Raw genomic sequence first — 115,343 nt, forward strand, 5'->3', positions numbered from 1 at the left:
AGGTAATAAAGCCCACCAATATCAGGGTGATTACTACCGCAAATATCATAGAGAACTGGATGCGGGTTTTATACAAGATCCTGTCCCAGGTGAATTTAAAGCTCCAGTTAATGCGGTTGTTACTGATGCTGAAGATCTTTAAACGGATCCACACCATACGGATAACCAGTATTATGGCGCTAAACGCCAGGAATACCACAAAGAAAAACGTAAGCGCCGTAATGCTGGATAGCAGGACGTTGTTTTCCTGGCTTACCACGATCAGGTTACGCTTGCTGGGTTTATAAAGTAAATGGCTAAAGGTTGTAAATTTTTCTGTAAATCCCTGTTTAGAGCTTCTGGTGGTTTGCACCGTGTACTGTTTTAAATCGCCTTTTAAATCGCGGTTTTTAATGCTGTAAACGTAAGTTCCGCTTTGGCCTATCAGGGTGTCATCCGTGTAAAATGCAAAAGAGTAATCTTTAAATTCATCATTGTTGCCTTTTACGTCCTTATCTATCAGCAGATCCGGAAACTTGCCGGGCGCAACAAGCGGTTTAGATTTAAGCTCGATAACGATGGTGCCCAGTTTTTTACCCTGATCAAATACCGGTAATATGGCAAAGTAACTCTGAAACCCGAAAGATTCGTTTTGGCGGTAAAAGTAATCAGATACCTTATAGGAGCTATATACCACCATGTCTTTAAACACATCTATCGCGTAGTTCTTGTCTACCGATATGGGCTGGTCTGCCGTATCGTACTCATGCACCTGGAAATCATATTTGGATAAGTACCGGTCAAAATAAAGTTTTTGCAAGCGGGTTTCCAGGTAATCGGCAGCATGGTCGGGGTTTTTATAATAGGCAACCAGCATTGGGTCAACAATGATCTGTTTTTCTATCTTTTTAAAAATAACATCAGCCACCGCGTCATCAGGCACTTCAAGGCGCTGTATTAAAACCTTACGCAGTTCCTGCTCTTTAATAGATTCGAAATGGTTTAACTTGATGGATGCTATAATAGCACAGATCAGTACGATACCGATGAATGAAGTTGCCGTGAATTTTTTATCGATATAAAGGTGCGCATAACCCCTGATGCACAGCATCAGCATCCAAAGCAGGTAAAAGAAACTAAACCCCTGGTAATAAGTTATCACCGCGGTACTGATAATGATGCTTATCAACAGGATCAATGCTTGCCGGATAGCCGGGATATCCAGTTTTAAACAAATGGTAAGTATTACTTCGTTCAATAAAAAAAACATCAGGAAACTGAAGCAGAGCATCAGCACCCCCAACAGGCTAAAACCCGACAGGTTGAGCACATTGTTTACATCAAAACTGATGCGGGAATTGATGACCAGGCCATAAAATACCTGCAATAAATTGGTTGATGTAACGATAAGGATGGCAATGCAGCAAATGAGCACCACGTAACCTGTTACCTTACCGGGTACGTTTTTGATGAACCTGTTGCGGTAAACAAAGGCAAATGCCACAAGCCAGCACATGGCCAGGATATTGATGCAAAGGTCGCCAAGCGAACGGTAGACAGGCGATGAGGCATACAGCTTGGGGCTAAACAATTCCATTTCCTGTGTAAAGCCGGGCCAGCCATAATGCAGGTTTATAAACCTGAATAGTACAATAAACCCGGCAAGCAACAGCAGCGCGCCATAGATATATCCTTTGCCTGCCAGGTAACGGGCAATGTTATTAACGAGTAAAAACAAGGTGAAAATAGCCAGCAGCCAAAAGCCCACCACAAAATAAAAAAAGCGGTGGTTAACGCCTTTTACCAGTTTTAAAGAGAAAAGGTATTTGTTATTAACATCATGTACGGTGTAAATATTTTTATCGGTAAAATCGGCAATGGTAACGTTGTGGTCTGCAGTAAGGTCTTTAGAAAAGGTGTTTACCAGATATTCGTTAGTGAACGGATAATTTGTTTTTACCGGGATGAAGAAAATAACGGAGGTAGCCCCATCGTTTTTACGGATGGCTTCGTAATAGCCGTTGGGTTGTTTAATAAACGATGTGCCTTGCTTTATTTTAGCTATGTTTTGCGGTATTATTTTGGCCCCGGTCCAAAAATCAAGCGCACCATTTTTATAAACAAGCAGCCAGATAGCGTTTTTAATGGTAAAGTTTTGAATATAAGTTAAACCTTTGGCCGGGTTGTTCCGCAGGTTTTTTATCTCCTCAAAAGTTTGTTTTTTATTTAGGGCATCATAAACAATGTTTTCTTTATTGTGCAGATTGCTTTCTAACAGCCGTGCCGTTTGTACCAGGTTATTTTCGGGCGTGTAAGTTCGCTCAACAACAATTGCTGTAAACAACAAACTGGCAAACAAAAGGCCCAGTAATAAACGTATTTTTCCGGCTGTGGTCAATTGATAAATCTGCTCTAAAAACGGTTATAAAAGTAAAGCCATCTGTTAGCTAACGGATGGCTTTGTGATTACTGTATAATGGCGCTTGCCGTTTCAACCTCGCGGCTTACCTTTTTTACAAGGCCCTGTAACACCTTGCCGGGCCCTACCTCGGTAAAGGATGTTGCGCCGTCCTGCAGCATATGTTCCACCGTTTGTGTCCATCTTACGGGGCCTGTTAGCTGCGCTATCAGGTTGTGCTTAATGTGTTCCACATCGGTATATGGCTTGGCATCAATATTTTGATAAACGGGGCAAACGGGTTGGTTAAATTCCGTATTTACAATAGCGGCTTCCAGTTCTACGCGGGCAGCCTCCATTAAAGGTGAATGGAATGCGCCGCCAACATTTAGTTTTAAAGCGCGTTTTGCACCGGCCTCGGTCATTTTTATACAGGCGGCATCAATACCTGCTACCGTGCCGGATATAACCAGCTGGCCCGGGCAGTTATAATTTGCAGGCACAACAACATCGGTTAATCGCTGGCAAATATCTTCAACTGTAAAATCATCCAGTGCTAAAATAGCAGCCATGGTGCCAGGCTGTATCTCGCAGGCCTTTTGCATGGCATTAGCACGTGCAGCCACCAGGCGCAGGCCGTCTTCAAAAGATAAGGCGCCACTTGCCACCAGGGCAGAAAATTCGCCCAGCGAGTGGCCGGCAACCATTTCGGGTTTAAAATCATCACCCAAAACCTTAGCTAATATTACCGAGTGTAAAAAAATAGCCGGTTGGGTTACATTGGTTTGTTTCAGGTCCTCTTCGGTACCATCAAACATTACATCTGTAATGCGAAAGCCCAAGATACCGTTAGCCTGCTCAAATAACTCACGGGCCTGCTCGCTTTGCTCGTAAAGGTCTTTACCCATACCCGAGAACTGGGCGCCCTGCCCAGGGAAAATGTATGCTTTCATTATTTATGGTTTATAGGTTCATTTGTTCAATGGTTCATTTGTAACAGTTTAATTGATATTTAATTTTTATGCCAATAAACTAATGAACCAGTGAGCCAATGAACTAACTCAATTTAGAACTAATTAAATTTAAAAATTCTGTTCTGGTCTTCTCCTTTAAAAACTCGCCGGTAAATGCCGATGTGGTAGTTGCCGAATTTTGTTTTTGTACACCGCGCATGCTCATGCATAAGTGCCTGCACTCAATTACTACGCCCACGCCAATGGGGTTAAGCGTATCCTGAATGCAATCGCGTATCTCGTTGGTCAGGCGTTCCTGCACCTGCAGGCGGCGGGCAAATACATCAACTATGCGTGGTATTTTGCTTAAGCCTACTACATATCCGTTGGGGATGTAGGCAATATGCGCCTTGCCAAAAAACGGCAGCATGTGGTGCTCGCACATCGAGTACACTTCAATATCCTTTACAATCACCATCTGGCTGTACTCTTCCTTAAACATGGCCGAATTCAGGATCTCTTTGGCATCCAGGTCATACCCGTGGGTAAGGTAAAGCATGGCTTTGGCAATGCGCTCGGGAGTTTTTAACAGGCCCTCGCGCCCGGGGTCTTCACCAATCTGTTTTAAAACATCCAGGTAACTGGCAGATAGGTTTTGGATCAGCTGGGGGTTATAACGGTCTATCTTCTGGTATCCGTTAATGCCCGCGTCCCTGTCAGGAATGTTATCGTCGTTGATCATGGGGTGGGGTTATCCGCCAAAATACTCGGCAGAGTTGTTTTCTGTTTCGTACAATTTTACCGAGTGTAAAAACACGCCGGGGTAAGCTTCTATCGGTGCTTTAAGCTGATTGAATATGCCAATGCACAGCAATTCGGTTGATGCCATAATGCCTTTCATAAATTCCACATCCATATTGATGTTTTTATGATCCAGCTTTTCTATCACATATTCATTGATGATCTGCTTCAGCTCTTTCAAATCCATCAGGTAACCGGTAGCATGCGTTATCTCGCCCTTAACGGTTACAAATAAATTGTAGTTGTGCCCATGCCAGTTTGGGTTGGCGCATTTGCCAAAAACCTCGTTGTTTTTCTCTGCGCTCCATTCCTCGCGGTACATGCGGTGTGCTGCGTTAAAATGTTCTTTGCGCGTAATATGTATCATCATAGCAATTAATGGTGCAAATATACAAAACAAAAACAGGCCAGTTGTTTTATCTTAGCTGCCAAAAATCAGCATTTATGCGAATATTGTTTGTAGCGGCAACGGAGTTTGAAGTTGAAAGTTTAAAGTTTAAAGTCGAAAATCAAATTAAAGCCCCCGACTTTAAACCTTCAACTTTAAACTCTAAACTCCTGATCACCGGCGTTGGTATGGTTGCTACGGCTTTTTCGCTGGGCCGCGAACTGGCAAACAATCAATATGACCTGGCCATAAACCTGGGAATAGCCGGCAGTTTTGACCGCAGTTTTGCCTTGGGCGGTTTAGTGGAAATTACCGAAGATACCCTGGCCGAACTCGGCGCCGAAGATGATGAAACCTTTTTACCCATAACGCAAATGGGCTTTGGCGAAAGTGTTTTTAAGGCGACTAAGCCATTAGCCGATATTTATAAAACCGCCAATTTAAAGCAAGCCACAGCTATTACGGTGAATACCGTGCATGGTAACTCGGCATCTATTAAAAAAGTACAGGCACGTTTAGGCGCGCAGATAGAAAGCATGGAAGGTGCTGCCTTTTTTTATGCCTGCCGCGAGGCCGGGGTGCCGTGCATGCAGATCAGGGCAGTGTCAAATTATGTAGAAAAACGTAACCGGGATGCCTGGCAGATAGGTTTAGCCGTTAAAAATCTGAATACATTTGCAGGGGAGTTGGTGGAACGTTTAAAAGTTGGAATGCTGTAACGTTTTCCTCATCCTGCCAACATTACAACACTAAAAAATGAAATTAACTATCGGTTTTTCGCCCTGCCCTAACGATACTTTTATTTTCGATGCGCTTATCCACCATAAAATTGATACCGGAGGCCTGGACTTTGAGGTGTTTTATGATGATGTGGAAACGCTTAACCAAAAGGCTTTTCGCGGTGAACTGGATATTACTAAACTAAGCTACCATGCCTTTGCCTATGCGGCAGATAAATATGTTTTGCTGGACGCCGGGAGCGCTTTGGGCTTTGGCGTTGGCCCGATGCTGATAACCAAACAGGGAGATGTCTCCAATCTCCAGTCTAATATCTCCAATCTTAAAATAGGCATCCCCGGAAAATACACTACGGCTAATTTTTTGTTGAGCCTGGCCTACCCCGATGCAACAAATAAGCAGGAACTGGTTTTCTCGGATATTGAGCATGCTGTTTTAGATGGCCGTGTGGATATTGGCCTCATCATTCATGAGAACCGCTTTACTTACCAGGACAAAGGCCTGCATAAAGTTATGGACCTGGGCGATTATTGGGAAAAACGTACCGGCTGCGCCATCCCTTTAGGTGGCATAGTAGCTAACCGTAATTTACCCTTAGATGTTCAGCATAAAATAAACAGGGTTATCAGGCGCTCGGTAGAGTTTGCCTTTGCCAACCCCAAATCAGGATTGGAATACATCCGCAGCCACGCACAGGAGATGAGCGAAGAAGTGATGTATAAACACATCGCCCTTTATGTAAATGAATTTTCGGTTGATCTGGGTGTTGAAGGCAAAAAAGCAGTTAAGCTCTTATTTGATACCGCTTTGGAGAAAGGCATCATCCCCCAGATAAGCGAAAGCTTGTTTTTGAATGCGTAAACAGGGAGGCCCGTGCGATTCCTTCCCCTGGGAAGGTGTAGGAAGGGGTTTAACAAAGCGGCGAACCCCTCCCTGCCACTACACATACCACCGCGTCCCTTCACAGGGAGAGAATTTAACCTAAATAGAATATTTATTACGCCCTCTCCTTCGGAGAGGGCCGGGGAGAGGCCTTTTACCTCTCCGCTAACAGATCATCCGTCAGCTTCTCAAACTCGCTGATAAATTCGGTATAATGCTCGCCGGTGCCCGGGCCGTTAAAGCCGGTGTGGATCTTGCGCACATCGCCTTTTTTATCAATGATAATGGTAGTAGGGAAGCCAACTACTCTGGTAAGGGCGGGCAGGCTTTTGGCTGTCTCGGCTTTATTGCTGGTGTAGCCGGTTATCAGTACAGGATATTTTACATCAAACCTTTTTTGTACTTGGGCCAATGCTTTTTGCGATTTGGCAAAATCGGTAGTGCGCTCGTAAGCCAGGCCGATCACTTCTACCCCTCTGGGCTGATATTTTTTATAATAATTAACCATGTAGGCGGTTTCGTCCATGCAATTAGGGCACCACGATCCCATGATCTGCACGATCACTACCTTGTTTTTAAACCTGGCATCGTCCAGCGATACCTCTTTGCCGCTAAGATCCTTAAATGCGAAAGCCAGCTTTTTGTAGCCCGGCTTTAAGGCACTTAAAGAATAAGCATCCGGTAGTTTGGCATTTTCGTCGCGCACGGCTGCCCATACATCCCTACCGGTCAAACCCGAAAAGAATTTGCCATCTGTCAGGGTGTTATTATCCGCAACCTTTGCCTTAAACAAAAAGGCGTGCCCGCCATCAAAGCAGGACAGGTACAGGCTGTCGCCGTTTAAGGTGCCTTCTAAAAAGCGGTAATCACCGGTGGTGGTTAAGAAGGTGCCGGTCACTTTCTGGCCGGTTTGTTTAAACTCGCCCACGGTGGTATCGCGGCCATCGCCCTCACCCATAATGGCCGACCATCGCCCGCTTACATTATAAGTGCTTTTTGTGGGTGATGGAAAGAAGCGGTATGGCGTTGCAGCGGTAGCCGAAAAAGGCATGGGCACGTCGCGGTCACCCAGGTGCCGTATGTAGTTCCCTTTTAGCGTATTCCCTGCAAGCGCGAGTCTGAATTCAGAATCAAACAAGGGCATTTTTATAAATACCGAATCGCCTTTGGTGGTAACATTGGTTACTTTAAAACGCTCGGTACTGTTAATAATATCCAATTCCTGCGCGGCGCCTTTGTTGTTTACATCAAAGTTAAAGGGAATTTGGTTGGCAGATGCGGTTGTTAAAACGCCACGCCAGATACCTGTTTTCAGTTTGGTTTGTGCGATGCTTATTTGAGATAGCGCAGCAACAAGTACTGCGCTTAGAAATGCCTTTTTTATCATATCCAAAAATAGTCTACTAATTTTATATACTTTATCAAAAGTAATAAAACCTGCTAAACTATTTCAATACTTCGCGCGATATTACAATGCGCTGAATTTCTGATGTGCCTTCGTAGATCTGGGTGATCTTGGCATCGCGCATCAGGCGCTCTACATGGTATTCTTTTACAAATCCATACCCCCCGTGTATCTGCACCGCCTCTATAGTGGTGCGCATGGCCGTTTCTGATGCAAACAATTTAGCCATTGATGCCGCCTGCGCATAAGGCCGGCCATTATCTTTTAACCAGGCTGCGCGGTGGCAAAGCAAACGGGCTGCTTCAATTTCGGTAGCCATATCGGCCAGTTTAAATTGGATGGCTTGTAAATCGGCCAGGGTTTTGCCGAATGCCTTGCGTTCTTTGGCGTATTGTACAGAAAGTTCATAAGCGCCGGCTGCTATACCCAATGCTTGTGATGCAATGCCTATGCGGCCGCCCTCCAGCGTTGCCATAGCAAACTTAAACCCAAAGCCATCCTCGCCAATGCGGTTTTCTTTGGGCACCTTAACATCGCTAAACATCAGCGAATGCGTATCACTGCCGCGGATGCCCATTTTGTTTTCTTTTGGCCCAATGGTAAAACCTTCCATGCCTTTTTCCATAATAAGCGCATTAATGCCGCGGTGTTTTTTGCTGGCATCGGTTTGCGCCATTACAATATAGGTGCTTGCGCTATTGCCGCTGGTGATCCAGTTTTTGGTGCCGTTAACCAGGTAATGGTCGCCCATGTCAATAGCGGTAGTATGCTGTGATGTGGCATCAGAGCCGGCTTCCGGTTCGCTCAGGCAAAAAGCGCCGATAACTTCGCCGGTTGCCAAAGGTACCAGGTACTTTTGTTTTTGCGCTTCGCTGCCATACTTTTCCAGCCCCGAGCAAACCAGCGAGTTGTTCACCGATACTACTACCGATGCCGATGCATCAACCTTTGAAAGCTCTTCCATCACCAGCGAGTAGGATATGGCATCCATGCCGCTGCCGCCATATTGCGGCGACACCATCATGCCCATAAAGCCCAGTTCGCCCAGTTTTTTGATCTGTTCTGCCGGGAATTTCTGATGCTCATCGCGTGCTATCACGCCGGGTTTAAGCTCGGTTTGTGCAAAATCACGGGCTGCCTGGCGTATCATTAGGTGTTCTTCGGTAAGTTCAAATTGCATGTGTAAATGTAAAATAATTTTAAAGGAATTGCTGATGATAAACGCAGCTTATTAATTCCTTAATCTTTAATTAAACAAATCACTACATAACATTAATCTTTAGCAAATAACCCCTTAATGTACCTGGTACACTTTTGCGCTTAACTAAAAACAATAAAATGTTAAGCACACAAAAGAATTTCCTGAAAAAAGTATGGCTCGCATGCTTGTTTAATTTAATGTTTGTAGGGGCCGGCTGGGCGCAAACCAACTTAGCCGGTATCTCTGGTAAAGTGTTGGATACTAACGGCGCGCTTTTACCAAACGCAACCATTACCGTTAGAAATGAATCTACAGGCTTTATAATTAAAGCTTCTTCTAACTCAAAAGGCACCTTTTTGCTAAAAGAATTACCGCTGGGTTCGCCTTACAGCATTACGGTTGAGGCAATGGGCCTGGCAACGCAAAAGCAAACAGGCTTTGCCTTAAACCAGGGCGACCTGCTGCAGGTATCGTTTGTAATGGAGCAGCGGGTTCAGGAATTGAATGCGGTGGAGATTAAAGCGCCTACCACCCGCAATAAAATAGAGAACATTGGTTCTGCCACAGCCGTTACCGCCAGGGATATTGCAAAATTACCCGTAAACGGCCGTAACTTTACCTCACTGGCAGATCTGTCTCCACTAAGCTCGGGCAGCAGTTTAAGCGGCCAGCTGGCATCGGCAACTAATTATACTATTGACGGTATGGCCGCCAGGGGCACCATTTCGGGCGGTTTGCCTACCGGCGCTTACTCTATTTCGCTGGAGGCTGTGCGGGAGTTTCAGGTGGTTACCAACCAGTACGATGTAACTTACGGTAATGCCGGCGGCGGTACCATCAGCACGGTAACAAAATCGGGCACCAACGTACTTTCGGGCAGCGCCTTTACCTATGCCCGCGCCAACTGGTTATCCAGCCCATACGGCTTAAACGGTATAAAACGTAACCAGGCGTTCTCTACCTATCAGTATGGTTTCTCGTTGGGCGGGCCTATTGTTAAGGATAAGGCACAGTTTTTTATCGCGTGGGATCATCAGGCCGATTCAAGGCCGCTTTACATCGCCAACATCCAATCTGCCGATGATGAAAAACGCTATAACGTAACACAGGCTACCTTAGATAATTTTTTAACCATTGCCAGGAATAAATATGGCGTGGCTAATTCGCCGCAGGTAGGCCAGTTTGATAAATTTAAAAATACACATGCCGGCTTTGCCCGTATCGACTGGCAGATAAACCCCAAAAACCTTTTCACCATTCGGGATAACTTTATTTACGATCTGGATAATCAATCAGACGGGGATAACACGGCCATCAATATCTACGAAGTATATAGTACCCGCAAAAGCATAAATAACAGTGTAATGGCATCGTTACGCAGTATTTTAAGCCCTAATTTAACCAACGAGTTAAAAATTCAGCACTATTGGGAATATAATAAGCTGTTTGCCAACAGCCAGTTACCTGCAGATAATATCCCGCGTGCTATTATCCAGAATATTCCTTCGGTGGCTGCCGATGGTACTACTTACAACACATCAATACAACTGGGCGGGCAGCGTTATGGCGGCGATTATTTTAACAATAACGTGGTGCAGCTTACCGATAACCTATACTGGACCAAAGGCAAGTATAACTTTACATTTGGTGGCGGTTTAACCTTTACCAACCAAAATTCTATTTACGGCAGTGAAATAAACGGTCGGTTTTTCTTTACCGGATTAACAAATTTCGACAATCTTACCCCATATCGTTATGCAAGGGACATCTACACTTCATCAGACAGGAATATAAAATTTAACATCCTTGCGCCAAACCTGTATGCGCAGGTACAAACTACGGTATTCCCGGGGTTTGACCTTACCGCGGGGATCCGTGCCGATTACACTAATTACCTGGACAGGGCAAATTATAACGAAGTTGTTTTCCGCACGCTTGGTTTAAATACATCCAACAAGCTGGCAACCTTCCAGGTGCAGCCAAGGGTACAGGCCACCTGGGATGTTAACCAGAACGGTAAAGATATCATCAGATTGGGCGGCGGGATCTTAGGCTCTGCGCTTAACCCTTATTCTATGATCAATAACATGCTGTTTGATGGTTCGCACATCGTAGGCGTTGACCTTACCGGCAGCCTGGTGCCAAAACCCAACTTCCCGGGGTACAGGGCAGATCCGTCTACCGCACCGGGGTTAGATCTGTTAAACAACCCGGCAGTACCTAAGCTGGCAACCATCAACATGAATGGTAAAGATGCGAAGGTGCCGGTTGTATATAAAGCCAATTTTTCTTATTCGCACTTTTTTGCGCAAAACTTTAGGGTTACGGCAAGCGCTTATTTAAGCCTGGGCCGCAACAATTACACTTACCTGGATAAAAACATGGCAGATCAGCCCTACTTCCGCATAGCTGCTGAGGATAACCGGGGCGTATATGTACCGGCAAATACCATTAATGCCACAAATGGTACCGTAGATTGGACAAAAGGCAGAAAAACCACAGAAGTTGGCCGCGTGTTAGAATTGCAAAGCATAGGTAAGAATAACCAGATGGCTTTTGTGTTTGATGCGGATTACAGGTATTACAAACAGGGCGAGATCTCGGTATCTTACACCTGGAACCAAAGTAAGGATAATACATCTTACAATGGTAACGTTGCCAATACGGCCACCCTGGTGCAATATATCAAAGATGACCCGCGTAACCTGAGCGCTGTTACTTACTCAGATAACCAGTTCAGGCATAAGGTAGTGGCTTACGGCAGCTCGCCAACCTTCCATGGTTTTAGCGCAGGTGTAAGGTTCTCGGGCTTAAGCGGCACCCGCTATTCGTTATTTGTGAACGGAAACGTAAACGGCGATTTTGTAGCCAGTAATGACCTGGCTTATGTGTATGACCCTAATGCGGCTTCAACCCCGCAATACCTTAAGGATGGTATCAACGCCATTTTAAACAACCCTAAGGTTGAACAGGGCATGAAAAACTACATCAGAAAAAGCTTTGGTAAAATTGCAGAACGCAATGGCGGCGAAAACCCGTTTTATGGCGTGGTTGACCTGCGTTTGATCAAAAAGCTGGCGATAGCCAAAAAACAGTACTTAGAGCTATCTGTAGATTTGTTTAACGTAAGCAACTTATTAAATAAAAACTGGGGCGTTAACCACAACCTGGGCGCAACATCCATCTACAACATCAAAAGCTTTGATGCCACCAACCAGCAATATGTTTACACGGTTAACACTAATGCAGGTGTATCAAACTTAAGCGGTAACCCATACCAGTTTCAGTTGGGTTTACGCTACGGATTTTAATTAAAAAAATGATGAGAACAAATAGTTACAGCATTATGATAGCCCTGTGTTTGGTTTTGGGCTTTAAGCCGGCCACACAGGCGCAAACAGCACCGGCAAAATATGTACTATTGGTAACAGTAGATGGTTTCAGGCCCGAATTTTACCTGGATAGTACCTATGCAATGCCTACCGTAAGGCAACTGATGAAGAACGGTGTTGCGGCACAGGGGCTAAACCCGGTGTTCCCCTCGGTTACCTACCCGGATCATACCACCATGATCACCGGCGTTACCCCGGCAAAACACGGTATTTATTACAATACCCCCTTTGAGGCCGAAGGCGCAACCGGTAAATGGTATTGGGATTACAGCCTGATAAAAGCGCCTACCCTGTGGGATGCCATGCATAAAGCGGGTAAAACCACTGCCTGCGTGCGCTGGCCGGTAACCGTTAACGCACCGATAGATTACCGGATACCCGAGTACTGGAATTATAAGAACATGGCCGACGCCCGGGAATATACGGCCGCCGCTACCCAGCCGGCATCGTTATGGAAAGAGGTACAGGAGAATGCAACAGGCATGCTGGAGGCCAATGATCTGAACGCAACCAATGACGAATTGGTGCAGGATGAGAATGTAGCGCGGATGGCCGGTTATATCATTAAAAAGTATAAGCCCAACTTTTTGGCGCTTCACCTGGCCTGTACAGATCATTACGAACACGAGAACGGGCGCGAACACTACATGGTGAAGGCATCTGTAGCCGGTGCCGACAGGGCAATTAAAACACTGGTAGAAAGCCTTAACCGCGCCAAAATAGCCGATAGCACCGTTGTTATTGTAATGGGCGACCACGGGTTTGAGAATATCTACCAAAGCTTTAACCCCAATTACCTGTTAAAGCAGGCCGGTATAATTACCGATATTAAAACAGGCAACTGGAAGGCACAGTTTCATTCATCAGGCGGTTCATCATTTCTGCAGTTAAAAAACAGCAATGATAAAGCAACCCTAAGCAAGGTACAGGCTATACTGGCACAACAGCCTGATAGCATAAAGCGCTATTACCAGGTAATAAACAAAGCACAGCTAACCCAAATTGGCGCCGACCCTAACGTGCCACTTGCGTTAAGCGGCATTAACGGCACTACGTTTGGCAATAAAAGCGATGTTGAAACCGAAAAATTTGCACACGTAAAAGGCACCCATGGCTTTTTCCCGGATCATAAGCAGATCCAAACGGGTTTTGTAGCCTTTGGCCCCGGCCTTAAAAAGGGTGTGGTTGTACCGGTGATGAACATGGTGGATGTGGCGCCTTTGATAGCCAGGCTAACCGGTGTGGATATGCCTGCCATGGATGGAAAGCTATATACCGAAATGTTTAAATAATTAATTTTATAAGGGTGGCAAAATGCCCTTTAGCCAAGCCCCGGATTATAATTCCGGGGCTTTTTTGTGGGGCTGGCCCTGCCGGATGCCCGTAGGCCGGTAAGCGGGGTTGATCTAATATGCCGAGGTGAAATCTAAACCTTTGTAGTTGAGGTTTTTTATGATACCTTGCCTGCTAAAATCACCCTTTATCACATGAAGAAACGCTTGATCTTTGGCATGCTATTTTCCCTGGTTTTAAGTATAACAGGTTATGCCCAAACAAAAAAAGTAGCTGTAGTTACCTTTTACGCTGTAAAAAAAATTGGCGTTGCCGACTTTGGCGCTACAGCCAATGCTGCCGTTACGCAACTGGTAGACGACCCTGATTTTAATATGTCGCCTTTGTTACAAAACTTTCACGACCAGTTTTTTAACACCTATGCTAAAGATTTCACCTTCCAGCTGTTGCCCGAAGCAGAAGTTACCGGTAATACAGATTACAAAGCATACGCCCCTGCGGGCGAGGCAACCAGCGGCGTTTTTAAAGACAACTACAACTTACCGTACGATGGGTATAAAATAATTTTACCCTTAGCCGGTAAACAGAATGAAAAGGCTTTGCTTAAAATATTTAACCAGGCCGATGGCATTATGAAGGTTTATATCGATTTTGACCTTGTAAAGATAGGCTTTGGCGGTATGGGGGTAGTAAAAGTTAAAGCAAACTGTAATATTGCCATGTATAATAAAGCGGGCGATAAAGTTTTTTCTGTTAGTACCGATGCCAGATCTAAAGGCAGCAGCCCCCTTATTGCCGGGGTGCCCGTTTTAAAAACAGATAAAATTTTGCCCATGTGCGAAAGCGCATTGGCCGAACTAATGACCAACCTGCAAAAAGATATGCCTAAAATGATAAAAAAGGCAGAAGCCAAACTATAATATAAAATGGCCCCTGATTTAAAATTTACGGCCTTGCCTTACTAACATGTTTAATTTTAAACTGCCAAATTAAGCCTATGCTACGTAATTTATTGTTGGTCACCTATCGTAATCTGGTAAAAAACAAATCGTACACACTGCTCAATGTAATTGGTTTAAGCCTGGGTATAGCCGCGTTTATAGTAATAAGCGCCTATGTGCATTTCGAAAAAAGCTACGATAGTATGTACCCGGATGGTAACCGCATTTACAGGGTAGAAAGCCGGTTTTATCGCTCGGGCGAACTTACAGATAGCTGGGCATCGGCCAGTAACGGTTATGGCAAGGCGATGTATGATAATTTGCCCGGTATAGCCAGCTATGCCCGCATTAGTTGGGCAGATAATGAAAGGGATGTTAGATACGGGGATATAAAATACCGCGAGCAGCGCGTGTGTTTTGCCGATAGTAATTTTTTATCATTTTTTGCATTGCCGCTGCTTAAGGGAAACGCCGCAACTGCTTTAAGAGATATCAATAGCGTAATTATTTCAGCCGCATCGGCAAAAAAATATTTCGGCAGTTCAGCGGCAGCAATAGGTAAAACCATGCAAATAGCCACCCAGTTTAATACCAACAGCTGTATGGTAACCGGCGTTTTTAAAGATCTGCCGGTAAATTCAACCCTTCAGTTTAATATGCTGGTATCTTTTGCCACAGCGCCCGCTTGGGTTAAAGAGTTTTGGTATCAGCACAATAATTACACCTTTTTAAAGCTCAAGCCAAAAGCTTCGCCCGGGGCCATCGAACAGCAATTCCCGGCTATGGCCGAGCGTTTTAAAACAGAGAAGCCTTTAAAAGAGCTAAAGTGGGCCGTGCAGCTAACCCCATTGCCAAGCATCCACCTAAACCCCATAAAGCCCTATGAAATGGAAGTTAAGGGTAACCGAAGCGCCGTGAACTTTTTGCAGATAATGGCTTATGTCATACTGCTGATCGCCTGTATCAATTATATTAACCTGGCCACCACAAAATCTGTAGACCGGGCACGTGAAGTAGGTATCAGAAAAGTTAGCGGTGCGCACACTTCGCAGCTGGTGCTTCAGTTTTTTATAGAGTCTTTTATTATCAACCTCTTGTCGTTGGGCTTTGCCACCTTATTGGTGATATTGATGAAGCAGCTGTTGCAGCAAATATCCGGAGATGGAAAATCCTATCAGTTATTAATAGATAGCGGCCTGCTTATTAAAATAGGCCTTGTTTTTATATGCAGCGTATTATTATCGGGCATATACCCGGCAACGGTGCTATCGGGGCTTAAGCCTATTAAGGTACTTAAGGGGCGCTTTGCTTTTTCAAAAAGCGGGGTATGGCTGCGCAAAGGAATGGTTTCTTTTCAGTTTGCGGCGTCGTTTTTATTGCTGGCGGGTACCCTGGCGGTTTACAGGCAGCTTAATTTTATGAACAGCCAGCAAACCGGGGTTAACCTTAAGCAAACTATTGTGCTTAAAGCGCCCTCGGTCACCGGCAATTATCTGGAAAAGGTGAATGGCTTTAAAAGCAGCGCGGCAAGCCTTGCAGGCGTACAGGAAGTGAGCATATCTGGTGCGGTGCCGGGCAAACAAGTAGCTATGGCGGCCGCCTGCCGCCGTTATGGTACATCAAAGGCCGACGAACGTACCTATGATATGCTGCGGGTTGATTTTGATTTTATAAAAATGTATCAGCTGCAGCTTGTGGCCGGCCGTAACTATAACCCAACAAACCCCGGCGATACCACCAAACTTATCCTGAACGAAACAGCAGTAAAGCAGTTTGGGTTTGCATCGGCGCAGGATGCCGTTGGCAAAAAAATCTGGGTAGAATCTTTAGATCAGGAGCCAAACGAGATCATCGGTGTAATTAAAGATTATCATCAGCAATCATTAAAAGACGCCTACTTTGCAACTGTGCTTTTTATGGATCCGAAGCTTACCTGGGTACCATTAAAATACATTTCTGTTAAAGCAGACCAGGCGCAGTTAACGCAGATCAATCAAAAGCTTAAACAAACCTGGGAAGACTTTTTCCCCGGCTCATCTTTTGATTATTTTTTTCTGGATGATTTTTATGCCCGGCAATATGAGCAGGATATTCATTTCGGGCAGGTATTTATGCTTTTTTCATCTATGGCTATAGTGATTGCCTGTTTGGGGCTGTTTGGGCTAACATCCTATTCAACCGCAAGGCGCCGTAAAGAAATAGGGGTGCGTAAGGTACTGGGTGCATCTGCCCAAAGTATCGTGCAAATGCTTGCCGGCGATATGTTTAAGCTGATTGTTACAAGCAGTGTAATAGCTATACCATTAGCTGTAATACTTATTTACCAATGGCTGCAGGGCTATGCTTTTAAAGTGCAGATAACGTGGTGGCAATTTGTTGTGCCTGTAATTGTACTGATGCTGATATCCTTTTCGGCAACTATTGTACTTACTTACAGGGCCGCACAAACAAACCCCGTAAAAACGCTGCGCGATGAGTAACTAATGCTGTAAATTAATTGAATGGTTCTGGAAACAGATTGACAGATGTTATAATTAGCTGCCGGTTACGAAAGTAGCCGGCAGCTAACATTTGTATTAGTTTGTTATGCCAGGCTGGCTTTGAAAAAATCAAGAGTACGCTTCCAGGCCAGTTCTGCAGCCGCCTTATCATAACGGGGCGTAGTATCGTTATGGAACCCATGATTTACGCCTTCGTAAATAAAGGCCTCATATTTTTTATGGTTCTGCTTTAAGGCGGTTTCGTAAGCAGGCCAGCCGGCGGTTATCCTGGTATCTAATGATGCGTAATGCAGCATTAGCGGGGCGGTTATCTTTGGCACATCTTCAGCTGCCGGCTGGCTGCCATAAAAGGGTACGGATGCTGCCAAACCGGGTACACGCACGGCCATCATATTAGCAATGCCGCCGCCAAAGCAAAAACCAACAACACCTACCTTGCCGTTGCAATCCGGGTGCGTTTTAAGGTAATCGAAGGCCGAAATAAAGTCTTCCTGCATCTCTTTAGGGTCGCGTTTACTTTGAAGCGTACGGCCATCATCGTCATTACCGGGGTAGCCGCCAAGTGGCGTAAGCGCATCCGGCGCCAGGGATACAAAACCGGCTAAAGCAGCCCGCCTGGCAACATCTTCAATATAGGGGTTTAGTCCGCGGTTTTCGTGCACCACAATAATGCCGCCCAGTTTCTTTTTAGCATCAACAGGTTTTGAGAGCAGGCCTTTTATTGTGCCACCACCTTTAGGCGATGGGTAATTGATATAGCCCGATTGTAAGCGGGGGTCATCGGCTTTTACCTGTACATTACCGCTATAATCGGGCATTAAAAAGCTCATTAATGCGGGTACGGTTAAACCGCCGACAGCGTACAGCGATAGCTTTTCTAAGAAGCCCCGCCTGTCTACCCGGTTGTGTGCATAATCGTCATACAGGTCAAATACTTCCTGTTTAACGTCTTCCTTTTTTATCTGGCTCATGGTTAAAGGGATTTATTCAAATGTAAACAATTAAGCCTAAATGCTTGTGAATCAAATTGTAACAGTATGGATACTCAATTCTAATCATAACAAAACTTTAGTAACAGATCTTAAGATCCTGTTAAATAAGCGTTTGTATTTTAGTAACCAGCTGATCCATATCAAATGGTTTAGAAATGTAATCGTTAGCGCCTGATGCTTTAGCTATCAGGCTGCCTTCGGTACTGGCCGATATTACAATAACCGGTAATGTTGCCGTATCCGGGTTTTTACGCAGGGTTTTAAGTACCTGGTCGCCAGATAGTACGGGCATCCAAAGGTCAAGCAGTAAAAGATCCGGGTGTTGTTCTCTTATCACGTTGTAAATATTAAGGCTGTTTTTTTCGGGGATAATATCAAAGCCTTCTTCTTCTAAAACAAATTCCAACATATCTAATATGCCTTCATCATCATCGCAGATCAATATCTTTTTGCTCATATGCCGGTTAATTTAACGGAAGGGTAAAACTAAAATTCGAACCCTGGCCTTTTTCACTTTCTACCCAAATTGTACCGCCATGATTTTTAATGATCTCTGAACAGATGTAAAGCCCTATGCCCATACCCGGGAAACGCTGTTGTATCTCGCCTACCCTAAAAAACCTGTCGAATATTTTATTCTGGTCTTCGTGGCTGATACCCATCCCGGTATCGGTAACAGATACTTTTACAAAATCGCTTACGCGCGATAAATAAACATTGATCTGATGCTCCTCGGGAGAGTATTTAATAGCGTTAGACAGCAGGTTGTTTATTACCTGCACAATGTGCGATTCATCGCCAACGTAAGTAATACCGGTGCTGCCTTTAAGGATAATCGTATGCGTTTTAGTTACAGATTGTATGTTCTCTACCGCTTCTGCCACCATTTTATCAAAATCGAAGGGCTCTTTATGCAGTTCGATATTGCCGGTTTGTATGCGCGATACATCCAGCAGTTCAGATATCAGGTTGTTTAAGCGGGTAATGTAGATGCCTGTTTTTTGCAGTACAGTTTTAAACTTTTCGCTGGCGTTTTCTGGCAGCAGGCGGTTCATTACCTGTACATAGCCCTTAATGGTAGTAAGCGGCGTTTTTAACTCATGGCTGGCAATAGATAAGAAATCATCTTTCCGGCGCTCTATTTCCCGTCTGTCGGTAATGTCTTCAATCGCTATCAGTATCCTGTCTTTAAACTGTCCTTCCAGTTCAATCCGGTGGGCGTTTAACAGCATTAATTTTTTACCGATGTGCGGAAAATCATGCTCTACCTCAAATTCTTCTACGGGGTTATTGGTAGGCAATATATTTTCCAGCAATTCCTTTAACGCCGGTATATCCCATTGGCCGTTACCCAGCTCATACAGTAGTTTATTTTCGGTTTCTTCGCGGCTTACCTTAAAGGTTTTTATAAAGTGGTCGTTAACGCTTAAAACATTAAAACCGGGGTTAAGCACAACCAGGCTTTCGCGAACGGTTGCAACAATACTGGCCAGGTAATCTTCGCTTTCCCTTAAACTTTTGGTACGCTCTTCTATCTTGCGTTCCATTTGGTCCTGATGCTGTTTAAGCTCCTGCTCTATATTTTTGCGGCGGGTAACATCATTTTGTACGCCTATAAAATAGCACACATTTCCCTCCGCGTCTTTTATTGGCGACATGTACAGTTCGTTCCAAAACAATGTACCGTTTTTTTGATAGTTGCGCATTTCCACAACGCAGCTTTTGCCGTCAGCAACAGCGTTTCTCAATATTTCACGCTCTTTTTGGCTCCGGTCTTCTTTTTGCAGAAAGCGGCAGTTATGGCCAATTATTTCTTTGCGTTTATAGCCTGTTATACGCTCAAATGCGGCATTACAATAAATGATAGGGTTATCGGGCTGCTGGTTATCGGTAATGATAACTCCGGATATCGAGGCATCTAAAGCCCGGGTCATCAGCTCAAAATCCTGCTCAGATGTTTGATTGGAGAATATAAAACTCCCTTTGTTTAAACTGTCCAATTTAATGTGATATAGTTAAATGCAACTTAAATTCTCCACTTATAACAAAATACCTGCCATATATGTGTAATTATTGCTATAAGTTTTAAGTAAATGTTTTAGGATGGCAAAAATAATATTTTCGGTAAAATACCCATAGCCCGGCAGGATATAAGTAATTAAACGGGCGATTTAACGTCTACCAGTTTTTGCTTATCGGCAACCTTTTTCCAGATGGTGAATGCGCCGTAGATAAATATCAGGCCGATGAGGATATACACCCAAAAAGGGATGTTGCGGCCAACTATCATTACATAAACATAAGGCAGGGTAAAACAAACCCCTGCAAATAAAATAAGCATAAGGAATGGTTTTTTTGCCCGGATATTTTTAAGCACAAAGCCAAGTAAGGTAAAACAAGAGATCTTACTGATGAAGTAAAGGCTGCCCAATATCAGCGGATCAACATCGTGCTTTTCGCCGAGGCTGATCACCCAGTCTTTAAATTGCGTAAGATAATCCATCATTATCTGCAATATAGCAATTACAAGCATAACCTGCGCTAATTAGTTTAACCGGGTGGTTAAACTAAAAAAGCGGTAAGCCCTTTACAGGTTACCGCTTTTACAGTGTTTATTTTGCAGGATTATATTTTAACATTCTCCATACCGTATTGCTTTAATACGTCGGCAGGTACCCCCATCCACTTATTGGGCGAATTGCCGGCATAGCCAATATCCTTAGTGCCCATTTCGCTGCTCCAGAAACCGGATGCTGTAAGATCGCGCATGCGGTTAAAAAAGGCCACACCTTGTGCCATTTCTGCTTTGGCTTTATTGGGGTAAGCTATCTGGTCCAGCATCTCGGTTTTTTGGCTGCTGCTGCACTTGATAAAAGTGTTGCCGTAGCGGTTAAGGCATTGCATATCCAGCCATTTTAAACCACCGCGCATGGGCAGCTTGTGGCTGGGGATATCTTTCACAATAAATTCTATAAACTCGGGCACCTTGGCATCAGATGCGCTGCCCGAGTGGGCGTCTTTAGGGATAATGATGTCGGCAAGTACAGTAATGGTAGCCATCTCATGGTCATCAAAAAACTTTTCGGCCTTTAATTTATCTTCACGTTCTACTTCATAGGCCTCGCGGCCCGGTACTGCTCCCGTTTTGCCATCGGCAGTTTCGGGGGCTTTTTTATCGCTTGGTTTGCAACCGAAGATCAGCCCGGTTGATAATGTTCCTAAACCTATTGCTTTGAGGGATTCGCGTCTGTTCATGATGATACCTTATACATTAAGTTTTTTACGTTCCTGAAGAATATATTCTGCTGTGCGCATGCTCAGGGCCAGAATGGTCCAGGTAGCATTCTTATCGCCCTGCTGCACAAACGGCGCGGCATCAACCACAAAAAGGTTTTTACAATCATGCGCCTGGCACCATTTGTTTAGTGCCGATTTTTTAGGATCATCGCCCATACGCACGGTACCCACCTCGTGGATGATCTTACCGGGGGCCTCTAAACCATAATTGGTATCCTTGCCCTGCATGGTGCCGTAAATAGCGCCCATGTTGTGCAGTATCTCCTCAAAGGTTTCCTGCATGTGTTTGGCCTGGTTAATCTCGTCGTTGGTCCACTTGTAATTAAAGCGCAGTACCGGGATACCATATTTATCAACTACGCCGTTGGGGTCTATTTCGCAATAGTTATCGGCACGGGCAATGGCAGTACCACGGCCGGCCATGCCAACCTGTGTGCCATAAAAACGGCGGTAGTCATCTTTTAAGCCGGCACCGTAACCGCCGCCGTCTTTCTTTTTACCATCGCGGCCCGGTACAGCGCCGTTCATATCCTGTATGCCACCGCCAAAACCGTAAGATGGCATGTGCATACCACCGCCATATTCGATATGATAACCACGCGGAAAGTTGAGCTTTTTGTTATCCAGCCACCAGGGCGAGTAAATGTGCACACTGCCCACCCCATCCTCGTTATAACGTTTGCGGTCCATCAGCTGCGGAAGGAAACCGCCCGCGCCGGAGCCTGTACTGTCATGCAGGTATTTACCTACCACTCCGCTGCTGTTGGCCAGGCCGCCGGGGTGCGCTGCAGATTTTGAGTTAAGCAGGATCCTGGCAGATTCGCCGGCACTGGCGCCCAGTATTACTGTTTTAGCGTTAACCTGGTACTCCTGCAGATCAAGTTTATTTACATAAGATACGCCTGTTGCCACGCCATCTTTATTAGTGATCACCTCGCGCACCATGGCGTTGGTTATCACTTTTAAATTGCCGGTTTTAACAGCCGGGATAACCAGGCACGATGATGCCGAAAAGTCGCCGTAAACTTTACATGACCGGCCGCATTGGCCGCAGTAAAAACAGGCGCCACGGTCTTTGTTGTTCGGCAGCGCCTCGGTTAATACCGATCCGCGGCCGGTAATTACCTTTACACCGGCTTTTGTTGCGCCTTGTTTAATAAAAAGTTCGTTCAACCGCGGTTTGGGCGGCGGCAGGAAAATGCCGTCAGGCTCGCTTTCTATATTCTCTACGGTGCCGTAAATGCCTATCATGCGGTCAACCTTATCATAGTAAGGTTTCAGTTCGTCATAAGTTATAGGCCAGGGGTCGGTAAGGCCATCTTTTGGTTTAAAATCCTCGGGGCCCATACGTAAAGAGATGCGGCCCCAGTGATTGGTGCGGCCGCCCAGCATCCTTGCACGGAACCAGGCAAACTCAGTCCCGTCCTTTTGGGTATAAGGTTCGCCCTCCAGCTCCCAGCCGCCATAAGCAGCATCAAAATCGCCGAACGGGCGTGTAGTGCCTGCGCCGCGGCGGGCAGATTCCCACGCCCATTTTAACTGGTGCGAATCTGTTTTAGGATCAAAGTAAGCGCCGGCTTCCAGCATTAAAACCTTAACACCCGCATTAGCCAGTACATAACCGGCCATACCGCCGCCCGCGCCCGACCCTACAACCACTACATCGTAAGTTTCGGTTGATTTTTTTATTTGTAATTCTTCCATTAATATAATAAGTATCTAAAATATAAATATTGCAATCGCATTGAATTACAGTTGTTTGATGCTGATGTTTTTAAATGCTACCACAGCACCGTGTGATTGCAGCGCGATATGCCCTTTTGGATAAGCGGCAAAATCTTTCCAGGTTTTAAATTTGCTGTTGTTTAATAATTCAGTCCACTCAGGGCTGCCCATTTGCACATTAATAACTTCTTTACCATTCAGCCAAAAGGTAAGGTGGCCTTTATCCTTACGGATCTTTGCCTTATTCCACTGGCCTGCAGGTTTTGCAGCATCGGCAGGGGCGGCTTTCATATCATATAAAGAGCCCGCTAAATGATTGGCTTTTTTATTGTCTTCGGCTTTTTGGTTATCCAAAACCTGCATTTCTACACCCGATAAATAGGTTGCACCCAGTGCCGGGTCTTCGTGTACCCCGAAGATGATGCCGCTGTTACCGCCTTCGGCAATTTTCCAGTCGATAGTAAGTTCATAATTTTCATATTCGCCGTCGGTTATCAGGTCTGCCTGGCCGGGTGCTTTAGGGTCAAGCTGTAAAGCGCCTTCAACAACATTCCACGGGCCTGCCGTTTTACCTAAATAAGTGTGCCAGCCGGTGGTGGTTTTACCATCAAATAAAACCTTGGTTTGTGCCATAGTGGTATATTGTAACGCAGCCACAGCAAGTGCACTCAGAAAAAGTTTTTTCATTTTTTTAGCGTTTAAGTTGCGCAGGGGCGCATGCCTGTTTATTTTTTAGAATGCTAAATGTATGATTTATTTTAATTGATGCTATGAAAATGCGGGCTTCAATCGAAATTTTTACAGATGAGAAAGGAGTAAAGCCGGCCTAATTCTTATGGAACAAAAAATTTAAACCCGATGCTATCCCAAACTGCATGTAAGCGTAGCTATCCTGAAAGTAGATGTTATAATCGTCCTGCCCGCGGTAACCGCCGCCAACCACAAAAGATACATTCTGCATAAAAGGGAACTGGTAATAATACTTTAAGCTGGCATTAAAGCGCTTTTTTAGATTTAAAGCGTTGTAGCCATTATACCTGTCAGCAATGTAGGTAAAATCAAACTGTATGCGTTGCCAGTTTTTAAAAGCAGATTTATCCGGGTTGATGTCATCCCGGTAGCGTTTGGCAATGTTGAGCATGTAGCCGCCATTTACACGTACAAAACCATAGTGCCCGGGCAGGCCCACGGCTGCGCCTGCACCATTAAAAATGCCTTTATGTACCTCTATACCTAATGTGCCATATTGGTTATCAATCGTGTTCGGCTTATCGGTGCGTTTGCCAATAGTGTAGTTAAGCGAGTAAAAATCGGTGCTGAATTTCCCGCTGTCGCGGTTAAAGCTGCCATCGGGCCGCAGCGTTGGCCCGCGGATGCCGTTAGAATGGTGGGTGTAAGACAACTGCAAAAATTGCGGATGATAGGCATCGCGGTTAAGGCGGTAGTATAAATTACCGCTGGGCATATAGCTTGGCGATTTTACAGGTTCGCCATAGGCTTTAAGCAATCGCAGTTTTACCCTGGCCGATACATCAAAAAAGAAACGGGATTTAGATGTATTTAACAATACAAAATGTGCATTAACATCGCCCACCAACAGGGTTTTTAACGGCTGAAAAAGCTCCTGGCCAAAAAAAGCCGGTTTTAAATTCTGTACATAAATATCGTTAAAATCGCGGTTAATGATACGGGTTGCAATTTTGCCGGTATCTGCTACCGGTTTTACAATACCGGTATCAATAGCTACGGCGTTGCCGTAACTTAATACCGGGATAAGCAGCGCCATCAGCAACAAAAAAAAATTAAAACGGCAGGTAACGGTTTTATACATAGCAATTATTAGCAACCTTATTAATAGCCAATACCCCAAATAGTTTGGTTACGGGGCTATTTAAGCACAATTATTCTGCTTTCAAAAGTACAAGATAGTTCATCATAATAAAGTAAACATCAATTACCCGTAAAAATGCCTAACTTGCAAACTAATATTTTATAAGATACGTGACTTTTCAGGATTTTAATTTTAACGAACAGCTTTTAGAAGGCGTTTTGAGCATGGGGTACACCACCCCCACCCCCATACAGGCAATGGCCATACCGGCCATATTGAATGGTGACGACCTTATAGCCTGCGCACAAACAGGCACAGGCAAAACAGCATCATACCTGCTGCCGGTTTTAAACTATATATGCAATACGCATAAACACCATACTACTGCCCTGATACTTGCCCCCACGCGCGAACTTGCCCAGCAGATAGACCAGCAGGTTGAAGGCCTGGCCTATTTTACGGGCGTAAGCTCGCAGGCGGTTTTTGGCGGCGGTGATGGCATGGCCTATGAGCAGCAGCGCCGCGGCATTCAAAATAATGTAAATATTATTATAGCTACCCCCGGCAGGCTGATAGCGCACCTTACATCGGGTGTATTAAAATTTAATGATATTACGCATCTGGTATTAGACGAGGCCGACCGGATGCTGGATATGGGTTTCTCTGACGATATTATGCGTATTATTGGTTATTTGCCCAAAAAGCGCCAAACGCTGCTGTTTTCTGCCACTATGCCGGGGCGTATCCGTACGCTGGCTAATGCCATACTGACAGACCCGCAGCAAATAAATATTGCCATATCGCAACCCGCCGCCGGTATAGATCAACAGATATACCGCCTGCACGACGGGCAAAAAACACCGTTATTAAAAAAGCTTTTAAAAGATGGCGGCTACCTAAGCTCCATCATCTTTGCATCCCGTAAAGAAATTGTAAAATCGCTTTATAAGGAGTTAAAGTCGGCACATATCAGTGTGGCTGCCTTTCACTCAGATCTGCAGCAGGGCGAGCGTGAAGAGATCTTGTTAAAATTTAAGAACAAGCAATTGCCGGTAATTATTGGTACTGATGCCTTATCGCGCGGTATTGATGTGGAAGGGATTGACCTGGTAGTGAATTATGACGTACCCGGAGACCCGGAGGATTATGTACACCGTATTGGCCGCACCGCACGTGCTGCCACAACAGGTACTGCTATAACCTTTGTTAATGATCGTGACCTGAAAAGGCTGAAAAGCATTGAACAGCTTATAGAAAAACCCATTACCGAAAAGGAACTGCCCGAAGACCTTAAAAGCATTGAGCATGTAAAGGAAGAACGGCCTGCTGGCAGCGGCCAAAGGCGCGATGGCAAACGTAACCCCAAAAGGTTTGGCAAGAAAAAACCGCCACGCCCGGCAGCAGGTTAAACCTTGTAATATTTATGTGGTCTATTTGTTTTGTATAGTCAATGTGTTACATTTACACACAAACCAATTAAACTAACCAGATAATGACATCAAGACGTTCGTTTCTGAAAAGCACCGCGGTGCTTTCAGCCGGCCTGCTAATGGCACCAGAATTATTTGCAGCCCATAAAAAAAGATACATAGGCGTACAGCTTTATACCGTGCGCGATGCTATGGCCAAAGACCCGGTTGCCACATTGGCTAAAGTAGCCAAGGTTGGGTTTAACTCTGTAGAAGGCGCTACTTACACCGGCACCCAAAAATTCTACGGAATGGAGCCTGCCGAATTTAAAAAGGTTTTGGGCGATAACGGTTTAATTATGCCAAGCGGCCACTTTATGTTGGGCGAAGGGATGCCAACTACCAAAGGTACCATTACCAACGAGTGGCAAAAAGCGGTTGATGATGCCGCAGCCGTGGGCCTTAAATATATGGTGTGTGCTTACCTGCTTGACAGCGAACGCGGCACGCTTGACCACTATAAAGAAACTGCCGACAAACTGAATAAAGCAGGCGAAATAGCCAAAAAAGCAGGCATACAGCTTTGTTACCACAATCACGATTTTGAATTTGCATCCCAGGATGGTAAATACCCTTACGATGTATTGCTGGACAGCACCGACGCCGGGCTGGTAAAAATGGAAATGGATATTTACTGGATGTACAGGGCCAAGCAAGACCCAATTGCCATGTTTAAAAAACACCCGGGCCGTTTCCCGCTGTGGCATGTAAAGGATATGGATAATACCCCAAAACAAATGTTTACCGAAGTTGGTAACGGCGTTATCCCGTTCAAAAAAATATTTGCGCATGCTAAAACAGCAGGCCTCAAATATTTCTTCAATGAGCAGGATATTTGCCCCGGCGACCCATTTGTAAGCATTACCAAAAGCTACAACTATATTAAAGCAAATAACTTACACGTGTAGTTATAAAGAGAAGCAGAACAATAAGAATGAAGATACAAGAAAGCCTGGTTGCGTTAGTAGCCGGGCTTTGAATTTTATGGCAACTTCTTCTACAAGTGTTCATTGCGAACGAGCGATAGCGCGGAGAAATCTTTGCACCAAATGCCGCTTTACATTCAAACTATAATGTAATTTTAAGTATGTGGAATTATAATTACTACATATATATTGTTATTACTTAATTTATTACGAGCATTTTACACATATTGAACACGCAATTGAACGTGAGAAAGAAATAAAGAAGTGGCGTAGGGAAAAGAAAGACGCTTTGATTGCAACTATAAATCCTGATCTGAGATTGTTAAATGATGACGTAAATCAGGATTGATTGAATGCCGGAGGAATTATTTCCGCCCTGTCATTTCGAACGAACTTGCGTGGGGCGGCGCAGGGTGTGAGGAGAAATCTTTTACACTTTGCATTCGGTCATGCACGTCGATTTCTGGTGTGAAAGATTTCTCCTCGTACCTCGTTCGAAATGACTTATTTGGTTTTGAGTATGTTACACCACCTTTATACCATATTTTGTTAAAAGCCCTTCCAGGCCGGCGGTAGCGAATATGGCTTTTTTAAGGATGTTCAATTCCGGGTCGAGGATGATGTTGTAAGACGTGCTGAAGTTTACCGATGTAAGATCCGTGCGGTTAAAAATGGCGTTCTCCAGGTTGCATCCATCAAAAACAGAGGCCGATAAATTGGTTTGTGTAAAACTGGTTTCTTTTAATGATGAATGCTTGAATTTAGTTTTTACCATCTTTTTGCCGGCGAAGGATGCATAGTCCAGAATGCAATTGTCAAACCCAACGCCAAATAAAAAATCATCGCATTTGCTAAAGTTTACGGCCAGGAGTTTGCAGCCTTTAAATAGGGCATCGTTTAGGGTTGTACCATCAAACATAGCCATAGACAGGTTGCACTCTTCAAAAATACAATCCAGGAATTTAGTGCGGTTAAAGTTGGTTTCGGTAAAGTTGCAATTTTTAAACGTGCAGCTTTGAAACTCTTTCTGCCTGATCACCTCATTGGTGAGCGTTAATTTATCGAAGATTTGGTCGTCGTAAGTCGGCTGGTCGAACATAGCGTAAAGTTAATATTTTAGCTAAAAACTGCGATTTTAAATTAGCCATTCCAGGTATTACCTATCTGCCAAAGCAGTTGTTACTTTCCCCACTACATCACTAATAAGCTCTGCAGATTTAATAATACGCTCGTGCCCTGCACCGCTGTAGTTTTTGGTTTTGATGGATGGGTGTTCCTTTAAAAAGCGCTGAAGATAGGCATCTGGCAGCATCATATCCTGGTCATCATAAGCCAGCCAATGATTTACGGTGTTATCGAAAGTGTACAGATCGGGCATATTGTAATAGGATGGGTAGATGCCATACTTCGCTTTAAAATCATCCAAAAAGTTTTGTTGTGCCTGTTGCGATACACCTGCCGCTGTCATATTTTTTATAAAATTTTCCTGAAGAAGAATAAATGGCGCTATGCTGATAAGCAGGGATGGTATGATCTTAAGATCAGATAACGCTGCCACATTAGTCATGGCCCCAAAGGAATGGCCAATGGCAACATCCGGTATGCCGCTTGCCTCAATCACAGCTTTTGCAGCAGCCACAAATAGTATCAGGTTAGACAGGTCGCCTCCCGAGCTACCACAGGCGGGGGCATCAAAGGCCACAATCTGTATATTTGGCAATTCTCTCAGCGCAGTTATCAGCGCGTCAAAATCTGCCGCTTTTGAACCCCAACCGTGCGTAAGCAAAATTTTATGTTTCCCTGTGCCCCATCGGCAGGCATTTATGGTAAGTTGCTGCTTGGTAAAATAGGGGTCGTTAATAACCACGCTAAATTTTTCGGCATCTGCTAATAACAGTTCCTGGTGCAGGCGCAGAGGCATTTTTGGCGGGTAGCAGATCAATTGCCAAAGCAGATCATTCATTTCGGCCGGGTTGCTTTCGGCTACTTTTGTTTTGATATCCAGTACTATTTGCTTCAGTTTTTTCATGCAGATATTCAAAGCTAAAATAAATAAACAGCGGGTAGCGGTTAAATTAATATGTTTACAAACAAATCGCAATATGGCCAATTCAACGTATATAAAACATGGATCTAAACAAGCCACATGGATGCTGATATTGCTTGCGCTATTATTCTTGGCATCGTTACTTACGGTTTTTAAGGCACCAACCTATCATTTGTGGCTGGTTGCTATAGCTGTTTCCGAGTATTCGCTGCTATGGGCCGCGGGTACAGCCGTGCTTTTAATAGCCGGTTTTTGGTTACAGAAATATCAGCTGGCATCAGTAATGATTGGCCTGCTGGCATTAGGGCTTTTTTTATCGCCCGTTGCAAGGGCATATATTGCAGCAGCAACCGTAAAAAAAGAATTTAATAAGGCCTTTGGTGCAGGCAGCACCATTATTAAAGGCGATAATACTCAACCGCCATTCAGCTTTTTAAAGTTATTTAAGTTTGCCGGCAAACAACCAGTTTATAACACCTTAACCTACAGCCCTGCGGATAAGCTTACACTTGATTATTATCCGGCGCAGTTTGGTGGTAAAAAACCATGTATTATAGTAATACACGGCGGATCCTGGAGCAGCGGCGACAGCAGGCAATTGCCCGAACTGAACAACTACCTGGCAGCGCAGGGCTACAATGTGGCAAGTATAAACTATCGCCTTGCCCCGCAGTATCAGGCGCCACTGACTGTTAACGATGTAAAGCAGGCCTTTGCCTATTTGCGTAAAAATGCAGATCAACTAAATATAGATACCGGTAATTTTGTACTGCTTGGCCGGTCGGCAGGGGCGCAGATTGCTTTATTGGCCGCTTACACCTTGCATGAGGCAGGTTTAAAAGGCATAATTGATTTTTATGGCCCGGCAGATATGGTTTGGGGCTACTCGGCCCCGGCAAGTAAACTGGTGATGGATTCCAGAGCGGTTATGGAACGTTATCTGGGCGGCACCTACAAGGCAGTGCCCGAAAAGTATTTTGACAGTTCGCCTATTGAATTTGTTAACCGGCAAACCGTACCAACGTTAATAATACATGGCAGTAATGATGTTTTGGTATCGCCTGTGCATAGCAGCAAGTTAAACGCAAAATTACAGCAATGTGGCGTAAGGCATTTTTATTTGAACCTGCCCTGGGCTACGCATGGGTTTGATTATCATTTGAACGGCCCCGGCGGCCAGCTGTCTACCTATGTTACCGAGCGTTTTATCAATGCGGTTTGTCGTTAAGTTTTGGGCCCTACAAAAGCTAAAGCCAACTCTTTTGATTTTATTGATAATTAATATTTAAATTAATACATCATTTTTGGCCATTATAGTAAGCGGATGAATGCAATAATTTTACATTTGTGTTGAGATAACCCCTGATGAACAATTTTGACATTCTTTTTTATTCATCGCCCAGCCCTATGTGGGTATTTGATGTAGCTACTTTACAGGTGCTGGAAGTGAATGATGTTGCGCTAACCGAGTATGGATACAGTAAAAAAGAATTTTTAAGCAAAACCATCATTGATCTTCGCCCGAAAGGAGATATAAAGCTTATAACTGATATTTTACCGCAAATACGATCACATCATACCAATTTCAGGGAGTTTAGGCACCAGCGTAGCAACGGAACGATCTTTTATGTAGAGATCATGTCGCATCCGATTGTTTTTAACGGCAAAGAGGCCCGGATTGTAGTTACCCAGAATATAGAAGATAAGAAAGCTATAGCAGGCCGGTTAAAACTTACGCAAAGAAAGCTTAACAGTATATTAGAAACCACCAGTATAGGTTATTTACAGGTAAACCGCAACCATGTGGTAACCTATTGGAACAAGGCTGCCGAAAACATGATCGGTTACAACCGGAAGTATATTTTAGGTAAAAACCTATGGGATGTATTCCCGGAAACGTTAGGGACTGATTTTGATGTACAATACAGGCTGGCTATAAAGAAAAAGCATAACAAAGAGTTTATATCCTACTTTTGGCCCCTTCAAAAATGGTTTGCTTTTATTATATATTTTGTTGAGGAAGACCTTTTTATACATTTTAAGGATATTACGGATAATAAGGTATATGAAGGCAAACTGCTCGAAAAGATTGAACAGCTAAAAGAGGTATCCTATGTTAATTCGCATTACATGCGTAAGCCTGTAGCCAGTTTACTGGGCTTAACCGGGCTGATCAATAATGGAATAATTAATAGCGATGAGTACAAGGCAGTAGCCCAAAATATACATGAATGCAGCTTAGAGCTCGATAGCATTATGCACATGGTAAACAACCGGGTTAATGATGAGTACAGGTATGCCGTAAGCCCTAAAATGACCTCCTTTTTGTTAAATGATCTTTTAGACGAAGTGATTACCGGGATAAAAGCACATCACACTACGCATGCCATTCTACTAAAGCATAAAGAAGAGGTAAGCTGTTATGGCGATGAGCAAAGTATAGCAGCGGCAATAAAATACCTGATAGAAAATGCGATCAGGGTTTCGCCGGAGGGAGATAAGGTAGAGGTATGCCTTGATGTAGTGGATGGTAATGCAATTTTTGCTGTAAAGGATTTTGGCGAAAGTGTGGATGAGAAAATTCTTAGCCGCATATTTATAAGTTTTGCAAAAAAAAGTATTTCTAAAAAGTTAGGGACAGGTTTAGCCAAAGTGTTAGATACCGCCTTTAGCCATAACGGCAGTATCTGGGTTGAAAGGAACAAGATAAAAGGTTCTGTTTTCATTATGCGCCTGCCTATTCCAGGTGCCGGGGTTTATAAAAGGGATGATGTATCTATTTTTTCGGAACACCGCGGGCCGGGGTTTGAGCTTAATTATGATGAGGCTTTACCCTGTGCTGTTTTGGAATGGTATGGCTTCCATACCTTACAGATTATAAGGGCCGGATGTTTAAAGTTGTTAAGTTTAATATCACACAGAAAAACAGGGTACGTTTTGATGGACAGCAGGGCGGTTGCCGGCACATGGAGCGATGCGACAGATTGGGTATCGGCAATGTTTTTCCCGATGCTGCAAAAAGCCGGTATAACCCATGTTGCCTGGGTTTATTCTACAGGTGCGTTCAATAGATCTTCTACTGATGCCATTATTGCCGGTTTAAACGGTACGGTTACGGTTAAAGCCTTTGAGGATGCTGCTGCAGCGATACAATGGTTAAAAGATCAGGCTGCTTATAAACCCGAATAATAATCGTAGCCCTGTTCGGCCCAGTAATCTGGCGGGCGCCGGTTACTAAAAACCATGCTGCCGATACATTTTAAATTTTTGATGCCATATTTTACCGGAATGATCAGCCGGAGCGGCTGGCCATGTTTAGGTATCAGCGGTTTACCGTTCATTTCATAAGCCAGTAAAGTTTGGGGGTGCATAGCGCTGGGCATATCAATACCTACATAATACTTTTTATCCGGCGTGGCCATACCTACGTAATCAAGTTTGGCCTGGTCGTCAAGCTTAAAATGGCTTATAAAATCGCTGAATTTTACACCACCCCAGTAAGATATTTGGTCCCAGCCTTCTACACATTTAAAATCAAATACCAACTCGGTTTTAGGCAGAGATCTTATTTCATCAAGCGTAATGCTCATTACCTCGCCCGATGGCTTATTTACCTGCAGGCGCCAGTTAGGTACATCTGGTTTGTCATGTAAGCCAATCCTGCTGTTATAGCGTACCACTTTTGCAGCGCGTTCTTTTGGGTAGGTTTTTACCAGGTTGTTATTGTTAAAAACCCTTCGAAACGCCAGTTCTGTTTTATTTAAGGCGCGGCGTAAGGGGGCTTTTGCGCCTGCGGTTACCGTAGGTGTTTCTTTAGGCGAATTTTTTAGCCAGCTCCAGCCGGCATAAGCCGCCCCCGAAAGTACTGTGAATGTACCGAACGAGATAAATGTACGCCGGTTTATCTTTTGCTCGATAGTAAGGGGCTTTTTAAGTTTTTTACTTTTCATCGCTCACAGCAGGTTTAATAATGCGTTTAGGGCTATTATCTACTACCTCAAACCCGGTTATCACCGACTGGAAGTTTTGCCACCCTGCAATTATCACTTGCACCACATGGATGATAAAGAAAAGCACGTAGCCAATGGTTAGCACAAAATGTTCTATCCGGGCGGCATGGTAGCCGCCGCAAAGCCAGGTAAGGTTGTTAAACTGTACGGGTTTATAAATAGCCAGCCCGGTTATTAACGATCCGAACCCCATGATAATAATAGCGGTGTAAGCGATACGCTGTGCGGCATTATATTTTTTTTGCGGCGGCGCTATTTTACGGATATGCAGATCGTGCAATAAAACCTGCCAGGCTTCTTTAAATGAATTTCGTTTAGGAGCCAGTTCGCGCCACTCGCCGGATACGAGGGTGTACAATACATATACCACACCATTTATAGCAAAAAACCACATAAACAAAAAGTGAAAGGCCATGCCTTCAGATAAGCGTTGCGGAATATTTAAAGCACTGTAGAACCAGTTAGGGAAAAATTTAAGATAGGTATGCCCAAATAAGGTTATGGAGTAAGTATCGCTGGCCCAGTAAATAAGCATACCGCTCCATATCATAATGGTTAATATGGGGAAATTTACCCAATGGCACCACCGCATGGCTAAAGAGTATTTTTCTTTTATGGCTTTCATTTTATCTATATAAAAATAGGATTAAATATTGGTGCCTGTTAATTACCTGCTATCACCACTTGCGGAAATGCCGAACGGGCAGCCGCCATAATTTGGCCGGTTTGTGTATTCTGTACAAAGCCTATCACCTCATAACCCTGGGCAAAAAAATTATCCGGTAGTACTATAGTTGCTGCGCCGGTTTTATTATTGCCTAATGGGATGGATTGCAATTTGTTTACGATTTGGATGTGTGATAGGGTACGGCCACCATTCTCGCCACTTTTTACTACCGAAGTAGCGTTTTTTTGTACCAGGGCCAATACCAAAGCGGTATTATCGCCGCTGCCTTCAGTGGTATATTTAAGGGTTGCTTTATAGTTATTAACGGCCAATCCCGTAAGGTTAACCTGTGCTTTTGGCGCTTTTTCCAGATTGGTGCGGATGGCGTTTCGTAAAGTACCCTGTGCCGAGCCAACAAATTCGGTTTGCCCGTTAATCACGGCCTGCGGGGTGTAAACTCCGCTTAAATGCAACCAGTGGGCATAGCTGCTTTGGCGTTTGCTAAAATCAGCTTGGCTAAAGCTATCCTTCCAGCCCAGGCGGTTCCAATAATCTACATGGTAGGCTAAGATATATACGGGTTTGCCTGCGTTTTCTTTTTGTACACGGGCAAGCAATTCATCGGCAGGCGGGCAACTGGAGCAGCCCTCTGATGTAAAAAGTTCCACCACCGCAAAGCCCTTCTCTGCGCCATGGTTTACCACCGGTTTGTTTGATCGGATAAAACCAGCCGAAACCAAACCTGCAATTGCCAGGCAACCTGTTGCTATCATTATTTTTATCTTTCTCATAACAGATGCGTTTTGTGGTTTAGTCGGTGTGCAAATTAAATCCTTACAAATAATATTATATTTATAAATATATTTTATTTACGAAGGGCACAATCAATAAGTTTTGTAAGGATTTTTATAAACCAACGACTAACGGAGAGATTTTATAAATGGACATGACAGAATCGGCGCCTGATACCCGGCAGCTCGACCCGCATAACTGGGTTAAGCATTATGCAGATTATCTATACCTATATACCATAACCCGGATCAAAGATGAAGAGCAGGCCCGTGACCTCGTGCAGGAAACCTTTTTATCTGCCCTGGAGGGGATGGAAAGATTTGCCGGCAAAAGCTCGGAGCGGACCTGGCTAACCGCCATTTTAAAAAATAAGATCATCGATACTTATCGAAAGAGATCGTCGGGATTAAAAATAGTTGATGTGAATGAACCCGAAAGCACAGCGCCGGATTTTTTTGAGGCCGATAATGGCCATTGGAAAAAAGAATACGCCCCTGTAAGTTTTAGTATGGGTAGTGAAGAAGGGTTATATAACAAAGAGTTTAACCAGATACTGCAAAAGTGCATGCAAAAACTCCCTGCCTTGTGGATGGCTGTTTTTACCATGAAGCATCTGGATGATGCCACTACCAATAATATTTGTGATGAGCTGAAAATAACAGCCTCCAACTTTTGGGTAATTATCCATAGGGCGAAATTAAACCTGAGGGCCTGCCTTCAAAAAAATTGGATATAGCTATGAGCAACTTAAAAAGTATGATATACAACTGCAGGCAAGCCACTTTTTTAATAGAAAAGCGCATGCTGGGCAGCTTAACATTTAGGGAACGGATAGAGTTAAGGATACACCTTACCGGTTGTGATGTATGCACCCTATATGTAAAACAAAGCCAAAAAATTAACGAAATGATAAAGCAGCTATTTAAAAAGCCTGAAAACAACAAAGTAACGCTGGAAGATGAATTTAAAGAAGCCATGCAGCAAAAAATACAGCGTGAGCTAAATAAAAACTAATTGTTTGTAAGGATACTTAAACCCAGGCGACCAATAATATGCTACGGCTTAAAGAGAATGAGCGGAGATTTTTTTATTTTGCCTTACAAATCATGAAAAAATTATTATTCATCCTGGTACTATATTCGGCTACGGCATTTGGCCAGGAAAAGAGCCGGAAAACCTTAAAATTTTCGATAATAGGCGAGGTTGAAAAGGAATCGGTGATCACGTTGGATTCGCTGAAACAATATACCATCAGGCCGATAGGCGATATTAAGGTAACAGACCACACCGGTGCGTTTAAGCACCAGGACGAGGAACTAAAAGGTATCCTGCTGAAAGATGTGCTATCGCATACCCGATTTAAAACCCCAAGCCCCAAACTACTTAGCCGCTTTTACTTTGCTTGCACAGGTACCGATGGCTATACAGTGGTTTATTCATGGAACGAATTATACAATACCACCGTTGGCAACCAGGTATGTATCATCATAGAAAAAAATGGCATCAAGGCAGATAAAATGCCCGAGAGTCTGCAAATGACATCAGCTGGCGATTTTAAAACCGGCCGCCGGTATCTGCACAATCTGGATAAGATAATAGTGTCGCAAGTGCAGTGATCAGCCTATCTCCAGTTCATCCGTAGTTATCCCGTCCAGTTCCTGCGGGTTGTGGCTAACGATGAGCACGGTTGCGCCGATTTGGGCAAACAATAGTTTAAGGGTTTTTATAAGGGCCGATTTCATTTTTACATCCAGCGAAGAAAAGGGCTCATCCATTAATAAAAGCTTTGGTTTGATGGCCAATGCGCGTAAAATAGCCAGTCGTTGCTGTTGCCCGCCCGATAGGTGATTGGGTTTATGATCCGCAAATGTATCCAGTCCGCCAATGCTTAATAAGCGGTTTATCCAGTCGGCATCGTTTGTTGCATATTCCAGGTGTTGTTTAACCGTCATGTTAGGGAACAGCGCATAATCCTGAAAAACGAAACCAATATGCCTTTGCTGCGGCGGCAGATTGATGTTTTGCGACGCATTGAACCAAATAGTGTTATTTGCATTGATGGAGCCGCTATCGGGCGTTATCAGCCCTGCAAGCATCTTAATAAAGGTGGTTTTACCCGTGCCGGAGGGGCCGGTGATGCGGGTAATACTACCTGTAATAAACTCCTTTTTTATCCGGAGTACCTGTTGGCCGTTATAAGCCTTCAGGCCTTTTTCAATATCAACTGCTATCATGCTAACGGGCTTTTTGCCGGGTACTTATTGTAAATAAAAACGCCTAATACCATAGCAAAAGTAATGGCGAACAGAATGAACGAGTAGTGATTGGCAGCAGCATAATCCCTTTGCTCTACCGAATCGTAAACGGCTATAGATGCTACCCGTGTAACGCCCGGTATATTGCCGCCTATCATCAGCACTACACCAAATTCGCCTAAAGTGTGGGCAAAGGTAAGTACTGCAGCCGTTAATAATGATGGTTTAATATTAGGGAGCAGTACATACCTTAGCGTTTGCCACTGCGTTTTACCCAAAGTGTAAGAGGCTTGCGCCAATGATGCCGGCAATTGCTCAAAAGCCGACTTAACCGGGCTGATCATGAATGGCATGCTGTAGATAACCGATGCCAGCACCAGTCCTTTAAAAGAAAATACAAACTGCACATCAAAATTTTGCTGCAGCCAATGCCCCAACCCCTGCTGCGGATTAAAAGCCAGCAACAAATAAAAGCCCAGCACAGATGGCGGCAAAACTAAAGGCATGGTTATCAAAGCCTCGATAATGATGCTGACTAATGACCGTTTTCTGGAGAGCCACCAGGCCAGGGGTAAGCCTATCAGTAGCAATACCAGGGTAGTGATAGCCGCTAATTTAAGGGTGAGCCAAATAGGTGAAAAATCCATGTTTTACAGGGTATGGTAGCCGTAGGCCTTAAATATTTTTTTAGCCGGTGCGCTTAACAGGTATTGATAGAATGCAATTGCAGCAGATTTATTTTTAGCGTTTTTAAGCACTACCATAGCCTGGGCTATGGGCTGGTAATGGTTTGCGCTAATGATTTGATAATACAATGGTGTTTTGTTGCTTACATCTTTTATCAGCGATAGCGTTGTAAAGCCTGCCTGCACTACACCGGTTGTGATGTAAGTGTTTACCTGTGCAATACTTTCACCAAAAACTATCTTGTTTTTTACTTTATTGTAGATACCGGCTTTGTTTAATGCCTGTTGCGCAGCTTTACCATAGGGGGCAATGGCCGGGTTGCCAATGGCTATTTTATTAATATTGTTAAGCGGTAAAAGCTGGTTCCAGTTTTTAAGATGGAGGTTTTGTGTACTGCAGATGATGAGTACCCCCTGTGCATAAACAGCAGCATTTTTTATGGTGAAACCATCCTTTTGTAAAGCTTCGGGAAACTCCGTGTCGGCAGATAGGAATACATCATAAGGCGCCCCATTACGGATCTGTGTGGCCAGGTTGCCGGATGAGCCGGATATGATATCAAGATCTATCTGACTACGTATTTTAAAATCCCGCTGCAGATCCTTCATAACCGGCTGCAGGTTGGCGGCTATGGCAACGGTTACATTTTGCGCATCGGCATTAAAAATAAATAAGGCGAAAAAAGTAAAAAGTGCTGTAAACGTTTTGATGAGTAATTTTATCATGCCCGGTAATATGTTCCACAAAATACGCAATATTGCTATACCGGTACAAATGTTAAATGCTAAGGGCAATTAACTACATTTGTTAAACGCGCTTTGCCAATTAGCGCATACTTCTATCGTAATTCAATTAAAAAATGAAAAAGCTGATCACAACAATGCTGCTTTCTACTGCCGTTATGCTCGGTGTAAGCGCACAAACATCCCAATTTATCACTGTAAAGGAAAAAGAGATCATTGGCGTTAATGGTAAGCCTTTTTTAATGCGCGGTACAAACCTGGGCAACTGGCTGGTGCCCGAAGGTTATATGTTTAAATTTAAAAATATTAGTTCGCAGCGCCTGATAAACCAAGCCTTAACAGAATTGATAGGCCCTGAAGATACCGGGCTTTTCTGGAAAAGATTTCAGGATACCTATATTACCGAGGCCGATATTAAATTCCTGAAGGCATCGGGCATGAACTCTATCCGGATACCTTTTAGTTACAAGCTTTTTACGTATGAAGATTACATGGGCCAAAATAATCCCAACCGTGGTTTCGAACTGTTGGACAGGGTGATCGGCTGGTGCAAAAAGGCAAACTTGTATGTAATATTGGATATGCACTGCGCCCCGGGCGGCCAAACCGGCGATAATATTGACGATGGCAGCGGTTATCCGTTTTTATTCACCAGCGCCGCCAGCCGTAAGCTAACTGCGGATATCTGGCGAAAAATTGCGGCGCATTATAAAAATGAAACGATCATCATGGGCTACGACTTGTTAAATGAACCCATTGCCCATTATTTTAAGGTTGATGAAATTAACCCGCATTTAGAGCCGACCTATAAACAAATAACAGCCGCTGTACGCTCAGTTGATAAAAATCATTTGGTATTTATAGGCGGGGCGCAATGGGATAGCAATTTTAAAGTATTCGGTAAGCCGTTTGATAGCAAAAGTGTGTACACTTTCCACAAATATTGGACTGACGTTAAGCAGGATGTGATACAGGAGTATTTAGATTACCGCGATAAATATAATGTGCCTATCTATGTGGGCGAAACGGGCGAGAACGAAGATGCCTGGGTGAAAGATTTCCGCATCCTGTGCGAAAAGAACCGGATTGGCTGGCACTACTGGCCATACAAAAAGCTGGATAATACTAAAGGTATTACCAGTTTTAACCAACCCGAAGGTTACGACGAGATAATTGCTTATACCGAAAAACCGCGCGGCAGTTTCGAAGAGATCCGCAAAGCAGCCCCGGCAGATAGGGAAAAGATCAGGAAAGCTTTGTGGGGTTTTTTGGAGAACAGCAAGTTTGTAAACTGCCTGCCTAACAAGGGATATATAGAGGCATTACGGCTGAATTTGCCGCCCAAGTAAGGCTAAAAAGCGGCGATAGTTCGCCAATTATCGCCGCTTTTTGCCCTTTTATTTCTGCATGCCTTTTATCTCTTTGATCAGGCGGATTTTTAGGGTGATGATGATACCGGCAATAAATGCACAGCCCAACACATACTCCCACCGGCCATGCTCAACTGCCGACCATATGATTATTACGCATAGAAAAATTACTATGTTGTAAAACACATTTAGCGCAACTTTTTTACCCATATTAGTAAACGTTAAGTTCCGGGTCTATCTCTGCTTTCCAGGCTAAAATGCCGCCTTGCAGGTTGCTCAGGTTGGTGTAGCCCTGTGCTTCTAACTGCATAATAGCTGCTGCGCTGCGTTTGCCGCTGCGGCACATCACTACAACCGGTTTGTCATGAGAGATCTTATCGGCCTCAATTAAAATGCCGCCCAGTGGAATGTGCTGCCCGCCAATATTAGAGGTTTCAAATTCAAAATCCTCACGAACATCTATCAGTTGCAGGTCTTCGCCTTTATCCAATTTTTCTTTAAGTTCCTGTACGCTTATTTCTTTCATTTCAATTGTAATTAATAGTCAAAGGTATGTTTTTCTGTATCAAATATTTGTAGTTAATCTGTAACAATCAGTACCTAAGTGCGTTTTATAGATAAGCTTAAAATATTTCGCTTTACGTTCATGAAAAAAATCACCAGATTTTTTTGGTTCTGTTCCGGCGCGCACGTAGACACACTGAAAAAATATCCTATAGAACATAACAAGTATGTGGGCATTGGTGCCACCATATTTTTCACGGCTTTGTTTGCCTCGCTTTCCGGAGGGTATGCTATGTATTTTGTTTTTAGCGGCAACGCTTTTGCCGTTGGTTTTGCCATACTGTTTGGGCTGATATGGGGTACCGCCATTTTTAATATGGATAGGTACATCGTATCCAGCATCAATAAAGAGGGCGGCATGAACCAGCAGATCCTGCAGGCTACACCGCGTATTTTATTGGCTATCATGATAGGGGTGGTCATTTCCCGCCCGCTGGAACTGAAGATTTTTGATAAAGAGATCCGCACTAAGCTAAAAACAGCCTATTTAAAAGGCCAGCACAGTAAAATAGATACCCTGCAAAAAACCTATCAGCAAAAATACGCGCAGGAACTGGTTAAAAACATCGACCTGAAAAAGGAAAAGGATTCGCTGGAGCGCGATATCAACCGCTCGCGTTACGAGTTGAACCAGGAAGTATTTGGCGATAAAACCAATCAAACATCGGGCATTACAGGCTACGGTACCTACGCCAAACAAAAAGCACAGATACTGCAGGAAAAGCAGGACAGGCTTAAAACCGTTACCGAAAACCTGGGGCAGATGGACCAGTATCTTGGCCAGCGTAAAGATTACGAAGGCTTAAATTCTACCCGTTTATTCAGCGAGAAGCAGCTGGATAGCCTGGCCAATGTTGCCGGCTTTGCAGACCGTAACTGGGCACTGGGCCAGTTATCTTACAATGTTGATGGCACGCGCGATCTGGATACGTACATGGCCATATCATTTATAGGCTACCTGTTCATCTTGTTTGAGTGTTTGCCCGTTTTTGTAAAGCTGATGTCGCCTAAAGGGCCGTATGATACCGCCCTTGCCAAAATTGCCGAGGCTAACATTTACTTTGCCAATAAAGATAAGGACAAGGAAATGGCCGTTACCGACCAAACGTATGATCATAACCTGGATGCAGATGTTGCCCGGCGAAAACAGATGATAACCGGGCAGTCGGAATTTGACCTGGGGCGGCATAGTTATGATTGATAAATTCCCTGCAAAGAGGTAGGTAGCCGGACGATTTTGATAGGAGTTTTTTGTAATAAAATTGATAGGCACGATATCTGGATTAAATAGTAATTTCATCGGCTGAACTCATATCATCTTACATGAAGAAAATAGTTTTATTTGCGGCCGTTGCATTTTGCACCTTTACGGCTCTTGCACAAAACCCCAACAAGTTTCGTAACTCGCTTTACTATGCGGTTTCATTCCCTAATGCGGCCCACCACGAGGCCGAAGTGATGCTGACCATTCCCGAGGCTCCAACAGGTGCATTTCGTATCCGGATGAGCCGTTCATCACCGGGCCGTTACGCTACGCATGAATTTGGTAAAAATGTCTATAACGTAAAAGCTACCGATGTTGACGGTAAACCCCTGCCTGTAAAACAGGTGGAAGGCGACGTTTATGAGGTGGGCGATCACCCGGATATTGTAAAAATAAGCTATACCCTGTTTGGTAACCATACCGATGGCACCTATGTAGGGATAGACCAAAGCCACGCGCATTTAAATATGCCTGCGAGCTTTATGTGGGTAGCTGATAAAAGCATAGCCAACCGCACCATAAAGTTTGAGTTTAACGATTTGGATAAATACGGTTGGAAAGTAGCTACCCAGCTAAAGCACGAAGGGGATAACGTTTACAGTGCCCCCAACATGCAATACATGATGGATAGCCCAACAGAGCTATCTAACGTAAAAACAAATACCTGGGAGGTAGTAAATACGAATGGCAAAAAGCAAAAGGTAGGTATTGCCGTTCACTCTGATGACGACCAGGCAACGGTAGACAATTTTGCCAAACTGGTGCAAAAAGTGGTGCTGGAAGAAAAAGCCGTATTTGGCGAACAGCCCGATTATGACTACGGGAGCTACACTTTTTTGGATGATGTGCATCCCAACAACTTTGGGGATGGTATGGAACACCGTAACTCAACCTGTATCGTAGACCGTTCTGAAAAGATCGCCGGGAACGAAAAAGATCTGTTAGGCACCTACTCGCACGAGTTTTTTCATAGCTGGAATGTAGAGCGTATCCGCCCAAAATCATTAGAGCCATTTAATTTTGAGCATGCTAACATGAGCAGCGAACTTTGGTTTGCCGAAGGCTTTACCCAGTATTACGGCGAACTTGTGCTTGCCCGGGCGGGCATAAACGCTGTGGATGATTATGCAGGCACTATCAGCGGCCTGGTTAATTCGGTATTGGTGCCGCCGGCACCCCAAAAATATTCGCAAACGCAAATGAGCCGTTATGCGGTGTTTACCGATGCCGGCGTAGCGGTTGATGCTACTAACTATACCAATATTATCACCAGTTATTATGTTTATGGTGGTGCAACAGCTTTAGCGCTGGATCTGCGCCTGCGCAGTGAGTTTAAAATAACCCTGGATGATTACATGCGCCAGGTTTGGCTGGCACACGGCAAGCCCGAAAAGCCGTACACCATTCCCGATCTGCAGGCGGTATTGGCCAGGGTTACCAACCCTAAGTTTGCAGCCTCGTTTTTTAATGATTACATCTATGGTGTAAAAAAGAATAATTACGAAGCCTTATTGGCCAACGCAGGTTTACTGATGCAAAAGGCAGCACCGGGTAAAGGCTGGATGGGGCGTGTACAAGGCAGGCCCGTTAACGGGGGATTGTTAATAACCGGCAGCACCGCATCAAATGCTCCGGTTTATAAGGCCGGTTTAGATGCCGATGACGTTATCCTGAAACTAAACGGCAACGATATTAAAGATGTGGCCGCATTAACAATTGCAATTAAAGATAAAAAGCCCGGCGATAAAGTAACCGTAAATTATAAGAACCGCACAGGCAGCCACGAAGCCATTATTATATTAGAAGAAAGCCCTGTGATAGAAGTAGTAATCTACGAAAAAGCCGGCAAAACGTTAACGCAGCAACAAAAAGATTTTCGCAGCAACTGGTTATCATCAAAAGTAAAATAATAATGAGATTTAAAAATTTAATAGCGGTTACCGCTTTAGCCCTAACACCAACCCTTGCCTTTTGCCAGGATGTAAATAAATTAATTAATCAGGCTGATGTAGAACGCATCATTAAAACCCTGAGTGCAGATGATATGGAAGGCCGTGGTACTTTCACAAAAGGGATTGACAAAGCCGCCACTTTTATAGAGGGCGAATTTAAGGCTGCCGGGCTAAAACCAATGGCCGGCGCTACCGGTTACCGGCAAACATTTGCACAAACACGTGTGGCACCGGTTAACCCAAAAGTTATTTTTGACGGTACGCCTGTAGCCGATGATAAGATAGCGATTACAACAGGGCTGCCCTTTAATTGGAAAAGCGATACTACGGTAAAGGTCATCAGCATTACAGAAGAAAAAAACTACCGTACGCAAATAGGAGCAGCGATGCGCAGCGGTAAAAAGTTGCTTGTGCTTTTAGACGCTTCTATGGGTGGCCTTTTTAAACGTATCCGCGATAGGGCTGTTAAAGGCAGTATTATTAGTGATGACAGGGGGCCTGCGCAGCCTGTAACTTATGTACTTGGCGCTGCCGAGCCAAAAAGTTTTGAGGTTAGCTGCGAGGTAAAAACAGAAAAATTGCCGCTTAGTAATATTGTGGGGATGCTTCCCGGCAAATCAAAACCGGATGAATATGTGGTTTTTGGCGGCCATTATGATCATTTGGGTATCATTAAACCAATGGAAGGCGATAGCATAGCCAATGGCGCCGATGATGATGCATCGGGTACAACGGCGGTAATTGCATTGGCTAAATATTATAAAAAGCTAAATAATAATGAACGCACACTGGTATTTGTAGCCTTCACGGCCGAAGAGATAGGTGGTTACGGTTCGCAGTATTTTTCTAAACAGTTAGATCCTGAAAAAGTGGTCACGCTTTTTAATATCGAGATGATCGGTAAGGCTGCAAAATTTGGTGAGAACTCCGCTTTTATAACCGGATTTGAACGGTCGGATTTTGGTACTATCCTGCAAAAGAACCTGGAAGGCACCGCCTTTAAGTTTTATCCGGACCCATACCCCGAACAAAACCTGTTTTACCGCAGCGATAACGCTACCTTGGCCGCTTTAGGTGTGCCCGCGCATACGATCTCTACCGACCAGATCCCTACAGATAAGCTTTATCACACGGTAAAGGATGAATACAGCAGCCTGGATGTAAATAACATTGTGGCTACTATCCGCGCTATTGCATTAAGTTCGCGTAGTATCGTATCTGGTAAGGATACCCCAACAAGGATCCCTAAACAATAAGATTTTAGGTGTCAGGTATTTTGCAAGGCCCAAACAATTGTTTGGGCCTTGCTGTTTATTGGCTAAACTAAACAGGAATATTATGCAATGGATGGGCAGACGCGAAAGCAGTAATACAGAAGATGGCAGTTCAAGTGGCGGCCGTGGTTTAGCACTTGGCGGCGGTGTTGTTGGCATTATTGCAGCGGCCATATACTTTTTTACCGGGATAGACCCATCGGCAGTACTTAACGGCGTACAGGGTGGTGGCTCCCAGCAAAATAATACAACTGCCGTAGCAGATACCAAAGAAAAAAAGTTTGCCAAAGTAGTACTGGCAGATACCGAAGACACATGGACCAAGCTTTTTAACGACATGGGCAAAACCTATGAAAAGCCCACTATGCACTTTTTTGAAGCCGCTGTAAATACCGCTTGCGGACAGGCCGGCGCTGAAACGGGGCCGTTTTATTGCCCTGGCGATCAAAAGGTTTATATCGATCTGTCTTTTTTTGATGAATTATCTAACAAGTTTGGGGCTGCGGGTGATTTTGCACAGGCCTACGTTATAGCGCATGAGGTTGGGCACCACGTACAGGATTTGCTTGGCGTAACAGCCAAAATGGATCAGGCGCGCCAGCAGATGAGCAAGGAGGAGTATAACAAGCTATCGGTTAAGCTGGAATTGCAGGCAGATTTTTATGCCGGGATCTGGGCCTATTACCAAAAAAATGATAAAAAGGTGTTAGACCCCGGTGATATTGAAGAGGCTTTGAACGCAGCCCACCAGATAGGCGACGACCGACTGCAGAAAGAATACCAGGGAGAAGTGCACCCGGATAGTTTTACCCATGGCACCAGTGCACAGCGCATGTATTGGTTCAAAAAAGGTTATGAAACAGGCGATGTAAGCCAGGGTAATACCTTTGCCGCTGCAGACCTGGAGTAAGTAGATTAGCGGGCATTACTTCCCCTTACCGCCGGGCAGGGTGTTCACGTTCACGGTTGGTGAACACCGTGAACGTTTTTAAAGTATCTCGTAGTCAGATGTTTAGTGTTTTTTAAATTCAATTGGGGGCAACAATTGCCCTGATGCGGTCTTCGGCAAGTTGTACCAGTTCTTCAATGGGGGCCGTGTGGGGTTCTATAGGTTCTAATACTTCCCACTTCATAGGTGTAAAAGTATTCATGGGGTACATGCCGTATTGGATCATCTTCCAGCTATCGGTAATGGCAACCGGCACCAGCAGCGCATTGGGGCATTTTTTTAACAAGGTAGCTATGCCTGCCGCACGGAATGGCTTTACCCTGCCGTCTTTCGATCGTGTCCCTTCAGGGAAGATCACGGCGCCCCAGTTATTAGCCTTCATCCGGCCGGCAAATTTGGCCAGTTCGGTGATGGATTGGCGCGAATCTTTACGGTCGATATTTGCACCGCCGCCATGCCTGAGGTTAAATGAGATAGAAGGGATGCCTTTAGCCAGCTCTACCTTTGATATAAACTTGGCGTGGTATTTACGCAGATAATAGATCATGGGCGGGATATCAAACAAGCTTTGATGGTTGGCCAGGAATATAATGGGCCTGCCCACAGGTAAACTTTGTTTGTTAATAAAGATGATGCGGTTGAACAGGATATAGGCAGTATGCAGCAAAAAAAAGTTCAGGATATCTACCGATCGCTTGTGCGCACTGTATCCGCCCAATTTTAAACACAGCCATTGTATGGGATGGAATATCACCAGTAGTAAAAAGAATGCTAATATGGCAAACGGAGAAAGAATGTAGCCTAAAAACTTTTTCATCAAGGCCGCAAATTTAATTTTTTTTGAGGAATTGATAATAAGGATTTTATAAAGTGTTCTCCAACTGCATCAGGCGCGCCTTCAGCACTGCGGCTACCGCCAGCGAATCGGTTATCTGACCACCGCAAACCATCCTGTAAACGTCCTCAAAAGGCACTTTTTTAACCATCAGCTGTTCGGTTTCTTCCGGTTCGGCTTCATGCTGTTCCAGGCCGCGGGCAATATACAGAATGCAAAGTTCATCACTTACCGAGTTGGATAGGTGCATCCGCTGGATCTCGTCCCATCTGGATGCCTTTAAGCCGGTTTCTTCCAGTAATTCGCGTTTGGCAGATTCCAGCGGGTCTACCCCGATGATGCCGCCGCCTTCCGGCAGTTCCCAGCTGTATTGGTTAAGGGTAAAGCGATATTGGCCAACCAGGTAGGTGTTCATTTCGTCATCCAGAGGCAAAATACCAATAGCCAGGTTTTTGTAATGCACCTGCCCATAAATACCCGGATTGCCGGATGGGTTGATCACCTGGTACTCGGTTACGTTTATCCAGGGGTTATCATAGATCTTTTTTTCCGAGGTGATCTTCCAGGGGTTGGCTTCGGGGTGTTGCATATTCAAAGATAAAATATTCCCGCATTAACGCGTGTTTTACACCCATGTCAATTATGTACAAAGATGCTTGTGTACTGGCTTTGCATGTTGGAGACGCGAAGTATCGCGTCTTTACAGTACCCGCCTCGTAATGTGTTGGAGACGCGAAGTATCGCGTCTCTACAGAACCTGTCTCGTAATATGTTGGATACGCGAAGTATCGCGTCTCTACAGAACCTGTCTCGTAATATGTTGGAGACGCGAAGTATCGCGCCTCTACAGTACCTGTCTCGTAATATGTTGGAGACGCGAAGTATCGCGTCTCTACAGTGCCTGGTTCGTAACATGTTGGAGACGCGAAGTATCGCGTCTCTACAGTACTTGGCTCGTACCATGTTGGAGGCGCGAAGTATCGCGCCTCTACGGTACCTGTCTCGTAAATATGTTGGAGGCGCGAAGTATCGCGTCTCTGCAGCGTCTTATGCAAGCGATATTTAGCCCAAGCAAAAAAGGCGCACCATTTGGCGCGCCTTTGTATAATATACCGGTTGATATTACAAACCGAAGGCGCTTTTAACCTGATCTACGTAGTCCAGCTTTTCCCAGGTAAATAATTCTACCTCGCGGGTTACAATGCTGCCATCGTGCGCGTGGAATGATTTGGTAACCGTTTCGTTTGGGCGGCCAAAGTGGCCATAAGCGGCGGTTTCGCTGTAAATAGGGTTACGCAGTTTAAAGCGGGTTTCGATAGCGTAAGGCGTCATGTTAAAGATCTCCTCTACTTTTTTAGCTATCTCGCCGTCGTTTAAGCTCACCTTGGCGGTACCGTAGGTATTTACATAAATACCCATAGGCTGTGCAACACCAATAGCGTATGATACCTGCACCAACACCTCGTTGCAAACGCCGGCAGCTACCAGGTTTTTAGCGATGTGGCGGGTTGCGTAAGCAGCAGAGCGGTCAACCTTTGATGGGTCTTTACCGCTGAATGCGCCACCACCGTGGGCGCCTTTGCCACCGTAAGTATCCACAATTATCTTGCGGCCGGTTAAACCGGTATCGCCATGCGGGCCGCCGATAACAAATTTACCGGTTGGGTTAATATGGTATTTAATATCGTTATTAAAAAAGTGGGCGTATTTTGGATATTTAGCCTTGATACGGGGGATAAGGATGCTGATGATATCGCTGCTGATCTTCTGTAGCATCGCCTGCTCTTCGTCAAAATCATCGTGCTGGGTAGATATCACGATGGCATCTATCCGGGTAGGCTGGTTATCATCGCTGTATTCTAAAGTAACCTGCGATTTTGCATCCGGGCGCAGGTACTTAATGTCGGTATTTTCGCGGCGGATGGCAGCAAGCTCGCGTAATAAGGCATGCGCAATATCTAAAGCCAAAGGCATATAGTTATCCGTTTCGATGGTGGCATAGCCAAACATCATACCCTGGTCGCCCGCGCCCTGTTCTTCTTTCGAGGTACGGTCAACACCCTGGTTAATATCCGGCGATTGCTCATGAATGGCCGATAGCACACCGCAGGAGTTACCGTCAAACATATATTCGCCCTTGGTATAACCAATGCGGTTAATTACATCGCGGGCAATTTTTTGTACGTCTAAATAAGTTTTTGATTTTACCTCTCCGGCTAAAATAACCTGCCCGGTTGTTACCAGGGTTTCGCAAGCCACTTTTGACTCGGGGTCGAATGCTAAAAAGTTATCAATTAACGCGTCCGATATCTGGTCGGCAACTTTATCCGGATGCCCTTCTGACACGGATTCCGATGTAAATAAGTATGGCATAGTATGTTATGTAATAAACGTTAAAACCGAAAGGTAAGGATTTATTTTTACGTAGTAAAAGGAGCAGGGTTAGCACTTTTTTACGTGGTTGCAATCCAGTCCCGCTGTTGTGGTTATCAACATTGGGGCATTAAATCAGTCCACTTTCGGGAGGCAAAAATAAAACAATTTTTCACAAAGCCGAAAATACATTTACTTTTGCCGCTTGTAAACTTATATAGTTGAAAAGGAAAGCGTTATTTATCATAAACCCGGTATCGGGCGGGAAAAAAAAGGATGGGGTGCCGGATCTTGTACAGAAATACGTTGACCCAACTATTTTTGATTACGATATAGAGTTTACCACGGGGATATTCCATGCCAATGGCCTGGCAAAGGCAGCTGTTGGCGAGTACGATATTGTTGTTGCCGTTGGCGGCGATGGCACGGTTAACGAGGTGGCATCGGGCATTGTAAATACAGATACTGTTTTGGGGGTTATCCCCTATGGGTCGGGCAATGGCTTATCCAGATTCCTGAATATCCCGATGAACGTAGAGGAAGCCTTTAAAACGCTTAACCAGGCAAGGGCAATAACCATTGATGCCGGGCAGATGAACGGGCAATGGTTTTTTAATATGGCCGGGATGGGGTTTGATGCCCACATTAGCCATGTATTTGCCCATGGCAGCGCAAAGCGTGGGTTTGTAAGTTATTTTAAATCATCTGTAAAAGAAATCTCTACCTATCAATCTAAAAACTATCATATTGAAATCGACGGGGTTGCTTATAACCGCGAAGCCTTTATGCTGAGTATGGCCAATTCATCACAGTATGGTAATAATGCGCACGTATCGCCAACGGCATCTGTACAGGATGGTTTGCTGGATGTTTGCATCATTAAACCGTTCCCGCTGTGGCGCTTTCCGGAAATGGGCCTGCGGATGTTTACCAAAACAGCCGATAGCTCCAGGTATGTAGAGATCATTAAAGGCAAGCACATCCAGATCACCCGGCAGCAGGAAGGCCCTATTCACCTGGATGGCGAGCCGCAGGTTGCAGGCACGGCTATTGATATACAGGTAGTGCCCGATGCCTTGAATGTAATAGTTGGCGCATCATATCATAAATAAAAAGGCTTCACCCAAACCCTTCTCCGGGAGGGAGGGCTTTAGAGAAGAACGGCTAAAAGGCCGCACCCCAAACCCTCGCCGAGAGGGAGGGCTTTAGAAATAAGGGTTAAAAAACAATATAAAATAAAAGTATCCCTACCGGGGAGATAATTTACAGGTGTAGTTTTTATGGTGTTCATGAGGGCTACGCCGTTTAAAGGGGGCTTATATGGCAAAGAAGAATTTTACAGGCATCATGTACTCTACCGACCCTGATTTTCAGTATCAGCAAGAAGGCGGCGGCGAGCAGCAAACTTTACCTGCACAGCAGCAAAATTTAAAAATATTTTTAGACAGGATAAAAGGTAATAAACTGGTAACCCGTGTAAGCGGTTTTATTGGCCTTGCCGGCGACCTGGAAACCATCGGCAAAAAACTAAAAACAAAATGTGGCGTGGGCGGCTCTGTTAAAGACGGCGAAATACTACTGCAGGGAGATTTTAGGGATAAGGTGCTTGCCATGCTGCAGGCGGATGGGTATAAGGCTAAAAAAGCCGGAGGATAGTGTATTCAGTTAAAAAATATTTTAACCGTTAAGTGTTGATTTTAAGTGATTTATGTGGTGTGTAAAATATACATTATGTAAATAAATACCTTAAAAAATTTGTTTCTTAGTGTATCAAAAGGGTAATTTTGGGCAACCAATTATAAATTATCTTCCTGATGAATACCACTACCAAGCAGTTGCCCGATTTAGGGTATCTAAACCTGGGTAAAAGCCTTACTGTTTTTTACCAGTTAACCCCCGCACAACTTGTTGAAGCTGCCATTAAACGGACCGAAGGTGTATTGAGCGATACCGGCGCCCTGGCTATTGATACGGGCAAGTTTACCGGCCGGTCTCCAAAGGACCGCTTTATTGTTGATGACCATGTTACGCATGATGCGGTATGGTGGGGCAGTGTTAATTTTAAGTTTGATGGTGCCAAATTTAATGCCCTATATAATAAGGTAACTAAATACCTGGCCGGCAAAGAGATTTTTGTGCGCGATGCCTGTGCCTGCGCTAACGAAAAATACCATATAGATATCCGTGTAGTTACCGAGACGGCCTATCAAAACCTGTTTGTGCATCACCTGTTCATCCGCCCCGAGATTGCCGACCCCGAAAGCCGGCCCGAATGGACCATTATTGCAGCGCCCGGCTTTACGGCCGACCCGGAAACCGATGGTACACGCCAACCCAATTTCTCGATCATCAGCTTTAGCAAAAAAATTATCCTGATAGGTGGCACGGGCTACACCGGCGAAATTAAAAAGGGTATTTTTTCGGTACTGAACTTTATTTTACCGCATGACAGGCAGGTGCTGTCTATGCATTGCGCGGCCAATACCGGCGTAAAAGGCGATACCGCTATCTTTTTCGGCTTATCGGGCACGGGCAAAACCACCCTCTCTGCCGACCCGGGGCGCAGCCTGATAGGGGATGACGAACACGGCTGGAGCGACCATACCATATTTAACTTTGAGGGCGGCTGCTATGCCAAATGCACCGGGCTTACTGCCGAAAGCGAGCCGGAGATATTCAACGCCGTTAAATATGGCGCCCTTTTAGAGAATATAAACTTTATACCCGGTACGCGCAGGGTTAACTATAATAATACGGATAAAACCGAAAATACCCGTGTTGCCTACCCTTTAACCAATGTAAGCAGCGCGGTTACACCGTCAATAGCGTCATCGCCCCAAAATATATTTTTTTTAACGGCGGATGCCTTTGGGGTGCTGCCACCCATATCAAAATTAACGCCCCAGCAGGCCATGTACCACTTTTTATCGGGCTACACGGCTAAAATAGCGGGTACCGAAACGGGCATTACCGAGCCGGTTGCCACTTTTTCGGCCTGCTTTGGCGAGGCCTTTTTACCATTGCACCCGGTAACCTATGCCAACCTGTTGGGTAAAAAAATTAAAGAGCACCAGGTAAATGTATGGCTGGTAAATACCGGCTGGGCGGGCGGGGGCTATGGCGTTGGCCGCCGTATAAAACTGGCTTACACCCGCGCCATGATCAATGCTGCCATCAGCGGTGCGCTAAACCATGCAGATTATCACCCGCACCCCGTATTTAATATGATGATGCCCCGCAGTTGCCCTAACGTGCCAGACGAGATCTTAAACCCCGTGAATACCTGGGCCAATGCAGAAAATTACGAAGAAAGCGCAAACAAGCTTGCGAATGCGTTTGTTAAAAACTTTGAAAAATATGCCAGTTATAATACAGCACACCTTATAAATGCCGGGCCAAACACCGTAATTACAGTGTAGTTAGACGCAAGTATATCACTACTGTTACATACATTTTACAAGTTTTTGCTTGCTATTATTAAAAAAAATGGGTTGTATTGTAAAAAATTGTCTGCCGTACAGACAATTTTTCTGTTTAAGAGCGTTATGTAATCACCAATTTGCAGAACCGCTTAAGCTGTATATTAAATAATTATAAAGAATAACATAAAAAGTTTTTTTATTTCATTTAAATTCTATTTTTGTTATTCGCTTAAAACGCACACATTTTTATTAACTTATATTACAAACAAAACGAAAACTAAAATTTAAAAAGTAATGGCAAACGCACCAACAAAACCAACTACTCCTGTAAAAAACGAAAGCTCAAGTGCATCGGGCGCATTTGCAACTTTGACCATTCCTATTTGCATAGTAGTGGCAATTTGTATCTTCGTATTCATCTTAGGCCACCCAAGCCATTTTAAAGGCGGTAACCCTGATAACGATCCTAATCCGGGCGATATCTTCGGTACTGTACACAAAGGTGGTGTTATTGTACCTATCATCCTTTCTTACCTTTTAATGGTGATCGTATTTTCAATCGAAAGGTTCATCGTAATCGGCAGAGCTTCTGGTACAGGTAACGTAGATGCTTTCGTTAGAAAAATTCAGGCTTTCTTAAACTCAGGTAACATCGAAGCAGCAAACGCTGAGTGCGACAAACAAAAAGGTTCGGTAGCAAACGTTATCAAATCTGGTTTGAAAAAATACCGCGAAATGGAAGTTGATCAAACAATGGATGTTGATCAGAAAGCCCTGGCTATCCAGAAAGACATTGAAGAAGCAACTGCTTTAGAGATGCCAATGTTAGAGCAAAACTTAACTATCATCGCTACCCTGGTATCAATCGGTACATTAACCGGTTTGTTAGGTACGGTAATCGGTATGATCGGTGCGTTCTCTACCTTGGGTGCATCTGGTGCTCCAAACCAATCAGAACTTTCAACTCACATTTCTGAAGCACTTATCAACACAGCATTAGGTATCGGTACATCAGCTGTATCAATTGTAATGTACAATGTGTTCACTTCAAAAATTGACAAGTTGACTTACGCAATTGACGAAACCGGTTTCAGCATCGTTCAAACATTCTCTGCTTCACATAAAAACAGAGCGTAATAAAATATTAATGCGGATTTATTCATTTTAACAAAATATAATTTGGATGAATCCGTTAAATAACTATATTTACATTAATATTTTTTAAACGATAAAAAGATGCCAAGAGTAAAAGTCGGGAGAAAGAGCACCGCAATAGATATGACCGCCATGTGCGACGTAGCTTTCCTGTTGCTTACTTTCTTCATATTAACAGCAAAACCAAGAACAGAGGATCCTGTTCCGGTAGATGTTCCTGCTTCATCGGTTGAGCAGCCTATACCAGACGATAACGTGCTTTTGTTAACCGTTGGTAAGGGTAAAATTTTCTTTACGGTTGATGGTACAGATATACGTAAACAAACCCTTACACAAATGGGTGATAAGTATAACGTTAAATTCACACCAGGTCAGCTTCAAACATTCTCTAACCTGCAGGTTTCCGGCGTACCGATGAACCGTATGCAGCAGTTTTTGGATTTAGATGCCGACAAGCGTAAGGCTTATGTACAACCGGGTATCCCTGCAGATACAACAGCAAATAACGAGTTGGCTGACTGGATCAGGGAAGCGCGTAAAGCAGACGTTGCTTTGCACAATAAAGCGTTAAGGATATCTATCAAAGGCGACAGTAAAGAGGAGTACCCTACGATCAAAAAGATAATCGGGATACTCCAAAATCAAAAAGCTAACAAATTTAGCCTGATCACATCAGTCAGGAGCGCACCTAAAAATTAAAAAAAATGGCAGAATTAGACACCTCCTCCGGCGGGGGGAAAAAGGGCGGAAAAGTAAGAAGTAAAAAAGCTTCAACACGTGTGGATTTAACCGCGATGGTGGATCTTGCTTTCTTGCTGATTACATTCTTTATCATGACCACCACACTATCTAAGCCTAAGGCTATGGATGTGGTTGTGCCCGCCAAGGATGAAAAAGTAGACGATCAATTACCGGTTGCCGCATCACGTTCGATGACGCTATTATTAGGTGCAAACGATAAACTGGAATGGTTTATTGGTGTACCGGGCGATACTGCACCAGAAACTATTGGTTATGGTAAAGATGGTTTACGCAAAACGCTTATCGAAAAAAGTAAGGAAGTACAGGCGAGCACCGGTAAATACATGGTTGTATTAATTAAACCAAGCGACAAAGCCAACTATAAAAATGTGGTTGATGCCTTGGACGAAATGAAAATAACCGCTATACAGTCGTTCGCGATTGTAGATATTACGCCTGCTGAAGTTGCATTGCTTAAGCGTGACGGAAACTATTAACGAACTATTAAAGTAAATTAACGTTATAAGATAATGTTTGGATCAAAATTAGACATACTTAACCAGCAGTGGATTGACGTTGTTTTTACAGGCCGTAACAAAGCTTATGGTGCATACGAACTAAGAAAAGATAACCCTCGTAATACAAACAAGGCCCTTATTTTTGGTGTAGCAGCATTTGTTTTACTTATATCTTTTAAAACAATACTCAATGCAATCGAGGGATTTATCCCCAAAGCTGATGAAAAGGTAAAGGTTACCGAAGTGGTATTGCCTCCGCCTCCAGTGAACGAAGAGGTTAAACCACCTCCCCCGCCACCAGAACCACCAAAACCAAAAGTTGACCAGGTGCGTTTCCCTCCTCCGGTAGTAAAACCGGATAATGAGGTGCGAGAAAAAGAACCGCCAACCGTAAAAGAGTTGGAAGTTGCAGATCCGGGCCCAAAAGACCAGAAAGGCGACCCTAACCAGGCCATCACTATCGATGAGCCGGTTGGTAACGCCGATGTGAAACAAGTGGTTGAGGAAAACCCCAATCAGATCTTTACCGCGGTAGAGCAGGTTCCGGCATTCCCTGGTGGTGATGCAGCATTTGGTAAATATTTAAGTAATAATATCAAATACCCTGCTATAGCAAGAGAAAACAACGTACAAGGGCGTGTGGTTTTAACCTTCGTAGTAGAGCGCGATGGTTCATTAACAGATGTTAAAGTACTGCGTGGTTTAGGTAGCGGTACCGATGAGGAAGCTATCCGCGTATTGAAAAAATCACCTAAGTGGAAACCAGGTATTCAAAACGGGCGTCCGGTTCGTGTACAATACAGCATACCTGTAAACTTTACACTTGCATCAGAATAAAAAATCAATGTTATCAAATAACAATGAAGAGCAAAAATCGCCCAAAAGGCGGTTTTTGCTTATTTTAGGAGTTACTGTATTTATATGCTTTTGCGTATTGGGGTTAATGATCCTGTTTTGGGATGGTTTCCCAATTAAGTTCCAGCAGCCACAACGTACACTATTTGGCGTGGTGATTTTAATATACGCTGTACTGCGTTTTTCGCGTTACTTAAGAAAGGACCCGAATGAAAATTAATTATAAACCCTTACTATTGGGAATTACTTTTTTAGCCATATTACAAAGTTGCCAGCAAAATAAAAGCAACAAAGCCCCGCTTGACGGGTTTACATCAGGAACCATAAAAATTAGTGCAGACGAATCTTTTGCGCCTATTTTAGACGAGGAACTGTATGTTTTTAAGGCAAGTTTCCCGGAATCTAACCCGGTACTTGATTACAAGCCTGAGGCCGAAGTGGTAAACGACCTGTTAAACGATAAGATTCGTGCAGTGATACTATCCCGCAACCTGGATACAGCCGAACTGGGCGTATTAAAAAGGCGCACTTTAACAGCAGATGTAAACAAATTTGCCATAGATGCTGTTGCCATAATTGTAAATGAAGCTTCAGCCGATACTACGATATCATTAAAACAAATAAAAAGCACGCTTTTGGGGCAATTAAATACAGATAAAAATATAGTATTTGATAACCCAAACTCCAGTTTGGTAAGGTATTTGAAGACTATAACAGGAAGCAAGGAATTTAAGCAGAAAAATATTTACGCGCTAAACTCCAGTAAAGAGGTAATAAAATACGTAAGCACGCACCCTAATTCGATAGGCATTACAGGCTTTGCGTGGTTAAATGATCCCGATAAGGACTATGCAGACGCTGTTAGCAAGGTTAAAATAGTTGGGGTTAAAGACGAAAACAGTAAAATTGCACCCAACGAGTACTTTAAACCTTCGCAGAATACACTTGTCCAACATCTGTATCCGTTAAGCAGGTCGTTATATATCATAGACTGTACGGGCCGTAAAGGATTGGCAGCAGGGTTTGCCTCATTTTTGGCCAGCGAACGCGGACAAAGGATCATATTAAAATCTGGTTTGTTGCCAGATTCTATCCCTTCAAGGGAAATAAACTTAATACACTAACACTAACTATATACACATAATAAACTAAGATGAAAATGATCAGTAAGATAAGTAAAATAGTATTAGCACTGACGCTTGTAGGTTCATCAGTTTTTGCGCAGAGTATAGCCGATGCAAAAAAAGCGATTGATGCCGAGCAGTTCCAGAAAGCTAAATCGATGCTTAAAAATTTAACCGTTACACAAGCTACCAAGGATGAGAATTTCTTTTACCTGGGCTGGGTGTACATTCTTCAGGAGTATCCGGATTCTGCAAAAACCATTTTTCAGAAAGGTATTGCCGTTAACCCAAAATCAGCATTAAACTATGCAGGTTTAGGTGCCGCAGCATTTTTAGATAAAGACAGGAATACCGCTACTACAAATTTTAACCAGGCAGTTGCACTGGCAGGTAAGGATAGCAAACCGTATTTATACGTGGGCCGGGCATACCTGCTGAACGATGTAGACGGTAAGGTACCGGCTGCCGATGCTAATGCTGCAATAGCGGTATTAACCAAAGGTAAAACCGTAAATCCTAAAGATGCCGAGATACTGGTAGCCCTGGGCGATGCGTTGCGCACACAAAGTAAAAACACCGAAGCCCTGAGTAACTACCAGGCAGCTTTAGATCTTGATCCGAAGCTGGCCCATGCTAAAGTTGCTACAGGTGTTATCTGGAAATATGCCAACAACTTTGAAAGCTCAGAAACTGAATTTAAGGCAGCTTTAGCTATCGACCCTAACTACGGCCCTGCTTACCGCGAGTGGGCAGAAACAGATGTACGCTGGGCGTTTTCTGATCCTAAAATGGCATCAGCAAAAATTAAGGAAGCTACCGAGCAGTACAAAAAATACCTGTCGTTAACTGATCTGTCTATAGAATCTCGCTTGCGTTATGCGGATTTCTTACTATTGTCTGGTGATTTTAAAACCTTACAAACAGAAGCACAATCATTATCAGGTGCAGCTAACAGCAACTTAAAGGTTTATCGTTATTTAGGATACGCCGGTTACGAGAATAAAGATTATCCGGCTGGTTTAGCCGCGATAAATACCTGGATCACTAAAGCAGACCCGAAGCGTATCATCCCGCGTGATTATGTTTACCTGGGCCGTTTACAAATTGCTTCTAAGCAAGATTCATTAGGTATAGCTTCTTTACGTAAAGCCATCGCAATTGATACCACACAGGTAGATGTTTATCCGGAAATTGCTAAATCGCTTTACGGGCAAAAGAAATATCTTGAAGCTGCCGAGGCTTATAATGTTTTCACTAAAAAAGGCCGTGGCGTTAAGTTGTTAGATCACTTCTATGAAGGTATTAGTTATTATTTTGCATATGACGATAAAAAGCCGGGTGCAGATTCAATAATAGCCAAAGCAGATTCAGCGTTTAGCTATGTAAACCAAAAAAGCCCAACAACTGCTGATGCTTATCTTTATCGTGCACGTGTAAACGAGCTGAAAGATAAAGACCGTAATAACATTGTAGGTTATGCCAAGCCTTTTTACGAAAAATATATTGAAGTAACCAATGCTAAAGGCGGTACGCCAACAGATAAAGTTAAAAAAGAACTTGCCGAAGCTTATGTTTACTTAGCAACTTATGCCGAATTTAAAGAAAAGGATATGGCTAAGGCTACAGAAAACTACAATAAAGCTAAAGAAAATGACCCGGCTAATAAGCAGGTTATAGCGTTCTTTGCCCGTAAAGGTGGTACCGCTAAAGGCAAGTAATTAATACAGCATAATTTTAAAAAGCCCCTTAAAAGGGGCTTTTTTATTATCCGCTCATTTGTATATTTGCAGCATGGAATTAAAAAGTTTACCGGTTAACTATTTGCCCATCATATTCCAGATGCTGGTAGCAATGGGCTTTGTTGTTACAACCATGTTTGTAACCCACAAAATTGGCCCTAAGCGTGTTACTAAAGATAAGCTTACCCCGTTCGAGTCGGGTATCGAGGTAATTGGTAACGCCCGTACGCCCATGTCTATCAAATACTTCCTGGTAGCCATACTTTTTGTACTGTTTGATGTAGAGGTTATTTTTATGTATCCCTGGGCCGTAAACTTTCGCGATCTGGGCCGCGATGGGATGATAGAGATGTTCATCTTTATGGGCACCCTGTTAGCAGGTTTCTTTTACATCATCAAAAAAGGCGCCTTAAACTGGGATTAATCATTCCGGGTCAACTTTCATCATCCGGGCGATGGGTTGCAAAATCCCTTGCGGTAAATTAATGATGTTAGCGCCTAATAGTTTAGATTGATTCTAAATATATTCCTGTGCATTCATAGTGTATTCGTTACAACGTATTTATTGTAAATTTGCCTATCGGTTTAACTGATGAGTTAATTTTATTGATAAGAATTAATGAGTGATATTCAAATAGTTGAGGCTCCGGCAGGTGTAGAAGGATCTGGTTTTTTTGCCACATCAATGGATAAGGCGATCGGGCTGGCGCGTTCCAACTCGTTATGGCCGCTTCCATTCGCAACATCCTGCTGCGGTATCGAGTTTATGGCTACCATGGGTTCGCATTACGATTTAAGCAGGTTTGGCGCCGAGCGTTTAAGCTTTTCGCCCCGCCAGGCAGATCTTTTAATGGTAATGGGTACCATATCTAAAAAAATGGGCCCGGTTTTACGCCAGGTTTACCTGCAAATGGCAGAACCGCGCTGGGTGATGGCTGTTGGTGCCTGCGCATCAAGCGGCGGTATCTTTGATACCTACTCTGTTTTGCAGGGTATTGACGAAGTTATCCCGGTGGATGTGTACGTGCCCGGCTGCCCGCCACGCCCCGAAGCGATTATTGACGGTTTTATGGCTATCCAGCAATTGGTTAGAACAGAATCTTTACGCCGCCGTGAAGAGCCTAAATACCAGGAATTGCTGGCTAAATACGGAATTCAATAATGGGTAAAATAGCTAACGAAACGCTTTTACAAAAGCTTACAGATAAATTTGGCGAACAGGTTGCCCAAACAGGTGCTGATTATGGCCTGCTTACGGTAGAAACCAATAAAGAAGTTATTACGGATGTTTTAACTTTTTTAAAAACAGATGCAGCCCTGCAGTTTATCTTTTTAACAGATCTTACTGCCATTCATTACCCGGATCAAGAAAAGCAGATAGGTGTAATTTACCACCTGCATAGCTTAACAACAAACACCCGCATTCGTATAAAGGTGTTCCTGACATTGGATGACCTGCATATCCCAACGGCATCAACCATTTGGGATGGTGCCAACTGGATGGAGCGCGAAACATACGACTTTTTTGGGGTGATATTTGACGGCCACCCGGATCTGCGCCGGATACTGAATGTTGATGACATGACGGTATTCCCGATGAGGAAAGAATTCCCGCTGGAAGATCCAAACCGTATTGATAAAAAAGATTACTTTTTCGGGAGATAATATAAGATGCAAAACCACCCGGTATATACCGACAACGATCCGCAAACCGAATACTCTACGCTCAACCTGGGCCCCACACACCCTGCAACCCACGGCGTGTTCCAGAACGTGCTGCAGATGGATGGCGAACGTATTGTTAGCGGCGTATCAACCATTGGCTACATACACCGTGCATTTGAAAAAATTGCCGAGCACCGCCCATTTTACCAGATAACGCCACTTACCGACAGGCTTAACTATTGCTCGTCGCCCATCAACAACATGGGCTGGCACATGACGGTAGAAAAACTGCTGAACATACAAACGCCAAAACGTGTAGATTACATGCGTGTAATTATCATGGAACTGGCCCGCATTGCAGATCATATCATCTGTAATGGTGTATTGGGCGTAGATACAGGCGCGTTTACAGGTTTCTTGTACATGATGGAGCATCGCGAAGAGATCTACGAGATCTACGAAGAGATCTGCGGCTCGCGTTTAACAACCAACATTGGCCGTATAGGTGGTTTCGAGCGTAATTTTAATAAAATTGCCTTCGATAAGATCCGTAAGTTCCTGGTAAGGTTCCCGCCGGTATTACGGGAATTTGAAGCCCTGTTTAACCGTAACCGCATCTTTGTAGACCGTACAAAAGGTGTAGCTGCTGTTACTGCAGAGCAGGCATTAAGCTACAGCTGGAGCGGCCCTATATTGCGCGCCACCGGTGTAGATTATGATGTTAGGGCGATGGAGCCGTATTCCTCTTACGAGGATTTTGACTTTGAAGTACCTGTTGGCGAGAATGGCGACGTTTATAACCGCTTTTTGGTACGTAACGAAGAAATGTGGCAAAGCCTGCGCATTATTGAGCAGGCGCTGAACAAAATAGAAAAAGAACCAACCGATATATTCCACGCGGATGTACCGGCCTTTTATCTGCCTCCAAAAGAGGAAGTATATAATAACATGGAAGCCCTGATCTATCACTTTAAAATTGTGATGGGCGAGGTGGATACCCCAACTGCCGAAGTTTACCACGCAGTAGAAGGTGCCAACGGCGAACTGGGCTTTTACCTGGTTAACGATGGTGGCCGCTCGCCGTACCGTTTGCATTTCCGCAGGCCAAGTTTCATCAATTACCAGATGTACGCGCCCATGAGCAAGGGGATGTTATTATCTGATGCTATTATTAACATGAGTAGTTTAAACGTTATAGCCGGAGAGTTAGATGCTTAGTGTACAGGATACCAATACCCCGGTAACATTTTCGCCGGAGCTGATCAGCAAATTTGCTGATGTGGTGAGCCGTTACCCCGAGGGGAAACAAAAATCGGCCTTATTGCCCATACTGCATTTGGTACAGGCCGAGTTTGGCTGGACAAGCGTACCCGCCATGGATAAAGTGGCCGAATACCTTGCTATCCAGCCGATAGAGGTTTATGAGGTGGCATCATTTTACACCATGTACTTTTTAAAGCCGCAAGGCAAGTATATGTTAGAGGTTTGCCGTACCGGCCCCTGCGAAATTGTGGGTGCAACGCCGATAATGGAGCATATAGAAAAAACGCTGGGTGTTAAGGAAGGTGATGTTACCCCCGATGGCTTATTTAGCTGGAGAGGTGTAGAATGCCTTGCTGCCTGTGGCTTTGGCCCGGTGCTGCAAATTGGCCCCGAATATACTTTTTACGAAAATTTAACCACCGAATCAGTTGATAAACTGATTGGCGACCTAAAAGGAAAGGCGAACAACTAATGGCACGTAAATTACTTTTAGAACATATAAACGTACCCGGCATCAATACATTCGATGTTTACCGCTCAAAAGGCGGTTACGCTGCTGTTGAAAAAGCCCTGAAAACCCTTACCCCTGACGAAGTGGTAGAAGAGGTTAAAAAATCGGGCTTGCGCGGCCGTGGTGGTGCAGGTTTCCCTACCGGGATGAAATGGAGCTTTCTGGCCAAACCGGAGGGTGTTGCCCGTTACCTGGTTTGTAATGCCGACGAATCTGAACCCGGTACCTTTAAAGACCGTTATCTGATGACCCATATCCCTCATTTATTGATTGAGGGCATGATCGTAGCCAGCTTTGCGCTGGGTGCAAAAACATCATACATATACGTACGCGGCGAAATGATGCCGCAGATCCGTATCCTGGAAAAAGCTATCGCCGAAGCAAAGGCAAAAGGCTTTTTAGGTAAAAATATTTTAGGCACAGGTTACGATCTGGAGCTTTATGTACAACCGGGTGGTGGCGCTTATATCTGTGGTGAAGAAACCGCTTTGTTAGAATCACTGGAAGGTAAACGTGGTAACCCAAGGATCAAACCACCGTTCCCGGCTATTGCAGGTTTGTATGGCTGCCCTACCGTGGTTAACAACGTAGAATCTATTGCAGCCGTTGTGCCTATCATTAACGAAGGTGGAGACGAGTATGCCAAATTAGGTATAGGCCGCAGTACCGGTACTAAACTGATCTCTGCCGGTGGCAACCTGCGTAAACCGGGTGTTTACGAAATTGACCTGGGATTACCGGTTGAAGAATTTTTATACAGCGACGAATATTGTGGCGGTATTGCCAACGGCAAGCGTTTAAAAGCGGTTGTTGCGGGTGGTTCATCCGTACCCATTTTACCGGCTAACCTGTTCCTGAAAACCATTAATAACGAAGCCCGCCTGATGAGCTATGAATCATTAGCTGATGGTGGTTTTGTAAGTGGTACTATGATGGGATCTGGTGGTTTCATCGCTTATGACGAAGACCAGTGTATTGTAAGAAACACCTGGAACTTTGCCCGTTTCTATCATCACGAAAGCTGCGGACAATGTTCGCCTTGCCGCGAAGGTACCGGCTGGATGGAAAAAGTTTTACACCGCCTGGAATACGGCCATGGTAAAATGAGCGATATGGACCTGCTGGTTGATGTATCTAAAAAGATAGAAGGTAATACGATTTGTCCGCTTGGCGACGCAGCAGCATGGCCGGTAGCCAGCGCTATCCGCCATTTCAGGGACGAGTTTGAATGGCATGTAACGCATCCGCATGAAGCAACAACCAGGAATTTTGGTATTGCACATTATGCAGATCCGTTGCCGAAGTTAGAAGAAGCAGCAGGGTAAGTCAAAATTAAAAGCGTTGTCAGTCTGAGCTTGTCGAAGACTAATTCGCTAATGCTTCGACAAGCTCAGCATGACAAAGTATAAGAATAGTAATCGCCACAAGGCGACAAATAAATAAGGACGATAAGTCAAATGAAAGTTACGATAGACGGATTTCCTATTGAAGTAGAAGCCGGGACAAGCATCCTGAACGCCGCAAGGCTGATAGGTGGCGACATTGTTCCGCCGGCTATGTGCTATTACTCTAAGCTGGAAGGCAGTGGCGGTAAATGCCGTACCTGTTTGGTACAGGTAACCAAAGGTTCTGAAAAAGACCCGCGCCCAATGCCCAAGCTGGTAGCAAGCTGCCGCACCACGGTAATGGACGGTATGGAAGTGAAAAACATCACTTCGCCGGAGGTTATCGAGGCACGTAAAGGTGTGGTAGAGATGTTGCTGATCAACCACCCGCTGGATTGCCCGGTGTGCGACCAGGCAGGTGAGTGCCATCTGCAGGATCTGGGTTATGAGCATGGCGCGGCCAAAACCCGTTACGAGTTTGACCGCCGTACCTTCGAGAAGATTGACATAGGCGACAAGATACAGTTGCATATGACCCGTTGCATTCTTTGCTACCGCTGTGTATTCACTGCCGACCAGATCACCGATCACCGCATCCACGGTATCTTGAACCGCGGCGATCATTCAGAGATCTCTACCTACATCCAAAAAGCCGTTGATAACGACTTTAGTGGTAACGTAATTGATGTATGCCCGGTAGGCGCTTTAACGGATAAAACTTTCCGCTTTAAAAACCGTGTGTGGTTTACTAAGCCGGTTGAGGCGCATCGCGAATGCGAAAACCCTAAATGCTGCGGTAAGGTTACCCTGTGGTATAAGGGCGAAGATGTGATCCGTGTAACGGCACGTAAGGATGAATACGGCGAAGCAGAAGAGTTTATTTGCAACACCTGCCGTTTTGACAAAAAGAAAACCAGTGACTGGGTGATAGAAGGCCCGCGTAAAGTATCGCATAAATCTGTTATCAGCTCAAACCACTACGATACGCTAAAACCGCTGCCGGTTGTAAAAACTAACCCGGTATTGATGGAAGCGAATAAAGAACAATTTGAAAGGGAGACACGCCTGTAATGGAATTAGCAGATATCGCCATAAAATTTGGGCTCATCATCATCATCTTTGCTATTAGCCTGGTGGTAGCTATGTATTCTACCTATGCCGAGCGCAAAATAGCAGCATTTTTTCAGGACAGGGTTGGCCCTAACCGTGCAGGCCCCTGGGGTATTTTACAACCCATGGCCGATGGTGCCAAAATGTTTATGAAGGAAGAGATCATCCCGACCAATGCAACACCGTTCCTGTTTATTGTTGGCCCATCATTGGCTATATTAACAGCTTGTATCGGTTCTGCAGTAATTCCATGGGGGCAAAACCTGGTAATTGGTGATAAAGTTATCCCCTTGCAGGTTACAGATATTAATGTAGGCATCCTTTACATCTTTGGTGTAGTATCCTTAGGTGTATATGGCGTGATGATAGGCGGCTGGGCATCTAATAATAAATACTCTTTATTAGGGGCTATCCGCGCAGCATCACAAAACATCAGCTACGAAATTTCGATGGGGCTTTCTATTATCGCCCTGTTAATGGTTACCGGTACCTTAAGCCTGGGCGAAATTGCCCAGCAGCAGCATGGCTGGCACTGGAATGTATTGTATCAGCCGGTAGGTTTCCTGCTGTTTATGATCTGTGCATTTGCAGAAACCAACCGTACACCCTTTGATTTGCCCGAATGCGAAACCGAACTTGTAGGTGGTTACCATACCGAGTATTCATCCATGAAACTGGGCTTTTACCTGTTTGCCGAATATATTAACATGTTTATATCATCGGCAGTAATGGCTACCCTGTATTGGGGCGGTTATAACTACCCGGGTATGGATTGGGTTACAGCGCATGTCGGCCCGGTAATAGGCCCGCTGATTGGTACCGGGGTGTTTTTTGCCAAAATATTTGCTTTCATCTTCTTTTTTATGTGGGTACGCTGGACCATCCCGCGTTTCCGTTACGATCAGTTGATGGATTTGGGCTGGAAGATCCTGATCCCTTTAGCCATCGCAAATATTGTTATCACCGGTATTGTTATTACTTTTTTAAATTAGAGAGAGGTTAGTTTCAAATGGAATCATTAAGTAATAAAAAGAAGCAATTAACAGTAAAGCCCCTTAACTTTTGGGAACGGGCTTACCTGCCTGCCATTGTAAGCGGCCTGGGCATCACCATGAAGCACTTCTTTAAAAAGCCGGTTACCATACAATACCCGGAGCAGAAGCGCGAGTTTTCTGAAAACTACCGCGGTATGCACTCGCTTAAGCGTGATGAGAACGGTGCCGAGCGTTGTACCGCCTGTGGCTTATGCGCGTTATCATGCCCGGCCGAGGCTATTACCATGCAGGCTGCCGAGCGCCAGAAAGGTGAAGAAAACCTATACCGCGAAGAGAAATATGCCGCTGTTTACGAAATAAACATGCTGCGCTGCATTTTTTGCGGCTTATGCGAAGAGGCATGCCCTAAAGAAGCTATTTATTTAGATGGCGACATTGTGCCTTCTGATTACCTGCGCAAGGATTTTATATACGGTAAAGACAAATTAGTAGAAGCACCTTTAAATCAATAACCAAAGTTTTATACCTTTGCGCGGCACAAAGCAGGCACAGGTATTTGTAAAATATAAACAATGAGTACATTTTACTTCATCGCGTTTTTATCCATATTTTTTTCGATACTGGTTATTTCTGCAAAAAACCCGGTGCATAGCATACTGTACCTTATACTTACCTTTTTTACTTTTACCATTCACTATATATTAATGAATGCCCAGTTTTTGGCTATCGTAAACTTTATTGTTTACATGGGCGCCATACTGGTATTGTTTTTATATACGCTGATGCTGATAAACCTGAACAAGGAGAGTGAGCCCGTTAAGCCCTTTATGGTAAAGATAGCTGCCGTATTTGGCGGTGGGGTCTTAGCGGTAGCGCTGGTATCGTCCCTAAAATCATTAGGCGTATCTGACCCGGTGGTGTTAAAGAACCCCGAGCTTGGCCTGGTAAAAAACCTGGGCAAAGTATTGTTCAACGAATTTTTATTACCGTTTGAAGTATCGTCGGTATTGCTGTTATCGGCAATGGTAGGTGCGGTATTATTGGCTACAAAAGATCCTCAAGAAACTAAAGCAACCATCTGATGGAAAGTTTAACCCAAACCATTCAAGCGGTTCCGCTTAACCACTACATTTTATTAAGTGCTATTATATTTTCGATAGGTGTAATGGGCGTGTTATTGCGCCGCAACGCTATTGTAATATTCATGTCGGTTGAGCTGATGCTTAATTCGGTTAACCTGCTGCTAACCGCATTTTCGGTTTACCGCGGCGATGCATCGGGCCAGGTATTTGTATTTTTTATTATGGCCCTGGCCGCTGCAGAAGTTGCAGTAGGTTTAGCCATCATCGTAATGATATACCGCAACACCAACTCGATAGATATTAACGTACTGAACAGGTTGAAGTGGTAACCCCCCAGCCCCCTGAAGGGGGAGCAAGAGGAGAAAAAAAATAAAAAAGAAAAACTTCTATTCCCCCTTCAGGGGGGTAGGGGGCATAAGAGATTTATATGGACAATTTGATCTGGCTTATTCCTGTACTACCCTTAGCCGGTTTTGTTATTAACGGACTGGGGCGCAATACCCTTTCTAAAGGTATTATCGGTGCTATTGGTAGCCTACTGGTACTGGTTGCATTTGGTTTAAGTGTAGCTACTTTCTTCCAGATAAAATCTACAGGGGTACCTGTTAACGTAACCCTGTTCGACTGGATTGCTGTGGGCAACTTCCGCATTCCGTTTGCATTCCTGATAGATCAGTTAAGCTCTATCATGCTGCTGATCATTACAGGTGTAGGTTTCCTGATCCATTTATACTCTATCGGCTATATGCATGACGATAAGGGCTTTGGTAAGTTTTTTTCTTACTTAAACCTGTTCGTTTTCTTCATGCTGTTATTAGTAATGGGTAGCAACTACGTGGTAATGTTCATCGGTTGGGAAGGTGTGGGTTTATGCTCTTACCTGCTTATCGGTTTCTGGTACACCAACCCAAGCTATGCCGATGCCGCCAAGAAAGCATTTGTAATGAACCGCATTGGTGACCTGGGCTTTTTGCTGGGCATCTTTTTATTAGTAAATACATTTGGAAGCGTTGCTTATGCAGATATCTTCCCTAAAGCGCCTGCTGCAGTTACAGCCGGTGCGCCAATTGTATTAATTACCTTATTATTATTTGTGGGTGCTGTTGGTAAATCGGCCCAGTTGCCATTGTTTACCTGGTTACCTGATGCCATGGCCGGCCCAACCCCGGTATCGGCACTGATACATGCTGCAACCATGGTTACCGCAGGTATCTATATGATAGCACGCTCAAACATCCTGTTTACGCTTGCACCAGATACCATGGAGGTGATTGCCATAATCGGTTTAGCTACCGCAGCATTTGCAGCATTAATTGCATTAACACAAACAGATATTAAAAAAGTACTGGCCTATTCAACCGTATCGCAATTGGGGTACATGTTTTTAGGTTTGGGCGTTGGCGCTTACACGGGTGCATTCTTCCATGTATTAACACACGCATTCTTTAAAGCCTTATTATTCCTGGGTGCAGGTTCTGTTATCCACGCCATGAGCGGCGAGCAGGATATGCGCAAAATGGGTGGTCTAAAAGGTAAGATCAAGGTAACTTTCATCACCATGCTGGTGGGTACCATTGCTATTGCAGGGATCCCTCCGTTCTCGGGTTTCTTTTCCAAAGACGAAATTTTAGCCGCGGCTTTTGCACATAGCACCACATTTTACGTAGTGGGTGTTATCACCGCAGGTTTAACCTCTTTCTACATGTTTAGGATGATGTACCTTACTTTTTGGGGTAAATTCCGCGGAACGCATGAGCAGGAACACCATTTGCACGAGTCGCCGGCTAACATGACCATCCCATTGATCATCCTGGCTATCCTTTCTGCCATTGCGGGTATGATTGGCGTGCCGGCTGTATTAGGTGGCCACCACGAGTTAGGCGCTTACCTGGCCCCAGTATTTGAACAATCGCATAAGATATTAGGAGAGCACGAACTTAGCCATAACACCGAATGGATATTAATGGGTACATCGGTATTAATTGCTCTTATCGCTATGGGTTACGCCTACAGCAAATACGTAAGCAAAGCAAGCGTACCGGTGGCAGATGAGGATGAACGCCCGGCATTGGCCAATCTGTCCTACCACAAATTCTATATTGATGAATTGTATGATAAAGTTATCCGCAAACCGCTGGATGCTATTTCGGTATTCTTTTATAAAGTGGTGGAGCAATTGGGTATTGATGGCTTTGTGAATGGTTTGGGCAAAGGCACCTTAGAGACAAGTAAAGGCCTGCGCCTGTTGCAAACAGGTAATGTAGGTTTCTATATATTTATGATGGTGGTAGGTATTATTGCCATTTTAGTGTACAGTTTAATTAAATTATAAGCGCCTTAGCGTTAACATAGAAAATGACGGTTAGCATTTTACTTTTTTTACCGATTTTGGCAGCGCTTGCAGTGCTGTTATTTAAAAACGAAGCTGCAAAGCATGCTGCACTGTTTTTCGCTGTAGTTGAGCTTGGTTTAGCCCTTTATTTCCTGGCAGGTTTTGTGCCGGATGCGTCTGTACAATATGCTGTTGATGTGCCCTGGATAGCCCAGATAGGTGTTTATTTTAGCGCAGGCATTGATGGTATCAGCATGGTAATGGTTTTACTAACCACCGTATTGGTGCCTTTAATAATATTAACCACCTACAAGCACGAATATAAAAATGCCAAAGCTTTTTATGCGCTTATCCTGTTTATGCAGGCAGGGTTGTTGGTTGTATTTACCGCGTTAGATGGCTTTTTATTTTACGTAGGCTGGGAAGCGGCCCTGATCCCTATTTATTTCATCTGCGCCTTATGGGGCGGCGAGAACCGGATCCGGATCAATATCAAATTCTTTATTTATACGTTTGCCGGTTCGTTATTTATGTTGTTGGGTATCATTTACCTGTACCTGCAAACGCCGGATAAACTGTATGATATCCACAAGTTTTACGAGTTAAGCTTATCATTAACCCAGCAATCGTGGGTATTCTGGGCGTTCTTTATCGCTTTCGCTATTAAGATGCCGATATTCCCATTCCATACCTGGCAGCCCGATACTTATACCGAAGCGCCATCAGCAGGTACCATGATGTTATCTGGTATCATGCTAAAAATGGGTATTTATGGCGTTATCCGCTGGTTAATACCTAATGCGCCTGCCGGCTTTTTGCAATGGCAAACACTGGTTATTATTTTATCGGTTATCGGCATCGTATATGCATCATTAATTGCATTTAATCAAAAAGACGGCAAACGTTTGGTTGCCTATTCATCCATAGCACACGTTGGTTTAATAGCCGCCGGTATTTTCGCCTGGACAACCCAGGGCGTACAGGGCGCCATGATCCAGATGCTGAGTCACGGTATTAACGTGGTAGGGATGTTCTTCATCTGGGATATTATCAGCCGCCGTTTAAACACGCGTGATATCAGCCAGATGGGCGGTATTGCCAAAGTGGCCCCTAATTTTTCTATCGCCTTTTTAATAATTGTATTAGGCACTGTAGCCTTGCCATTAACCAATGGTTTTGTAGGCGAGTTTTTATTGCTGAAAGGCGTGTTCAATTACAACATCTGGGTAGCTGCAGTTGCAGGTTTAACCATCATATTTGGTGCGGTTTATATGCTGCGGATGTACAAAAATGTAATGCAGGGCGAAACCAACGAACTTACAGCTGTTTTTGCTGACATAAGCGGTTCAGAGAAATTGGTGCTGGCCATTATTTGCGTGTTAATAATCGGTATAGGGGTATATCCTCAGCCAATTTTACATATATCAGAAGCTGCTGTAACTAACCTGGTTGATACAGTAAGTGCGAAGTTTAACAATAGCGGCTTTTAGAACTTACAATAAATGATCACTTTAATAATCATATCTGTTTTACCCATAGTGCTTTTGTACCTGGGTTTATATAAAGCACAAAAGGCATTATTGCCGGTAACCATTATTGGTTTGCTTGCCGCCCTGGCTGCTGCTGTTATGCAGTGGACCACCAACGACCAGCCCCAGCCAATTTATAACGGCATGATGCTGTTCAATAATTTCTCGGTAGCATTTTCTGTGGTAAGCATCATTTCTACAATATTGATCCTGTTGCTGTCTAAAGGTTACTTCGAAAAAATAAGCACGCATATTGCCGAGTATTACGCTATTATCCTGTTCTCGTTAGCGGGTATCATCGTTATGGTATCGTATCATAACCTAACCATGCTGTTTATCGGTATCGAGATCATGTCGGTTAGTTTATACATACTGGCAGGGATCCGTAAAAAGGATTTTGCATCTAACGAGGCTGCTCTAAAATACTTCCTGATGGGGGCGTTTTCTACCGGCTTTTTGTTATTTGGTATTACCTTGATCTATGGTGCATCTGGCTCGTTCGACCTGGATGTGATCCGCGACTGGGTGGTTACCCATCCGCGTAATATCGACCCGTTATTTTACACCGGTATATTGCTCATCATTGTAGGCCTTTGCTTTAAAGTTGGTGCAGCTCCCTTCCATTTCTGGGCACCCGATGTTTATGAAGGTGCACCTTCGCTCATCACCCTTTTCATGTCAACCGTGGTTAAGGTGGCAGGTTTTGCGGCATTCCTGCGTTTATTTTCGGCATGCTTTTCTACTATTGCAGATTTTTGGATGCCGGTATTACTGGTTATCACCATTATTACCTTGTTTATCGGCAACATTACGGCCCTTTACCAGCAAAGCTTTAAACGGATGATGGCTTTTTCGAGCATATCGCATGCGGGCTACCTGTTGTTTGCCATTGTGGCTTTAGGGGCGGGCTCGGCCAATGCTGTATTTATGTATGCTACGGCCTATTCAATTGCCTCTATCATTGCCTTTGGCGGCCTGATACTGGTAAGGCAGCAAACAGGCAGCGATAATTTTGAAGGCTTTAACGGCCTGGCCAAAAAAAATCCATTCCTGGCGCTGGTGCTTACGGTAAGTATGCTATCGTTAGCGGGCATACCGCTTACAGCTGGTTTTATAGGTAAGTTTTTTATGTTTAGCGGTGTATTGGCCCATTATAATGTTTGGTTGGTAATAATTGCGGTGGTTAATGCCATCATCAGCATCTTTTACTATTTCAGGCTGATTATTGCCATGTACTTTCGCAGTGCAGAACGCGCCGAAGTTGAAGTGCCGGTTTATTATAAATTTGTACTGGGCTTTTCGGCCATTGTAACCATTATTATAGGTGTGTACCCTGCGTTTATATCCGGCCTTATTTAATAAGGCATTTAACTGCAAATTGATTAAATATTTGTAGTTTTACGGATATAGTTAATGGAAAACTTTTGGGAATACCTGCAAAATCTAACAGATGCAAAATCCATTTTAAGTAATGGTGGTTTTGTTGTTTTGTTGATTGTGGTTTATGCAGAAACGGGTTTATTTTTCGGTTTCTTTTTGCCGGGCGATTATTTGTTGTTCCTGGCAGGTATATTAACAGCAGCGGGCATCATCCATGTACCCATATATGTGCTTGTTCCATCGCTTATCGTATCGGCTGTATTAGGTAATTATACCGGTTATTGGTTTGGTTACCGAACGGGGCCTGTGCTGTACAAGCGCAACGATTCCATCTTTTTTAAGAAGCGTTATGTAGCCGTAGCACAGGAGTTTTATGCCAAATATGGTGGCATGGCTTTGATTTTAGGCAGATTTTTCCCTATAGTTAGGACATTTGCACCTATATTTGCAGGTGTTGTTAAGGTTGATATAAAAAAGTTTAGCCTTTACAACATCGTTGGAGGCGTTGCCTGGGTTACAACGTTAACCCTGGCAGGCTATTTTTTAGGCCGCCGTTTCCCAGAACTAAAGGATTATTTGCAGTACGTAGTACTGGCATTAATAATTATTACAACAATTCCGCTGATTATTGCTTTTGTGAGAAGACGATACGTAAAATCAAAAGAAGAGTAAAAATAAATATATACATATACACATGAGTACACAACATCCCTGGCACCAGGTTTCACCGGGCGATAACATTCCTGAAATAGTAAACGCGATAATAGAGATACCTAAAGGTTCAAAAGCAAAATATGAGATAGATAAGGATTCGGGCTTGTTAAAGCTTGATCGTGTATTGTTCTCGTCGGTAATGTATCCGGCAAATTATGGTTTTATACCGCAAACTTATTGTGATGATAACGATCCGTTAGATATCCTGGTACTTTGCTCTATTGATGTTTTCCCGATGTCTATCATCGAGGCTAAAGTAATAGGCGTGATGCACATGGTTGATAATGGCGAGCAGGACGATAAGATCATCGCGGTAGCCAAGAACGACATGTCTGTTAATTACATTAACGACCTTGACGAATTGCCGCCGCACGCCATGAAAGAAATTGTGCGCTTTTTTAGCGATTACAAAATATTGGAAGGTAAAAACGTAACCATCGAGCATTTGTTGGGCGTACGTTACGCGCACAAAGTAATTCAAGAAAGTTTAGAACTGTACAAGTCTACTTTCCCCGATAACCAATAATTTAATTAATGGACCCCGCACATTACGAAATTAGTGTTTTCTATATTTTCGCAACCATATTCCTGGTACTGCTAAACGGCTTTTTTGTGGCAGCAGAGTTTGCCATGGTACGGGTAAGAGGGTCACAGATTGAGTTACGGGCCAAAGCCGGTAGCGGTGTAGCCAAGGTTGCAAGAGGCATATTACATAATTTAGATGGTTACCTGGCTGCTACGCAGCTGGGTATTACTATTGCTTCCCTGGCGCTGGGTGTGGTGGGCGAAGGTGTAGTTACCAACATTGTGTTGCGCGCTTTTATGAGCGTAGGTATCGAACTTACCCCCGGCTTTGTTACGGCAAGCCATATCCTGTCTTTCGTGGTGATCACCGTGCTGCACATTGTGTTTGGCGAGCTTGCGCCTAAATCGTTAGCTATCCAAAAATCTGCAGGGACGGTTATGGCCGTTTCGGTGCCGTTAAGGTTCTTTTTTGTGGTGTTTAAGCCCGCTATCTGGCTGCTTAATGGGTTTGCCAACTTTATTTTAAAGCTGTTTGGCATCACTACCTTAGAAGGCGGTGAAACGCATCACTCTTCAGAAGAATTACAATACCTTTTAGAGCAGGGCCGGGAAACCGGCGCGCTTGATTCTAACGAGCACGAGCTGATCCAGAACGTGTTTGATTTTAACGAGCGTGTGGTTAAGAACATTATGGTGCCCCGTACCAAGATATCGGGTATCGAATTAGAAACCACCAAAGAGGAATTGCTGGAATGCCTGATAACCGAAGGTTACTCGCGCATGCCTGTTTATGACGAGGTGATTGATAAGATAGTAGGTATTGTACACGCCAAGGATATTTTGCCTTTACTGGCACGCGGCGAGCAAATTGTATTGAAGGATATTATCCGTAAGCCCTATTTTATCCCCGAAACCAAAAAGATAAACGATCTGATGGCGGAGTTACAGCAAAAGCGGATCCAGATAGCCATCGTATCTGACGAGTTTGGCGGTACGGCCGGGATGGTTACGCTGGAGGATATTGTAGAAGAACTGGTAGGTGAGATACAGGATGAGTTTGATGAAGAAAAACCTATTGTTGAGAAACTGAACGACCGCGAGTTTGTAGTGAATGCCCTTGCCCCCATCTATGATGTAAATGAGCACCTGCCGCATGACCTGCCCGAGGATGGCGATTTTGATACCGTATCCGGATGGCTGGGCCACATATTTGGTAAAATACCCGATGTAGGCGAGCAGAAGGAAAGTAACGGCTATAATATTACCGTGTTAAAAAAATCCGACCAGAACATCGAATCTGTAAAGCTGGAGTTGCTGATCAACGAAGAGGATGCGGTAGATTTACATTAAAAGTTAATTAATACAAAAGCTTAAAGCCTTTCGCTTTTGGCTTTAAGCTTTAAAGTATGCAGCTTTTTTATACGCCCGATATCAACCCTGCTTTATCCCAATACTTTTTAAGCGAGGAAGAAAGTAAGCATGCTGTGCGTGTATTACGCCTTAATGCAGGCGATGTTGTTACATTGATTGACGGTAAAGGCGGCCTGTATAAAGCCGAAATTAAAGATGCCCATCCCAAGCGTACCATTCTGCAAATAAATTCGGTAACTCAGGAATTTAACAGGCGTAACCACTACCTGCACATTGCCATAGCCCCAACCAAAAATTTGGATAGGGTGGAGTGGTTTTTAGAAAAAGCTACCGAAATAGGTATCGATGAGATCTCGCTCATCATCTGCCAGCGGTCGGAAAGGAAAGAAGCGAAGGTTGAGCGGCTGGACAAAATTATCACCTCGGCTATCAAGCAATCTATCAAAGCATATCACCCGGTATTGAATGCTCCTGTTAATTTAAGTCAGTTTTTAAAGCAGCCATTTAACGGGCAAAAGTTTATAGCCCATTGTGATGATGGTGAAAAAACAGAACTGGCACAATCCATCAACAAGCAAAGCCGTTATTTAATATTGATAGGCCCCGAGGGTGATTTTACACCCGCCGAAGTTGATGCCGCTTTGCAAAACGGATATAAAGCCATAACTTTAGGGGAAAGCCGCCTGCGTACCGAAACCGCCGCACTGGAAGCCTGCTTTGAAGTGAACTTTTTAAACCGATAAATGAGGAAACCTGTTTTTATTGCCATGGCTATAGCGTTGCTTTTTTGCATCAGCAGTTTTAAGGCGCCGTCGTACAAAATGGGGCGGTTAAAATACAACGGCGGCGGCGACTGGTATGGCGACCGTACCGCCCTTATCAACCTGATTAAGTTTTGTAACGAAAACCTGAAAACCAGTTTCCAGCCCGAGGAAGAAATTGTAGAAGTAGGCAGCGAGCAGATCTATAATTACCCTTTTATATTCATGACCGGCCACGGTAACGTAATATTCAGCGATCAGGAGGCACGTAACCTGCGCCGGTATTTAACAGGTGGCGGCTTTTTGCATATCGATGATAATTACGGCTTTGATAAATTCATTCGCCCGCAGATGAAGAAGGTATTCCCCGAACTTGATTTTGTAGAGCTGCCGGTAAATTATGCTATCTACCATCAAAAATACAACTTCCCTAACGGGCTGCCCAAAATACATGAGCATGATGGTAAAAGGCCGCAGGGTTTCGGGCTTATTTATAAAGGCCGGCTGGTGTGTTTTTACACTTATGAATGCGATTTAGGCAACGGTTGGGAGGATTATGGCACGTATGCCGGCGATAGCCAGGAAGCGCGGTTAAAGGCCCTTAAAATGGGTGCTAACTTAATACAATATATCTTTACAAAATAGTTAACAGGCACTCTGTAAAAAAATTCTGATCTGATGTACAAAATAAAGGTTAATCAAAAGCACGATTTTGAAGTAGACAGGAAAGCGGAAGAGCTTACCGTAAATGGCAGCAACATCCAGGCCGATATTAAGCAGCTAAACGATAAGTTGTACCACATTATAAACAACAACGGATCATACAACGCCGAGGTGGTGAGCTTTGACCATGAAGCAAAAACTGCCGAAATTAAAGTGAATAACAATATTTATACTCTTGCAGCTAAAGATCAGTTTGATGTACTGCTTGATAAAATGGGATTAAGCAATTTAATGGCCGCCAAGGTGAGCGATATAAAGGCCCCTATGCCCGGCATGGTATTAAAGGTTTTGGTAGAAGAAGGCGCCAAAATTAAAAAGGGCGACAACCTTTTTGTGCTGGAAGCCATGAAGATGGAAAATATTATTAAAGCCCCGGCAGATGTTATTATTAAAAACATTAAAATAAAACCGGGCGACAAAGTAGAAAAGGGGCAAATCCTGATTATTTTTTAAGTAAATTATTTACTGAGAAAACTGAACAAAAGCCGGGCAAGCTAACCCGGCTTTCACTCAGTTTTTTTAAATTACTACATCTCGCCTAATTTCATTAAAGCATAAAATAGCCCGGTGCAATGTAACGCCTGGGCTATTTTATTATCGGCTAAAAGCTGTTTTACTTCGGGTATGGTGTATTCCAGCACCTCTAACTCTTCGTGTTCATCCAGTTGTTGGTCTTGCACTTTTTTGCCGCCTTTAGCCAGGTAGCAGAATGTTTTATTATTTGCGGTAGATGGGTTGGCGTACACTATGCTTATCAGTTCGATATCATCAAAGGCGTAACCGGTTTCTTCCAGTAGTTCGCGGCGCATGCCTTCTTCCGGGTCTTCCCCCTCTTCAATCACACCGCCGGGTATCTCCAGCGATACAATGTTGGCGGCATGCCGGTACTGGCGCACCATAATTATTTTGTTATCTGCTGTTAAGGCAACCGCGTTTGCCCAGTTTGGGTATTCTAAAACGTAGTACTGCTCAACTATCCTACCGTCGGGCATTTCGCATTTATCACTGCGCAGGGTAGCCCAGGGGCCTTTATGTATATACTCGGATGAACAGGTTTTCCAGTTAAGATCGCTCATGATTGATGTTAAAGTAATTGTAGATCGATTTTCGTTTGGTGATATTATCAAACGACTCGTAGTGATGTTCGGTTTCCAGCAGATTAAAAATCACCATCACTTTTTTAAGCAGGGCCGATGTTTCTTCGCCTGGGGTAAAGGGTTCTGCAAATACATATAACATCTGGGCAAGCGCATTTAGTTTTTCGGGGGAGTAGCCTGCATCAAGAAGGCGCCTTTTAAAGGCTTCGTCGTCCAATTCTAAAAGCGATTGTAACTCCGCGTTGTATTCTTCATCCAAAACCTCGTTAAAATATTTCAGATATTCGGCATATTCTCCCTCGGTTTTAAGGCCTAAAAGTTTGGCAAGCATCAGCGCGAACTTGCGCGCCTCGTTCATCACAAAATCACGTTGAAACATAGGTTAGAGATTTGTGGTTGGTGATCAGAGATCGGTTACTGGCTTTTTGCTTTCTCCTTTTACTTTAAATACTACCAGCTGCCGCTGCTTCCGCCGCCGCCGCCGCTGCCGCCGCCAAAGCCGCCGAAACCACCGCCGCCGCCGCCAAAGCCGCCTCCTCCACCCCAGTCGCTGCCGCTGCTGCGGCCACCGCCACCAAGCATATTGCCCGCCAAAAACCACCAAAAAGGGCTTGCACCGCCACGGCTGCCAATAATACGGCCACCGCCACCGCCGCCACGGTTGCGAAAAATGAAGATGAGCACCACGATAACAATAATTGCAATAAAACCAATAGGGCTGCCATCGCTTTTGCCTTTTGCTTTTTTAGGGTCGGCCTTATACTCGCCCTTCATATACTTCATGATGTTGGTTGTGGCCGCATCCAAGCCGCCGTAATAATCATTTGCGCGAAAGCGCGGTTTCATATCATCCTGAATGATCTGCTGCGTAATAATATCAGGCAATGCACCTTCGGCACCGTAGCCGGTTTGGATAGACATTTTGCGGTCTTTTATAGCAACCAGCACTAAAATGCCGTTATTTTTTTCTTTGTTACCGATGCCCCACTTCCTTAATAGCGCAACGCCGTATTGGTTAATATCATAATCGCCGGTAGACTGCATGATCACTACCGCTATTTGCGTAGAGGTAGAATCATTAAAGGCTACAAGCTTATTTTCGAGATTACTTTTATCAGATGCCGATAGCGTGCCGGTATAATCGGTAACCAGCGTATTAGATCTTTCAGGAATATCCTGCGAAAAGGCGATAGTTATGCAGAGCAGCAGCCCCAGGCATAGAATTAGTTTTTTAAACATCTTTTGTTTTTAATTACCATCCATAAAGGCAATATCGTCGGGTAGTTCGTTCTTATCGTTAAGCAGATGCGGGAAATACCTTTTCAGCTGTTCGCCGGCTTGTGTAATGCCGGTAACGATCCCTTCAAGCAGGTTGCCATATTTAAAATGGTTAAGCATCAGTTCTTTGGTGCTATCCCAAAAATCGGCAGGTACAACGCTGTTAATACCTGTATCACCAATAATGGCAAACTTACGGTCAACCGTGGCAACATAAATAAGTACACCGTTGCGCAGCTTTGTTTTATGCATTTCCAGCTGTGTAAAGTATTTTACAGCACGGTCAAGGGCTTCATCGCTGCAGGTTTTTTCCATGCAAACGCGTATCTCACCAGATGTATTCTTCTCGGCATCGGCCACCGCTTTTTGAATGCGCTGTTGTTCCTCTTCGGTAAATACGGCCATATTGATTTTTGATTACACAGAATATTATTGATTTTGATTACACGGATAATTGGAAAATGATTATACCGGTTTTTAAACCGGTATAATCATTTCCAAATCAGTGGAGTCTTAGAATTGTACTTTAGGTGCTTTGTCAGATCCTGCTTCACTTTGGAAATAGCCTTTTTCTGCAAAGCCAAACATTTTAGCCGTAATGTTTGCCGGAAAAGTACGCACCTTACTATTATAAGCCTGTACCGATTCGTTAAAATCGCGGCGGGCTACAGAAATGCGGTTTTCGGTACCTTCCAACTGTACCTGTAAGCCTCTGAATGCTTCATTAGCCCTAAGTGTAGGGTAGTTTTCTGATGCTACCAGTAAACGGCCCAATGCGGTGCTTAACTGGCCTTGTGCCTGTTGGTATTGCTGTATTGCCTCTGGTGTTAACTTGGTAGGGTCAACCTGTATCGATGTAGCCCTTGCACGTGCATTGGTTACTTCAGTTAGAGTACCTTTTTCAAAATTAGCCTCGCCTTTTACGGTTGATACCAGGTTGGGTATAAGGTCGCTTCGGCGCTGGTACTGGGTTTGCACTTCGCCCCATTTGCCTTTAACGTTCTCGTCAGATTTTACCATGCCATTATAGCTGCAGCCACCCATCAGGGCCAATACTACAACAACGGCTATTACAATAAGTAAATTTTTCATTTGTGTGATTTTTTGTTATTTAAGGTGATGTGAATTTACAAATTAGATTACAAAACGCATACCGTTGTTACAAAACGTAACAATTACGCCATAATGGCAATATTTAGCTTTGTAAATGTAATTAAATGGGGCTTACATGCCATATGGATTTTATATTTGCCTACTATAAGTACTATTACCGACACACATTTATAACATCATTTAATAAATGAAGAAACTATTAAGCGCTTTTTTAATGTGCGCCGGCCTGCAGGCTGCTGCACAAAACAAGCCGCACCAAAATTTAGTGCAATATGTAAAACCAATTATTGGCACCCAGCGAATGGGCCATACTTACCCCGGTGCAACCGTGCCTTTTGGCATGGTGCAACTTAGCCCCGAAACAGATACCGCCAGTTACGAACTGAACGGTAAATATAACCCCAGGGTTTATGAATACTGCGCCGGCTACCAGTACGAAGATAAAACCATAGTAGGCTTTAGCCATACCCACTTTAGCGGCACAGGGCACTCAGACCTGGGCGATTTTTTAATTATGCCTACTGTTGGCGCTTTAAAACTTAACCCGGGTGTTGCCGATAAACCGGGCAGCGGTTACCGATCGGCATTCTCGCACACCAACGAGGTGAGCGCAGCCAACTATTATAAAGTAAAGCTGGATGAATCAAACATCACGGCAGAAATGACTACCAGCACGCGCGTTGGTTTTCATCAGTACACTTTCCCTAAGTCAGACCAATCGCACATTATACTGGACCTGATGGCCGGGATCTATAACTACCCGGATAAAACCGTTTGGACCTATGTAAAGATCCTGAATGATAGTACCCTGGTGGGTTACCGCCAAACTAACGGATGGGCGCGCACCCGTAACCTGTATTTTGCCATGGCCTTCAACAAAAAATTTATGCAGCATGGGTTTAAGAAATACGATAAACGCGAAGTATATGGCGGCTTTTGGGGAAAGTTCAATCAAAGCAAAAACTTCCCCGAGATAGCCGGCAAACAGATCCGTGCTTACTTTGATTTTAAAACCGAAGAGGGGGAGAAGATCAAGATCAAATTTGCATTGTCGCCGGTAAGTATGGATGGCGCCATGGCCAATATGCAGGCAGAAGTACCGGGTTGGGATTTTGATAAAGTAAAAACCGACGGGCAGGCACAATGGGAGAAAGAACTGGAAAAAATACAGGTTAATGCGTCGGTAGAGCGCAAGCAGGACTTTTATACCGCCATGTACCACACCATGATCAACCCGACCATTTATATGGATGCCGATGGGCAGTACAAGGGGCTCGACCAAAATATACACAAGGCGGAGGGATTTACCAATTACACCACCTTCTCGTTATGGGATACCTACCGCGCATTGCATCCGTTGTTTAATATGATACAGCCCCAGCGCAATGCCGATATGGTAAAATCAATGATGGTGCATTTTGAGCAAAGCCCCGAGCGGATGTTACCGGTTTGGAGCAACTCTGCCAACGAGAACTGGTGTATGAGCGGCTACCACAGCGTATCTGTTATTGCAGATGCCGTGGTAAAGGGCAATGCGCCTTTTGATGCCGAAAAAGCTTTAGCCGCCTGTGTAGAAACCGCCCGCCACCGCAGCTATGAAGGTATTGGCGATTATATAGATAAAGGCTACATACCGGATGAAAAAACAGGTGTATCGGTATCTAACACCTTAGAGTATGCTTATGACGACTGGGCGATTGCACAGATGGCCAAAAAATTAGGCAAGACAGAGATCTACAACGAATTTATTAAGCGCAGCGAGAATTACAAGAATGTTTACGATCCGTCGGTAGGGTTTATGCGCCCTAAAAAAGCCGATGGCACCTTCCGTGCTAAGTTTGACCCTTTAAGTACCATCAACGAGGGTTTTATAGAAGGCAATTCGTGGAACTATACTTTGTTTGCGCCGCAGGACCCGCAGGGGCTGATTAAACTGATGGGTGGGAACGCCCGTTTTGTGCGTTACCTGGATTCGCTGTTCACCATGAACCTGCCGGATAAATATTTTGCCGAAACAGAAGATATTACGCGTGACGGCATTATTGGCAATTACGTGCATGGCAACGAGCCGTCGCACCATGTAGCCTACCTGTACAATTGGACGGATAAGCCCTGGAAAACACAGGAACGCATCCGGATGATCTTACCACGCATGTACAAACCAACCCCGGATGGTTTAGGCGGTAACGACGATACCGGCCAGATGAGCGCCTGGTATATTTTCAGCTCGATGGGTTTTTACCCGGTAGCGCCAGGCTCGGTTGATTACTCGATAGGCAGCCCATCTGTAAACAGCGCCACTATACAGGTTGGCAATGGCAAAACGTTTAACATTACCGTTAAAAACCAAAGCGAAAAGAATGTTTACGTGCAAAAAATGACTCTGAACGGTAAGCCATATCCAGCGCTAACCTTAAGCCATCAGGATATTATGAACGGCGGCGAAATGGTGTTCTATATGAGCAGCAAGCACAAATAGGGTATAATGTACTTGATGATAAATTGCTGATTAATTTAAAACAGCCATATAAAACTTTGTTATTTATAATATAGCACTGCCCTATTTAAGTAAGGCTTGCGTTCCAAGCGGGAAATATGTAGCTAAACAGGGTTTTTTATTTAAATATATTGGGGGATTACTTTGTGGTTATTAGGAATGAAATTTCAATGCCTGTAAAATTAGTGCTGCTTGCTTCAGCAAAAAAGCTACACAAAATTAAAGCGGCTTTTTTTTAACGAAGAAGTTATGGGGTTCTTGATTTAAATTAAGGCTCCTGAGAATGTTATTTAATCCTGGTCCAATATTGGGATTTGCCAAACAAAGAAATTCCTTTGTATCCTCTTACCTTCATTGTGCCGTCATCATCAAGCTTAAGGTAACACTTATAGGTGTTTTTACTTTTAGGGTCATATATGGTTCCGTCCCACCTGTTATCTCCTGAAAATTTAAGATCCCGCAAAATGTAAATACCCAACAGGCTTGTGGGCAAATGTAAATTAACCTTCTTATCAATACTCCATGTAGCATTAGTTAATTTGCCATTGTATAAACTATCTGTACGGGTAATTGTAATTTGAGCCTTTTGATCCCCGGTTTGCCACACACCTAAAATAGTATCTCCTGCCTGCTTGCTGTTAAGTTGAATTTCCTGCGCTTTAACCGGTAAATAAATTAAACTTAATAGGATTATAAAAAGGTGTTTTTTCATCAAAAAATAATTGTTTATGATAAAAGATTTTAAAGCCTGAATAGTTTTAAAACAGATAAATAACATCACCGGCAGGCGTTATCCCCATCTCAATGATATCAAACCCAATCAAAAAGGGGCGTTTTTTTACCTGAAAAAGGTTGTTTTTTGGCGAAAACATATCACTTAATAAAGGCGAATCGTACTGCAAAAAGCTGTTTTACAGCATGTTAAGATGATGGTGAATTTATAATTTAGGTATGTGCCTGATAATCAGGTGTTCATGCAATATTCACAAGCGTTCACGGCCGTGAACGTGAACACCAAAGTACAGCCTGAAACTTTTTTTTAAAATAATTCCACCTGCGTAAATACGCTGCGCGGTGCCCCTGTTTCTTTGTATCAACATTAAGAAATAAAGGAGGTTCGCCATGAAATTCAACCTGTTAAGCAAACTATATTAAGTTGCCGTAAATTATCTCTCATGATATTCCTTACATGGCTTTAATATGGATCTTTGAGAAAAAGAAACAAGGCCCAAGCGGAAAAGAAAACTTGGTTATTAGACACACCTTTAGTAAATATGGTGGGGTGTTGTTTTTTGTGCTGCTGCTGGCCTTTTTGCATACGTTGAAGAAGGGCTATGGGATGGGATGATCTGGAAGGAACATGGAAGTGTTTTTACCATATTCTCCGGTTTGCCTAAAATAAGTAACGAACAACTGTTGGCGCTATTGGTCCCGCTACTTGCCCTGCCCCAATCTACACATTACGTGCTGGACGGATTTATCTGGAAAATTAATAAGCACAAATAGCAGCTATATCACAGGCATTACCCGGCATACTGGCAACTCCTTTGAGGAATTTCTAACATTTAATTATCTTCGGCCCGTTTGCTACACCCGGATGAGCAGACGGCTTACCAATCGTTTATAGATAATAAAATTTGTTGTTACACTTATTGTGTCAACTTATTTCAGGACGATTCAATCCATCCAAAACAAAAAGCCCTTCAGATTTTCATCTAAAGGGCTTTTATCTTCCTGCGGAATGGACGGGACTCGAACCCGCGACCTCCTGCGTGACAGGCAGGCATTCTAACCAGCTGAACTACCACTCCGTTTGGGACTGCAAATATACGCACCTTTTTCTTTTACACAAATGTTTTTCAAAATATATTAAAATAGTTGTTTTTAGCCTTAATTAACAGCGTATAGACACTTTTTGAAAAAATACTTTAAATTCGTTTTTTCAATATCCAAATATTAACCGCTCACGCAATTTAAAGAAACAACATGCTGCTATTAGGCATTGATATAGGTACTTCTTCAGTAAAAGTATGCGTTGTTGATGCTGAAAATCAAAGCATTGTAGCATCTGCACAGTTCCCCGATCAGGAGTCGCCCATACTGTCATTACGCACCGGCTGGGCAGAGCAGTCGCCCGATATGTGGTGGCAGCAAACGCAGCAAGCTATCGGCTTATGCCATAAAAAAGGCGGATACAACCCCAAAAACATTGCTGCAATTGGTATTGCCTACCAAATGCATGGGCTTGTTTTGGTAGATAAGGAACAAAAAATTCTGCGCAACAGTATTATTTGGTGCGATAGCCGTGGGGTAGAAATTGGCGAGAAAGCCTTTGCTGATATTGGTACGGAGGCTTGCTTATCGCACATGCTGAATTCGCCGGGTAACTTTACCGCCTCGAAACTGGCCTGGGTAAAGCAAAATGAGCCCGAAATATATAAGCAGATAGATAAGATCATGCTTCCCGGCGATTACATCGCCATGAAACTTACCGGCGAGATCACTACTTCCGCCTCGGCATTATCAGAGGGCATCTTTTTTGATTTTCAGTTTAACGGTTTATCAAAAGATATTACAGATTATTTCGGTTTCAGCGATCAGTTATTCCCTACGGTTAAGCCGGTATTTTCGGCACACGGCAGGGTTACCGCACCGGTGGCCTCGCAGCTGGAGCTAACAGCAGGGATCCCGGTTACTTACAAAGCCGGCGACCAGCCCAACAACGCTTTATCCTTAAACGTACTTAAACCCGGCGAGGTGGCCGCAACAGCTGGCACATCCGGTGTAATCTATGGTGTAAGCGATCAGCTGGCGTATGATCCGCAATCGCGTGTTAATACCTTTGCGCATGTAAATTACAGTAACGACCGTAAGCGCCTGGGAGTATTGCTATGTATTAACGGAACCGGGAGCCTTTATCGCTGGGTAAAAAATACGTTTGGCGGGTCGCTTACTTATCAGCAAATGAATGCCGAGGCGGCAAAGGCACCTTTGGGTAGCGATGGCTTACGCATATTGCCATTTGGTAACGGAGCCGAAAGGATGCTGAATAATAAACAGATCGGCGCCCATTTACAAAATATCGACCTTAATTTGCATACCCCGGCACATATCTTCAGAGCGGCGCAAGAAGGTATTGCATGCGCATTCCGCTACGGGCTTGATATCATGCGCGAAAATGGCATGCACCCAACTGTGATACGCGCAGGTAAAACCAATATGTTTTTAAGCGATCTGTTTGCCCAAACCTTTGTAGATGCCACCGGTATCCCGGTAGAGCTTTATAATAACGATGGTAGCCTGGGCGCGGCATTAGGGGCAGGCATAGGCGCCGAAATATATTCTTCGCAAGCAGAAGCCTTTAGTAAGGCCGAGCGGGTTGGTTACATAGAACCGGCCGATACAGGTGCTTTTGAGGCCGTTTACCAGGACTGGAAATCCATACTGGAAAAGCATCTGGAAGAGGTATAAGCTTACATGATGCAGAAACAAAAAAATAAATTTATAAATCAATCATTCAATAAATATTTACCAAAATGGGAATCGTAACCGGAGATCAGGAATTTTTTAAAGGAATAGATCAAATTAAGTATGAAGGGCCGCAATCCAATAATCCGCTGGCATTTCGCTGGTATGACGAAAACAAGATAGTGGCCGGCAAAACCATGAAAGAATACCTGCGTTTTGCCTGTGCTTACTGGCATTCCTTTAATGGCAATGGTGCCGATCCGTTTGGTGGGGCAACGCATGTTTTCCCGTGGGATAAAAAAGCCGATGCTATTGAACGCGCTAAAGATAAAATGGATGCCGCTTTTGAATTCATCACCAAAATGAATTTGCCATACTACTGTTTCCACGATATTGATGTAGTTGATTATACCAATGACGTTGCCGATAACGAAAAACGCCTGCAAACCCTGGTAGAATATGCCAAACAAAAGCAAGCAGCCAGTGGCGTAAAGTTATTATGGGGTACTGCCAATGTATTCAGCCATTCCCGTTACATGAATGGCGCTTCCACCAATCCCGATTTCCAGGTGCTGGCACATGCGGGTGCACAGGTTAAGGCAGCCATAGATGCCACCATTGCACTGGGCGGCGAAAACTATGTATTCTGGGGAGGCCGCGAAGGCTACATGAGCCTGCTGAATACCGATATGAAACGCGAGCAGGAACACCTGGCCAAATTTTTGCATACGGCTAAAGATTATGCCCGTAAGCAGGGTTTTAAAGGCACCTTTTTCATCGAACCAAAACCTTGCGAGCCCACCAAACACCAGTATGACTATGATGCGGCAACCGTATTTGGTTTTTTACAGAAGTACGATTTACTGAATGACTTTAAACTGAACCTGGAAGTTAACCACGCTACATTGGCAGGCCACACGTTTCAGCATGAGTTGCAGGTGGCGGCAGATGCCGGCTTGTTAGGTTCTATTGATGCCAACCGTGGCGACACCCAAAACGGCTGGGATACCGACCAGTTTCCGAATGATATTACCGAGGTAACCGAGTATATGCTCATCATTCTGCAGGCAGGTGGTTTTGCAGGTGGAGGTATTAATTTTGATGCCAAGATCCGCCGTAATTCTACAGATCCTGCAGATCTTTTTTACGCCCATGTTGGCGGTATGGATATTTTTGCAAGAGCTTTGATTATTGCTGATAACATTCTGCAAAAATCCGACTATAACAAGATTCGCACAGACCGCTACGCCTCTTTTGACAGTGGCGCGGGTAAAGATTACGAAGCCGGTAAGCTTTCTTTAGAAGACCTTCGCAACTATGCCGCTACCAATGGCGAACCTGCCGTTACCAGTGGCAAACAGGAGTATCTTGAAAATTTGATTAACCGCTATATTTAACGATTATCACCCGTCTGATCATAAACCAATTTTAAAAACCGAGCATATCCATGAAAACCTTGGCTAACAGCGATTACGTTGTATTTTTTATCTATTTTATTATCGTATCCTGTTATGGGTTTTGGATCTATAAACGCAAGCACAATGCAGACGCTACCTCTAAAGACTACTTTTTAGCAGAGGGATCGCTTACCTGGTGGGCTATCGGCGCATCGCTGATAGCATCAAACATTTCTGCCGAGCAGTTTATCGGTACCAGCGGCTCGGCTTTTAAAATGGGTTTGGCTATATCTACTTACGAATGGATGGCTGCCGCAACCCTGGTTATCGTAGCCATATTTTTTATCCCTATTTACCTCAAAAACAAAATATTCACCATGCCGCAATTTCTGCATCAGCGGTATAACGGCACGGTGGCCATGGTAATGGCTGTTTTTTGGCTGTTGCTGTATATTATTGTTAACCTGATGTCTATCCTTTACCTGGGTGCTCTGGCTATCTCGGGCATATCTGGCCTGGATATTACCCTGTGCATTAGTCTGCTGGCTGTTTTTGCGGTGATCATTACACTGGGCGGCATGAAGGTAATTGGTTATACAGATGTTATACAGGTATTTGTGCTGATATTAGGTGGATTGGCCGCAACTTATATCGGGCTGGGCGAGCTTACCAAAAATGCGGCCGATCATTCTATACTGGCGGGTTTAAAAACTTTGCACGCCGAAGCGAACGATCACTTCCATATGATCTTTAAAAAGGATAACCCTAACTATATGGATCTGCCGGGCCTGTCGGTTTTAATTGGCGGTATGTGGATCGTAAATTTAAATTACTGGGGCTGTAACCAATACATTACCCAGCGCGCTTTGGGTGCCGATCTTAAAACAGCCCGTACAGGGCTTTTATTTGCCGCATTTTTAAAATTACTGATGCCGATAATTGTAGTACTGCCCGGTATTGCAGCCTATGTTTTACACCAAAGGGGCCTATATCACCAGGAGATGTTGAGTTCTAAGGGGGTAATAGATTATAATAAGGCTTACCCAACGCTTTTAAACCTGCTGCCTACCGGCTTAAAGGGGTTATCTTTTGCGGCGCTTACGGCTGCTATTGTTGCCTCATTAGCAGGTAAGGCAAATAGCATAGCCACTATATTTACACTGGATATTTATAAAAAAGCCATAAACCCGGGTGCTACCGATAAAAAGCTGGTGGTATTAGGTAAATGGTCGGTAGTGGTGGCGATGGCCTTAGGTGTTATCATGTCGCTGGTTATCGGCGAGCAACTGATGGGCGAAGGCAAGCAGGGTTTCCAATACATACAAGAGTACACCGGCTTTGTATCACCGGGTATATTTGCCATGTTCATCCTGGGTTTCTTCTGGAAAAAGGCTACTTCAAATGCCGCTTTGTTTGCAACCATCGGCGGTTTTGTATTTTCGGTGTTCTTTAAATTTTTACCATACTATGCTAACCTGGCGTTTATGGCGCCTTACGGTTTCTCAAAAATGAATGAAAAAAGTGTTTATGAGATCCCGTTTATTGACCGTATGGGCTTTGTATTCCTGATATGTGTTGCAGGTATGTACATTATATCCAAAATAGATGCGGCCAAAGGCACCGTAGCTAACGGGCTGGAGATAGATGCATCTATGTTTAAAACATCACGCGCGTTTACCGCCGGTGCGCTAATTGTGGGTGGTATAATAGTAGCGCTGTATTCCTTCTTTTGGTAATTTTCCTTCCATGCTATAAATGTAAAAAAGGCTGTTTCACAAAATGAACAGCCTTTTTTATGCCTGATAGGCATGCTATTTAAATCTTACCTTATTACTCTTATTCATAAAAATAATTGCTGAGTAGCTTATTAAGATGCGTTAACGTAAGTATTGATCACCTTAATAGTTTCTTCTTTGTTCCTGTCCCGGCTCCATTTTTCTTTTTCAGATCTTTCGGCAAGGTCAAATAAGCGCTCGTAAAGCAGTTTTCCATCTTTTTTACCGGTTAATTTAATAGCTGTGTTTTGAGCAAAAACCGCCTCCCAGGCAGCGCGCGCATCAGCCCAGTAGCCCTGCTGGCCTGCCCACCATTTTTTTGCATAGGCAAATTTAGCTTCATCAACCTTGGTGAATTCCTCTAAACCTTTTTCCTGCGCTATAACCTTATCGCCATCTGCACTGCGCACTACTTTATTATTATCCTGTTCGTACATCCATCCTTGTGGGGTAAGGTAAATGCGGTTACCGCGGTTAAGTACATTGTAATCGCTGCGTTTGGTAAATTCGCGGCGCGGCAGGGGCGAATCTGTTTTGCTTTGCCATTCGTGGCGGCCATCCACATGCACCCAGGTACCTATACTTTCATAACGCGGGCTATCATCAACCTGGTAAACTTTTTGTGTCCAGCGGCCTTTTACCTCAGCAGATGTCAGGTTGACCTTTTTCCAGGTATTATCTTTTTCATAAACCAAAATAGCAGGTTGTTCATACACCCAGTCTTCGCGCCAATGTTTAATTACGGTACTATCGCCAACAACAAGCAGGTGTTGTATGGCTATTTTTTTGGGCGAATCTTCTAATATCGTTGCCCATTCATATCCCCAGGAGTGATAGCGCGGATGAAATATATAAGCGGTATCAGCCGCAAAGGTTTCGGCATAATTAAATGTTACCTTGTAATAGCCCGCAAGCGATTTTATAGCGGCCCTATCCTGCTCAAATTTTGATTGTGCAGACACGCTGATTATGCTGATGCAGCATATTACTAAAAATATGACTCTTTTCATTAAATAAGTTATTTAGATTAATTCTAAACAAATAAACATATAATTATTTATTTTACAATGTACAGTAACAAAAATTTGATAACTGTTTGAAATCAGCAAGTTAATACCGTACTTTGTTATAATGATGAAAAGAGCGGGCATATTGCTGTTGGTATTGATGTACACCATAACATCAACCGGCTTTGCCTTAAACTTACATTTTTGCGGTAATCACGTTGCAGCAGTTAAAATAAATGCCCCTGCCAAAAGCTGTATAAAGCCAATGGCAAAAAGCAAAATGAAATGCTGCAAGGATAATAAACTTGACGTAAAGGTTAAAGATAGTCACGAAGGCCAGTCTAATTCCTTTATCCCTAAGGTATCTGCATTCGATCTGCCCAAAACATCTTTCTCTGATTTTATTTTGCCGGTACACCAGATGTTGCTGAATGTGTTTTTTGACCGCGGCCCGCCCGATGCACCCAAGCAAAGTACGCCCCCATTTATTAAAAACCGAACTTTGAAAATTTGATGCTGATCTTTTCTCACATAAAAAGTTCAAATAACATCCATTCAAATTCAATTTTAATAACATGAAAACCCTTAAAATATTCATCGTACTATTTATAGCTACCGTTACTGTAGCAAAAGCACAATTTACCAAAGCCGAGCTACAGGTTAGCGGCCTTACCTGCTCACTTTGCGCCCGCACTACCGAAAAATCGCTGAAAGCACTGCCTTTTGTTAGCGAAATAAAACCCGACCTGATGCGCAACATCTATGTAATCACCTTTAAAAATGATGTACCGGTAGATTTTGCCCAGATCAGTAAAAAGGTAAAAGACTCGGGTTTTTCGGTAAACTATTTAAAAACAACCTTTAACTTTGATAATGCCAAGGTAGCAGACAATGCCTTTACTTATGGTGATAATACCTACAAGTTATTAAACGCCGATAAGGCTTTGAGCGGCCCGGTAACGGTAACCATTGTTGATAAGGGCTTTGCGCCAAGTTCGGTAACCAAAAAGCATCTGGGTAAAAACCCCGAAGAAACTGCTACGGCAACCGGCCGCACTTACCATTTAGCAATTTAAGCACCTTTCTTAAAAAACATTTTTATGAAGGGCATTTTATTGGCTTTTTGCCTTACGGCAATGGCATTTTTTGCGTACGCGCAAGAATTATATGTAAATACCGAACCGGCCAGCAACATGGCCGCCCGATCGTTAGGCATCCGGCTGGAAAACCAGGGCTTCAGTATGGATGGGGCATTTAAAAACCGCACCACGTTAGAGGCTATGTACGGTGCAACAGGTAAGCTGATGCTGCATGGCGCAGCCTACACATCCAACTTTTACCAGAATAACCAGCGGTTTGAGGGCGGTAGCTTTTACGCAAAGTACAGGTTGCTATCCATAGATAGCGTGCAAACACACTTTCGCGCGGCGATATTTGGGAAAGCTGCTGTTAGCCGTAACCCTTACAGGTTACAGGAGATTACCCTGGAGGGCGATAACTCGGGCTTGCAGGGCGGGCTCATTGTTACACAATTACTGCATAAAGTAGCCTTCTCCGCATCGGCCGGTTACCTGCGCGGCCTGGATAGCGATAACCCTAAAGGTACTATTACCGGCGCTAAAGATGCGCTGGCCTATACTTTGTCAGCAGGTTATTTATTGCTGCCCAAGCAGTACAAAAGCTACAATCAGGTAAACCTTAATTTATATGCTGAATTATTGGGCAAAACCAATCCCGGCTACGGCCAAAGCTACCTGGATGTAGCCCCCGCCGTGCAGTTTATTTTTAACAGCGTTTGCCGGCTGGATTTCTCGTACCGTACCCCATTGTACAACAACATGCTGCGCAACAGCGCCAATATGTACCTCATCCGGTTCGAGTATAACTTTTTTAATCTTTAAGGCCTTACTCATGAAAAAATATATCAGCTTATTGATGATGCTGACGGCTGCCATTTATACAACAGCACAGCAAATACACCCTATGCAAAAGGATACAAGCGAAAAACACCCGCCGCATAACCACGCCAAAATGATGGCTATGCAGCACGATACTACCCGCCATAACATGACCATGACCAGCCAGTTCTCGCTGGATTTACCGATGAACCGCGACGGCTCCGGTACATCGTGGGTGCCCGATGAAAGCCCAATGTACATGTATATGGTGCATGGTAAAAAATGGATGCACATGTTCCACGGCAGCTTTTTTGCAAGATACAACAAGCAGGATCTGTTTGATAAAGGCAGCCGGGGCGGCAGTCAGTTTGATGCGCCTAACTGGCTGATGTACATGGCACAGCGCAAAATAGGCAGCAACGGCCTGTTTGCAATTAACACCATGTTCTCGCTGGATGCATTTACAGTTGGTGCCGGTGGCTATCCCCTGCTTTACCAAACCGGCGAATCATACCAGGGCCGTAAACTGGTAGATTACCAGCATCCGCACGATCTGTTTGCCGAGCTGAGTGTGGCCTATACCCAACGCGTAGCTGCCAATACCGACATCTCATTATCTGTTGGGATGCCGGGCGAGCCCGCGCTTGGACCGCCGGTATTTATGCACCGAATTTCGGCCTTAAATGACCCAAATGCGCCCCTAAGTCACCATTATGCGGATGCTACACACATCACTTTCGGCACAGCAACGTTAGGCTTCAGGTACAAGAATGTAAAGCTGGAAGGATCCATTTTTACCGGCCGCGAGCCGGATGAGCACCGCTATGATTTTGATAAGCCAAAGTTCGATTCGTACGCGCTGCGGCTGTCGGTAAACCCGTCAAAGCAATGGGCGCTGCAGGTATCTAATGGCTGGCTGAAAAGCCCGGAGGAAGCCGAACCTAATGACAATGTAAACCGCTTCACCGCATCGGCTATTCATACCAAAATGCTGGGCGATAACAGCTACGTGGCCACTACGCTGCTTTACGGGCAAAACAGGCACCACGGCACTACACAACCCGCCGTATTGTTAGAGAGCAGCCTGCAGTTAAACAAAACAGCCATCTACGGCCGCTATGAATATGTGCAAAAGGATGCCGGCGAACTTGACCTGGAAAACCAATCCCCGGCCGACCCTGCCTTTACCATAAACGCCCTTACGCTGGGCACCAACCGCATACTTACCACCATTAAGCACACCAACCTTACCGCTGGCATACAAGCAACTTACAACGCCTCGCCAAAGGCACTGAGGCCGTTGTATGGTACAGCGCCTGTAGGCTTCCAGGTGTACCTGCGCATTACCCCCGCCCTGATGAAAACGGGCAACAGCAAAAAGCAAATGGACCACAGTATGATGAATAGGTAATACCGCTCCCACAAGGCGCGAAGCGCCTTGTGGGTTTTATGTATCGGCTTGCAGTGATATATTTTCGGTGAATTGGCTTATGTTTTAATCTGGCTTATTATGGTATCGTTATTAATGGTAATTAAATAAAGTAGTATTTTTGATGCAGAAGCATAATAATGGGAAGATTTGATAAATCGGTATTTATTGAAAATGGGATAGACAGGCGGGAGTTGGGCTATTACGCTACACCTGAATTTGTGGCTCATTTTATGGTAGATGCCATGATGAAGATAAACCCTAATGGGAAGTATGCATTAGACCCGTGTGTTGGTAAAGAGGAACTAATAAAAAAACTGTATGATCATAACATCGATATTGATGGTATAGATATCTACCACCACGGCGATTATTATTACTGTAATTTTATTCAGGCTGATTTTATAGAACTTTATCGGCGCAACAAATCAAACTTACGGATAGGCCAGGGCATTAACTTAAAGTACGATTATATTATAGCAAACCCGCCTTATAATTGCCACGAACTAAACTATATAAAGGATAACAAAAAAAGCCTTGGATCGCTTTTTGGTAACATCGGGATACACAATATGTACTCTATGTTTATATCGGCAATAATTGATAGCGCAAAAGAAGGCTCTTTAATATCTATCATCAGTTCGGATAGTTTTTTAACAGCCCGCGCGCACAACCCACTGCGTAAACAAATACTTAAAACCTGTACAATCCATAACCTGGTACTTTGCCCTGCAGATTTGTTTTGGGATCAAAAAGCCGATGTGCGCACCTGCATCATGGTTTTACAAAAAGGCAAGCAATATCAAAATAAAATAGGTGTATTAAACCGGTTAAAAAACAAGCAGGAATTAAAAGATAAGTTAGCAAAATTTGATTTGATTGAAGCTGATATTAATGATATTGTTAATAACAGCGGATCAGATGATCATGAATTTATTATAGACGTTCCGCCAGAAATTCAATCACTTTTTTCGCTTCCTAAAATTGGTGATCAGTTTAAATGCATTACAGGTATATCAACGGGTAAAGATCTGCAGTTTATTTCAAAGCAAAAAAAGGATGGTTTTGAAGTGCCTTTTTATAAAAACCCGGGGATGCGCAAATTTTTTTGTGAACAAGACGGGTATCTCTCTAATGATTATCTGAAACATGATAAAGAGATCAAAAATTTCATGGTCAGAAATAAAGCATATATGCTTAAAGAAGGCATAACCTGTTCTTCAATGGGCTTAACCTTTAGTGCCTGTTATCTGCCCCCGGGATCGACATTTGGGGTGAATGCAAACATATTTGGTGACCAGGCCGATTTATGGTGGCTATTGGCTTATCTTAACAGCAGCCTGGTAACCTATATGGTACGCGGTGTACTATGCCGCTCTAACATGGTAACATCTGGTTATGTAGCAAAAATACCTGTTATAGATCTGTGCAAAAAAACTAAGGAAAAGCTGGCAGAAATTGCCATAAAGGCATTTAAAGAAAAGGTTTTACCCAAAGAGAACCGGCCTATTATTGATGAAGTGGATCTGCTGATATTTAAAGAGCTTTCATTTTCAAATAAAACCGAAACCGAAATTACCCACTTCGCAAAAAACTTGCAATCAAGAGTTTAGTTTCGCGCGCCTTTTCTTCAGGGCTATTTCCATAGCTTCTTCAAACAATACTCTAAATTCACTCACTTCCCGCTTCTGCGCATACTCCAGGCTTTTGTATTTACCTGATTGTAAATTTGCGTTGTTGCTTGGGTTAATATACAGATCGGGTACCCAGGCAATAGGGAATGCTACACATTTTTCAATTTCGATGGTCATGTCTTCATGAAAATTTAAAAAGAATGTTGCAATAAAAAACTCGCCGTCAGCGTCTTTTTCGTAAAACTTTTTCAACCCGGTACCTTTAGAAATATCATCCTTTTGCGCCCTTCTTCCAAAAACAGCTGTTTTGATGTTAACATGTATTTCCTTTTCTTCCCCTTTAAAAATAGCGGCAAAATCATGTATCGAGGTTTCAGAATCTGATACCGTAATACTTGTCATATCTAAATCGGCATAATATTTTTCAAGATTTTGAGTAATAACTTCTTCTACTATTCTCCAAACCGTTCTGCCTTTTGCTGCTTTTCGCCATCCCAGGGGAAATTGTTTAATCGTACCGATTTGAATTTTTCCGATCTTTTTAATTAAAATATCCAAACTTGTCTGCAGCTTGCTTTGCAAGCTTTCTGCCCTTTTTATACTCATTAATCAATATCTTTTAACAGATCGCAGATTTTGCATGGAAGGCTACTGCTAACTTTTGTATAACCCAATATACACATTCCTTTCCCATTTTCAATGCTTGGGATATACGTTCTATCTAAATAAGCCAGGTTGGTAAGTACTCCTGTGAAAGCTTTTTTTCGAGCCTGAGCCCTTTTACTTAGCACCAACTTTTCTTAATATCCATTAAATAAAAATAGGGATGTGCAGGCCACAGAACTACGGACGATCGTCATCGTTATTCCCCTGCCTTACACATCAAAACCCCTTCTTCCGCACGATGCCGGGCTTGCGGCTTCTGGGTGATGGCTTATCAGCATCCTCGTCTGCGCCATAGCGGCGGGCCATTTTGGCTATGCGTTCTTCCATGGTTTCGGTGGTCAGGCGTTCGCGGCCCAGGCTGTCTACCAGTATAGGGAAGGCAAACGGCGTTGGCCGTTCAATCGTTTTCAGCACGATGCTTTGCGTTTGAATGCGCTGTAACGCCGCCCGCAGCCGGAATTCTTCTAACTGTAGGGCAAGCGCCTCGTTATAGGCCTGGCGTACCAGTATGTTATCGGGTTCGTACTCGTTAAATACATCAAACAATAACGATGTAGAGGCCTGCAAGTGTTTGTTTTTTACGGGCTGGCCCGGGTAACCCGTAAATACCAGGCCACCAATATGTGCAATATCCCTAAACCTGCGGCGGGCCATTTCGTTGGAGTTAAGGCTGTTCTGGATATCATCTATCAGGTTGTTAAGCGAAAAAAAGTCGGCGTCTTCTAAAGCCTCTTCAATTGGGATATCTTCGTCGGTCAGTAATTCAAAGCCATAATCATTCATGGCGATAGAAAAACTGGCGGGTTTAATTTTAGAGATACGATAGGCCAGCAAACTCGCCATTCCCTCGTGTACCAGCCGCCCTTCAAAAGGATAAAAAAGCAAGTGGTGCCCCTCCCTGGATTTAAACGACTCGATCAAAAATTCGTTGCTTTGGGGCAGGTGCGATAGCTTGGCCTGTAGCGCAAACAGCGGCTTTAAGGCCTTTACTTCTACATCGGTTTCAATGCCGTGGGCCACCTCGTCCAATTTATCCCTGAAAACAGCCGACAGCTGGGATGATAGCGGCATCCGCCCGCCTGCCCAGCTGGGGATAAGCCCTTTTACTTTTGTTGATTTTTTGACGAAGGCGGTCATCTCTTTCACCTTTATAAACTCCAGGCTGCGGCCGGCAAACCAAAAGGTATCGCCGGGTTTTAGCTTGGCTATAAAGCCTTCCTCTAAGGTGCCCAGGCTGCCGCCGCTCAACCATTTTACCCTGATGCTCAGTTCGCTGGTGATGGTGCCGATGCTTAACCGGTGCCGCATGGCCACCCGGCGGCTGTTCACCTTAAACAGGCCGTTATCAACCTCTACCTTTAAAAACTCATCGTATTGGGCCAGGGTTTTGCCGCCGTTGGTTATAAAATCAAGCAGCTGGTTAAATTCATCGCGCCGCAGATCGGCAAAGGCAAAGGTGCTTTTGATCTCGTGATATAGTTCATCGGCACGGAAACCATCTGATACCGCCAGCGTAACCATAAACTGTATCAGTACATCAAAGGTAAGCAGCATCGGGTCGCGGCTTTCAAACACGCCCTTTTTAATAGCGCTTTTAAGGGCGGCGCCTTCCAGCAGTTCTAAGGAATGCGTAGGCACAAAATAAGCTTTGGATATAGCACCCGGGTGGTGACCGCTGCGGCCGGCGCGCTGCATAAAACGGGCCACACCCTTTGGGCTGCCTACCTGTACAACGGTATCAACGGGCCTGAAATCCACCCCCAGGTCCAGGCTGGAGGTGCACACCACAACCTTCAGGGCTTCCGCATGCAGGGCCTGTTCTACCCAGTTACGCAGTTCGTTATCCAACGATCCGTGGTGCATGGCCATAATGCCGGCATACTCCGGATAGTTATCAATAATGGCATGGTACCAGATCTCGCTTTGCGAACGCGTGTTGGTAAAGATGAGCGTAGTTTTACTTTTGGCTACAATATCCATTACCTGCGGCAGCAGCTTTACACCAATATGCCCGGCCCAGCTGTAATTCTCGATATTCTCGGGGATGACAGATTCTATCACCAGTTTTTTATCTACTTGTGCCCTCACCATCCTGATCTGTTCGGGCGGGAAATCATTCCCCAGCAAAACTTCGGCTGCCTGCTCCAGGTTACCAATGGTGGCGCTGATACCCCAGATACGGAGATTGGAGACCGGAGACCGGAGATTAGCGCCTGCAGGCATATCCGGCCCCCCCAAGCCTTTTAACCGCGATAGCCCAAGCTCTACCTGTACGCCGCGTTTGGTGCCAAGCAATTCGTGCCACTCATCGCAAACCAGCACCTGCAGGCCTTTAAAAACTTTGTCATACTCTTTTTGGGCCAGCATCAGGTGCAGGCTTTCTGGGGTGGTAAGCAGCACTTCGGGCAGTTTGCGCTTCAGGGCCGCTTTATCTGCCGCCGAGGTATCACCGGTACGAGTCATGATGCGCCAGGGCAGGCCCATATCGTCGCATACCTCCTGCATAGCTTTGCGGATATCGTTGGTTAAAGCACGCAGGGGCGTTATCCAAAGCATCAGCAGGCCATTGTTTTTTTGGGTGGTGTACGTATCGGGGTATTTATTAATAAAATCGGCCAGAAAAGGCAGGAAAAGGGCAAATGTTTTGCCGCTGCCTGTTGGCGCATTCAGCAAGCCCGAAAAGCCCGACAGGTAGGCCGCTTCCATCTCTTTTTGAAACGGAAACTGCTTCCATTGCTTTTGTTTATACCATTCCTGTACTACCTTTTGCCCTTTTGATGCCATTGTCGCTGCTAACAAAACCCGTTTTTGCGGGTTATATCTATCAACTGTAAATTAAACAAATTGTTACGATGATGAACCTTCCAAAATATTTAATTGCACCCATACTTGCCCTTACCGTTATTGCATGCCAACAGAACAAGGATCCAAAAACCACCGATACGATAGCCGGCGCTGCGGACACCACCCAACCGGATGCTGCAAAAGCTACCGATACGGCAGCGGTTGACCTGCCGGGCGACAAGCCGGTACCGCTGGTGCAATTAATTGTACCGGGCACCAGCATAGGGCAAACAAGCCTGAACGAAAGCTCAGAAAATGTACATAAAAGGCTGGGCAAGCCCGATAGCGGCGATGCTGCCATGGGCAAAAGCATCTCGGTATGGTATGCCGGCCATGATACCACCGGCAACGTAACACAAATGTACTTTTCGCGCGGGCAGGGCGATGACGAAACCAAAAGGGTTAAACAGATCCGCGTTACCTCGCCGTTTTTTAAGCTCAACAGCAAGGTGTTTGCAGGCGTGCCGTTTAAAAATGTATCGGGCATATACCAGCTTAAAAAGGTTGCAACTTTTACAGATAAGGGCAGTAATCACACCCTTTATGATGATACCAAAGCAGGCATTGCCTTTGATGCTGATGATAAGGGTATCATAACCGGCATTACCGTACACGAGCCGGGCAGGGAGGCGGCATCCACTTATCTGCCGTTCTTTTCTACCTTAAAAATGCTTTAATAACAACAAAGCCTCCATGATCTGTCGGGAGGCTTTGTTATGGTTATCTGTTTATTATTCCATTACTTTTTTTCCGGCATCAGAATAACCTTGGCCAGGTTGTTATTATTTAAATACTTAACCGCGGTTTCTTTGGTGCTTTGCACGGTTATCTGATCCAGGTTTTTAACATGGCTTAAAATGCCATTCGGATCCAGGTCGTTTTGTGAAGCAGAACCCAACAGCCCCGCCCACGAAACATTTTGCTTTAACTGCACCTGGGTTGACCGCGCCTCCTCTGCCACAAACTTCTGAATGTCTGCAGGCTGTGCACCGGTTTGTTTGATCTTGTTGATCTCGTCAAGCGTAGCGGCTATCAGCTTATCAACATTGGCGGCTGCGCAGGTAAACACAATGGTAATGGTGTATCTTCCCTCGGGGTTTTTAATATAATTTGCCCTGATGCCCGGCGCATAAATGCCGCTTTCCTGCTCGCGCAGGCGCTCTACCAGCTTTATGTTCAGCACCTCTTCCAGGGCATCCATCTGCAGGTTGTTGGCTTCGTTAAACACATAGCTGCCGCTGTATATCAGCTGCACGCTTGCTTTATCATCCATACCCTTGTAAACGGTTTTGGTTATCTGCCCCGGTGCCGGGTACATCTTTAAGTTTTTAAAGGTTTCTTTTTTATTGGTTGATGGCAATGCCCCCAGGTAGGTTTCCAGTATCGGTTTTATCAATACAGGGTTAAAATTACCCACCAGTACAAAGGTAAAGCCGCTTGCATCGGCAAACCTGTCTTTATAAAAGCTATAGGCTTTGTCCAGGCTTGTGCCGTTCAGCCTTTCCACTGTGGTGGCGCCGCCCCTGAAGTTATTATTGCTTAACACCGCCGAAAGCGTATCCTGGTAAACGCTGTTTGGGTCGAGCCCGCGGTTTATCAGTAACGATTTAGTTTGATTAATGGTTCCCTGCCAGATATCGGCATCCTTGCGCGGCTGTGTAAAGTACAGATAGATCAATTGCAGGGCGGTCTCCAAATCATTAGGAGATGCGCTACCCCTTATACCCTGTGTAATATCGCCTATATACGGTGTGATGCTTACATTTTTACCCGCCAGCATCTTATCAAGCTGCCCCTGGTTAAACTCGGAGATGCCGCTGCTGCCAATGATAGATGCCGATAAGCTTGCCGATGTATAATCATTATCATTCGCCAATGATGTACCGCCAAAGCTGTAGCCGTTTATCAGAATCTGATCGTTTTGAAACTGGGTTGGTTTTAAGATCACCTTTACGCCGTTACCCAGGGTAAGGGTGGTAGTGCCTATAGCCTCGTTGCTGGTTTCGGCTACCACCTTTGTGCCCTCAGGCTCTTTTTCCATCAGCGGTTTGCTGGTCACATTATCTACATAGGCGGCAACATTGTTGCCTGCCGTGCCTATCCATTTCAAAATGGTGCTTTCATCCGGCAGCTTATCCTTATCCTTATCGGGCCCTTCCACAATAATTACCCGGTTTTGGTCGCTGATGAATTTACCGGCAAGTGCGTTCATTTCGGCAACGGTTATTTTATTGATATTGTTGATGTAAAAGTTGTATTCAAATTCTATCCCGGGCATACCTTCGCCTTTTAAAAAGTTAAGCTGGTATTCCCGCACATAATTGGCCGAATTGGTTTTGGTGCGCTCGTAATAAGCATTCTGGATGCCTGCCAGGGCTGATTGCTTGGCGCGCTCCAGCTCGGTTAAGGTAAAGCCGAATTTACGGGCGCGCTCGGTTTCGGCCACAACGGCTTTCACGGCAGTTTCCAGCCCATCCGGTTTGGATACAACTACAGATGAAAATGCATCCTGCCTGCCAATTAAAGGCGCATAAGAACTACGCGCGTATAAAAAAGGTGGCTCGGGCTTTTGCTGCAATTCGTTAAGCCTTTGATTAAGCATAAAGTTAAACAGCGATACGCGCAGGCTTTGCATGTAACCCGGTATGGTTTTTACCACTGTTTGCGGGTGTTTTACTATAATTTGCGCCAGCGTGTAAGGAAACTCCTTATCCGTAGCAATTTTTACTACGGTGCCCGGTGTTGGGGCTACATTGTATTCTGTACGCTGTTTTTCGCCAACCGGGTTTTTAAGGCCCGAAAAGTTGGCTTTGATCAGCGCTTCTACGCGTTTTACATCAAAATCGCCCACGGCAATAACGGCCTGCAGATTTGGCCGGTACCAATCGCTGTAGAAACTTTTAATGGTAGCGGCGTCAAAAGTTTTCAGTATATCTTCCTTACCGATAGGCACACGCGATGCATACCTGCTGTTGTTTAACAGCACCGGCAAGGTTTGCAGGCTCAGGCGTTCCTGGGCGTTTTTACCGCGCATACGGGCCTCTTCTAAAACCACGCCACGCTCTTTATCGATCTCGGCAGGGTCAAAAGTTACATAACCTGCCCAGTTGGCCAAAATGTTAAAGCCTTTTTCAAACACAGTGGCGCTATCGGTGGGTAGCGGGAGCTGGTAAACGGTTTCATCAAAAGAAGTGTAAGCGTTAAGATCGGCGCCAAATTTTACGCCCGATTTCTGTAGAAAATCAACCAGTTGGTTCTTCGGGAAATCGCGCGTGCCGTTAAACGCCATGTGCTCGGTAAAGTGGGCAAGGCCCTGCTGGGCATCCGTCTCTAAAATAGACCCGGCTTTGTTTACCAGGTACAGCTCGGCACGGTTTTGCGGCTGTTCGTTATGGCGAATATAATAAGTAAGGCCGTTGGGCAGCTTACCAATAAGTACATTATCATCAACCGGGAGCAGGTTAGCCGGGCGCAGGGCCGCTGCTGCCGGTACGGGTTTGCTTCTGGGCGACGGGGAAGGTTTTCTTTTTACCTGTGCGTTTGTACTACCGGCAATTAACAGGGCCAGCACAGCTGCAGATAAAGCTTTGTTTAGGTTCATCATTTAATTAAAAGGGAATATTTTACTAAGATGCTAAACGAATATCTTAGTTACAAATTGTTTATTGATCTTTAAATGCCTCCTGCATCATTTGCTGTAATTCAAGCTGGTGGCTTTGTACGTTCTGCTGGCCAATGGCTGCCCCTTTTTGAAACAGGATGGGTTGTTTCTGATTAAGTTTGATGCCCAAGGGCGATTGATAAAAAACGGCCAGGTCCTTCAGTTCTTTTTCGGTAAATTCCTGGGCATACAGGGCGGCCATCTGGTCTTTGATCAGGTCCCAGCTCATGTACTTGTTCATAAAAGTGTTCATGATCTCTACAAACTTTGGCTTTTTATCTGCAGGCACATTGGCGCTGGCTTGCTGTATCATGGCCGCCATGTTTTCTTTCAGCTGGTTGCCTGCGCCCGATGCGCTCAGTACGTTCTCGGCAGCTTTTAGGTGTGCAGGGGTAATATTGGTTGCAGTTTGTGCTTTTGCAGAAACGCAAAATAAAAGGGCGATTATCAGGAATTTATATTTCATACATTTTTTATTATAGAGATGCAATACTTTGCATCTCCTGGTTGCTATTGTATTATATAAAGACGCGAGGTATCGCGCCTCTACAGGGTTGCATGTTGTAAAAGACGCGAAGTATCGCGCCTCTACGGGGTTGCATGTTGTAAAGACGCGAAGTATCGCGTCTCTACGGGGTTGCATGTTGTATAAAGACGCGAAGTATCGCGTCTCTACGGGGTTGCATGTTGTAAAAGACGCGAGGTATCGCGTCTCTACGAGGTTGCATGTTGTAAAAGACGCGAAGTATCGCGTCTCTACGGGGTTGCATATTGTATAAAGACGCGAAGTATCGCGTCTCTACGGATCATTGGTTTCTTAAAAATGATACCTCACAAAGGCTTCCATCGCTGCATATTCGGCCATGCCTAAGCGGTCGTAATTCTGGGCGGTTTCGCGGTTGCGGTCTTCGGCGCGTACCCAAAACTCGCGGGCATCATCACCGGGGAATACCGGCCTGTCCTTTTGCGACTGGTGTTTAAATATCGCGTTACGTTTACGTAAAACCTCGGCAGGCGAAAGCGGCACGGCCATTTCAATCTCGCTGGTAGGGAATTCCTGCCAGGCACCACGGTACATCCAAACCCAGCAATCCTTAACCCATGCCTCGGTTTGGCGCAGCCTGCGTAAGGCTTCTATCACGATGTTAAAGCAAACGATGTGCGTACCGTGCGGGTCGGCAAAATCGCCTGCGGTGAATACCTGGTGGGGTTTTACCTGTTGCAACAATTCCATCGTCAGCCGGATATCTTCTTCGCCAACCGAATTTTTTTGTGTTTTACCCGTTTCATAAAACGGCAGCGCCTGGAAATGGATATTGCCATCGGGCAGGCCCGCATACCGCGCACCAGAGATAGCCTCGGTTTTGCGAATAAAGCCTTTTACATCGCGGATCTCTAAAGAGTCGATCTGGTTGGGTTGCTTAACCTGCATAAATTTGCGCATATCCTCATAAATGCCTTTCATTTTAGCTGTGTCTTCGCCCACGCTTTCTTTAAAATCGATAGCAAATTCCATAAAGCGTAAAACATCATCATCCCAAACAGCAGTATTGCCCGATGTTTGGTAGGCTACGTGCACATCATGCCCCTGATCTACCAGGCGGATGAATGTGCCGCCCATCGAGATCACATCATCATCCGGATGTGGCGAAAACACAATAGCGCGTTTTTTTGCCGGTTCGGCACGTTCGGGCCGCTGGCTGTCATCTGCGCCGGGCTTACCGCCGGGCCAGCCGGTAATGGTATGTTGTACCTGGTTAAAAATATCAATGTTGATCTGGTAAACCGGCCCCTGCTCTACGGCCAGCTGCGCCATACCATTGCTGTTATAATCTTCTTCGGTTAGTTTTAATATCGGCTTGTTCACCGCGCCCGAAAGCCAGATAACGGCCTTTTTCTTTAATGGCTCATCCCAGATGCAATCCTTAACCATCCAGGGGGTATCAAAGCGGGTAAGCTCTGATGCGGCATCCGTATCCAGCACAAACTCCACGTTATCAGATAACTGCAGGAAGGTTGCAGGTACCTCGCCAGACATTTCTCCCTCTACCGCCTTACGAATGATAGGGGCCTTTTTGGCACTCCAGGCCATCAGGATAATTTCTCGGGCTTTAAAAATAGTACCGATACCCATGGTGATGGCTTTGGCGGGTACGTTTTGTTTGCCCCCAAAATCGCGCGAGGCATCCCGGCGGGTCAAATCATCCAGGGTAACCAAACGGGTGCCCGAGTTGGGGGCAGAGCCGGGCTCGTTAAACCCGATGTGGCCGGTACGGCCTATACCCAGTATCTGCAGGTCGAGCCCGCCTAATTCTTCTATCTGTTTTTCGTAGGCCAGGCAAAAAGCGGCCACATCATCGGGGGCAAGCGTACCATCGGGGATGTGTACATGAGCTTTGTCTATATCCACATGGTCAAACAAATTCTCGTTCATAAAGGTAACGTAGCTTTGTACAGCATCGGGCTTCATGGGGTAGTACTCGTCCAGGTTAAAGGTGATCACGTTTTTAAATGATAGCCCTTCTTCTTTGTGCAAACGTACCAGTTCGGTATAAACTTTTATAGGGGTAACACCTGTGGCCAGGCCTAATACAGCCTGCTGGCCGGCAGCGTTTCTTTTACGGATAAGGCTGGCGATGCGCTTGGCAACAGCTACCGATGCCGCCTGCTGGTCGGAGTACACCGTTACCGGCAGTTTCTCGTACCGGGTTTCTTCTAATAAGTTTAATCTTGCCATTGGGTTTGGTTATAATGGTTGCACGTTGGTAAAAACAAATATATCAGATATTAAGATACAGGCGCTTTTAATTTATCTTTTGTGGGGGCATGCAAAAACAGGTAAATTAGCGCATGCCTGCACTTAACCATAATCTGCAAAAATTAACCGGCATTGCCCAAAAAGAAGCGCGTTTAGGCATCGGCCTGATGTCTGGCACTTCGCTGGACGGGCTGGATATCGCCTTGTGCAAATTTAAAGGCAGCGGCACCCAAACAGCTTTTGAGCTGCTCAACTTTATCACCATCCCTTATCAGGAAAAATTTAAGTACGAGGTGCAGCAGGTTTTTGCCAAAAAAGAGGTGAGCCTGGAAAAAGTAACCTTGCTGAACGCCTATCTCGGTACCTTTCATGGCGAACTGGTTTTGCAGGCTTTAAACGAGTGGGGCATTAACCCCGGCCAGGTAGATTTTATTGCCAGCCACGGCCAAACCATCTATCATGCACCCGGTCATCAGCATAAACAACCCGGTTACGGCAATGCTACCCTGCAAATTGGCGATGGCGACCACCTGGCGGTAACAACCGGCATCCTCACCATAAGCGATTTTCGCCAGAAACACATCGCAGCGGGTGGCGAGGGCGCACCATTAGCTTTATATGGCGATGTATTACTGGGCAGCAAGCCCGGCGAGCACAGGATATTGCTGAACATTGGCGGCATTGCCAACCTTACCTACCTGCCTGCCGATGCAGTTACCGAAGTTTTATGTACCGATATTGGCCCCGGCAATACGCTGATAGATGCTGCCTGCCGCCGGTACTTTAACCAGCCTTATGATGCAGACTCGCAGATAGCCAACACCGGGGAGGTAAACCAGGTGCTGCTGGATGCCCTGCTGGATCATCCCTTTTTTAGGGAAGCCTTACCTAAAACCACCGGCCCGGAATTGTTTAATTTAGAATATGTGGCCGATGCCCAGCAGGCGGTAAGATTATTCAATATCAACAAAACCGATTTGGTGGCCACTTTAAGCGCCTTTACAGGCCGCACCATTAGCAACTTTATACGGACACATTTTAACCTGCCCGGCCTTAAAATATTTGTAAGCGGCGGCGGTGCCAGAAACCCATATATCATTAATTATTTGAAAAGTACCCTGCCAAATGCTGCCATAGCAGATACAAGCACGTTAGGAATTAACCCCGATGCCAAAGAGGCCATACTATTTGCATTATTGGGTAATGAGGCTTTATGCGGCGAACCTATGGCCATTGGGAAAAACCCGGCGGTGCTGATGGGGAAATTTAGTTTTGCAGGGTGAGTTATGGCACTGGGTGAGGAAGCCTCTCCCCAGCCCTCTCCAAAGGAGAGGGAGCGATAACCCCTCTTTCCGCTTGCGGAGAGAGGGTGGTCGAGCGTAGCAATGACCGGGTGAGTTAATCACCGCATGAGTAAATAATTGCATTTATCCTTATATTCGACACAAATTTTAACCGTATGAACGCTTACAGCTTTTTCAAGTACTTCCACTCGGGTTTCAGGTACATCGTTATCATCCTTTTGTTGCTGGCTATTTTTAATGCACTGGTCGGCTGGCTGGGTAAAAAGCCATATACCCAGGGCAACCGCAAACTAAACCTGTTTGCCATGATATCTGCACATACCCAATTTTTACTGGGGATAATACTTTACTTTTTAAGCCCTTTTGTACGTTTTGGCGGGGGCGTAATGAAAGATGCCGAAGCCCGTTACTGGACGGTTGAACATATTGCCATGATGCTGTTTGCTATCGTTTTAATTACCATTGGCCACAGCAAGTCTAAAAAGATCATCCTGCCAGAGGGTAAGCACCGCATAATCGCAATCTTCTATTCCTTAGCTATTTTGCTGATCGTAGTAGCCATTATACAGAGCAAGAGAAGTTTTTTTGGTATATCCCACTAAAAAAGTCGACAAAAAATTTGTTAATTCAATTTTTTGTATAAATTTGTTGCCACGATATGAAAAAAACTACCCTTAATACCAATTGGTGGCACTATGTGAAAATATGGCAGCCGGATAGTTTTTGATATACAGTACTAATCAAATGTAAACCTAATTTGAAACCCGGCGAACGCTCAATTCGCCGGGTTTTTTTGTTTAATACGCACTGAGATAACACGAATGAAAAAATATAAAATTACCACCACACATAAAAAACTGCTTGCCGATACCACCACGCCGGTTAGTATTTACCTGCGCTTAAGAGATGTGTTCCCCAATTCGCTGCTGCTGGAAAGCTCGGATTACCACAGCCGCGAAAACAGCTTAAGTTTTGTATGCTGTGCGCCATTCAGCGGGCTGGTTTTAGACAATGGTACCCTTAAAAAGAAATTCCCTGATGGCAGTGAAGAGATAAGCCAGCCCGGCGAGTTTGACATAACCGACGAAATAAACAATTTTACCGTCCGTTTTGAGGTGGAAGCCAATACATCCAAAATTGTATCAAACGGGTTATTCGGCTATTTTACGCATGAGGCGGTAGAGCATTTCGAAACCATCCGCCTAAAAGAAAGCCAAGATACCGCCCGTAAGATCCCGGTGATGCAATACCATATTTATAGTTATATCATAGCTATAGATCACTTTAAGAACGAACTGTACATCTTCCACAACCAGGTAGAGGGCCAGCCACAAACCAACGGGTTAGAAAAAATTGGCGACCTGATCAAAAACAAAAACTTCCCCGAGTATAGCTTTAAAAGTAACGAAGCCGAGCAATCCAACTTAACCAACGAAGAGTTTATTGCCATTGTAGAGAAGATGAAGCAGCATATTTACCGGGGCGATGTGTTCCAGATCGTGCCTTCCAGGGCATTCTCGCGTAAGTTTTTGGGCGATGAATTTAATGTGTACCGGGCGTTGCGTTCCATCAATCCATCTCCCTACCTGTTTTACTTTGATTACGGCGATTTCCGCATTTTCGGCTCATCGCCCGAAGCACAGATCACCATTAAAAATAATGTTGCCAGCATCTTCCCGATAGCCGGCACATTTAAGCGCAGCGGCGATGACGAGAAAGATGCCGAGATTGCGCGCCAGCTGGAGAACGACCCCAAAGAATCTGCCGAGCACGTGATGCTGGTAGACCTGGCCCGAAACGACCTGAGCCGCCATTGCGAGCAGGTAAGCGTAAAGGCATTTAAGCAGGTACAGTTTTATTCGCACCTTATCCATTTGGTATCGCATGTAAGCGGCAAGCTAAAGCCGGGCACAACATCGTTTAAGATAGTGGCCGACACCTTCCCGGCAGGCACCCTGAGCGGCGCACCCAAATACCGCGCGATGGAGATCATTGATGAGAACGAGAAAAGTAAACGCAGCTTTTATAGCGGCGCTATCGGTTTTTATGGTTTTAACGGCGATTTTAACCATGCCATCATGATCCGCTCATTCCTCAGCAAAAATAACACGCTGCACTACCAGGCAGGCGCAGGTATTGTAGCCGGCTCGGTTGCCGAGAGCGAATTGAAAGAGGTGGATAACAAAATAGCGGCTTTAAGAAAAGCGATAGAATTGGCGGAAGAGTTGTAGGTAGAGATTAGTGAACGGAGAATAGAGATAAGTTGAAATTATTTAATTCCCTCTTGAGAGGGGTTAGGGATGTATAAAATGAAAATATTAATCATAGATAATTACGATTCTTTCACCTATAACCTGGTGCATCTGGTAAACGAGTTGGGTTTGCAGTGCGAGGTTTGGAGGAATGACCAGTTTAAGTTAGAGGATGTGGATAAATTCAGTCACATCATCCTGTCGCCCGGGCCTGGGATCCCGTCGGAAGCGGGCTTATTGTTACAGGTAATAGAAAAATATGCACCAACTAAAAGCATGTTTGGCGTGTGTTTGGGCCAGCAGGCTATTGCCGAAGTGTTTGGCGGTAAATTATATAACCTGCCGCAACCCATGCACGGCATTGCAACACCTATAAAAGTGACAGACATAAACGAACCGCTTTTTGCCGATCTGCCCTACACCTTTAAAGTGGGCCGTTACCATTCCTGGGTGGTAGAAAAAGACTTGCCCACAGTATTGGAAATTACCGCTATTGATGAACAGGATGGCTCGGTTATGGCCTTAAGGCACAGGGAATACAATGTACGCGGTGTACAGTTCCACCCCGAATCGGTACTGACGGAGCATGGCAAAGAGATAATGCAGAATTGGTTAAACGCATAACAAGAAACCCGCTGTCATTTCGAACGAGCAGCGGGATGGCGAGTGCGGGGGGCGAGGAGAAATCTTATCCGCCAAACATAAATGCAGGTCGCTTGTATAAGATTTCTCCTCGTACCTCGTTCGAAATGACAGGTATTACTGTAGATTTGAAAACAATGAACATACTTGATAAAATAGTTTCTTATAAAAAGATAGAAGTTGAACGTGATAAGGTGCGCACCACCTATTCGCAACTGGAGGAATCAGAATATTTTCACCGGGAAACTTACTCTTTTAAAGATTTTTTACTGGCGCCCGAGCGTACCGGGATCATCGCCGAGTTTAAGCGCAAATCGCCATCAAAAGGAATCATCAACGATGATGCGCTGGTAAAAGATGTAACGAAGGATTATGCAGAGGCAGGTGCTTCGGCATGTTCGGTACTTACTGATTACGGCTTTTTTATGGGCCGCAAAATGGATGTAACGCGTGCCCGCCGCGCTACAAAAGTACCTATCCTGCGTAAAGATTTTATGATTGACGAGTATCAGGTTATTGAAGCAAAATCATTAGGTGCCGATATTATTTTACTGATAGCAGCGATATTAACCCCGGCCGAGATCAAAAATCTGGCAGGCCTGGCCAAAAGCCTGGATCTTAACGTGCTGTTAGAAGTGCATAACCTGGAGGAACTGGAACGCAGCATAGATCCTAATCTGGATGCCATAGGTGTAAACAACCGCAACCTGGCCGATTTTACCGTATCTGTGGAAAACTCCTTTAAGCTGGCCGAACATATCCCTAACGAGTTTATGAAGATCTCTGAAAGTGCCATCAGCGATACCGACACAATTAAACAGCTAAAGGCGGCCGGTTTTAACGGCTTTTTAATAGGCGAGAACTTTATGAAACAGCAAAACCCGGGCGCAGCCATGCGGGAATTTGTGAAGGGTTTGTAATTAGCCCTTTATTCGAGTATCTTTGTATCATCATGTTAATATAATACTCTCCCACACCATACTTTCAATTTGGCCGGGCCTATGATGGGTCTCGCACGAAAGTTTGTTATGAACTTACCGTTCATAACGTCTATTTATCACACTTCCCAATTTATTTGTATGGAAGTGAATTATGAATACAAAAACAATTTTATGCTATGTGAACATAACCACCACTCCGTGAGTTATAGTAAGGTAAATTACATTTACCTTTATGTTTTAATTGTTAATCATTTTTAAATGAAACAAAAATTTTATGATACTGCTGTGAAGCAGGAGAAAGTGGTTTTGGTTGGTGTAATTACCCCCAACGAAACCGAAGAACAGGAAAAAGAATATTTAGAGGAATTAGAGTTTTTAGTGGCCACCGCAGGCGGCCTTACCGTGAAGCACTTTACCCAAAAACTACAGCGGCCGGAGCGTGCCACTTTTGTAGGCACCGGTAAGCTGGACGAGATAAAAGAATATGTGATTGCCGAAGAAATAGATATCGTAGTTTTTGACGATGAGCTTACCCCATCGCAATTGCGTAATATAGAGCGCGAACTGAATGTAAAGATATTAGACAGGAGTAACCTCATCTTAGATATTTTTGCCGGCCGCGCCCAAACCGCACAGGCTAAAACACAGGTAGAACTTGCCCAGTTGCAATACCTGTTGCCACGCCTTACCCGCCTCTGGACCCACTTAGAGCGCCAAAAGGGTGGTATCGGGATGCGTGGCCCGGGTGAGTCGCAGATCGAGACGGACAGGCGTTTGATCCTGAACAAGATCTCGTTATTAAAAGAGCGCCTGAAACTGATAGACCGCCAGAATGAAACCCAGCGCAAAAACCGCCAGCAGTTAATTCGGGTGGCATTGGTGGGTTATACCAACGTAGGTAAATCTACCATCATGAATATGCTTGCTAAATCTGAAGTGTTTGCAGAGAATAAGCTGTTTGCCACATTAGATACCACCGTTAGAAAGGTAGTGATAGAGAATGTACCGTTCCTGCTGTCGGATACTGTAGGCTTTATCCGCAAGCTGCCACACCATTTGGTAGAGTGCTTTAAATCTACCCTGGATGAAGTGCGCGAGGCGGATATCCTGATCCATGTGGTGGATGTATCGCATCCCAACTTTGAAGACCAGATCCGCACCGTTAACGAAACGCTGAAAGACCTGGGCGCTATTGATAAACAAATGATAACCGTATTTAACAAGATAGATGCCTTTGTACCCGAGCAGCACCACGTAGATGTTACCGAAGGCCCGTTAACCCTGGATGATTTTAAACATAGCTGGATGGCCAAAAATAACAGCCCGGCCATATTCATATCAGCCACCCAAAAGCAAAATGTGGATGAGTTTAGGGAGATGATCTACGAGTATGTAAAGAAAGTACATACTGAAAGATACCCATACGATAATTTGCTTTATTAAAAGCCATCCAGCCCCCTGCAGGGGAAGTTTTTGAAGAGCAACGTTAATATCGAATAATGAATTTATTTCGATGTTTGGCATTTTTTATTTAGTGTGCATTATTTTGCTCTCCCCTTCAGGGGGCTGGGGGGCTTAAGCTTTTTCCTCCCAAACCATGCATAAATGGAGGATAGTTTCAACCGCTTTTTGCATGTCCTGTACCGAAACCCATTCCTGCTTACTGTGAAAAGCATGCTCGCCGGCAAAGATATTTGGTGTGGGCAGCCCCATAAATGATAAACGCGAACCATCCGTACCGCCGCGGATGCTGCAAAGCTTTGGGCTCAACCCGGCGCGGCGCATCGCTTCCATGCCGTAATCAACTATCTGCGGGTGTTGCGCCAGTACATTTTTCATGTTGCGGTACTGTTGTTGCGTTTCTAAAGTATAAGTAGAGTTTGGATAGACTTTAAGCACTTCATCTGCCACCTGGCGAATAGTGTCGGCATGTTCTGCCAGCTTATCATCCTCAAAATCGCGGATAATAAAATCGACAACGGCGGTTTCTATATGGCCGCTCATATCTACCGGGTGCACAAAACCCTGCATATCCCCGGTATGCTCGGGCGACAGGTTATCCGGCAGGGCGGCAATTATCTTTCCTGCAATTTTAATGGCGCTTTCCATTTTGCCCTGTGCAAAACCGGGATGTGCGCTTACGCCTTGTATAATTAATTTAGCACCGTCGGCACTAAAAGTTTCATTCTCCATATTGCCGGCGCTTTCCCCATCCATAGTATAAGCAGCAAAGGCGCCTAACTTGGCAATATCAGCCTTATCAACCCCGCGGCCAATTTCTTCATCGGGTGTAAATAATATTTTAATTGTGCCGTGCTTTATTTCCGGATGCCGCATCAGCTGATAGCAGGCGTCCATTATCTCGGCAACACCGGCTTTGTTATCGGCGCCCAAAAGTGTTGTGCCCGATGCCGTTACAAGGTCATTTCCTACCTGGTTTTTAAGGTCGGCGTGCTCTTTTAACTTGATTATCTGCGTGGTATCATCAGGCAGGATGATATCGCTGCCATCATAATTTTTATGAATAATGGGTTTAACCCCCGTACCGCTGCAATCCGGCGCGGTATCCATGTGCGAGCAAAAGCAGATCACCGGTACATCCGGCTTATCTGTATTTGCCGGTACGGTAGCATAAACGTAGCCGTATTCATCTAAATGCGCATCGGTAAGGCCTATCTCCAAAAGCTCCTGTACCAATAGCCTGCCAAGGTTTTTTTGCTTTTCTGTAGAAGGTATCGTTGGCGATAACGGGTCTGATTGCGTATCTATTTGTACATACCGTAAAAACCTGCCGGTGACCGTAAAAGTTAAGGCTGTGTTAAAATCCATAGAAAGTCTATATTAGTAGAAATTTTGTTGCCGGTGCAATAAGCTATCCGGCAGCTAAAATGTAAATATCAAACATAAAATCGATTGAAAAAGTATCTTTTATTTATTGTTATGGCATTGGCTTTTTGTAAAAGCAACGCCCAAAGCAGTTTAAACTATGCAAGTTTTGGCATTGGCGTTAGCGCCAGTTTAAACCATGCTTATGCCGACCTGAAAAAGCAGGATGACAATAAATCGTTTGCGGTTACCGCCAATTACTTTTATACGCCTTATGTGCCTATAGGGCTGGAGTTGCAGCTCGGAACGCTCTCCGGCGGAAACAGTAAAGACAGAAAGGTAGATGTAGACGGACGCCAGTTTTCTAACAGCTACAAAGCCCTGATATTACACATGGATGTACAGGCCGGCGAGGTAATGGATTACCAGGGGAGCAACGTGCTTAACGTACTCAAGAATTTTTACCTGGGTGCGGGCATAGGGGGTATCTTTAACAGTGTTACTACACAGCGTATAAGCCCTTACGACCCATCATACACCTTCCCGGGTAAAGATAGCGGCGTTAACCTGGTTGTTCCGCTGCGTTTTGGTTACGAGTTCAAGATCTACAATAGTTATGAAGAGCCCAACATCCGCCTGGATATCGGCTACCAGCATAACCTTACCTTTGGCGAGGGTATAGACGGATATGCCGATCCATCCACCAAATTTAAAAACAACGCGCTTGACCAGTACAGGCAAATAACCATAGGTATTAAGCTAAACTTTGGCGGCGAAACTTCTTATGATAAAGAGATAAGGGGGTACTAAATTGAACATTGAAGAATTACGTGATTATTGCCTGCAAAAGCCCGGCGTAACAGAAAGTTTCCCGTTTGGAGAGGATACATTGGTGTTTAAGGTGGCTGATAAGGTTTTTTTACTTACCGGGCTGGGTTCGCCGGCCTTTAACGTTAAGTGCGACCCTGAACGGGCTGTTGAACTGCGCGAACAGTTTAGCGCAGTGCAGCCTGGTTTCCACATGAATAAAAAACACTGGAACACAGTACATACTGATGGCTCGTTAACCAATAAACAGATGCGGGAAATGATAGACCATTCTTACAACCTGGTGTTTGCCAGCCTGTCCAAAAAAGCACAAGCCGAAATAAACAACAGTATTTAACCTGCACATGAGGAAATATATTTTCATACTGATATCCGTTTTTTGCTGCCTGCAAACGCATGCCCAGCTAACCCCGTTTGAGCAAAGCAAGGACAAAAACTACACAGCTACGTATGCCGAAGTAATAAGTTATTACCAAAGCCTGGCCAAACAGCAGCCGCAAATGCGCCTGTTTAACTACGGCTCTACAGACATTGGCAAGCCTTTAACACTCGTTGTTTTATCAAAAGATAAGGTGTTTGACCCGGCGCTGATCAAAAAACAAAATAAAACGGTGCTGCTGATTAACAACGGCATCCACCCCGGCGAGCCGGAAGGTATTGATGCCAGTATGATGCTGGTGCGCGATCTGCTTAAAAATAAACAACTGCCTAAGGATGTGGTACTTTGCTTTATAGCCCTGTATAATATTGATGGTAACCTGAACAGGGGCCAGTCGCGTGCTAACCAGAACGGGCCGCGCGCCTATGGCTTTAGGGGCAACTATCGCAACCTGGACCTGAACCGCGATTTCATCAAAGCCGACAGTAAAAATGCCCTGGCTTTTGCACAGATCCTGAATACCTGGCAGCCCGAGGTTTTGCTGGATAACCATACCAGCGATGGTGCCGACTACCAGTATGTAATGACCCTGATAGAAACGCAGAAGGATAAGCAAAACCCTGTTTTGGCAGCTTATACAGCTAAAACACTCACGCCCGACCTTTACAAAGGCATGAAAAAAGGCGGCTGGGAAATGATCCCTTATGGTGCCGGCGAACAGGGCCTGCCCGATTCTGGCATTGTAAGCTTTATGGAAACGCCCCGCTTTTCTACCGGGTATGCGGCCCAGCACAACATCATCAGCTATATGACGGAAACGCACATGCTGAAACCCTTTGATAAGCGCGTTTGGGCAACCTATGCATTCATGCAAAACCTGATTGCCATTTGCCAGCGCGATGCCGGGCTGTTAGGCACCATGAAAAAGCGCGTGGATGCCGAAGTTAGCCGGCAAAAAACGTTTGCCCTTAACTGGGTGCTTGATGAAACCAAAGTAGATACCATTACATTTAAAGGCTACGCCGCCGGGTACAAAACCAGCGACGTAAGCGGCCTTAAACGACTTTTTTACGACCGCAAAACGCCCTACACCAAACCCATAAAGTTTTATAACACCTACAAGGCAAGTATTACTGCCGATAAGCCCGTGGCCTACATCATCCCGCAGGCCTGGGGCAAAATTATCGATCTGTTTAAACTGAATAAAGTTGCCATGAGCCGCCTGGCGCACGACACCACCCTGAACCTGCAGCTATATTACATTGCCGATTACAAAACCGGCAGCCGCCCCTACGAAGGGCACTACATCCACACTAATGTAAAGCTAAACCCCGTTGATGCCAGCATACGGTTTTACCAGGGCGATTACGTGGTATATGCCAACCAGCCCATTAACCGCTATATTGTAGAAACGCTGGAACCACAGGGGGTAGATTCCTTTTTTGCATGGAACTTTTTTGACAGCATACTGGGCCAAAAGGAATATTACTCTGATTACGTTTTTGAAGATATTGCCGCCGATCTGTTAAAAAAGGATCCGGGGCTACGCCAGAAGCTGGACGATGCCAAAGCCGCCGACCCTAAACTGGCCGCAAGCGCCGGGGCACAGCTCAACTGGGTTTACCGCAACTCGCCTTACTTCGAAAAAACATTCCTGCGCTACCCGGTGGGCAGGCTGCTAACACCTATTAAACTCGACCTTAAATGATGGAAGTTTTCCTGGCGACACCCGTGGCGTCAATCATATTCGCAATTACTTTGGCTACCTCGTTGTGGGCTTTCTCTAACGAGGAGATCTACGCGCGGTTCATTTTAAACCCCTACGGCGTATCGCGCGGGCAGCGGGTTTATACCA

108 protein-coding genes and 1 tRNA gene (2 of these 109 running past the window's edge) are annotated in these 115,343 nt (G+C 44.5%); 68 read left to right on the forward strand and 41 right to left on the reverse strand.

The window, feature by feature from the left end; genetic code table 11:
- The 4 genes from E2R65_RS09470 to E2R65_RS09485 form a co-directional block, all read right to left on the reverse strand.
- Positions 1–2,377, reverse strand: the 5' portion of a protein-coding gene (locus tag E2R65_RS09470) for a sensor histidine kinase (protein ID WP_134336253.1). The gene continues 1,370 nt to the left of window position 1, outside the view; 2,377 of the gene's 3,747 nt are visible here — the first part of the coding sequence; its start codon is at positions 2,375–2,377; its stop codon lies beyond the left edge, outside the window.
- Between the two features lie 68 nt (positions 2,378–2,445).
- Positions 2,446–3,330, reverse strand: a complete 885-nt coding sequence (fabD, locus tag E2R65_RS09475; RefSeq protein WP_134336254.1) for an ACP S-malonyltransferase — start codon at positions 3,328–3,330, stop codon at positions 2,446–2,448.
- Between the two features lie 103 nt (positions 3,331–3,433).
- Positions 3,434–4,072 (reverse strand): GTP cyclohydrolase I FolE, encoded by a 639-nt coding sequence (folE, locus tag E2R65_RS09480; RefSeq protein WP_134336255.1) that lies wholly within the window; start codon positions 4,070–4,072, stop codon positions 3,434–3,436.
- Between the two features lie 9 nt (positions 4,073–4,081).
- Positions 4,082–4,498: a 6-pyruvoyl trahydropterin synthase family protein gene (locus tag E2R65_RS09485; protein WP_134336566.1), complete on the reverse strand. Its 417-nt coding sequence runs from the start codon at positions 4,496–4,498 to the stop codon at positions 4,082–4,084.
- Between the two features lie 77 nt (positions 4,499–4,575).
- Here E2R65_RS09485 and mqnB point away from each other — a divergent pair, with 77 nt between their 5' ends.
- The gene (gene mqnB, locus E2R65_RS09490; RefSeq protein ID WP_134336256.1) at positions 4,576–5,238 is read left to right on the forward strand and encodes a futalosine hydrolase; all 663 of its coding nucleotides are present in this window, start codon (positions 4,576–4,578) and stop codon (positions 5,236–5,238) included.
- A gap of 37 nt (positions 5,239–5,275) precedes the next feature.
- On the forward strand, positions 5,276–6,118 hold the full coding sequence (locus tag E2R65_RS09495; protein WP_134336257.1) for a menaquinone biosynthesis family protein: 843 nt from the start codon (positions 5,276–5,278) through the stop codon (positions 6,116–6,118).
- Between the two features lie 175 nt (positions 6,119–6,293).
- On the opposite strand, the gene E2R65_RS09500 is transcribed toward E2R65_RS09495, so the two are convergent.
- Together E2R65_RS09500 and E2R65_RS09505 are read right to left on the reverse strand one after the other, a co-directional pair.
- Positions 6,294–7,526, reverse strand: coding sequence for a TlpA disulfide reductase family protein (locus tag E2R65_RS09500; RefSeq protein WP_134336258.1), 1,233 nt, complete (start codon positions 7,524–7,526; stop codon positions 6,294–6,296).
- 58 nt (positions 7,527–7,584) lie between these two features.
- On the reverse strand, positions 7,585–8,724 hold the full coding sequence (locus E2R65_RS09505; protein WP_134336259.1) for an acyl-CoA dehydrogenase: 1,140 nt from the start codon (positions 8,722–8,724) through the stop codon (positions 7,585–7,587).
- Between the two features lie 158 nt (positions 8,725–8,882).
- Here E2R65_RS09505 and E2R65_RS09510 point away from each other — a divergent pair, with 158 nt between their 5' ends.
- The 4 genes from E2R65_RS09510 (at position 8,883) to E2R65_RS09525 (ending at position 16,851) form a co-directional block, all read left to right on the forward strand.
- Complete coding sequence (locus tag E2R65_RS09510) at positions 8,883–12,056, forward strand: TonB-dependent receptor (protein ID WP_134336260.1); 3,174 nt, start codon at positions 8,883–8,885, stop codon at positions 12,054–12,056.
- Positions 12,057–12,064: 8 nt separating this feature from the next.
- The gene (locus tag E2R65_RS09515) at positions 12,065–13,429 is read left to right on the forward strand and encodes an alkaline phosphatase family protein (RefSeq protein WP_134336261.1); all 1,365 of its coding nucleotides are present in this window, start codon (positions 12,065–12,067) and stop codon (positions 13,427–13,429) included.
- 195 nt (positions 13,430–13,624) lie between these two features.
- Entirely contained in the window at positions 13,625–14,350 is a 726-nt protein-coding gene (locus E2R65_RS09520) for a hypothetical protein (protein WP_134336262.1), read from the forward strand.
- A gap of 77 nt (positions 14,351–14,427) precedes the next feature.
- Positions 14,428–16,851 (forward strand): ABC transporter permease, encoded by a 2,424-nt coding sequence (locus E2R65_RS09525; RefSeq protein ID WP_134336263.1) that lies wholly within the window; start codon positions 14,428–14,430, stop codon positions 16,849–16,851.
- 104 nt (positions 16,852–16,955) lie between these two features.
- Here E2R65_RS09525 and E2R65_RS09530 read toward each other — a convergent pair whose 3' ends face one another.
- From E2R65_RS09530 to E2R65_RS09565, 8 genes are all read right to left on the reverse strand, one after another.
- Positions 16,956–17,843: a dienelactone hydrolase family protein gene (locus E2R65_RS09530; RefSeq protein WP_134336264.1), complete on the reverse strand. Its 888-nt coding sequence runs from the start codon at positions 17,841–17,843 to the stop codon at positions 16,956–16,958.
- A 121-nt stretch (positions 17,844–17,964) separates the two neighbouring features.
- Complete coding sequence (locus tag E2R65_RS09535) at positions 17,965–18,321, reverse strand: response regulator (protein ID WP_134336265.1); 357 nt, start codon at positions 18,319–18,321, stop codon at positions 17,965–17,967.
- A 7-nt stretch (positions 18,322–18,328) separates the two neighbouring features.
- Positions 18,329–19,864, reverse strand: coding sequence for a PAS domain-containing sensor histidine kinase (locus E2R65_RS09540; RefSeq protein ID WP_229704630.1), 1,536 nt, complete (start codon positions 19,862–19,864; stop codon positions 18,329–18,331).
- Between the two features lie 158 nt (positions 19,865–20,022).
- Positions 20,023–20,397: a hypothetical protein gene (locus E2R65_RS09545; RefSeq protein WP_134336266.1), complete on the reverse strand. Its 375-nt coding sequence runs from the start codon at positions 20,395–20,397 to the stop codon at positions 20,023–20,025.
- A gap of 92 nt (positions 20,398–20,489) precedes the next feature.
- Positions 20,490–21,119 carry a gluconate 2-dehydrogenase subunit 3 family protein gene (locus E2R65_RS09550; protein WP_134336267.1) on the reverse strand — a complete coding sequence of 210 codons (630 nt, stop codon included), beginning with the start codon at positions 21,117–21,119 and terminating at the stop codon, positions 20,490–20,492.
- A 9-nt stretch (positions 21,120–21,128) separates the two neighbouring features.
- A complete protein-coding gene (locus E2R65_RS09555; RefSeq protein ID WP_134336268.1) occupies positions 21,129–22,865 on the reverse strand; it encodes a GMC oxidoreductase in 1,737 nt (578 codons plus the stop codon).
- Positions 22,866–22,910: 45 nt separating this feature from the next.
- Entirely contained in the window at positions 22,911–23,573 is a 663-nt protein-coding gene (locus E2R65_RS09560) for a 3-keto-disaccharide hydrolase (protein WP_134336269.1), read from the reverse strand.
- A gap of 139 nt (positions 23,574–23,712) precedes the next feature.
- Positions 23,713–24,717 carry a hypothetical protein gene (locus tag E2R65_RS09565; RefSeq protein ID WP_134336270.1) on the reverse strand — a complete coding sequence of 335 codons (1,005 nt, stop codon included), beginning with the start codon at positions 24,715–24,717 and terminating at the stop codon, positions 23,713–23,715.
- Between the two features lie 170 nt (positions 24,718–24,887).
- Between E2R65_RS09565 and E2R65_RS09570 the strand changes: the two genes are divergently transcribed.
- Together E2R65_RS09570 and E2R65_RS09575 are read left to right on the forward strand one after the other, a co-directional pair.
- The gene (locus tag E2R65_RS09570; protein ID WP_183500384.1) at positions 24,888–26,126 is read left to right on the forward strand and encodes a DEAD/DEAH box helicase; all 1,239 of its coding nucleotides are present in this window, start codon (positions 24,888–24,890) and stop codon (positions 26,124–26,126) included.
- A gap of 83 nt (positions 26,127–26,209) precedes the next feature.
- Positions 26,210–27,094, forward strand: coding sequence for a TIM barrel protein (locus tag E2R65_RS09575; protein WP_134336271.1), 885 nt, complete (start codon positions 26,210–26,212; stop codon positions 27,092–27,094).
- A 541-nt stretch (positions 27,095–27,635) separates the two neighbouring features.
- Here E2R65_RS09575 and E2R65_RS09580 read toward each other — a convergent pair.
- Together E2R65_RS09580 and E2R65_RS09585 are read right to left on the reverse strand one after the other, a co-directional pair.
- Positions 27,636–28,211, reverse strand: a complete 576-nt coding sequence (locus tag E2R65_RS09580; protein ID WP_134336272.1) for a pentapeptide repeat-containing protein — start codon at positions 28,209–28,211, stop codon at positions 27,636–27,638.
- Positions 28,212–28,268: 57 nt separating this feature from the next.
- Positions 28,269–29,141 (reverse strand): alpha/beta fold hydrolase, encoded by an 873-nt coding sequence (locus E2R65_RS09585; protein ID WP_134336273.1) that lies wholly within the window; start codon positions 29,139–29,141, stop codon positions 28,269–28,271.
- Positions 29,142–29,214: 73 nt separating this feature from the next.
- Here E2R65_RS09585 and E2R65_RS09590 point away from each other — a divergent pair, with 73 nt between their 5' ends.
- Both E2R65_RS09590 and E2R65_RS09595 read left to right on the forward strand, forming a co-directional pair.
- A complete protein-coding gene (locus tag E2R65_RS09590) occupies positions 29,215–30,387 on the forward strand; it encodes an alpha/beta hydrolase (RefSeq protein ID WP_229704631.1) in 1,173 nt (390 codons plus the stop codon).
- Between the two features lie 137 nt (positions 30,388–30,524).
- Positions 30,525–32,348, forward strand: a complete 1,824-nt coding sequence (locus tag E2R65_RS09595) for a PAS domain S-box protein (protein WP_134336274.1) — start codon at positions 30,525–30,527, stop codon at positions 32,346–32,348.
- Here the strand turns inward: E2R65_RS09595 and E2R65_RS09600 are convergent.
- The 3 genes from E2R65_RS09600 to E2R65_RS09610 are packed head-to-tail and all read right to left on the reverse strand — an operon-like array spanning position 32,333 to position 34,627.
- Positions 32,333–33,109: a molybdopterin-dependent oxidoreductase gene (locus E2R65_RS09600; RefSeq protein ID WP_134336275.1), complete on the reverse strand. Its 777-nt coding sequence runs from the start codon at positions 33,107–33,109 to the stop codon at positions 32,333–32,335. The genes E2R65_RS09595 and E2R65_RS09600 overlap by 16 nt on opposite strands.
- A complete protein-coding gene (locus E2R65_RS09605; RefSeq protein WP_183500386.1) occupies positions 33,099–33,794 on the reverse strand; it encodes a cytochrome b/b6 domain-containing protein in 696 nt (231 codons plus the stop codon). Before E2R65_RS09605 ends, E2R65_RS09600 begins: the two co-directional genes overlap by 11 nt.
- Before the next feature lie 38 nt (positions 33,795–33,832).
- Complete coding sequence (locus E2R65_RS09610; RefSeq protein ID WP_134336276.1) at positions 33,833–34,627, reverse strand: DUF1223 domain-containing protein; 795 nt, start codon at positions 34,625–34,627, stop codon at positions 33,833–33,835.
- Between the two features lie 149 nt (positions 34,628–34,776).
- Here E2R65_RS09610 and E2R65_RS09615 point away from each other — a divergent pair, with 149 nt between their 5' ends.
- The 3 genes from E2R65_RS09615 (at position 34,777) to E2R65_RS09625 (ending at position 36,244) form a co-directional block, all read left to right on the forward strand.
- Positions 34,777–35,364, forward strand: a complete 588-nt coding sequence (locus tag E2R65_RS09615; protein WP_134336277.1) for a sigma-70 family RNA polymerase sigma factor — start codon at positions 34,777–34,779, stop codon at positions 35,362–35,364.
- A gap of 2 nt (positions 35,365–35,366) precedes the next feature.
- Entirely contained in the window at positions 35,367–35,642 is a 276-nt protein-coding gene (locus E2R65_RS09620) for a zf-HC2 domain-containing protein (protein WP_134336278.1), read from the forward strand.
- A gap of 92 nt (positions 35,643–35,734) precedes the next feature.
- Positions 35,735–36,244 carry a hypothetical protein gene (locus E2R65_RS09625; protein ID WP_134336279.1) on the forward strand — a complete coding sequence of 170 codons (510 nt, stop codon included), beginning with the start codon at positions 35,735–35,737 and terminating at the stop codon, positions 36,242–36,244.
- Here the strand turns inward: E2R65_RS09625 and E2R65_RS09630 are convergent, their stop codons facing one another.
- From E2R65_RS09630 to modA, 3 genes are read right to left on the reverse strand one after another with little or no spacing between them, the layout of a single operon-like run.
- A complete protein-coding gene (locus tag E2R65_RS09630) occupies positions 36,245–36,862 on the reverse strand; it encodes an ATP-binding cassette domain-containing protein (RefSeq protein ID WP_134336280.1) in 618 nt (205 codons plus the stop codon). It lies immediately after the preceding gene.
- Positions 36,859–37,530, reverse strand: a complete 672-nt coding sequence (gene modB, locus E2R65_RS09635) for a molybdate ABC transporter permease subunit (RefSeq protein ID WP_134336281.1) — start codon at positions 37,528–37,530, stop codon at positions 36,859–36,861. The genes E2R65_RS09630 and modB overlap by 4 nt, the downstream gene beginning before the upstream one ends.
- A gap of 3 nt (positions 37,531–37,533) precedes the next feature.
- Positions 37,534–38,295, reverse strand: a complete 762-nt coding sequence (gene modA, locus E2R65_RS09640; RefSeq protein ID WP_134336282.1) for a molybdate ABC transporter substrate-binding protein — start codon at positions 38,293–38,295, stop codon at positions 37,534–37,536.
- 134 nt (positions 38,296–38,429) lie between these two features.
- Between modA and E2R65_RS09645 the strand changes: the two genes are divergently transcribed.
- Complete coding sequence (locus E2R65_RS09645; RefSeq protein WP_134336283.1) at positions 38,430–39,662, forward strand: glycoside hydrolase family 5 protein; 1,233 nt, start codon at positions 38,430–38,432, stop codon at positions 39,660–39,662.
- 48 nt (positions 39,663–39,710) lie between these two features.
- Here E2R65_RS09645 and E2R65_RS09650 read toward each other — a convergent pair whose 3' ends face one another.
- Together E2R65_RS09650 and E2R65_RS09655 are read right to left on the reverse strand one after the other, a co-directional pair.
- Positions 39,711–39,893 (reverse strand): DUF6358 family protein, encoded by a 183-nt coding sequence (locus E2R65_RS09650; RefSeq protein WP_134336284.1) that lies wholly within the window; start codon positions 39,891–39,893, stop codon positions 39,711–39,713.
- Position 39,894: 1 nt separating this feature from the next.
- Positions 39,895–40,209, reverse strand: coding sequence for a rhodanese-like domain-containing protein (locus tag E2R65_RS09655; protein ID WP_134336285.1), 315 nt, complete (start codon positions 40,207–40,209; stop codon positions 39,895–39,897).
- Positions 40,210–40,329: 120 nt separating this feature from the next.
- Here E2R65_RS09655 and E2R65_RS09660 point away from each other — a divergent pair, with 120 nt between their 5' ends.
- From E2R65_RS09660 to ypfJ, 4 genes are all read left to right on the forward strand, one after another.
- On the forward strand, positions 40,330–41,448 hold the full coding sequence (locus E2R65_RS09660; protein ID WP_134336286.1) for a DUF4407 domain-containing protein: 1,119 nt from the start codon (positions 40,330–40,332) through the stop codon (positions 41,446–41,448).
- 122 nt (positions 41,449–41,570) lie between these two features.
- Positions 41,571–43,421, forward strand: a complete 1,851-nt coding sequence (locus E2R65_RS09665) for a M61 family metallopeptidase (RefSeq protein ID WP_134336287.1) — start codon at positions 41,571–41,573, stop codon at positions 43,419–43,421.
- Between the two features lie 2 nt (positions 43,422–43,423).
- Entirely contained in the window at positions 43,424–44,719 is a 1,296-nt protein-coding gene (locus tag E2R65_RS09670; RefSeq protein ID WP_134336288.1) for a M20/M25/M40 family metallo-hydrolase, read from the forward strand.
- A gap of 82 nt (positions 44,720–44,801) precedes the next feature.
- Entirely contained in the window at positions 44,802–45,647 is an 846-nt protein-coding gene (ypfJ, locus tag E2R65_RS09675) for a KPN_02809 family neutral zinc metallopeptidase (RefSeq protein WP_134336289.1), read from the forward strand.
- Positions 45,648–45,765: 118 nt separating this feature from the next.
- Here ypfJ and E2R65_RS09680 read toward each other — a convergent pair whose 3' ends face one another.
- The 3 genes from E2R65_RS09680 to metK form a co-directional block, all read right to left on the reverse strand.
- Positions 45,766–46,503, reverse strand: a complete 738-nt coding sequence (locus E2R65_RS09680) for a lysophospholipid acyltransferase family protein (protein ID WP_134336290.1) — start codon at positions 46,501–46,503, stop codon at positions 45,766–45,768.
- A gap of 46 nt (positions 46,504–46,549) precedes the next feature.
- Entirely contained in the window at positions 46,550–47,110 is a 561-nt protein-coding gene (locus E2R65_RS09685) for an NUDIX domain-containing protein (RefSeq protein ID WP_134336291.1), read from the reverse strand.
- A gap of 533 nt (positions 47,111–47,643) precedes the next feature.
- Positions 47,644–48,894: a methionine adenosyltransferase gene (gene metK / locus E2R65_RS09690; protein WP_134336292.1), complete on the reverse strand. Its 1,251-nt coding sequence runs from the start codon at positions 48,892–48,894 to the stop codon at positions 47,644–47,646.
- Between the two features lie 221 nt (positions 48,895–49,115).
- On the opposite strand from metK, the gene E2R65_RS09695 reads away from it, so the two are divergent.
- The 30 genes from E2R65_RS09695 to E2R65_RS09840 all read left to right on the forward strand — a co-directional run bounded on the left by E2R65_RS09695 (position 49,116) and on the right by E2R65_RS09840 (position 76,247).
- Entirely contained in the window at positions 49,116–50,006 is an 891-nt protein-coding gene (locus tag E2R65_RS09695) for a diacylglycerol/lipid kinase family protein (protein ID WP_134336293.1), read from the forward strand.
- Positions 50,007–50,214: 208 nt separating this feature from the next.
- Positions 50,215–50,550: a translation initiation factor gene (locus tag E2R65_RS09700; RefSeq protein ID WP_134336294.1), complete on the forward strand. Its 336-nt coding sequence runs from the start codon at positions 50,215–50,217 to the stop codon at positions 50,548–50,550.
- A 158-nt stretch (positions 50,551–50,708) separates the two neighbouring features.
- Positions 50,709–52,313 carry a phosphoenolpyruvate carboxykinase (ATP) gene (gene pckA, locus E2R65_RS09705; RefSeq protein WP_134336295.1) on the forward strand — a complete coding sequence of 535 codons (1,605 nt, stop codon included), beginning with the start codon at positions 50,709–50,711 and terminating at the stop codon, positions 52,311–52,313.
- A gap of 297 nt (positions 52,314–52,610) precedes the next feature.
- Positions 52,611–53,453 (forward strand): MotA/TolQ/ExbB proton channel family protein, encoded by an 843-nt coding sequence (locus E2R65_RS09710; RefSeq protein ID WP_134336296.1) that lies wholly within the window; start codon positions 52,611–52,613, stop codon positions 53,451–53,453.
- A gap of 99 nt (positions 53,454–53,552) precedes the next feature.
- Complete coding sequence (locus tag E2R65_RS09715; protein WP_134336297.1) at positions 53,553–54,170, forward strand: ExbD/TolR family protein; 618 nt, start codon at positions 53,553–53,555, stop codon at positions 54,168–54,170.
- A gap of 5 nt (positions 54,171–54,175) precedes the next feature.
- Positions 54,176–54,709: an ExbD/TolR family protein gene (locus E2R65_RS09720; protein ID WP_134336298.1), complete on the forward strand. Its 534-nt coding sequence runs from the start codon at positions 54,176–54,178 to the stop codon at positions 54,707–54,709.
- Positions 54,710–54,742: 33 nt separating this feature from the next.
- Positions 54,743–55,567, forward strand: a complete 825-nt coding sequence (locus tag E2R65_RS09725; protein ID WP_134336299.1) for an energy transducer TonB — start codon at positions 54,743–54,745, stop codon at positions 55,565–55,567.
- A gap of 7 nt (positions 55,568–55,574) precedes the next feature.
- Complete coding sequence (locus tag E2R65_RS09730) at positions 55,575–55,805, forward strand: hypothetical protein (RefSeq protein WP_134336300.1); 231 nt, start codon at positions 55,575–55,577, stop codon at positions 55,803–55,805.
- The gene (locus E2R65_RS09735; protein ID WP_134336301.1) at positions 55,795–56,709 is read left to right on the forward strand and encodes a PstS family phosphate ABC transporter substrate-binding protein; all 915 of its coding nucleotides are present in this window, start codon (positions 55,795–55,797) and stop codon (positions 56,707–56,709) included. The genes E2R65_RS09730 and E2R65_RS09735 overlap by 11 nt, the downstream gene beginning before the upstream one ends.
- A gap of 29 nt (positions 56,710–56,738) precedes the next feature.
- Entirely contained in the window at positions 56,739–58,427 is a 1,689-nt protein-coding gene (locus E2R65_RS09740) for a tetratricopeptide repeat protein (protein ID WP_134336302.1), read from the forward strand.
- A 73-nt stretch (positions 58,428–58,500) separates the two neighbouring features.
- The gene (locus E2R65_RS09745) at positions 58,501–58,872 is read left to right on the forward strand and encodes an NADH-quinone oxidoreductase subunit A (protein WP_121245499.1); all 372 of its coding nucleotides are present in this window, start codon (positions 58,501–58,503) and stop codon (positions 58,870–58,872) included.
- Positions 58,873–59,067: 195 nt separating this feature from the next.
- Positions 59,068–59,610 (forward strand): NADH-quinone oxidoreductase subunit B, encoded by a 543-nt coding sequence (locus E2R65_RS09750; RefSeq protein ID WP_134336303.1) that lies wholly within the window; start codon positions 59,068–59,070, stop codon positions 59,608–59,610.
- Positions 59,610–60,113, forward strand: a complete 504-nt coding sequence (locus E2R65_RS09755; RefSeq protein WP_134336304.1) for an NADH-quinone oxidoreductase subunit C — start codon at positions 59,610–59,612, stop codon at positions 60,111–60,113. The genes E2R65_RS09750 and E2R65_RS09755 overlap by 1 nt, the downstream gene beginning before the upstream one ends.
- A 6-nt stretch (positions 60,114–60,119) precedes the next feature.
- Complete coding sequence (locus E2R65_RS09760; protein WP_134336305.1) at positions 60,120–61,331, forward strand: NADH-quinone oxidoreductase subunit D; 1,212 nt, start codon at positions 60,120–60,122, stop codon at positions 61,329–61,331.
- Entirely contained in the window at positions 61,324–61,848 is a 525-nt protein-coding gene (locus tag E2R65_RS09765; RefSeq protein ID WP_134336306.1) for an NADH-quinone oxidoreductase subunit NuoE family protein, read from the forward strand. Before E2R65_RS09760 ends, E2R65_RS09765 begins: the two co-directional genes overlap by 8 nt.
- A complete protein-coding gene (gene nuoF, locus E2R65_RS09770; protein ID WP_134336307.1) occupies positions 61,848–63,212 on the forward strand; it encodes an NADH-quinone oxidoreductase subunit NuoF in 1,365 nt (454 codons plus the stop codon). The genes E2R65_RS09765 and nuoF overlap by 1 nt, the downstream gene beginning before the upstream one ends.
- Positions 63,213–63,344: 132 nt before the next feature.
- Positions 63,345–64,343 (forward strand): 2Fe-2S iron-sulfur cluster-binding protein, encoded by a 999-nt coding sequence (locus E2R65_RS09775; protein WP_134336308.1) that lies wholly within the window; start codon positions 63,345–63,347, stop codon positions 64,341–64,343.
- Positions 64,343–65,374 carry an NADH-quinone oxidoreductase subunit NuoH gene (gene nuoH / locus E2R65_RS09780; RefSeq protein ID WP_134336309.1) on the forward strand — a complete coding sequence of 344 codons (1,032 nt, stop codon included), beginning with the start codon at positions 64,343–64,345 and terminating at the stop codon, positions 65,372–65,374. Before E2R65_RS09775 ends, nuoH begins: the two co-directional genes overlap by 1 nt.
- 17 nt (positions 65,375–65,391) lie before the next feature.
- Positions 65,392–65,889, forward strand: a complete 498-nt coding sequence (locus E2R65_RS09785) for a NuoI/complex I 23 kDa subunit family protein (protein ID WP_134336310.1) — start codon at positions 65,392–65,394, stop codon at positions 65,887–65,889.
- Between the two features lie 60 nt (positions 65,890–65,949).
- Positions 65,950–66,459: an NADH-quinone oxidoreductase subunit J family protein gene (locus tag E2R65_RS09790; RefSeq protein WP_134336311.1), complete on the forward strand. Its 510-nt coding sequence runs from the start codon at positions 65,950–65,952 to the stop codon at positions 66,457–66,459.
- On the forward strand, positions 66,459–66,788 hold the full coding sequence (gene nuoK, locus E2R65_RS09795; protein WP_134336312.1) for an NADH-quinone oxidoreductase subunit NuoK: 330 nt from the start codon (positions 66,459–66,461) through the stop codon (positions 66,786–66,788). The genes E2R65_RS09790 and nuoK overlap by 1 nt, the downstream gene beginning before the upstream one ends.
- A 98-nt stretch (positions 66,789–66,886) precedes the next feature.
- The gene (gene nuoL, locus E2R65_RS09800; protein WP_134336313.1) at positions 66,887–68,791 is read left to right on the forward strand and encodes an NADH-quinone oxidoreductase subunit L; all 1,905 of its coding nucleotides are present in this window, start codon (positions 66,887–66,889) and stop codon (positions 68,789–68,791) included.
- A 23-nt stretch (positions 68,792–68,814) separates the two neighbouring features.
- Positions 68,815–70,281, forward strand: coding sequence for a complex I subunit 4 family protein (locus E2R65_RS09805; RefSeq protein ID WP_134336314.1), 1,467 nt, complete (start codon positions 68,815–68,817; stop codon positions 70,279–70,281).
- Between the two features lie 12 nt (positions 70,282–70,293).
- A complete protein-coding gene (locus tag E2R65_RS09810; RefSeq protein ID WP_134336315.1) occupies positions 70,294–71,679 on the forward strand; it encodes an NADH-quinone oxidoreductase subunit N in 1,386 nt (461 codons plus the stop codon).
- A gap of 54 nt (positions 71,680–71,733) precedes the next feature.
- The gene (locus E2R65_RS09815) at positions 71,734–72,372 is read left to right on the forward strand and encodes a DedA family protein (RefSeq protein ID WP_134336316.1); all 639 of its coding nucleotides are present in this window, start codon (positions 71,734–71,736) and stop codon (positions 72,370–72,372) included.
- A gap of 22 nt (positions 72,373–72,394) precedes the next feature.
- Entirely contained in the window at positions 72,395–72,940 is a 546-nt protein-coding gene (locus E2R65_RS09820; RefSeq protein ID WP_134336317.1) for an inorganic diphosphatase, read from the forward strand.
- 8 nt (positions 72,941–72,948) lie between these two features.
- Positions 72,949–74,289 (forward strand): hemolysin family protein, encoded by a 1,341-nt coding sequence (locus tag E2R65_RS09825; RefSeq protein ID WP_134336318.1) that lies wholly within the window; start codon positions 72,949–72,951, stop codon positions 74,287–74,289.
- Between the two features lie 56 nt (positions 74,290–74,345).
- On the forward strand, positions 74,346–75,053 hold the full coding sequence (locus E2R65_RS09830; RefSeq protein ID WP_134336319.1) for a 16S rRNA (uracil(1498)-N(3))-methyltransferase: 708 nt from the start codon (positions 74,346–74,348) through the stop codon (positions 75,051–75,053).
- Entirely contained in the window at positions 75,054–75,716 is a 663-nt protein-coding gene (locus E2R65_RS09835; protein WP_134336320.1) for a DUF4159 domain-containing protein, read from the forward strand. It begins immediately after the preceding gene.
- 33 nt (positions 75,717–75,749) lie between these two features.
- A complete protein-coding gene (locus E2R65_RS09840) occupies positions 75,750–76,247 on the forward strand; it encodes an acetyl-CoA carboxylase biotin carboxyl carrier protein subunit (protein WP_134336321.1) in 498 nt (165 codons plus the stop codon).
- Positions 76,248–76,321: 74 nt separating this feature from the next.
- Here the strand turns inward: E2R65_RS09840 and E2R65_RS09845 are convergent, their stop codons facing one another.
- The 5 genes from E2R65_RS09845 to E2R65_RS09865 form a co-directional block, all read right to left on the reverse strand.
- The gene (locus E2R65_RS09845) at positions 76,322–76,870 is read right to left on the reverse strand and encodes an NUDIX hydrolase (RefSeq protein ID WP_134336322.1); all 549 of its coding nucleotides are present in this window, start codon (positions 76,868–76,870) and stop codon (positions 76,322–76,324) included.
- The gene (locus tag E2R65_RS09850) at positions 76,857–77,270 is read right to left on the reverse strand and encodes a hypothetical protein (protein WP_134336323.1); all 414 of its coding nucleotides are present in this window, start codon (positions 77,268–77,270) and stop codon (positions 76,857–76,859) included. Before E2R65_RS09850 ends, E2R65_RS09845 begins: the two co-directional genes overlap by 14 nt.
- Positions 77,271–77,341: 71 nt before the next feature.
- Positions 77,342–78,130: a TPM domain-containing protein gene (locus E2R65_RS09855; protein WP_134336324.1), complete on the reverse strand. Its 789-nt coding sequence runs from the start codon at positions 78,128–78,130 to the stop codon at positions 77,342–77,344.
- A 9-nt stretch (positions 78,131–78,139) separates the two neighbouring features.
- Positions 78,140–78,574 (reverse strand): TPM domain-containing protein, encoded by a 435-nt coding sequence (locus tag E2R65_RS09860; protein ID WP_134336325.1) that lies wholly within the window; start codon positions 78,572–78,574, stop codon positions 78,140–78,142.
- A gap of 108 nt (positions 78,575–78,682) precedes the next feature.
- A complete protein-coding gene (locus E2R65_RS09865) occupies positions 78,683–79,261 on the reverse strand; it encodes a LemA family protein (RefSeq protein WP_134336326.1) in 579 nt (192 codons plus the stop codon).
- A gap of 208 nt (positions 79,262–79,469) precedes the next feature.
- On the opposite strand from E2R65_RS09865, the gene E2R65_RS09870 reads away from it, so the two are divergent.
- Complete coding sequence (locus E2R65_RS09870; RefSeq protein WP_134336327.1) at positions 79,470–81,761, forward strand: GH92 family glycosyl hydrolase; 2,292 nt, start codon at positions 79,470–79,472, stop codon at positions 81,759–81,761.
- 304 nt (positions 81,762–82,065) lie between these two features.
- Here the strand turns inward: E2R65_RS09870 and E2R65_RS09875 are convergent, their stop codons facing one another.
- Together E2R65_RS09875 and E2R65_RS09880 are read right to left on the reverse strand one after the other, a co-directional pair.
- Positions 82,066–82,491: a DUF2147 domain-containing protein gene (locus E2R65_RS09875; RefSeq protein WP_158285246.1), complete on the reverse strand. Its 426-nt coding sequence runs from the start codon at positions 82,489–82,491 to the stop codon at positions 82,066–82,068.
- Between the two features lie 1,025 nt (positions 82,492–83,516).
- A tRNA-Asp gene (locus E2R65_RS09880) sits at positions 83,517–83,590 on the reverse strand.
- A 175-nt stretch (positions 83,591–83,765) separates the two neighbouring features.
- Between E2R65_RS09880 and E2R65_RS09885 the strand changes: the two genes are divergently transcribed.
- The 3 genes from E2R65_RS09885 (at position 83,766) to E2R65_RS09895 (ending at position 88,380) form a co-directional block, all read left to right on the forward strand.
- A complete protein-coding gene (locus E2R65_RS09885) occupies positions 83,766–85,250 on the forward strand; it encodes a xylulokinase (RefSeq protein ID WP_134336329.1) in 1,485 nt (494 codons plus the stop codon).
- 65 nt (positions 85,251–85,315) lie between these two features.
- Positions 85,316–86,644 (forward strand): xylose isomerase, encoded by a 1,329-nt coding sequence (gene xylA, locus E2R65_RS09890; protein ID WP_134336330.1) that lies wholly within the window; start codon positions 85,316–85,318, stop codon positions 86,642–86,644.
- Positions 86,645–86,694: 50 nt separating this feature from the next.
- Positions 86,695–88,380: a sodium:solute symporter family transporter gene (locus tag E2R65_RS09895; RefSeq protein WP_134336331.1), complete on the forward strand. Its 1,686-nt coding sequence runs from the start codon at positions 86,695–86,697 to the stop codon at positions 88,378–88,380.
- Between the two features lie 131 nt (positions 88,381–88,511).
- Here E2R65_RS09895 and E2R65_RS09900 read toward each other — a convergent pair whose 3' ends face one another.
- Positions 88,512–89,429, reverse strand: a complete 918-nt coding sequence (locus E2R65_RS09900; protein ID WP_134336332.1) for a DUF6607 family protein — start codon at positions 89,427–89,429, stop codon at positions 88,512–88,514.
- A gap of 121 nt (positions 89,430–89,550) precedes the next feature.
- Here E2R65_RS09900 and E2R65_RS09905 point away from each other — a divergent pair, with 121 nt between their 5' ends.
- From E2R65_RS09905 to E2R65_RS09925, 5 genes are all read left to right on the forward strand, one after another.
- Positions 89,551–89,940 (forward strand): HYC_CC_PP family protein, encoded by a 390-nt coding sequence (locus tag E2R65_RS09905; RefSeq protein ID WP_134336333.1) that lies wholly within the window; start codon positions 89,551–89,553, stop codon positions 89,938–89,940.
- A gap of 61 nt (positions 89,941–90,001) precedes the next feature.
- Positions 90,002–90,502: a heavy-metal-associated domain-containing protein gene (locus E2R65_RS09910; RefSeq protein ID WP_134336334.1), complete on the forward strand. Its 501-nt coding sequence runs from the start codon at positions 90,002–90,004 to the stop codon at positions 90,500–90,502.
- Positions 90,503–90,526: 24 nt separating this feature from the next.
- Positions 90,527–91,327: a hypothetical protein gene (locus E2R65_RS09915; RefSeq protein WP_134336335.1), complete on the forward strand. Its 801-nt coding sequence runs from the start codon at positions 90,527–90,529 to the stop codon at positions 91,325–91,327.
- Between the two features lie 10 nt (positions 91,328–91,337).
- Positions 91,338–92,735 (forward strand): P-loop NTPase family protein, encoded by a 1,398-nt coding sequence (locus E2R65_RS09920; protein ID WP_134336336.1) that lies wholly within the window; start codon positions 91,338–91,340, stop codon positions 92,733–92,735.
- A 158-nt stretch (positions 92,736–92,893) separates the two neighbouring features.
- Positions 92,894–94,366, forward strand: a complete 1,473-nt coding sequence (locus tag E2R65_RS09925; protein WP_134336337.1) for an N-6 DNA methylase — start codon at positions 92,894–92,896, stop codon at positions 94,364–94,366.
- On the opposite strand, the gene E2R65_RS09930 is transcribed toward E2R65_RS09925, so the two are convergent.
- A complete protein-coding gene (locus E2R65_RS09930) occupies positions 94,355–94,993 on the reverse strand; it encodes a hypothetical protein (protein WP_134336338.1) in 639 nt (212 codons plus the stop codon). The two genes, E2R65_RS09925 and E2R65_RS09930, sit on opposite strands and share 12 nt — an antisense overlap.
- A gap of 276 nt (positions 94,994–95,269) precedes the next feature.
- Positions 95,270–97,837 carry a ligase-associated DNA damage response DEXH box helicase gene (locus E2R65_RS09935; RefSeq protein WP_134336339.1) on the reverse strand — a complete coding sequence of 856 codons (2,568 nt, stop codon included), beginning with the start codon at positions 97,835–97,837 and terminating at the stop codon, positions 95,270–95,272.
- Between the two features lie 68 nt (positions 97,838–97,905).
- Between E2R65_RS09935 and E2R65_RS09940 the strand changes: the two genes are divergently transcribed.
- The gene (locus E2R65_RS09940; RefSeq protein ID WP_134336340.1) at positions 97,906–98,574 is read left to right on the forward strand and encodes a hypothetical protein; all 669 of its coding nucleotides are present in this window, start codon (positions 97,906–97,908) and stop codon (positions 98,572–98,574) included.
- Positions 98,575–98,636: 62 nt separating this feature from the next.
- On the opposite strand, the gene E2R65_RS09945 is transcribed toward E2R65_RS09940, so the two are convergent.
- The 3 genes from E2R65_RS09945 to nagB form a co-directional block, all read right to left on the reverse strand.
- A complete protein-coding gene (locus E2R65_RS09945; RefSeq protein ID WP_229704632.1) occupies positions 98,637–101,501 on the reverse strand; it encodes a M16 family metallopeptidase in 2,865 nt (954 codons plus the stop codon).
- 58 nt (positions 101,502–101,559) lie between these two features.
- Positions 101,560–102,024 (reverse strand): DUF2059 domain-containing protein, encoded by a 465-nt coding sequence (locus tag E2R65_RS09950; protein ID WP_158285247.1) that lies wholly within the window; start codon positions 102,022–102,024, stop codon positions 101,560–101,562.
- A gap of 351 nt (positions 102,025–102,375) precedes the next feature.
- Entirely contained in the window at positions 102,376–104,295 is a 1,920-nt protein-coding gene (gene nagB, locus E2R65_RS09955; protein ID WP_134336342.1) for a glucosamine-6-phosphate deaminase, read from the reverse strand.
- Positions 104,296–104,408: 113 nt separating this feature from the next.
- Between nagB and E2R65_RS09960 the strand changes: the two genes are divergently transcribed.
- The 6 genes from E2R65_RS09960 (at position 104,409) to hflX (ending at position 110,898) form a co-directional block, all read left to right on the forward strand.
- Positions 104,409–105,599 (forward strand): anhydro-N-acetylmuramic acid kinase, encoded by a 1,191-nt coding sequence (locus tag E2R65_RS09960; RefSeq protein WP_134336343.1) that lies wholly within the window; start codon positions 104,409–104,411, stop codon positions 105,597–105,599.
- A 176-nt stretch (positions 105,600–105,775) separates the two neighbouring features.
- Positions 105,776–106,222, forward strand: coding sequence for a cytochrome B (locus tag E2R65_RS09965; RefSeq protein WP_134336344.1), 447 nt, complete (start codon positions 105,776–105,778; stop codon positions 106,220–106,222).
- Positions 106,223–106,441: 219 nt separating this feature from the next.
- Positions 106,442–107,851 carry an anthranilate synthase component I family protein gene (locus tag E2R65_RS09970; RefSeq protein WP_134336345.1) on the forward strand — a complete coding sequence of 470 codons (1,410 nt, stop codon included), beginning with the start codon at positions 106,442–106,444 and terminating at the stop codon, positions 107,849–107,851.
- A 78-nt stretch (positions 107,852–107,929) separates the two neighbouring features.
- Positions 107,930–108,496, forward strand: a complete 567-nt coding sequence (locus E2R65_RS09975; protein WP_134336346.1) for an anthranilate synthase component II — start codon at positions 107,930–107,932, stop codon at positions 108,494–108,496.
- Positions 108,497–108,651: 155 nt separating this feature from the next.
- Positions 108,652–109,434, forward strand: coding sequence for an indole-3-glycerol phosphate synthase TrpC (gene trpC / locus E2R65_RS09980; RefSeq protein WP_134336347.1), 783 nt, complete (start codon positions 108,652–108,654; stop codon positions 109,432–109,434).
- A 279-nt stretch (positions 109,435–109,713) separates the two neighbouring features.
- On the forward strand, positions 109,714–110,898 hold the full coding sequence (gene hflX / locus E2R65_RS09985) for a GTPase HflX (protein ID WP_134336348.1): 1,185 nt from the start codon (positions 109,714–109,716) through the stop codon (positions 110,896–110,898).
- Positions 110,899–111,030: 132 nt separating this feature from the next.
- Here the strand turns inward: hflX and pepT are convergent, their stop codons facing one another.
- The gene (pepT, locus tag E2R65_RS09990) at positions 111,031–112,284 is read right to left on the reverse strand and encodes a peptidase T (RefSeq protein ID WP_134336349.1); all 1,254 of its coding nucleotides are present in this window, start codon (positions 112,282–112,284) and stop codon (positions 111,031–111,033) included.
- A 111-nt stretch (positions 112,285–112,395) separates the two neighbouring features.
- Between pepT and E2R65_RS09995 the strand changes: the two genes are divergently transcribed.
- The 4 genes in view from E2R65_RS09995 to E2R65_RS10010 are tightly spaced (at most 7 nt apart) and all read left to right on the forward strand, a layout consistent with a single transcriptional unit that may run on beyond the window.
- Positions 112,396–113,091 (forward strand): outer membrane beta-barrel protein, encoded by a 696-nt coding sequence (locus E2R65_RS09995; RefSeq protein ID WP_134336350.1) that lies wholly within the window; start codon positions 112,396–112,398, stop codon positions 113,089–113,091.
- A 1-nt stretch (position 113,092) separates the two neighbouring features.
- Positions 113,093–113,446: an MmcQ/YjbR family DNA-binding protein gene (locus tag E2R65_RS10000; RefSeq protein ID WP_134336351.1), complete on the forward strand. Its 354-nt coding sequence runs from the start codon at positions 113,093–113,095 to the stop codon at positions 113,444–113,446.
- Between the two features lie 7 nt (positions 113,447–113,453).
- Positions 113,454–115,196, forward strand: coding sequence for a M14 family zinc carboxypeptidase (locus tag E2R65_RS10005; protein WP_134336352.1), 1,743 nt, complete (start codon positions 113,454–113,456; stop codon positions 115,194–115,196).
- Positions 115,193–115,343 carry the beginning of a rhomboid family intramembrane serine protease gene (locus E2R65_RS10010; protein ID WP_308472293.1) on the forward strand. Its footprint extends 455 nt past the window's final position, so only the first 151 of its 606 coding nucleotides appear in the window; the start codon lies at positions 115,193–115,195; its stop codon lies off the right edge, out of view. Before E2R65_RS10005 ends, E2R65_RS10010 begins: the two co-directional genes overlap by 4 nt.

The organism is Mucilaginibacter phyllosphaerae (assembly GCF_004378255.1).
GTDB lineage: Bacteria > Bacteroidota > Bacteroidia > Sphingobacteriales > Sphingobacteriaceae > Mucilaginibacter > Mucilaginibacter phyllosphaerae.

Bases quoted from the DNA above. Each gene is read 5' to 3' on its own strand.
- E2R65_RS09650 (WP_134336284.1), bottom strand. From the start codon at position 39,893: ATGGGTAAAAAAGTTGCGCTAAATGTGTTTTACAACATAGTAATTTTT.
- E2R65_RS09925 (WP_134336337.1), top strand. From the start codon at position 92,894: ATGGGAAGATTTGATAAATCGGTATTTATTGAAAATGGGATAGACAGG.
- E2R65_RS09545 (WP_134336266.1), bottom strand. From the start codon at position 20,397: ATGCTTGTAATTGCTATATTGCAGATAATGATGGATTATCTTACGCAA.
- E2R65_RS09755 (WP_134336304.1), top strand. From the start codon at position 59,610: ATGGGTAAAATAGCTAACGAAACGCTTTTACAAAAGCTTACAGATAAA.
- E2R65_RS09485 (WP_134336566.1), bottom strand. From the start codon at position 4,498: ATGATACATATTACGCGCAAAGAACATTTTAACGCAGCACACCGCATG.
- E2R65_RS09715 (WP_134336297.1), top strand. From the start codon at position 53,553: ATGCCAAGAGTAAAAGTCGGGAGAAAGAGCACCGCAATAGATATGACC.
- modA (WP_134336282.1), bottom strand. From the start codon at position 38,295: ATGATAAAATTACTCATCAAAACGTTTACAGCACTTTTTACTTTTTTC.
- E2R65_RS09790 (WP_134336311.1), top strand. From the start codon at position 65,950: ATGAGTACATTTTACTTCATCGCGTTTTTATCCATATTTTTTTCGATA.
- E2R65_RS09710 (WP_134336296.1), top strand. From the start codon at position 52,611: ATGGCAAACGCACCAACAAAACCAACTACTCCTGTAAAAAACGAAAGC.
- E2R65_RS09815 (WP_134336316.1), top strand. From the start codon at position 71,734: ATGGAAAACTTTTGGGAATACCTGCAAAATCTAACAGATGCAAAATCC.
- E2R65_RS09720 (WP_134336298.1), top strand. From the start codon at position 54,176: ATGGCAGAATTAGACACCTCCTCCGGCGGGGGGAAAAAGGGCGGAAAA.
- nuoF (WP_134336307.1), top strand. From the start codon at position 61,848: ATGGCACGTAAATTACTTTTAGAACATATAAACGTACCCGGCATCAAT.
- E2R65_RS09935 (WP_134336339.1), bottom strand. From the start codon at position 97,837: ATGGCATCAAAAGGGCAAAAGGTAGTACAGGAATGGTATAAACAAAAG.
- E2R65_RS09765 (WP_134336306.1), top strand. From the start codon at position 61,324: ATGCTTAGTGTACAGGATACCAATACCCCGGTAACATTTTCGCCGGAG.
- E2R65_RS09610 (WP_134336276.1), bottom strand. From the start codon at position 34,627: ATGAGAAAGATAAAAATAATGATAGCAACAGGTTGCCTGGCAATTGCA.
- E2R65_RS09735 (WP_134336301.1), top strand. From the start codon at position 55,795: ATGAAAATTAATTATAAACCCTTACTATTGGGAATTACTTTTTTAGCC.
- E2R65_RS09585 (WP_134336273.1), bottom strand. From the start codon at position 29,141: ATGAAAAAACTGAAGCAAATAGTACTGGATATCAAAACAAAAGTAGCC.
- nagB (WP_134336342.1), bottom strand. From the start codon at position 104,295: ATGGCAAGATTAAACTTATTAGAAGAAACCCGGTACGAGAAACTGCCG.
- E2R65_RS09565 (WP_134336270.1), bottom strand. From the start codon at position 24,717: ATGTATAAAACCGTTACCTGCCGTTTTAATTTTTTTTTGTTGCTGATG.
- E2R65_RS09915 (WP_134336335.1), top strand. From the start codon at position 90,527: ATGAAGGGCATTTTATTGGCTTTTTGCCTTACGGCAATGGCATTTTTT.
- E2R65_RS09945 (WP_229704632.1), bottom strand. From the start codon at position 101,501: ATGATGAACCTAAACAAAGCTTTATCTGCAGCTGTGCTGGCCCTGTTA.
- E2R65_RS09665 (WP_134336287.1), top strand. From the start codon at position 41,571: ATGAAGAAAATAGTTTTATTTGCGGCCGTTGCATTTTGCACCTTTACG.
- E2R65_RS09745 (WP_121245499.1), top strand. From the start codon at position 58,501: ATGGAATTAAAAAGTTTACCGGTTAACTATTTGCCCATCATATTCCAG.
- E2R65_RS09685 (WP_134336291.1), bottom strand. From the start codon at position 47,110: ATGCAACACCCCGAAGCCAACCCCTGGAAGATCACCTCGGAAAAAAAG.
- E2R65_RS10005 (WP_134336352.1), top strand. From the start codon at position 113,454: ATGAGGAAATATATTTTCATACTGATATCCGTTTTTTGCTGCCTGCAA.
- E2R65_RS09580 (WP_134336272.1), bottom strand. From the start codon at position 28,211: ATGTTCGACCAGCCGACTTACGACGACCAAATCTTCGATAAATTAACG.
- E2R65_RS09840 (WP_134336321.1), top strand. From the start codon at position 75,750: ATGTACAAAATAAAGGTTAATCAAAAGCACGATTTTGAAGTAGACAGG.
- E2R65_RS09590 (WP_229704631.1), top strand. From the start codon at position 29,215: ATGGCCAATTCAACGTATATAAAACATGGATCTAAACAAGCCACATGG.
- E2R65_RS09885 (WP_134336329.1), top strand. From the start codon at position 83,766: ATGCTGCTATTAGGCATTGATATAGGTACTTCTTCAGTAAAAGTATGC.
- E2R65_RS09555 (WP_134336268.1), bottom strand. From the start codon at position 22,865: ATGGAAGAATTACAAATAAAAAAATCAACCGAAACTTACGATGTAGTG.
- E2R65_RS09845 (WP_134336322.1), bottom strand. From the start codon at position 76,870: ATGAGCGATCTTAACTGGAAAACCTGTTCATCCGAGTATATACATAAA.
- E2R65_RS09855 (WP_134336324.1), bottom strand. From the start codon at position 78,130: ATGTTTAAAAAACTAATTCTATGCCTGGGGCTGCTGCTCTGCATAACT.
- fabD (WP_134336254.1), bottom strand. From the start codon at position 3,330: ATGAAAGCATACATTTTCCCTGGGCAGGGCGCCCAGTTCTCGGGTATG.
- E2R65_RS09550 (WP_134336267.1), bottom strand. From the start codon at position 21,119: ATGAACAGACGCGAATCCCTCAAAGCAATAGGTTTAGGAACATTATCA.
- E2R65_RS09930 (WP_134336338.1), bottom strand. From the start codon at position 94,993: ATGAGTATAAAAAGGGCAGAAAGCTTGCAAAGCAAGCTGCAGACAAGT.
- E2R65_RS09750 (WP_134336303.1), top strand. From the start codon at position 59,068: ATGAGTGATATTCAAATAGTTGAGGCTCCGGCAGGTGTAGAAGGATCT.
- E2R65_RS09910 (WP_134336334.1), top strand. From the start codon at position 90,002: ATGAAAACCCTTAAAATATTCATCGTACTATTTATAGCTACCGTTACT.
- nuoH (WP_134336309.1), top strand. From the start codon at position 64,343: ATGGAATTAGCAGATATCGCCATAAAATTTGGGCTCATCATCATCATC.
- E2R65_RS09895 (WP_134336331.1), top strand. From the start codon at position 86,695: ATGAAAACCTTGGCTAACAGCGATTACGTTGTATTTTTTATCTATTTT.
- E2R65_RS09760 (WP_134336305.1), top strand. From the start codon at position 60,120: ATGCAAAACCACCCGGTATATACCGACAACGATCCGCAAACCGAATAC.
- E2R65_RS09860 (WP_134336325.1), bottom strand. From the start codon at position 78,574: ATGGCCGTATTTACCGAAGAGGAACAACAGCGCATTCAAAAAGCGGTG.
- E2R65_RS09965 (WP_134336344.1), top strand. From the start codon at position 105,776: ATGAACGCTTACAGCTTTTTCAAGTACTTCCACTCGGGTTTCAGGTAC.
- E2R65_RS09520 (WP_134336262.1), top strand. From the start codon at position 13,625: ATGAAGAAACGCTTGATCTTTGGCATGCTATTTTCCCTGGTTTTAAGT.
- E2R65_RS09625 (WP_134336279.1), top strand. From the start codon at position 35,735: ATGAAAAAATTATTATTCATCCTGGTACTATATTCGGCTACGGCATTT.
- E2R65_RS09630 (WP_134336280.1), bottom strand. From the start codon at position 36,862: ATGATAGCAGTTGATATTGAAAAAGGCCTGAAGGCTTATAACGGCCAA.
- E2R65_RS09905 (WP_134336333.1), top strand. From the start codon at position 89,551: ATGATGAAAAGAGCGGGCATATTGCTGTTGGTATTGATGTACACCATA.
- E2R65_RS09875 (WP_158285246.1), bottom strand. From the start codon at position 82,491: ATGAAAAAACACCTTTTTATAATCCTATTAAGTTTAATTTATTTACCG.
- metK (WP_134336292.1), bottom strand. From the start codon at position 48,894: ATGCCATACTTATTTACATCGGAATCCGTGTCAGAAGGGCATCCGGAT.
- hflX (WP_134336348.1), top strand. From the start codon at position 109,714: ATGAAACAAAAATTTTATGATACTGCTGTGAAGCAGGAGAAAGTGGTT.
- E2R65_RS09660 (WP_134336286.1), top strand. From the start codon at position 40,330: ATGAAAAAAATCACCAGATTTTTTTGGTTCTGTTCCGGCGCGCACGTA.
- E2R65_RS09920 (WP_134336336.1), top strand. From the start codon at position 91,338: ATGAAAAAATATATCAGCTTATTGATGATGCTGACGGCTGCCATTTAT.
- E2R65_RS09535 (WP_134336265.1), bottom strand. From the start codon at position 18,321: ATGAGCAAAAAGATATTGATCTGCGATGATGATGAAGGCATATTAGAT.
- E2R65_RS09730 (WP_134336300.1), top strand. From the start codon at position 55,575: ATGTTATCAAATAACAATGAAGAGCAAAAATCGCCCAAAAGGCGGTTT.
- E2R65_RS09500 (WP_134336258.1), bottom strand. From the start codon at position 7,526: ATGATAAAAAAGGCATTTCTAAGCGCAGTACTTGTTGCTGCGCTATCT.
- E2R65_RS09495 (WP_134336257.1), top strand. From the start codon at position 5,276: ATGAAATTAACTATCGGTTTTTCGCCCTGCCCTAACGATACTTTTATT.
- xylA (WP_134336330.1), top strand. From the start codon at position 85,316: ATGGGAATCGTAACCGGAGATCAGGAATTTTTTAAAGGAATAGATCAA.
- pepT (WP_134336349.1), bottom strand. From the start codon at position 112,284: ATGGATTTTAACACAGCCTTAACTTTTACGGTCACCGGCAGGTTTTTA.
- E2R65_RS09505 (WP_134336259.1), bottom strand. From the start codon at position 8,724: ATGCAATTTGAACTTACCGAAGAACACCTAATGATACGCCAGGCAGCC.
- E2R65_RS09575 (WP_134336271.1), top strand. From the start codon at position 26,210: ATGACATCAAGACGTTCGTTTCTGAAAAGCACCGCGGTGCTTTCAGCC.
- E2R65_RS09560 (WP_134336269.1), bottom strand. From the start codon at position 23,573: ATGAAAAAACTTTTTCTGAGTGCACTTGCTGTGGCTGCGTTACAATAT.
- E2R65_RS09835 (WP_134336320.1), top strand. From the start codon at position 75,054: ATGAGGAAACCTGTTTTTATTGCCATGGCTATAGCGTTGCTTTTTTGC.
- E2R65_RS09595 (WP_134336274.1), top strand. From the start codon at position 30,525: ATGAACAATTTTGACATTCTTTTTTATTCATCGCCCAGCCCTATGTGG.
- E2R65_RS09725 (WP_134336299.1), top strand. From the start codon at position 54,743: ATGTTTGGATCAAAATTAGACATACTTAACCAGCAGTGGATTGACGTT.
- E2R65_RS09700 (WP_134336294.1), top strand. From the start codon at position 50,215: ATGGCAAAGAAGAATTTTACAGGCATCATGTACTCTACCGACCCTGAT.
- E2R65_RS09825 (WP_134336318.1), top strand. From the start codon at position 72,949: ATGGACCCCGCACATTACGAAATTAGTGTTTTCTATATTTTCGCAACC.
- E2R65_RS09940 (WP_134336340.1), top strand. From the start codon at position 97,906: ATGATGAACCTTCCAAAATATTTAATTGCACCCATACTTGCCCTTACC.
- E2R65_RS09900 (WP_134336332.1), bottom strand. From the start codon at position 89,429: ATGAAAAGAGTCATATTTTTAGTAATATGCTGCATCAGCATAATCAGC.
- E2R65_RS09670 (WP_134336288.1), top strand. From the start codon at position 43,424: ATGAGATTTAAAAATTTAATAGCGGTTACCGCTTTAGCCCTAACACCA.
- E2R65_RS09600 (WP_134336275.1), bottom strand. From the start codon at position 33,109: ATGAAAAGTAAAAAACTTAAAAAGCCCCTTACTATCGAGCAAAAGATA.
- nuoL (WP_134336313.1), top strand. From the start codon at position 66,887: ATGGACAATTTGATCTGGCTTATTCCTGTACTACCCTTAGCCGGTTTT.
- E2R65_RS09975 (WP_134336346.1), top strand. From the start codon at position 107,930: ATGAAAATATTAATCATAGATAATTACGATTCTTTCACCTATAACCTG.
- E2R65_RS09620 (WP_134336278.1), top strand. From the start codon at position 35,367: ATGAGCAACTTAAAAAGTATGATATACAACTGCAGGCAAGCCACTTTT.
- E2R65_RS09615 (WP_134336277.1), top strand. From the start codon at position 34,777: ATGGACATGACAGAATCGGCGCCTGATACCCGGCAGCTCGACCCGCAT.
- modB (WP_134336281.1), bottom strand. From the start codon at position 37,530: ATGGATTTTTCACCTATTTGGCTCACCCTTAAATTAGCGGCTATCACT.
- E2R65_RS09515 (WP_134336261.1), top strand. From the start codon at position 12,065: ATGATGAGAACAAATAGTTACAGCATTATGATAGCCCTGTGTTTGGTT.
- nuoK (WP_134336312.1), top strand. From the start codon at position 66,459: ATGGAAAGTTTAACCCAAACCATTCAAGCGGTTCCGCTTAACCACTAC.
- pckA (WP_134336295.1), top strand. From the start codon at position 50,709: ATGAATACCACTACCAAGCAGTTGCCCGATTTAGGGTATCTAAACCTG.
- E2R65_RS09995 (WP_134336350.1), top strand. From the start codon at position 112,396: ATGGCATTGGCTTTTTGTAAAAGCAACGCCCAAAGCAGTTTAAACTAT.
- E2R65_RS09740 (WP_134336302.1), top strand. From the start codon at position 56,739: ATGAAAATGATCAGTAAGATAAGTAAAATAGTATTAGCACTGACGCTT.
- E2R65_RS09850 (WP_134336323.1), bottom strand. From the start codon at position 77,270: ATGTTTCAACGTGATTTTGTGATGAACGAGGCGCGCAAGTTCGCGCTG.
- folE (WP_134336255.1), bottom strand. From the start codon at position 4,072: ATGATCAACGACGATAACATTCCTGACAGGGACGCGGGCATTAACGGA.
- E2R65_RS09785 (WP_134336310.1), top strand. From the start codon at position 65,392: ATGGAATCATTAAGTAATAAAAAGAAGCAATTAACAGTAAAGCCCCTT.
- mqnB (WP_134336256.1), top strand. From the start codon at position 4,576: ATGCGAATATTGTTTGTAGCGGCAACGGAGTTTGAAGTTGAAAGTTTA.
- E2R65_RS09870 (WP_134336327.1), top strand. From the start codon at position 79,470: ATGAAGAAACTATTAAGCGCTTTTTTAATGTGCGCCGGCCTGCAGGCT.
- E2R65_RS09805 (WP_134336314.1), top strand. From the start codon at position 68,815: ATGACGGTTAGCATTTTACTTTTTTTACCGATTTTGGCAGCGCTTGCA.
- E2R65_RS09605 (WP_183500386.1), bottom strand. From the start codon at position 33,794: ATGAAAGCCATAAAAGAAAAATACTCTTTAGCCATGCGGTGGTGCCAT.
- E2R65_RS09810 (WP_134336315.1), top strand. From the start codon at position 70,294: ATGATCACTTTAATAATCATATCTGTTTTACCCATAGTGCTTTTGTAC.
- E2R65_RS09820 (WP_134336317.1), top strand. From the start codon at position 72,395: ATGAGTACACAACATCCCTGGCACCAGGTTTCACCGGGCGATAACATT.
- trpC (WP_134336347.1), top strand. From the start codon at position 108,652: ATGAACATACTTGATAAAATAGTTTCTTATAAAAAGATAGAAGTTGAA.
- E2R65_RS09950 (WP_158285247.1), bottom strand. From the start codon at position 102,024: ATGAAATATAAATTCCTGATAATCGCCCTTTTATTTTGCGTTTCTGCA.
- E2R65_RS09775 (WP_134336308.1), top strand. From the start codon at position 63,345: ATGAAAGTTACGATAGACGGATTTCCTATTGAAGTAGAAGCCGGGACA.
- E2R65_RS09865 (WP_134336326.1), bottom strand. From the start codon at position 79,261: ATGAAAAATTTACTTATTGTAATAGCCGTTGTTGTAGTATTGGCCCTG.
- E2R65_RS09645 (WP_134336283.1), top strand. From the start codon at position 38,430: ATGAAAAAGCTGATCACAACAATGCTGCTTTCTACTGCCGTTATGCTC.
- E2R65_RS09655 (WP_134336285.1), bottom strand. From the start codon at position 40,209: ATGAAAGAAATAAGCGTACAGGAACTTAAAGAAAAATTGGATAAAGGC.
- E2R65_RS09530 (WP_134336264.1), bottom strand. From the start codon at position 17,843: ATGAGCCAGATAAAAAAGGAAGACGTTAAACAGGAAGTATTTGACCTG.
- E2R65_RS09525 (WP_134336263.1), top strand. From the start codon at position 14,428: ATGCTACGTAATTTATTGTTGGTCACCTATCGTAATCTGGTAAAAAAC.
- E2R65_RS09680 (WP_134336290.1), bottom strand. From the start codon at position 46,503: ATGAAAAAGTTTTTAGGCTACATTCTTTCTCCGTTTGCCATATTAGCA.
- E2R65_RS09960 (WP_134336343.1), top strand. From the start codon at position 104,409: ATGCCTGCACTTAACCATAATCTGCAAAAATTAACCGGCATTGCCCAA.
- E2R65_RS09970 (WP_134336345.1), top strand. From the start codon at position 106,442: ATGAAAAAATATAAAATTACCACCACACATAAAAAACTGCTTGCCGAT.
- ypfJ (WP_134336289.1), top strand. From the start codon at position 44,802: ATGCAATGGATGGGCAGACGCGAAAGCAGTAATACAGAAGATGGCAGT.
- E2R65_RS09510 (WP_134336260.1), top strand. From the start codon at position 8,883: ATGTTAAGCACACAAAAGAATTTCCTGAAAAAAGTATGGCTCGCATGC.
- E2R65_RS09830 (WP_134336319.1), top strand. From the start codon at position 74,346: ATGCAGCTTTTTTATACGCCCGATATCAACCCTGCTTTATCCCAATAC.